This window comes from Microbacterium sp. SZ1, assembly GCF_002362255.1.
Lineage (GTDB): Bacteria > Actinomycetota > Actinomycetes > Actinomycetales > Microbacteriaceae > Microbacterium.
The window spans coordinates 167,742-280,657 of the sequence record NZ_LPVV01000038.1 but is presented as its reverse complement, the minus strand read 5'-3'; the positions used below and the strand labels follow the sequence as shown (position 1 = coordinate 280,657).

Annotated in this window: 106 protein-coding genes, 2 tRNA genes and 1 pseudogene (2 of these 109 cut by a window edge); 67 read left to right on the top strand and 42 right to left on the bottom strand. The window is 68.8% G+C overall.

Going from position 1 to position 112,916, the window contains the following annotated elements; translation table 11 throughout:
• Both AUC47_RS13095 and valS read right to left on the bottom strand, forming a co-directional pair.
• Nucleotides 1-114: the 5' portion of a hypothetical protein gene (locus AUC47_RS13095; protein ID WP_096715759.1), read on the bottom strand. It extends 102 nt beyond the left edge of the window; only the first 114 of its 216 coding nucleotides appear in the window; its start codon is at nucleotides 112-114; its stop codon lies off the left edge, out of view.
• Nucleotides 114-2,720: a valine--tRNA ligase gene (valS, locus tag AUC47_RS13090; RefSeq protein WP_096715602.1), complete on the bottom strand. Its 2,607-nt coding sequence runs from the start codon at nucleotides 2,718-2,720 to the stop codon at nucleotides 114-116. The genes AUC47_RS13095 and valS overlap by 1 nt, the downstream gene beginning before the upstream one ends.
• Nucleotides 2,721-2,889: 169 nt before the next feature.
• Between valS and AUC47_RS13085 the strand changes: the two genes are divergently transcribed.
• The 4 genes from AUC47_RS13085 to AUC47_RS13070 are packed head-to-tail and all read left to right on the top strand — an operon-like array spanning nucleotide 2,890 to nucleotide 7,813.
• Nucleotides 2,890-4,500 carry an ABC transporter substrate-binding protein gene (locus AUC47_RS13085; protein ID WP_096715601.1) on the top strand — a complete coding sequence of 537 codons (1,611 nt, stop codon included), beginning with the start codon at nucleotides 2,890-2,892 and terminating at the stop codon, nucleotides 4,498-4,500.
• A gap of 33 nt (nucleotides 4,501-4,533) precedes the next feature.
• Nucleotides 4,534-5,499, top strand: a complete 966-nt coding sequence (locus AUC47_RS13080) for an ABC transporter permease (protein WP_096715600.1) — start codon at nucleotides 4,534-4,536, stop codon at nucleotides 5,497-5,499.
• Complete coding sequence (locus tag AUC47_RS13075; RefSeq protein WP_096715599.1) at nucleotides 5,496-6,308, top strand: ABC transporter permease; 813 nt, start codon at nucleotides 5,496-5,498, stop codon at nucleotides 6,306-6,308. The genes AUC47_RS13080 and AUC47_RS13075 overlap by 4 nt, the downstream gene beginning before the upstream one ends.
• The gene (locus AUC47_RS13070; RefSeq protein ID WP_096715598.1) at nucleotides 6,305-7,813 is read left to right on the top strand and encodes a dipeptide ABC transporter ATP-binding protein; all 1,509 of its coding nucleotides are present in this window, start codon (nucleotides 6,305-6,307) and stop codon (nucleotides 7,811-7,813) included. Before AUC47_RS13075 ends, AUC47_RS13070 begins: the two co-directional genes overlap by 4 nt.
• Here AUC47_RS13070 and AUC47_RS13065 read toward each other — a convergent pair.
• Nucleotides 7,803-8,453, bottom strand: coding sequence for a pentapeptide repeat-containing protein (locus AUC47_RS13065; RefSeq protein ID WP_096715597.1), 651 nt, complete (start codon nucleotides 8,451-8,453; stop codon nucleotides 7,803-7,805). The two genes, AUC47_RS13070 and AUC47_RS13065, sit on opposite strands and share 11 nt — an antisense overlap.
• A gap of 231 nt (nucleotides 8,454-8,684) precedes the next feature.
• Between AUC47_RS13065 and AUC47_RS13060 the strand changes: the two genes are divergently transcribed.
• From AUC47_RS13060 to ndk, 5 genes are all read left to right on the top strand, one after another.
• Nucleotides 8,685-9,527 (top strand): DUF559 domain-containing protein, encoded by an 843-nt coding sequence (locus AUC47_RS13060; protein ID WP_096715758.1) that lies wholly within the window; start codon nucleotides 8,685-8,687, stop codon nucleotides 9,525-9,527.
• A gap of 339 nt (nucleotides 9,528-9,866) precedes the next feature.
• Entirely contained in the window at nucleotides 9,867-13,241 is a 3,375-nt protein-coding gene (gene ileS / locus AUC47_RS13055) for an isoleucine--tRNA ligase (RefSeq protein ID WP_096715596.1), read from the top strand.
• A complete protein-coding gene (locus tag AUC47_RS13050; protein WP_096715595.1) occupies nucleotides 13,238-14,590 on the top strand; it encodes a bifunctional folylpolyglutamate synthase/dihydrofolate synthase in 1,353 nt (450 codons plus the stop codon). Before ileS ends, AUC47_RS13050 begins: the two co-directional genes overlap by 4 nt.
• Nucleotides 14,587-15,009, top strand: a complete 423-nt coding sequence (locus AUC47_RS13045) for a DUF4233 domain-containing protein (RefSeq protein WP_256999575.1) — start codon at nucleotides 14,587-14,589, stop codon at nucleotides 15,007-15,009. Before AUC47_RS13050 ends, AUC47_RS13045 begins: the two co-directional genes overlap by 4 nt.
• A gap of 1 nt (nucleotide 15,010) precedes the next feature.
• Complete coding sequence (gene ndk / locus AUC47_RS13040) at nucleotides 15,011-15,427, top strand: nucleoside-diphosphate kinase (RefSeq protein ID WP_096715593.1); 417 nt, start codon at nucleotides 15,011-15,013, stop codon at nucleotides 15,425-15,427.
• 64 nt (nucleotides 15,428-15,491) lie between these two features.
• Here the strand turns inward: ndk and AUC47_RS13035 are convergent, their stop codons facing one another.
• Nucleotides 15,492-16,109 (bottom strand): vitamin K epoxide reductase family protein, encoded by a 618-nt coding sequence (locus tag AUC47_RS13035; protein ID WP_096715592.1) that lies wholly within the window; start codon nucleotides 16,107-16,109, stop codon nucleotides 15,492-15,494.
• Between the two features lie 290 nt (nucleotides 16,110-16,399).
• On the opposite strand from AUC47_RS13035, the gene AUC47_RS13030 reads away from it, so the two are divergent.
• Nucleotides 16,400-18,892, top strand: a complete 2,493-nt coding sequence (locus AUC47_RS13030) for an Rne/Rng family ribonuclease (RefSeq protein ID WP_096715591.1) — start codon at nucleotides 16,400-16,402, stop codon at nucleotides 18,890-18,892.
• Here AUC47_RS13030 and AUC47_RS13025 read toward each other — a convergent pair.
• Nucleotides 18,854-19,123: a DUF4031 domain-containing protein gene (locus AUC47_RS13025; protein ID WP_096715590.1), complete on the bottom strand. Its 270-nt coding sequence runs from the start codon at nucleotides 19,121-19,123 to the stop codon at nucleotides 18,854-18,856. The genes AUC47_RS13030 and AUC47_RS13025 overlap by 39 nt on opposite strands.
• Before the next feature lie 212 nt (nucleotides 19,124-19,335).
• On the opposite strand from AUC47_RS13025, the gene rplU reads away from it, so the two are divergent.
• The 11 genes from rplU to AUC47_RS12970 all read left to right on the top strand — a co-directional run bounded on the left by rplU (nucleotide 19,336) and on the right by AUC47_RS12970 (nucleotide 27,113).
• On the top strand, nucleotides 19,336-19,644 hold the full coding sequence (gene rplU / locus AUC47_RS13020) for a 50S ribosomal protein L21 (protein ID WP_179297631.1): 309 nt from the start codon (nucleotides 19,336-19,338) through the stop codon (nucleotides 19,642-19,644).
• A gap of 18 nt (nucleotides 19,645-19,662) precedes the next feature.
• Nucleotides 19,663-19,920 carry a 50S ribosomal protein L27 gene (gene rpmA, locus AUC47_RS13015; RefSeq protein WP_017202370.1) on the top strand — a complete coding sequence of 86 codons (258 nt, stop codon included), beginning with the start codon at nucleotides 19,663-19,665 and terminating at the stop codon, nucleotides 19,918-19,920.
• Between the two features lie 75 nt (nucleotides 19,921-19,995).
• Complete coding sequence (obgE, locus tag AUC47_RS13010; protein ID WP_096715588.1) at nucleotides 19,996-21,495, top strand: GTPase ObgE; 1,500 nt, start codon at nucleotides 19,996-19,998, stop codon at nucleotides 21,493-21,495.
• Nucleotides 21,492-22,277, top strand: coding sequence for a glutamate 5-kinase (gene proB / locus AUC47_RS13005; protein ID WP_096715587.1), 786 nt, complete (start codon nucleotides 21,492-21,494; stop codon nucleotides 22,275-22,277). The genes obgE and proB overlap by 4 nt, the downstream gene beginning before the upstream one ends.
• Nucleotides 22,278-22,286: 9 nt before the next feature.
• Nucleotides 22,287-23,540 carry a glutamate-5-semialdehyde dehydrogenase gene (locus AUC47_RS13000; RefSeq protein ID WP_096715586.1) on the top strand — a complete coding sequence of 418 codons (1,254 nt, stop codon included), beginning with the start codon at nucleotides 22,287-22,289 and terminating at the stop codon, nucleotides 23,538-23,540.
• A 65-nt stretch (nucleotides 23,541-23,605) separates the two neighbouring features.
• Entirely contained in the window at nucleotides 23,606-23,830 is a 225-nt protein-coding gene (locus tag AUC47_RS12995; RefSeq protein ID WP_096715585.1) for a hypothetical protein, read from the top strand.
• Between the two features lie 6 nt (nucleotides 23,831-23,836).
• A complete protein-coding gene (nadD, locus tag AUC47_RS12990; protein WP_096715584.1) occupies nucleotides 23,837-24,439 on the top strand; it encodes a nicotinate-nucleotide adenylyltransferase in 603 nt (200 codons plus the stop codon).
• Nucleotides 24,436-25,662, top strand: coding sequence for a hypothetical protein (locus AUC47_RS12985; RefSeq protein WP_096715583.1), 1,227 nt, complete (start codon nucleotides 24,436-24,438; stop codon nucleotides 25,660-25,662). The genes nadD and AUC47_RS12985 overlap by 4 nt, the downstream gene beginning before the upstream one ends.
• Entirely contained in the window at nucleotides 25,662-26,039 is a 378-nt protein-coding gene (gene rsfS, locus AUC47_RS12980; RefSeq protein ID WP_096715582.1) for a ribosome silencing factor, read from the top strand. Before AUC47_RS12985 ends, rsfS begins: the two co-directional genes overlap by 1 nt.
• Nucleotide 26,040: 1 nt before the next feature.
• On the top strand, nucleotides 26,041-26,730 hold the full coding sequence (locus tag AUC47_RS12975; protein WP_096715581.1) for an SDR family oxidoreductase: 690 nt from the start codon (nucleotides 26,041-26,043) through the stop codon (nucleotides 26,728-26,730).
• Nucleotides 26,731-26,828: 98 nt separating this feature from the next.
• Nucleotides 26,829-27,113, top strand: coding sequence for a hypothetical protein (locus AUC47_RS12970; protein ID WP_096715580.1), 285 nt, complete (start codon nucleotides 26,829-26,831; stop codon nucleotides 27,111-27,113).
• 12 nt (nucleotides 27,114-27,125) lie between these two features.
• Here the strand turns inward: AUC47_RS12970 and AUC47_RS12965 are convergent, their stop codons facing one another.
• Complete coding sequence (locus AUC47_RS12965) at nucleotides 27,126-28,781, bottom strand: dipeptide ABC transporter ATP-binding protein (RefSeq protein ID WP_096715579.1); 1,656 nt, start codon at nucleotides 28,779-28,781, stop codon at nucleotides 27,126-27,128.
• A 167-nt stretch (nucleotides 28,782-28,948) separates the two neighbouring features.
• Between AUC47_RS12965 and AUC47_RS12960 the strand changes: the two genes are divergently transcribed.
• From AUC47_RS12960 to AUC47_RS12930, 7 genes are read left to right on the top strand one after another with little or no spacing between them, the layout of a single operon-like run.
• A complete protein-coding gene (locus AUC47_RS12960) occupies nucleotides 28,949-30,157 on the top strand; it encodes a dipeptidase (protein ID WP_096715578.1) in 1,209 nt (402 codons plus the stop codon).
• Nucleotides 30,157-31,776, top strand: a complete 1,620-nt coding sequence (locus AUC47_RS12955; protein ID WP_096715577.1) for an ABC transporter substrate-binding protein — start codon at nucleotides 30,157-30,159, stop codon at nucleotides 31,774-31,776. Before AUC47_RS12960 ends, AUC47_RS12955 begins: the two co-directional genes overlap by 1 nt.
• Before the next feature lie 30 nt (nucleotides 31,777-31,806).
• On the top strand, nucleotides 31,807-32,769 hold the full coding sequence (locus tag AUC47_RS12950; protein WP_096715576.1) for an ABC transporter permease: 963 nt from the start codon (nucleotides 31,807-31,809) through the stop codon (nucleotides 32,767-32,769).
• Nucleotides 32,766-33,668, top strand: coding sequence for an ABC transporter permease (locus tag AUC47_RS12945; protein WP_096715575.1), 903 nt, complete (start codon nucleotides 32,766-32,768; stop codon nucleotides 33,666-33,668). Before AUC47_RS12950 ends, AUC47_RS12945 begins: the two co-directional genes overlap by 4 nt.
• Nucleotides 33,665-34,861, top strand: coding sequence for a M24 family metallopeptidase (locus AUC47_RS12940; protein ID WP_256999574.1), 1,197 nt, complete (start codon nucleotides 33,665-33,667; stop codon nucleotides 34,859-34,861). Before AUC47_RS12945 ends, AUC47_RS12940 begins: the two co-directional genes overlap by 4 nt.
• Nucleotides 34,767-35,807 (top strand): alpha/beta fold hydrolase, encoded by a 1,041-nt coding sequence (locus tag AUC47_RS12935; protein ID WP_256999585.1) that lies wholly within the window; start codon nucleotides 34,767-34,769, stop codon nucleotides 35,805-35,807. Before AUC47_RS12940 ends, AUC47_RS12935 begins: the two co-directional genes overlap by 95 nt.
• Complete coding sequence (locus AUC47_RS12930; RefSeq protein WP_096715756.1) at nucleotides 35,804-36,826, top strand: Lrp/AsnC family transcriptional regulator; 1,023 nt, start codon at nucleotides 35,804-35,806, stop codon at nucleotides 36,824-36,826. The genes AUC47_RS12935 and AUC47_RS12930 overlap by 4 nt, the downstream gene beginning before the upstream one ends.
• Nucleotides 36,827-36,864: 38 nt before the next feature.
• On the opposite strand, the gene AUC47_RS16810 is transcribed toward AUC47_RS12930, so the two are convergent.
• Nucleotides 36,865-37,038: a hypothetical protein gene (locus AUC47_RS16810; RefSeq protein WP_179297630.1), complete on the bottom strand. Its 174-nt coding sequence runs from the start codon at nucleotides 37,036-37,038 to the stop codon at nucleotides 36,865-36,867.
• A 97-nt stretch (nucleotides 37,039-37,135) separates the two neighbouring features.
• On the bottom strand, nucleotides 37,136-38,266 hold the full coding sequence (locus tag AUC47_RS12925) for an AI-2E family transporter (RefSeq protein WP_096715573.1): 1,131 nt from the start codon (nucleotides 38,264-38,266) through the stop codon (nucleotides 37,136-37,138).
• Between the two features lie 163 nt (nucleotides 38,267-38,429).
• On the opposite strand from AUC47_RS12925, the gene AUC47_RS12920 reads away from it, so the two are divergent.
• Nucleotides 38,430-38,918, top strand: coding sequence for a pyridoxamine 5'-phosphate oxidase family protein (locus AUC47_RS12920; RefSeq protein ID WP_096715572.1), 489 nt, complete (start codon nucleotides 38,430-38,432; stop codon nucleotides 38,916-38,918).
• Nucleotides 38,919-38,986: 68 nt separating this feature from the next.
• On the opposite strand, the gene AUC47_RS12915 is transcribed toward AUC47_RS12920, so the two are convergent.
• From AUC47_RS12915 to AUC47_RS12885, 7 genes are all read right to left on the bottom strand, one after another.
• Complete coding sequence (locus AUC47_RS12915; protein ID WP_096715571.1) at nucleotides 38,987-39,610, bottom strand: hypothetical protein; 624 nt, start codon at nucleotides 39,608-39,610, stop codon at nucleotides 38,987-38,989.
• Nucleotides 39,607-40,467, bottom strand: coding sequence for an endonuclease/exonuclease/phosphatase family protein (locus tag AUC47_RS12910; RefSeq protein WP_096715570.1), 861 nt, complete (start codon nucleotides 40,465-40,467; stop codon nucleotides 39,607-39,609). Before AUC47_RS12910 ends, AUC47_RS12915 begins: the two co-directional genes overlap by 4 nt.
• The gene (locus tag AUC47_RS12905) at nucleotides 40,464-41,300 is read right to left on the bottom strand and encodes a glycosyltransferase family 2 protein (protein ID WP_306453251.1); all 837 of its coding nucleotides are present in this window, start codon (nucleotides 41,298-41,300) and stop codon (nucleotides 40,464-40,466) included. The genes AUC47_RS12910 and AUC47_RS12905 overlap by 4 nt, the downstream gene beginning before the upstream one ends.
• Nucleotides 41,301-41,412: 112 nt before the next feature.
• On the bottom strand, nucleotides 41,413-42,348 hold the full coding sequence (gene bla / locus AUC47_RS12900) for a class A beta-lactamase (protein ID WP_179297629.1): 936 nt from the start codon (nucleotides 42,346-42,348) through the stop codon (nucleotides 41,413-41,415).
• Between the two features lie 11 nt (nucleotides 42,349-42,359).
• Entirely contained in the window at nucleotides 42,360-43,058 is a 699-nt protein-coding gene (locus AUC47_RS12895) for a CPBP family intramembrane glutamic endopeptidase (RefSeq protein ID WP_179297628.1), read from the bottom strand.
• 64 nt (nucleotides 43,059-43,122) lie between these two features.
• Nucleotides 43,123-43,860 (bottom strand): MerR family transcriptional regulator, encoded by a 738-nt coding sequence (locus AUC47_RS12890; RefSeq protein WP_179297627.1) that lies wholly within the window; start codon nucleotides 43,858-43,860, stop codon nucleotides 43,123-43,125.
• 183 nt (nucleotides 43,861-44,043) lie between these two features.
• Nucleotides 44,044-44,119 (bottom strand) — tRNA-Ala (locus AUC47_RS12885).
• Between the two features lie 135 nt (nucleotides 44,120-44,254).
• Between AUC47_RS12885 and AUC47_RS12880 the strand changes: the two genes are divergently transcribed.
• Genes AUC47_RS12880 through AUC47_RS12860 form a run of 5 tightly spaced genes read left to right on the top strand, consistent with a single transcriptional unit; the run spans nucleotide 44,255 to nucleotide 48,567 of the window.
• Nucleotides 44,255-45,319 carry a flavin-containing monooxygenase gene (locus AUC47_RS12880; RefSeq protein ID WP_179297626.1) on the top strand — a complete coding sequence of 355 codons (1,065 nt, stop codon included), beginning with the start codon at nucleotides 44,255-44,257 and terminating at the stop codon, nucleotides 45,317-45,319.
• A 45-nt stretch (nucleotides 45,320-45,364) separates the two neighbouring features.
• A complete protein-coding gene (locus AUC47_RS12875; protein ID WP_096715565.1) occupies nucleotides 45,365-46,156 on the top strand; it encodes a hypothetical protein in 792 nt (263 codons plus the stop codon).
• Nucleotides 46,153-46,677, top strand: a complete 525-nt coding sequence (locus AUC47_RS12870; RefSeq protein ID WP_096715564.1) for a DUF3592 domain-containing protein — start codon at nucleotides 46,153-46,155, stop codon at nucleotides 46,675-46,677. The genes AUC47_RS12875 and AUC47_RS12870 overlap by 4 nt, the downstream gene beginning before the upstream one ends.
• A 38-nt stretch (nucleotides 46,678-46,715) precedes the next feature.
• A complete protein-coding gene (locus AUC47_RS12865) occupies nucleotides 46,716-47,372 on the top strand; it encodes an SDR family oxidoreductase (RefSeq protein WP_096715563.1) in 657 nt (218 codons plus the stop codon).
• Between the two features lie 4 nt (nucleotides 47,373-47,376).
• The gene (locus AUC47_RS12860; RefSeq protein WP_179297625.1) at nucleotides 47,377-48,567 is read left to right on the top strand and encodes a glycoside hydrolase family 3 N-terminal domain-containing protein; all 1,191 of its coding nucleotides are present in this window, start codon (nucleotides 47,377-47,379) and stop codon (nucleotides 48,565-48,567) included.
• 17 nt (nucleotides 48,568-48,584) lie between these two features.
• On the opposite strand, the pseudogene AUC47_RS12855 reads toward AUC47_RS12860, so the two are convergent.
• The 3 genes and pseudogenes from AUC47_RS12855 to AUC47_RS12845 form a co-directional block, all read right to left on the bottom strand.
• Nucleotides 48,585-49,448: pseudogene (locus tag AUC47_RS12855) on the bottom strand (3-methyladenine DNA glycosylase).
• Between the two features lies 1 nt (nucleotide 49,449).
• Complete coding sequence (locus AUC47_RS12850; protein ID WP_096715562.1) at nucleotides 49,450-50,475, bottom strand: App1 family protein; 1,026 nt, start codon at nucleotides 50,473-50,475, stop codon at nucleotides 49,450-49,452.
• A 4-nt stretch (nucleotides 50,476-50,479) separates the two neighbouring features.
• Nucleotides 50,480-51,157, bottom strand: coding sequence for a DedA family protein (locus AUC47_RS12845; protein WP_096715561.1), 678 nt, complete (start codon nucleotides 51,155-51,157; stop codon nucleotides 50,480-50,482).
• A gap of 41 nt (nucleotides 51,158-51,198) precedes the next feature.
• On the opposite strand from AUC47_RS12845, the gene AUC47_RS12840 reads away from it, so the two are divergent.
• From AUC47_RS12840 to AUC47_RS12830, 3 genes are all read left to right on the top strand, one after another.
• On the top strand, nucleotides 51,199-52,509 hold the full coding sequence (locus AUC47_RS12840; RefSeq protein ID WP_096715560.1) for an anthranilate synthase component I family protein: 1,311 nt from the start codon (nucleotides 51,199-51,201) through the stop codon (nucleotides 52,507-52,509).
• A gap of 33 nt (nucleotides 52,510-52,542) precedes the next feature.
• Nucleotides 52,543-55,119 carry a leucine--tRNA ligase gene (leuS, locus tag AUC47_RS12835; RefSeq protein ID WP_096715753.1) on the top strand — a complete coding sequence of 859 codons (2,577 nt, stop codon included), beginning with the start codon at nucleotides 52,543-52,545 and terminating at the stop codon, nucleotides 55,117-55,119.
• 111 nt (nucleotides 55,120-55,230) lie between these two features.
• On the top strand, nucleotides 55,231-55,824 hold the full coding sequence (locus AUC47_RS12830) for a ComEA family DNA-binding protein (RefSeq protein ID WP_096715559.1): 594 nt from the start codon (nucleotides 55,231-55,233) through the stop codon (nucleotides 55,822-55,824).
• Here the strand turns inward: AUC47_RS12830 and AUC47_RS12825 are convergent.
• Nucleotides 55,814-56,233 carry a VOC family protein gene (locus AUC47_RS12825; protein WP_096715558.1) on the bottom strand — a complete coding sequence of 140 codons (420 nt, stop codon included), beginning with the start codon at nucleotides 56,231-56,233 and terminating at the stop codon, nucleotides 55,814-55,816. The genes AUC47_RS12830 and AUC47_RS12825 overlap by 11 nt on opposite strands.
• Before the next feature lie 164 nt (nucleotides 56,234-56,397).
• Between AUC47_RS12825 and AUC47_RS12820 the strand changes: the two genes are divergently transcribed.
• The 4 genes from AUC47_RS12820 to AUC47_RS12805 all read left to right on the top strand — a co-directional run bounded on the left by AUC47_RS12820 (nucleotide 56,398) and on the right by AUC47_RS12805 (nucleotide 62,046).
• Complete coding sequence (locus AUC47_RS12820; protein ID WP_096715557.1) at nucleotides 56,398-58,740, top strand: ComEC/Rec2 family competence protein; 2,343 nt, start codon at nucleotides 56,398-56,400, stop codon at nucleotides 58,738-58,740.
• A 62-nt stretch (nucleotides 58,741-58,802) separates the two neighbouring features.
• Entirely contained in the window at nucleotides 58,803-60,152 is a 1,350-nt protein-coding gene (locus tag AUC47_RS12815; RefSeq protein WP_096715556.1) for an HNH endonuclease, read from the top strand.
• 158 nt (nucleotides 60,153-60,310) lie between these two features.
• Complete coding sequence (gene holA / locus AUC47_RS12810; protein ID WP_096715555.1) at nucleotides 60,311-61,354, top strand: DNA polymerase III subunit delta; 1,044 nt, start codon at nucleotides 60,311-60,313, stop codon at nucleotides 61,352-61,354.
• The gene (locus AUC47_RS12805) at nucleotides 61,351-62,046 is read left to right on the top strand and encodes a histidine phosphatase family protein (protein WP_096715554.1); all 696 of its coding nucleotides are present in this window, start codon (nucleotides 61,351-61,353) and stop codon (nucleotides 62,044-62,046) included. The genes holA and AUC47_RS12805 overlap by 4 nt, the downstream gene beginning before the upstream one ends.
• A gap of 112 nt (nucleotides 62,047-62,158) precedes the next feature.
• On the opposite strand, the gene rpsT is transcribed toward AUC47_RS12805, so the two are convergent.
• Entirely contained in the window at nucleotides 62,159-62,419 is a 261-nt protein-coding gene (gene rpsT / locus AUC47_RS12800) for a 30S ribosomal protein S20 (protein WP_096715553.1), read from the bottom strand.
• Nucleotides 62,420-62,583: 164 nt separating this feature from the next.
• Here rpsT and AUC47_RS12795 point away from each other — a divergent pair, with 164 nt between their 5' ends.
• The gene (locus AUC47_RS12795) at nucleotides 62,584-63,852 is read left to right on the top strand and encodes an MFS transporter (RefSeq protein ID WP_096715552.1); all 1,269 of its coding nucleotides are present in this window, start codon (nucleotides 62,584-62,586) and stop codon (nucleotides 63,850-63,852) included.
• Here AUC47_RS12795 and AUC47_RS12790 read toward each other — a convergent pair.
• The 5 genes from AUC47_RS12790 to AUC47_RS12770 all read right to left on the bottom strand — a co-directional run bounded on the left by AUC47_RS12790 (nucleotide 63,770) and on the right by AUC47_RS12770 (nucleotide 70,265).
• A complete protein-coding gene (locus AUC47_RS12790; protein ID WP_096715551.1) occupies nucleotides 63,770-64,525 on the bottom strand; it encodes an alpha/beta fold hydrolase in 756 nt (251 codons plus the stop codon). The two genes, AUC47_RS12795 and AUC47_RS12790, sit on opposite strands and share 83 nt — an antisense overlap.
• A 69-nt stretch (nucleotides 64,526-64,594) precedes the next feature.
• Complete coding sequence (locus tag AUC47_RS12785) at nucleotides 64,595-66,310, bottom strand: ABC transporter family substrate-binding protein (protein WP_096715550.1); 1,716 nt, start codon at nucleotides 66,308-66,310, stop codon at nucleotides 64,595-64,597.
• Nucleotides 66,311-66,427: 117 nt separating this feature from the next.
• Nucleotides 66,428-68,359 carry an ABC transporter ATP-binding protein gene (locus tag AUC47_RS12780; RefSeq protein ID WP_096715549.1) on the bottom strand — a complete coding sequence of 644 codons (1,932 nt, stop codon included), beginning with the start codon at nucleotides 68,357-68,359 and terminating at the stop codon, nucleotides 66,428-66,430.
• Complete coding sequence (locus AUC47_RS12775; RefSeq protein WP_096715548.1) at nucleotides 68,356-69,282, bottom strand: ABC transporter permease; 927 nt, start codon at nucleotides 69,280-69,282, stop codon at nucleotides 68,356-68,358. Before AUC47_RS12775 ends, AUC47_RS12780 begins: the two co-directional genes overlap by 4 nt.
• Nucleotides 69,282-70,265: an ABC transporter permease gene (locus tag AUC47_RS12770; RefSeq protein WP_096715547.1), complete on the bottom strand. Its 984-nt coding sequence runs from the start codon at nucleotides 70,263-70,265 to the stop codon at nucleotides 69,282-69,284. Before AUC47_RS12770 ends, AUC47_RS12775 begins: the two co-directional genes overlap by 1 nt.
• Nucleotides 70,266-70,503: 238 nt before the next feature.
• Between AUC47_RS12770 and lepA the strand changes: the two genes are divergently transcribed.
• From lepA to leuA, 13 genes are all read left to right on the top strand, one after another.
• Nucleotides 70,504-72,357 carry a translation elongation factor 4 gene (lepA, locus tag AUC47_RS12765; RefSeq protein WP_096715546.1) on the top strand — a complete coding sequence of 618 codons (1,854 nt, stop codon included), beginning with the start codon at nucleotides 70,504-70,506 and terminating at the stop codon, nucleotides 72,355-72,357.
• Between the two features lie 48 nt (nucleotides 72,358-72,405).
• Complete coding sequence (locus tag AUC47_RS12760; RefSeq protein ID WP_096715545.1) at nucleotides 72,406-73,056, top strand: DUF1990 family protein; 651 nt, start codon at nucleotides 72,406-72,408, stop codon at nucleotides 73,054-73,056.
• Entirely contained in the window at nucleotides 73,056-74,273 is a 1,218-nt protein-coding gene (gene hemW, locus AUC47_RS12755) for a radical SAM family heme chaperone HemW (RefSeq protein WP_096715544.1), read from the top strand. Before AUC47_RS12760 ends, hemW begins: the two co-directional genes overlap by 1 nt.
• A gap of 111 nt (nucleotides 74,274-74,384) precedes the next feature.
• The gene (gene hrcA / locus AUC47_RS12750) at nucleotides 74,385-75,416 is read left to right on the top strand and encodes a heat-inducible transcriptional repressor HrcA (protein WP_096715543.1); all 1,032 of its coding nucleotides are present in this window, start codon (nucleotides 74,385-74,387) and stop codon (nucleotides 75,414-75,416) included.
• Nucleotides 75,417-75,451: 35 nt separating this feature from the next.
• Complete coding sequence (gene dnaJ, locus AUC47_RS12745) at nucleotides 75,452-76,567, top strand: molecular chaperone DnaJ (protein ID WP_096715542.1); 1,116 nt, start codon at nucleotides 75,452-75,454, stop codon at nucleotides 76,565-76,567.
• A 13-nt stretch (nucleotides 76,568-76,580) separates the two neighbouring features.
• Nucleotides 76,581-77,309: a 16S rRNA (uracil(1498)-N(3))-methyltransferase gene (locus AUC47_RS12740; RefSeq protein ID WP_096715541.1), complete on the top strand. Its 729-nt coding sequence runs from the start codon at nucleotides 76,581-76,583 to the stop codon at nucleotides 77,307-77,309.
• A gap of 44 nt (nucleotides 77,310-77,353) precedes the next feature.
• Entirely contained in the window at nucleotides 77,354-77,701 is a 348-nt protein-coding gene (locus AUC47_RS12735; protein WP_096715540.1) for an HIT domain-containing protein, read from the top strand.
• Nucleotides 77,702-77,759: 58 nt separating this feature from the next.
• Entirely contained in the window at nucleotides 77,760-78,785 is a 1,026-nt protein-coding gene (locus tag AUC47_RS12730) for a PhoH family protein (RefSeq protein ID WP_096715752.1), read from the top strand.
• Nucleotides 78,786-78,801: 16 nt separating this feature from the next.
• On the top strand, nucleotides 78,802-79,260 hold the full coding sequence (gene ybeY, locus AUC47_RS12725; RefSeq protein WP_096715539.1) for an rRNA maturation RNase YbeY: 459 nt from the start codon (nucleotides 78,802-78,804) through the stop codon (nucleotides 79,258-79,260).
• Nucleotides 79,257-80,552, top strand: a complete 1,296-nt coding sequence (locus AUC47_RS12720) for a hemolysin family protein (RefSeq protein WP_096715538.1) — start codon at nucleotides 79,257-79,259, stop codon at nucleotides 80,550-80,552. The genes ybeY and AUC47_RS12720 overlap by 4 nt, the downstream gene beginning before the upstream one ends.
• Nucleotides 80,545-81,441: a GTPase Era gene (gene era, locus AUC47_RS12715; RefSeq protein ID WP_096715537.1), complete on the top strand. Its 897-nt coding sequence runs from the start codon at nucleotides 80,545-80,547 to the stop codon at nucleotides 81,439-81,441. Before AUC47_RS12720 ends, era begins: the two co-directional genes overlap by 8 nt.
• A 63-nt stretch (nucleotides 81,442-81,504) precedes the next feature.
• Entirely contained in the window at nucleotides 81,505-82,425 is a 921-nt protein-coding gene (locus AUC47_RS12710; RefSeq protein WP_096715536.1) for a quinone oxidoreductase family protein, read from the top strand.
• Between the two features lie 189 nt (nucleotides 82,426-82,614).
• Nucleotides 82,615-84,369, top strand: coding sequence for a 2-isopropylmalate synthase (gene leuA / locus AUC47_RS12705; protein ID WP_096715535.1), 1,755 nt, complete (start codon nucleotides 82,615-82,617; stop codon nucleotides 84,367-84,369).
• Nucleotides 84,370-84,448: 79 nt separating this feature from the next.
• Here leuA and AUC47_RS12700 read toward each other — a convergent pair whose 3' ends face one another.
• Nucleotides 84,449-84,826 carry a VOC family protein gene (locus AUC47_RS12700; RefSeq protein WP_096715534.1) on the bottom strand — a complete coding sequence of 126 codons (378 nt, stop codon included), beginning with the start codon at nucleotides 84,824-84,826 and terminating at the stop codon, nucleotides 84,449-84,451.
• 173 nt (nucleotides 84,827-84,999) lie between these two features.
• Here AUC47_RS12700 and AUC47_RS12695 point away from each other — a divergent pair, with 173 nt between their 5' ends.
• Nucleotides 85,000-85,614 (top strand): TetR/AcrR family transcriptional regulator C-terminal domain-containing protein, encoded by a 615-nt coding sequence (locus tag AUC47_RS12695; RefSeq protein WP_256999573.1) that lies wholly within the window; start codon nucleotides 85,000-85,002, stop codon nucleotides 85,612-85,614.
• On the opposite strand, the gene AUC47_RS12690 is transcribed toward AUC47_RS12695, so the two are convergent.
• Nucleotides 85,598-86,290 carry a trimeric intracellular cation channel family protein gene (locus AUC47_RS12690; protein WP_096715532.1) on the bottom strand — a complete coding sequence of 231 codons (693 nt, stop codon included), beginning with the start codon at nucleotides 86,288-86,290 and terminating at the stop codon, nucleotides 85,598-85,600. The two genes, AUC47_RS12695 and AUC47_RS12690, sit on opposite strands and share 17 nt — an antisense overlap.
• Before the next feature lie 34 nt (nucleotides 86,291-86,324).
• On the opposite strand from AUC47_RS12690, the gene recO reads away from it, so the two are divergent.
• Together recO and AUC47_RS12680 are read left to right on the top strand one after the other, a co-directional pair.
• Nucleotides 86,325-87,068 carry a DNA repair protein RecO gene (gene recO, locus AUC47_RS12685; protein ID WP_096715531.1) on the top strand — a complete coding sequence of 248 codons (744 nt, stop codon included), beginning with the start codon at nucleotides 86,325-86,327 and terminating at the stop codon, nucleotides 87,066-87,068.
• Complete coding sequence (locus AUC47_RS12680; RefSeq protein ID WP_096715530.1) at nucleotides 87,065-87,868, top strand: isoprenyl transferase; 804 nt, start codon at nucleotides 87,065-87,067, stop codon at nucleotides 87,866-87,868. Before recO ends, AUC47_RS12680 begins: the two co-directional genes overlap by 4 nt.
• Here the strand turns inward: AUC47_RS12680 and AUC47_RS12675 are convergent.
• Complete coding sequence (locus AUC47_RS12675; RefSeq protein WP_096715529.1) at nucleotides 87,808-88,419, bottom strand: AAA family ATPase; 612 nt, start codon at nucleotides 88,417-88,419, stop codon at nucleotides 87,808-87,810. The two genes, AUC47_RS12680 and AUC47_RS12675, sit on opposite strands and share 61 nt — an antisense overlap.
• Before the next feature lie 54 nt (nucleotides 88,420-88,473).
• On the opposite strand from AUC47_RS12675, the gene AUC47_RS12670 reads away from it, so the two are divergent.
• The gene (locus AUC47_RS12670) at nucleotides 88,474-89,166 is read left to right on the top strand and encodes a DsbA family oxidoreductase (RefSeq protein WP_096715528.1); all 693 of its coding nucleotides are present in this window, start codon (nucleotides 88,474-88,476) and stop codon (nucleotides 89,164-89,166) included.
• 68 nt (nucleotides 89,167-89,234) lie between these two features.
• On the opposite strand, the gene AUC47_RS12665 is transcribed toward AUC47_RS12670, so the two are convergent.
• Both AUC47_RS12665 and AUC47_RS12660 read right to left on the bottom strand, forming a co-directional pair.
• Complete coding sequence (locus tag AUC47_RS12665; protein WP_179297622.1) at nucleotides 89,235-90,449, bottom strand: metallophosphoesterase family protein; 1,215 nt, start codon at nucleotides 90,447-90,449, stop codon at nucleotides 89,235-89,237.
• 158 nt (nucleotides 90,450-90,607) lie between these two features.
• A complete protein-coding gene (locus AUC47_RS12660; RefSeq protein WP_096715750.1) occupies nucleotides 90,608-91,099 on the bottom strand; it encodes a glutathione peroxidase in 492 nt (163 codons plus the stop codon).
• Nucleotides 91,100-91,158: 59 nt separating this feature from the next.
• Here AUC47_RS12660 and dusB point away from each other — a divergent pair, with 59 nt between their 5' ends.
• The 5 genes from dusB (at nucleotide 91,159) to AUC47_RS12635 (ending at nucleotide 96,539) form a co-directional block, all read left to right on the top strand.
• Entirely contained in the window at nucleotides 91,159-92,313 is a 1,155-nt protein-coding gene (gene dusB, locus AUC47_RS12655; protein WP_096715527.1) for a tRNA dihydrouridine synthase DusB, read from the top strand.
• Between the two features lie 4 nt (nucleotides 92,314-92,317).
• On the top strand, nucleotides 92,318-93,688 hold the full coding sequence (locus AUC47_RS12650) for a deoxyguanosinetriphosphate triphosphohydrolase (protein ID WP_256999572.1): 1,371 nt from the start codon (nucleotides 92,318-92,320) through the stop codon (nucleotides 93,686-93,688).
• Nucleotides 93,688-95,556, top strand: coding sequence for a DNA primase (gene dnaG / locus AUC47_RS12645; RefSeq protein WP_096715525.1), 1,869 nt, complete (start codon nucleotides 93,688-93,690; stop codon nucleotides 95,554-95,556). Before AUC47_RS12650 ends, dnaG begins: the two co-directional genes overlap by 1 nt.
• A gap of 36 nt (nucleotides 95,557-95,592) precedes the next feature.
• On the top strand, nucleotides 95,593-96,366 hold the full coding sequence (locus AUC47_RS12640) for an ATP-binding cassette domain-containing protein (protein ID WP_096715524.1): 774 nt from the start codon (nucleotides 95,593-95,595) through the stop codon (nucleotides 96,364-96,366).
• A 97-nt stretch (nucleotides 96,367-96,463) separates the two neighbouring features.
• Nucleotides 96,464-96,539 (top strand) — tRNA-Asn (locus AUC47_RS12635).
• Nucleotides 96,540-96,663: 124 nt separating this feature from the next.
• Here the strand turns inward: AUC47_RS12635 and AUC47_RS12630 are convergent.
• Nucleotides 96,664-97,179, bottom strand: coding sequence for a septum formation family protein (locus AUC47_RS12630; protein ID WP_096715523.1), 516 nt, complete (start codon nucleotides 97,177-97,179; stop codon nucleotides 96,664-96,666).
• A 121-nt stretch (nucleotides 97,180-97,300) separates the two neighbouring features.
• A complete protein-coding gene (gene def, locus AUC47_RS12625; RefSeq protein ID WP_096715522.1) occupies nucleotides 97,301-97,867 on the bottom strand; it encodes a peptide deformylase in 567 nt (188 codons plus the stop codon).
• Between the two features lie 61 nt (nucleotides 97,868-97,928).
• Between def and AUC47_RS12620 the strand changes: the two genes are divergently transcribed.
• Nucleotides 97,929-98,951, top strand: a complete 1,023-nt coding sequence (locus AUC47_RS12620; RefSeq protein WP_143740743.1) for a DMT family transporter — start codon at nucleotides 97,929-97,931, stop codon at nucleotides 98,949-98,951.
• A gap of 12 nt (nucleotides 98,952-98,963) precedes the next feature.
• Here AUC47_RS12620 and pgl read toward each other — a convergent pair whose 3' ends face one another.
• The 8 genes from pgl to AUC47_RS16575 form a co-directional block, all read right to left on the bottom strand.
• Complete coding sequence (pgl, locus tag AUC47_RS12615) at nucleotides 98,964-99,743, bottom strand: 6-phosphogluconolactonase (protein WP_373557866.1); 780 nt, start codon at nucleotides 99,741-99,743, stop codon at nucleotides 98,964-98,966.
• Nucleotides 99,744-99,748: 5 nt separating this feature from the next.
• On the bottom strand, nucleotides 99,749-100,684 hold the full coding sequence (locus AUC47_RS12610) for a glucose-6-phosphate dehydrogenase assembly protein OpcA (RefSeq protein WP_096715520.1): 936 nt from the start codon (nucleotides 100,682-100,684) through the stop codon (nucleotides 99,749-99,751).
• Nucleotides 100,681-102,231, bottom strand: a complete 1,551-nt coding sequence (gene zwf / locus AUC47_RS12605; protein WP_096715519.1) for a glucose-6-phosphate dehydrogenase — start codon at nucleotides 102,229-102,231, stop codon at nucleotides 100,681-100,683. The genes AUC47_RS12610 and zwf overlap by 4 nt, the downstream gene beginning before the upstream one ends.
• Nucleotides 102,232-102,253: 22 nt before the next feature.
• Nucleotides 102,254-103,861 (bottom strand): glucose-6-phosphate isomerase, encoded by a 1,608-nt coding sequence (locus tag AUC47_RS12600; RefSeq protein ID WP_096715518.1) that lies wholly within the window; start codon nucleotides 103,859-103,861, stop codon nucleotides 102,254-102,256.
• A complete protein-coding gene (gene tal / locus AUC47_RS12595; RefSeq protein WP_096715517.1) occupies nucleotides 103,858-104,970 on the bottom strand; it encodes a transaldolase in 1,113 nt (370 codons plus the stop codon). The genes AUC47_RS12600 and tal overlap by 4 nt, the downstream gene beginning before the upstream one ends.
• Before the next feature lie 15 nt (nucleotides 104,971-104,985).
• Nucleotides 104,986-107,085: a transketolase gene (gene tkt, locus AUC47_RS12590; protein ID WP_096715749.1), complete on the bottom strand. Its 2,100-nt coding sequence runs from the start codon at nucleotides 107,083-107,085 to the stop codon at nucleotides 104,986-104,988.
• A gap of 229 nt (nucleotides 107,086-107,314) precedes the next feature.
• Complete coding sequence (locus tag AUC47_RS12585) at nucleotides 107,315-107,791, bottom strand: hypothetical protein (protein WP_143740740.1); 477 nt, start codon at nucleotides 107,789-107,791, stop codon at nucleotides 107,315-107,317.
• A 359-nt stretch (nucleotides 107,792-108,150) separates the two neighbouring features.
• On the bottom strand, nucleotides 108,151-108,684 hold the full coding sequence (locus AUC47_RS16575) for a hypothetical protein (protein ID WP_143740739.1): 534 nt from the start codon (nucleotides 108,682-108,684) through the stop codon (nucleotides 108,151-108,153).
• A 140-nt stretch (nucleotides 108,685-108,824) separates the two neighbouring features.
• Here AUC47_RS16575 and AUC47_RS12580 point away from each other — a divergent pair, with 140 nt between their 5' ends.
• Nucleotides 108,825-109,739, top strand: a complete 915-nt coding sequence (locus AUC47_RS12580; protein WP_373557870.1) for a heme o synthase — start codon at nucleotides 108,825-108,827, stop codon at nucleotides 109,737-109,739.
• Here the strand turns inward: AUC47_RS12580 and AUC47_RS12575 are convergent.
• Together AUC47_RS12575 and AUC47_RS12570 are read right to left on the bottom strand one after the other, a co-directional pair.
• On the bottom strand, nucleotides 109,685-110,146 hold the full coding sequence (locus AUC47_RS12575) for a hypothetical protein (protein ID WP_179297621.1): 462 nt from the start codon (nucleotides 110,144-110,146) through the stop codon (nucleotides 109,685-109,687). The two genes, AUC47_RS12580 and AUC47_RS12575, sit on opposite strands and share 55 nt — an antisense overlap.
• A gap of 81 nt (nucleotides 110,147-110,227) precedes the next feature.
• Entirely contained in the window at nucleotides 110,228-111,361 is a 1,134-nt protein-coding gene (locus tag AUC47_RS12570; protein ID WP_096715515.1) for a COX15/CtaA family protein, read from the bottom strand.
• Between the two features lie 236 nt (nucleotides 111,362-111,597).
• On the opposite strand from AUC47_RS12570, the gene sufB reads away from it, so the two are divergent.
• On the top strand, nucleotides 111,598-112,916 hold the 5' portion of the coding sequence (gene sufB / locus AUC47_RS12565; protein WP_096715514.1) for a Fe-S cluster assembly protein SufB. 100 nt of this gene lie beyond the right edge of the window; 1,319 of the gene's 1,419 nt are visible here — the first part of the coding sequence; its start codon is at nucleotides 111,598-111,600; the stop codon falls past the right edge of the window.

The window sequence follows — 112,916 nt, the reverse complement described above, 5'->3', positions numbered from 1 at the left end:
CGTCCAGTGGCCGGCCAGGCCGCGGGCCTCCACCTCGGCGATCGCCGGGCGGAGCGCCGAGGGAACCGATGCCGGCGGCTCCGCACCGGTCGACCACCGGGTGCCCAGCTGCATCATGCCTCCTCGGTCGGCGCGAGCTCGATCGTCACGGCGAACTCCGCCGCCTCGGTGAACTCGAGTTCCGCGATGCGTCCGACCGCGCGCAGGTCGTCGGCTGCGGCGCGCAGTGCCTCGAGCTTTGCCGCGGGTGCCGCGATCTCGGCCCGCGAGACCGGTGTCTTCTGCGACGCCTTCGCCTCGGTCTTGGCACGACGGATGCCGATCAGGGCTTCGCTGGCCGCGGACAGCACCGCGGTGTCGCCTTCGATGCGCAGCGACTCCGGCCACGAGGCCGTATGCACGGAGCCCTCCTCGAACCAGGACCACACCTCCTCGGTCGCGAAGGAGATGACCGGTGCCAGCAGGCGCAGCAGCGTCGAGAGGGCGAGGCGTAGCGCGAGCGCGGCCGAAGCCTGACCGACGTCGGCCTGGTTGTAGGCCCGTTCCTTGACGAGTTCGAGGTAGTCGTCGCAGAAGGTCCAGAAGAACGCCTCGGTGACCTCGAGTGCCTTGGCCTGGTCGTAGTTCTCGAACGCCTTCGTCGCCTCGACCACGACGGCGTCGAGCGCCGTCAGCATCGACGCATCCAGGGCGTGTGTCACCTGCGCGCCCTCCGGCACGGGGAAGGAGAGCACGAACTTCGCGGCGTTGAGGACCTTGATCGCCAGCCGGCGTCCGATCTTCACCTGGGTGGGGTTCTGCGGGTCGAACGCCGCATCCATGCCGAGGCGGCTGGACGCGGCCCAGTAGCGCACGGCATCCGATCCGTGCGCGTCGAGGATGTTGGCCGGAGTCACCACGTTGCCCTTGGACTTCGACATCTTCTTGCGGTCGGGGTCGACGATGAAGCCCGAGATGGCGGCATTGCGCCACGGCGAGCGGCCGTCTTCGAGGGTCGAGCGCAGCATGGTCGAGAACAGCCACGTGCGGATGATGTCCTGTCCCTGCGGGCGCAGGTCGAACGGAGCGGTGAGCTGCCACAGCTCCTCGTCGCGCTGCCATCCTCCTGCGAGCTGCGGCGTCAGGGACGACGTGGCCCACGTGTCGAGGATGTCGGCCTCGGCATCGAATCCGCCCGGCACGCCGCGCTGGTCCTCCGAGTAGCCGGCGGGCACATCGGTGGTGGGGTCGATCGGCAGCGCGGCGTGATCGGGTGTGAGCACACGGTCGTAGTCGCGCTCGCCGTTCTCGTCGAGGCCGTACCAGAGCGGGATCGGCACACCGAAGAAGCGCTGGCGCGACACGAGCCAGTCGCCCGTGAGGCCGCCGACCCAGTTCTCGTAGCGCACGCGCATGAAGTCGGGGTGCCACGACAGCTCCGTGCCGTGCGCGAGCAGCTCGTCGCGGAGTTCGCCGTCGCGGGCTCCGTTGCGGATGTACCACTGGCGCGTGGAGACGATCTCGAGCGGGCGGTCGCCCTTCTCGAAGAACTTCACCGCGTGGGAGAAGGGCTTGCCGACGGCCGTCATGTCGCCGGTCTCCTGCAGCTTCTCGACGATCGCCTTGCGAGCGGAGAACACGGTCTTGCCGGCGAGTTCGGCGGCGTACCAGTCGGCTGCCTCCGCGTTCGCCACGATCGACGGGGCGTTCGGGAGGAAGCGTCCGTCGAGGCCGATCGTCGTCATGTTGGGCAGGTCGCGACCGTCGGCGGTGCGCAGCTCACGCCACCAGATGATGTCGGTCACGTCGCCGAAGGTGCAGACCATCGCGGCGCCGGTGCCCTTGTCGGGCTGCGCGAGGTGGTGGCCGTGGATCTCGATCTCGGCGCCGAAGAACGGCGTCCGCACCTTCGTTCCGATGAGCTGCTTGTGCGGGCCCTCCGGGTGCGTCACGATCGCGATGCACGCGGGGAGCAGCTCGGGACGGGTGGTCTCGATCGTGATCGAGCCCGAGCCGTCGGCGAAGGGGAAGTCGATCGTGTGATACGCGGCCTGCTGGTCGCGGTCCTCGAGCTCGGCCTGTGCGATCGCCGAGCGGAAGTCGATGTCCCACAGCGTCGGCGCCAGCGACTGGTACGCCTCACCGCGCTCCAGGTTGCGAAGGAACGCGAGCTGGCTCTGACGGATCGTGTCGTCGGAGATCGTGCGGTAGGTCTGGGTCCAGTCGACCGAGAGGCCGAGCTGACGGAACAGCGCTTCGAACTGCTTCTCGTCCTCGACGGTCAGCCGCTCGCACAGCTCGATGAAGTTGCGCCGGCTGATCGGCACCTGGTCGGCGGCGCGGCTCGACTTGTTGTCACCGCCCTCGAACGGCGGAGTGAAGTCCGCGTCGTACGGGAGCGACGGGTCGCAGCGCACGCCGTAGTAGTTCTGCACGCGGCGCTCGGTGGGAAGGCCGTTGTCGTCCCAGCCCATCGGATAGAACACCGTCTTGCCGCGCATGCGCTCGAAGCGGGCCTTCACGTCGGTGTGCGTGTAGGAGAACACGTGGCCGATGTGGAGGCTGCCGGATGCGGTCGGCGGCGGAGTGTCGATCGAGTAGACGCCCTCGCGGCCGGACTGGGCGGCGCGGATGCGGTCGAACAGGTACGTGCCCTGCTCGGACCACGCTTCGCCCCACTTCGCTTCGAGACCTTCGAGTACGGGCTTGTCAGGGATCTGAGAGGGTGCGGACTCGGACATGGAGGTCTCCTCGAGCGATGTATGCGGCACTGTGTGAGCGTGCCTGAGTGTGGGTTGTGGCTCCAGTGTACCGACCGTGGTCGTGCGGGAGAGCGGCGCACACATCGACCGGGTCCAAGAATCGGCAATACACTGGATTCATCCCGACCCGTTCTTCCGAGGAATTGCCATGCCCGCACACCCCGCACGTCGCGTTCTTCCCCTCGTCGCCCTCAGCACGGTCGCCGCGCTGGCGCTGAGCGCCTGCTCCGCAAGCTCGTCCGACTCCGAGGGGGCAGAGCTCGTGTGGTCGATCGAGGGCGCCAACCTCGCTGCGGGGCACATGGATCCCCAGGTGAGCCAGCTCGACGTCTCGGGGATGGTGCAGCGCGCGGTGCTGGACTCCCTCGTCTTCCAGGAGGCGGACGGATCGTTCACGCCCTGGCTCGCGACCGAGTGGGAGGTGTCGGACGACAGCACCGAGTACACCTTCACGCTCCGCGACGATGTGACCTTCACCGACGGCGAGCCGTTCGACGCCGAGGCGGTCAAGGCGAACTTCGACCGCATCGTCGACCCCGAGACCGAGTCCGCCCAGGCGGCGAGCATGCTCGGCGCGGACTTCTACGAGGGCACCGAGGTAATCGACGAGCACACCGTGAAGGTGTCGTTCACGCAGCCGTACGCCCCGTTCCTGCAGGCGGCCAGCACACCGCAGCTCGGGTTCTACTCGCCGGCCGCGCTCGAGGAGTCCGCCGGCCAGCTCAAGGCGGGTGGCCCCGGCATCACCGTGGGCACCGGTCCCTACGAGCTCACCGAGTACACGCCCGACCAGGAGATCGTGTACACCCGCAACGACGACTACGCGTGGGGGCCGCACGGCGAGAAGGCACCCGAGGTCGAGACGCTGCGCGTCGAGATCCAGCCCGAGGCGTCGGTGCGCACCGGAGTGGTGCAGAGCGGCGAGGCCGACATCGCGAGCAACATCCCGCCGAACCTCGCCGGAGACCTCGGCGACGGCATCACCGTCGACTCGGTCGAGTACCCCGGTCTGCCGTACTCGCTGTACCTCAACGAGAAGTACGGCGTCTTCGCCGATGAGAAGGTGCGTCAGGCCTTCGCGAAGGGCATCGACATCGACGCCGCGGTCGAGGAGATCTTCTTCGGTCAGTTTCCGCGGGCGTGGAGCATCCTCGGCCCGACCACGCCGGGCTACGACGCGGCGCTGGAGAACAGCTGGCCGTACGACGCCGATGCTGCGAACGCGCTGCTTGACGAGGCCGGGTGGACGGAGCGCGACGCCGACGGCATCCGCATGAAGAACGGACAGCCGCTCTCGGTGCGCTGGATCGCCTACACCCCCGTGCCCGATGATCGCGCCGCTCTCGCCAACGCGATCCAGTCCGACCTCAAGGCGATCGGCATCGATGTCGTGCGTGAGGTGCTGGAGCCCGGTGCCTACAACGAGCAGTACGGACCCAAGACGTTCGACCTGACCGACTGGGGCTTCTCGGGCGTCGACCCGGATCTGCTTCGCAACCACCTGCACACCGACGGGTTCCAGAACGCCTCGCAGGTGTCGGACCCGGAGGTGGACGGGCTGCTCGAGCAGGCCGTTGCCACCAGCGACCAGGGCCAGCGGGACACCCTGTACACGCAGCTGCAGGAGTGGAACGCGACCCACCAGGCGATCGTGCCGCTGTACGTCCCCTCCGCGATCACCGCGGTCGGCGAGCGAGTGAGTGGCCTGCAGTACGACCTGTACGGCCGCCCCCTGTTCTACGATGTGAGCGTCGACTGATCACCCCCGGTCGCCGAGCGAGCGGAGCGTGACGTGAAGGCTGCGCTCCTCCGCATCGCCGGGCTCGCGGCATCCGTCGTCGTGGTGCTCTGGGGTGCCGCCACGCTCGCATTCCTCGCGTTCCGGGTGATCCCCGGGGATCCGGTGTCTGTCATGCTCGGACCGCAGGCCCAGGTGAGCGAGGCCGTGAAGGACGGCATCCGCGCAGACCTGGGACTCGACCGCCCGCCGTTCGAGCAGTACCTCTCCTTCATCGGCCAGCTCGCCCGGGGCGACCTCGGGGAGTCGTACCAGTTGCGGATGCCGGTGACCGAGGTGATCGGCCGACAGCTCGGCGCCACGCTGCAGCTGTCGGCGCTGGCGCTGCTCATCGCGGTGGTGCTGGCGCTCGCCGTGGCGGTGCTCGTGCGCGGTCGGGTGGGGCGTTCGGTCGCCGCCGGCGTCGAGCTCGTCATCCTGTCGTCGCCGGTGTTCTGGATCGGCCTCGTGCTGCTGAGCGTGTTCGCCTTCGGTTTCGGTTGGTTCCCCGTCTCCGGTGCGCGGAACCCGGCGACCATCGTGCTCCCCGCGATCACGCTCGCGCTGCCCGTCGCGGCGCTGCTCAGCCAGGTGCTGCGCGACGGGTTGACCCAGGCGGAGCGGATGCCGTTCGCCGAGACCGTCCGTGCCCGTGGCGCGAGTGCGGGGTGGTTCACGCTGCGGCACGGACTGCGTCATGGCGCAGCCGGCGCGATCACCCTCGCCGCCTACCTCACGGGTTCCGTTCTCGGGGGTGCGGTGCTCGTCGAGACCGTGTTCGCGCGGTCGGGGCTGGGCCGCGTCACCCTCGCGGCGATCAGCAACCGCGACCTACCCGTGATCACCGGCATCATCCTTCTCAGTGCCGTCGTGTTCGTCGTCGTGAACCTGGTCGTCGAGCTGCTGCATCCGCTCCTCGACCCGCGGCTGCGCGCGCAGCAGTCGCGCCCCACGCGGCGCACGACGGCGGTGCTCCGATGAGGCTCGCGCAGACCGTGCTGCTGTGGTGCGCGATCGCGGTGCTCGCGCTGCTGGCCTTCGCCGCGCTGTTCCCAGGCCTGCTTTCGACGCACGACCCACTGCAGACAGACGTGCGAGCGGCGCTGCAGGCGCCGAGCGCCGAGCACCTGTTCGGAACGGACCAGAGCGGCCGCGACGTGTACTCCCGGGTGGTCTTCGGGGCGGGCCGCTCGATCGGCATCGGACTGCTCGCGACGGCGATCGCCCTCGTCGCCGGGCTCGTCGTCGGAGCGCTCGCCGGTGTCGCACCGCGGGCCGTCGACACCGGTCTCATGCGTGTGAACGACGTGCTCATGGCATTCCCGGAGTTCCTCGTCGCGCTCGTCGTGATCGCGGTGCTCGGACCCGGCGCGGTCAACATCGCCGTCGCGGTGACCCTCGCCGCCGTGCCGGTCTACATCCGTCTCGCCCGTGTGCAGACTCGGGTGCTGCGCGGGATGGAGCACGTCGAGGCCGCGCGCATCCTCGGGGTCGGGCCGGTTCGGGCGTTCGTGCGTCATGTCGCGCCGGGGGTGCTCGGATCGCTGAGCGTGCTGGCCACGATCGGTATCGGGTCCAGCATCCTCGCCGCGGCCGGGCTGAGCTTTCTGGGGCTCGGACCTTCAGAGCCCACGCCCGAGTGGGGTCTCATGCTCGCCGGTGGACGCAACGTGCTCGGGCAGGCGTGGTGGATCGCGGTGTTCCCCGGAATCGCCATCACGGTGACGGTGATCTCCGCGACCATCGTCGGGCGGGTGCTGCGCGCGCGGGCCGAGGGGCGGACGACGTGACCGCCGTACTGGACGTGCAGGGACTCCGCATCGATTTCGTCGCACAGCCCGTCGTCGACGGTGTCTCGCTGCGCGTGGAGGCGGGGGAGTGCGTCGCGATCGTCGGGGAATCGGGAGCGGGCAAGTCGCTCACGGCCCGCGCGCTGCTCGGGCTCACCCCTGCGGACGCCCGCGTGCGCGTCGAGACGCTGACGATCGACGGCACCGACGTCCGGGCGCTGAGCGAGCGACGCTGGCGCGGTGTACGCGGCCGACGCATCGCCCTCGTGTCACAGGACGCCCTCGTATCCCTCGACCCGCTGCAGCGGATCGAGGATGCCGTCGCCGAGCCGCTGCACCTGCACGGTCTCGCGGGCGGGCGGCATCGGGCGCAGACTCGTGTGCGCGACCTGCTGCGGCGGGTGTGGATGCCGGACGCCGAACGCCGCGCGCGGCAGTACCCGCACGAGCTGTCCGGCGGGCTGAGGCAGCGCGCGCTGATCGCCTCGGCGCTCGCCGCCGACCCGGCGGTGCTCATCGCCGACGAGCCAACGACGGCGCTGGACGCCACAGTGCAGGCGAGGATCCTCGGCCTGCTGCGCGATATCGCGGATGCCGGCACCGCCGTCGTCTTCATCAGCCACGACTTCGCCGCCGTGCGCCGGGTGGCCGACCGGGTGCTGGTCATGCGAGGAGGTCGGGTCGTGGAGTCCGGGCCCGTGGCCGAGGTCCTGAAGAACCCGCAGCACGACTACACGCGCCGGTTGATCGCCGCGACCATCCACGAACCGCGGAGAGGCGCTGCGGCTGCCGCGCCCTCCGTGCTCGTCGCGAGCGGGGTCTCGAAGGCTTTCGGCGGCGCGTCGGCGGTCGACGACGCCTCCTTCACCGTGGCGGAGGGCCGCACGCTCGGCGTGGTGGGCGAATCGGGATCGGGAAAGACGACCCTCGCCCGCCTGATCGTCGGGGTCGAGCGTCCGGATGAGGGGGCCCTGGAGTGGTCCACACCCCGACGTGTGCAGCTCGTGCACCAGAATCCGCTCGGAGCGTTCGACCCCCGGTGGACCATCGGACGCTCGCTGCAGGAAGCGCTGGCGGCCGGCGGGGTCCCTCGCTCCGCGCGCGCCCGCCGCGTGGACGAGCTGCTGCGCGAGGTCGATCTCGACGGCAGCCTCGCGCGTCGCCGACCGCACGCTCTCTCCGGCGGACAGCGTCAGCGCGCTGCCATCGCCCGCGCGCTCGCCGCAGACCCGCAGGTGCTCGTCCTCGACGAACCCGTCTCCGCGCTCGACCCGTCGGTGCGCGAACGGGTGCTGCGCCTGCTGCTCCGACTGCAGCGCGAGCGCGACCTGACCATGGTCTTCGTGTCACACGACCTCGATGTGATCGGCGCCGTGGCCGACGACGTGATCGTCATGCAGAACGGGGCGATCGTCGAGAAGGGGACGGTGGGGGCGGTGTTCGCCGCACCGCAGCATCCGTTCACGAGGGAGCTGCTGGAGGCGGGCGGTCCGGTCAGTCGATGACGCGGATGCCGATGCTCGCCGCGAGAACCGGGGCCAGCTGCTGCACCTGGAACGACGAGAGCGTCGTGCCGCGCAGGCTGTTCGCGTCGAGGAAGGCACCGGCGTCGAGTCCGCGCAGGTCGACGTGCGTGGCACGAAGGCCTCGAGGGTCGACCTCGTCGCTGCGCGTCTCGGCGAAGCGGACGCGGGTGAGTTCGGCCTGCGGCATGTCGAGCGTGCGGACGCCGCACTCGGCGATCTCGACGTCGGTGCCCTTCGCCCCGCCGAGGTTCAGGTAGTCGATCCGCACGCCACGCAGTTCGAGCTCGTCGATCCGTGCTCCGCTGAGGTCGAGCGTGCCGAGCCGCCCTCCGGTGATCCGGACGCGACGGATACTCGCGTCCCGCAACCGCAGCGAGGCGACGCGTGCATCGGTCATCGCGACGTCGATGAGGGTCGCTCCCGTGAAGTCGACGCTGTCGGCATCCGCGGAGATCGTGCACTGCTCGAGCGAGGAGTGCGCGAGGTCGACGGTGTCCTGGAGGTCGAGTGCTGTCGCGAGGAGGTCGGCACCGCGCGCCGGTCGCGCGTCGTCGAGCCGTGGAGGGAGGTCGGGAGGGGAGACCCGAGGGGCGACGAGGGTGTCGGATGCGCGAGCCATGCGTCGAGCGTATGCCGGGGCGCCGACACTCGTCGTGTCCCAGAGCAGGCCTCCGCTCGGTGATCTCAGCTTCCCTCCCCCGCATTCGGAGTGTCGGGCCGAGGGAAACGCATTCGGCCGCGCGAGCATCCACGCGGATTCCTCCTGCACAGGTCCGATACCGTTGCGGTCTCTCCCCGGATGCGGGAATCGCGCACGTCGGCAGTCGCTGCACGCCTCCAGACTGAGCTGATGCGAAGAAACATCGGCACCGTTGTCGAAGCGCTGAGTCGCGGCGACGGCGTCCTGCGTACGCGCACGCTGCAGCGGCGCGGGTTCACTCCGAGCGATATCCGCTCCGCCGTCGAGGCCGGTGCAGTCGTACGACCGCGGCGTGGGTGGCTGGCTCTACCGTCAACCGAGCCGTTGCTGCTCTTCGCCGCCACCTACTGCGCGGTGATCACGTGCCGTTCGCAGGCGATGCGCCTGGGTCTCTGGGTGCACGATGCGAGCGGACCTCCTCATGTCCCGGTCGGCGCGAACGCGGAGGGAGGGGGTCGTATACCAGCCAGGGTGCACTGGGGAAGCCCGGTGGTTCCCCGGCATCCGGATGCGCTCGTCGATCCGATCGAGAACGTGCTCGCGCATATCGCCGAATGCGAGCCGTTCGAACAGGCTCTCGCGACGTGGGAATCGGCGCTCAACAAGTCCCTCGTCACGCTCGACGCGCTGAAGAACTACGCGTGGAAACCGGCCGCCCGCGAACTCCTCGCTCAGGCCTCGCCCTTCGCGGATGCGGGGCTCGAGACGTACCTGCGCCTTCGTCTGCGCTGGCTCCGCGAGCCCATTCGCGTGCAGATATGGATCGCAGGCCACCGCGTCGACACGCTCATCGGGGATCGTCTCGTCGTCCAGATCGATGGCGCCCATCACGTCGGTGCGCAACGCAGCGAGGACATCCGGCACCATGCTGACCTCAGGCTGAGGGGATATCACGTGATCCGGGTGTCGTACACGCAGGTCATGTTCGACTGGCCCACGGTGCAGGATCTGATCATGCGCGCGGTGGCGCAGGGGCTGCATCGGTCTCGGTGAACCGTCGCTTCGCTCGGCCATGTGAGTCTGCCTCGGCCCACCCCGCAGTATGTGGCCGAGGCAAAAGCGAAAGGCCGAGCCGAGAGGGAGCGCGGATGCCGGAGGCACGGCGCCCCGCGTACAATGGACGCACGAGCATCGATCCGGCCATCACCGGGGAGCTCTCGGAAGAACGGTCGCGAGACCCAGTAGAACCGAGCGGGGCAGGCCCGTCACAGCCGCAGTGAGAGTGGTCCCGCCGTGAGGCGCGGCACGCGAGGTGGTACCGCGGTCCATCCGGGGAGTGAATCCGGAGGGTCGTCCTCGCAGCAGCATCCGCCACGACTCCTGCGAGACGACATGACCTACCCGCGTTCCTCCTTCGGCCCCGCCGCCGACCAGGCTGCCTCCGTCGCCCCGAGCCCGCGCTTCCCCGAGATCGAGCGCGAGGTGCTCGACTTCTGGAAGCAGGACGACACGTTCCGCGCCTCGATCGAGCAGCGCGAGGGCCAGGACGAATGGGTGTTCTACGACGGACCGCCGTTCGCCAACGGCCTGCCGCACTACGGGCACCTGCTGACGGGCTACGCCAAGGACCTGTTCCCGCGGTTCCAGACCATGCTCGGCAAGAAGGTCGACCGCGTCTTCGGCTGGGACACGCACGGGCTGCCCGCCGAGCTGGAGGCGATGAAGCAGCTCGGCATCACCGAGAAGAGCGAGATCGAGGCCATGGGCATCGACGTCTTCAACGAGAAAGCGCGCTCCTCGGTGCTGAAGTACACGCACGAATGGCAGGACTACGTCACGCGCCAGGCGCGCTGGGTCGATTTCGAGCGCGGATACAAGACGCTCGACCTCGGGTACATGGAGAGCGTCCTCTGGGCGTTCAAGACCCTCTACGACAAGGGTCTCGCCTACGAGGGCTACCGGGTGCTGCCGTACTGCTGGCGCGACGAGACGCCGCTGTCTGCGCACGAGCTGCGCATGGACGACGACGTCTACCAGAACCGCCAGGACCCGTCGGTGACGGTGACGTTCCCGCTCACAGGGGCGAAGGCCGAGGCTTTGGGCCTGACCGCCGTGCGAGCCCTCGCCTGGACGACCACACCGTGGACCCTCCCGACCAACCTCGCGCTCGCCGTGGGTCCTGACATCGAATACGTCGTGCTGCCGGCAGGCCCCGGCGGCGCCGCCGACGTGCACGCCGCGGCGGGAACCGAGGATGCCGCGGTCGAGGCCTCGGCCCACCGCTACCTCCTCGCCCGCGAGCTGCTCGCCGGGTACGCGAAGGACCTCGGCTACGAGAGCGCCGATGACGCGCTCGCCGCGGTCGACCAGACCGTGCGCGGCTCGGAGCTGCAGGACGTCACGTACGACCGCCTCTTCGACTACTACGCGGATGCCGAGACGTACGGCACCGAGAACGCCTGGCGCATCCTCGTCGACGACTACGTCACGACCAGCGACGGCACCGGCATCGTGCACCAGGCACCGGCCTACGGTGAGGACGACCAGCGCGTCGCCGGTGCCGCCGGCATCCCCACGATCCTGTCGCTCGACGACGGCGGGAAGTTCCTCCCGAGCGTCACCGACGTCGCGGGGATGCTGTGGATGGACGCGAACACGCCCCTGATCCGTCTGCTGCGCGGCCAAGGGCGCCTGCTGCGGGAGCAGAGCTACGTGCACTCCTACCCGCACTGCTGGCGCTGCCGGAACCCCCTGATCTACAAGGCCGTGTCGAGCTGGTTCGTCCGCGTGACCGACATCAAGGACGACCTCCTCGCGAACAACGAGCAGATCACCTGGGTGCCCGAGAACGTGAAGCACGGCCAGTTCGGCAAGTGGCTCGAGGGCGCGCGCGACTGGTCGATCAGCCGCAACCGCTACTGGGGATCACCGATCCCGGTGTGGAAGAGCGACGACCCCGAGTACCCGCGCGTCGACACCTACGGCTCGCTCGAAGAGCTGGAGCGCGACTTCGGCACGCTGCCACGCAACCCGCAGGGCGAGGTCGACCTGCACCGTCCGTACATCGACGACCTGACCCGGCCGAACCCCGACGACCCCACGGGCAAGAGCACGATGCGCCGTATCGAGGACGTCTTCGACGTCTGGTTCGACTCGGGGTCGATGCCCTACGCGCAGGTGCACTACCCGTTCGAGAATCAGGAGTGGTTCGACTCTCACTCGCCGGCCGACTTCATCGTCGAGTACATCGGGCAGACCCGCGGCTGGTTCTACGTCATGCACGTGCTGTCGACCGCGCTGTTCGACCGCCCGGCGTTCACCGGCGTGAGCTGCCATGGCATCGTGCTCGGCAGCGACGGCTACAAGATGTCGAAGTCGCTGCGCAACTACCCCGACGTGTCGGAGGTGCTCGACCGCGACGGCTCGGACGCCATGCGCTGGTTCCTCATGTCGAGCTCGGTGCTGCGCGGAGGCAACCTCGCGGTCACGGAGGAGGGCATCCGTGCCGGAGTGCGCGAGTTCCTGCTGCCGCTGTGGAGCTCCTGGTACTTCTTCGCGACCTACGCCAACGCGGCGAAGGACGGCGGCTACGAGGCGTCGTGGCGCACCGACTCGACCGATGTGCTCGACCGCTACATCCTCGCCCGGCTCGGCGAGCTCGTGCGCGACGTGCGCGCCGACCTCGAGGGGCTCGACTCGACCACGGCGTCCGCGCGCCTGCGCGACTTCGCAGAGGTGCTCACCAACTGGTACATCCGCCGCTCGCGCGACCGGTTCTGGGAGGGCACCTCCACGGAGGCGTTCGACACGCTCTACACGGTGCTCGAGACGCTGTGTCGCGTGGCCGCTCCGCTGGTGCCGCTCGTGAGCGAGCGCGTGTGGCAGGGACTGACCGGCGGGCGCAGCGTGCATCTTCAGGACTGGCCGGATGCCGACGCATTCCCCGCCGCCGACGACATCCGCGACGCGATGGATGCCGTGCGCGAGCTGTCGAGCGTCGGCAACGCGCTGCGCAAGAAGGAGAAGCTCCGCGTCCGTCTGCCGCTCGCGCGCCTCACGGTGGTGTCGCCTCTGGCCGACACGCTCGGTCAGTTCGAGGACATCCTCCGCGAGGAGCTCAACGTCAAGTCCGTCGAGCTCGTGCCGCAGTCCGACACCACGGCCGCGGACTACGGCATCAGCCACCGCCTCAGCGTCAACGCCCGTGCGGCAGGCCCGCGTCTCGGCAAGAACGTCCAGACCGTGATCAAGGCCGCGAAGGCGGGGGACTGGTCCGAGACCGACGGCGTCGTGACGGCGGGCGGCGTTCCGCTGGAGCCCTCGGAGTACGAGCTCGTGCTCGAGACCTCCGGGCGCCCGGAAGGTGAAGCGCTCGCACTCGTGCCGGGCGGCGGTTTCGTGTTGCTCGACACGCAGACGACGCCCGAGCTCGAGGCGGAGGGCCTCGCGCGCGACGCGATCCGCGTCGTGCAGGAGGCTCGCAAGAACGCTGGCCTCGATGTCAGCGACCGCATCGTGCTGGCGCTCAACGTGACGCCGGAGGACGCGGCGGCTCTCACCGCGCACGCCGAGCTCATCTCCCGCGAGACGCTGGCCATCGCCTTCGCGGCGCAGGCGACCGACGGCCTCGATGCCGTGATCGACGGGGTCGAGAGTCCGGGCGACGGCGTCTTCCGGTCGGGCGCGCGAGCGCTCGGCTCGGCGAAGGGCCCGATCATCGTCACGATCGACGCCACGTCCGCGGTGCGTGAGGGGGCGAGCGCATGAGTGCTCGTGACCGGGCGGATGCCGTCTACGAGACCCTGCTGAGCCGGGCCGGCGAACGCTGGGTGCAGCCGCGCAAGGAGCGCACCGCTCGTGTGCTCGAGCTGCTCGACGACCCGCAGCGCACCTACCGCGTCGTGCACATCACCGGGACCAACGGCAAGACGTCGACGGCGCGCATGATCGAGAGTCTGCTGCGCGCCCACGGGCTGCGCACCGGGCTCTTCACGAGTCCTCATCTGGAGCGGTTCACCGAGCGGATCATGATCGACGGCGAGCCCATCGCCGACGAGGCCGTGGCGGATGCCTGGGACGAGATCGAGCCGTTCGTCGGCATCGTCGACGCCGAGCTCGAGGCCGCGGGCGAGGAGCCGCTCACGTTCTTCGAGCTGCTCACCGTGCTCGCCTTCGTCGCCGTGGCCGACGCGCCGGTCGACGTGCTCGTGCTGGAGGTCGGCATGGGAGGCGAGTGGGACTCGACGAACACGGCCGACGGCGATGTGGCGGTCTTCACCCCGATCGACATCGACCACGCCGACAGGCTCGGGAACACGATCGCCGAGATCGCGACGGTCAAGGCGGGCATCATCAAGGACGGCGCGGCCGTCGTCTCGGCCGAGCAGTCCGAGGCCGCGGCCGAGGTGCTGCGCCGTGCGGCGGCGGACCGCGGCGCGTCGATCGCGTTCGAGGGTGCGGACTTCGGTCTCGTCGAGCAGAACCTCGCGGTCGGAGGACAGCTCATCACGATCCGCGGCCTCGCGGGGAACTACGTCGAGGAGTACCTGCCGCAGTACGGGGCGCATCAGGGGCACAACGCCGCCCTCGCCGTCGCGGCCGTGGAGTCGTTGATCGGCGGCGCGCAGCAGCGCATCGCCGACGACATCGTCTCCGAGGGGCTCCAGGGAGCGACTTCGCCCGGGCGGCTCCAGCTGCTCGGCATCTCTCCGACGGTGATCGTCGACGGCGCCCACAACCCGCACGGTGCCCGCGCGCTCGTGCAGGCGATGGGCGACAGCTTCGACTTCGACGAATGGGGCGTCGTGCTCGGCATCCTCGCCGACAAGGATGCCGCGGGCATCGTCGCCGAACTCGCCCCGGCGGCAGCCCACGTCTTCGCGACCGCGCCGGAGTCGGATCGCGCCAGCGATGCCGACGCCATCGCCGATCTCGTCGAGGCGACCGGACGCCGCGCGACCGTGCACGAGTCGCTGGCGGATGCCGCGGATGCGGCGCGCGAGTGGGCCGCCTCGTCCGACCGCCGAGCCGTCGTCATCGCCGGGTCCGTCGTGCTGGCCGGCGAAGCGATCACGCTCTCGGAGGAGGAGGACTGGAAGTCGGGGTGGCGCGCATGAGCGCCGATTCCTCGCCCGCGCGCCGGTCCCGACCGCCGCGCGCGCCGCGCACCCTCGTGCAGAAGCTCGCTCCGATCGTGCTCGGCTTCGAGTCGATCGTGGTGTTCCTCGCGGGGCTCACGATCTTCGGCCTCAAGACGCTGCCACCCGGCATCCCGCAGTGGTGGGGGATCGTCGGAGGAGGCGTCGTCGGGCTCGCCTGCCTCGCGGTGGCCGGCATGGTCACGAAGCCGTGGGCGATCACTGCCGGGTGGGTCATCCAGGCCGTCATCGCGCTGTCGGCGATCCTCGTCCCCGCCATCCTGCTCGTCGTGCTGATTTTCGGCGGCATGTGGGCGTATGCGACCATCGGAGGGGCCCGATTGGACGCACGACGCCCCGACGGATCCGCCACCGAGACTCACACAGAGAGCGAATGACATGGCCACCGAAGAAACCCTCGTCCTCGTCAAGCCCGACGGCGTCGCCCGCGGCCTCACCGGCGCGATCCTGGCGCGCATCGAAGCGAAGGGCTACGCGCTCGTCGACATCCGTCTCGTCGAGCCCGACCGCGACCTCCTCGCCGCCCACTACGCCGAGCACGAGGGCAAGCCGTTCTACGAGCCGCTGCTCGAGTTCATGCTCTCCGGCCCGTCGGTCGCGATCCGCCTCGCAGGCAACCGCGTGATCGAGGGCTTCCGTTCGCTCGCCGGCACGACCGACCCGACCACTGCAGCTCCCGGGACGATCCGCGGCGACTTCGGCCGCGATTGGGGCCTCAAGGTGCAGCAGAACCTCGTGCACGGCTCCGACAGCCCGGAGTCCGCGGCCCGCGAGCTCGACATCTGGTTCGACTGACGGTTTGCACGACGAAGCCCGCCGCACCTCAGGTGCGGCGGGCTTCGACGTGTCAGGCGATGAATCAGAGGATCATGCCGATGACCTCGCCGAGGAGGTCGAGACCGCGGAGCTGCGCGAGCAGGATGATGATCGCGAACGCGAGGATGGTCGCCAGCGGCACCCAGGCCATGAGGCTGTTCGCTCGATCCTTGACCCGCTCGTTGCTGGTGAAGGTCCCGTTGCGCGTGAGGTGCACCATCGTGGCGAAGAACGTCGGGATGGTGACCGACCACGTGAGCATGCACCACGGGCACAGCACGCCGAGGTTCGGAGCGTAGAGGCTCTGCCAGATCAGCCAGCAGACCAGGCCGAAGGCGAACGTGACGCCGACGCCGAACGCGGCCCAGAACCACCGGGGGAATCGGGCACCGGCGAGGATCGCGACCCCGACGACCAGGGGAGCGATCCAGAGGCTCAGACCGATCAGCGGGTTGGGGAATCCGAAGATCTCTCCCTGCCAGGATCCGAGGTTCTTTCCGCACTGGATCATCACGCTGACGTTGCAGCTGAGCTCGGCGTCGGGGTTCTCCAACTGGATGAACTTGTCGATCGTGAGCTGGAAGGCGGCGAACCAGCCGACGACGCTCGCGATGATCAGCCAGACGGCGTAGACGACGGGGCGGGTGCGCTGCTCGCTCATATGTGGATTATCACAGCGGTCGCTATGGATCGGGCGTGAGGCGACCGGAGAATATCGAACTCCGACGCGGGCGGGGCCGTCGATGCCGCGTTCGCGGCCACTTGGTGCGATAATGGCCTGTGATGCACCGCTCGACCCGGTCGCAGCACGCATCGACGCAGACTTCGGGGCCGTATGCCCCTCGCGATCAGAGCCCAGAGCCGGTCGCACACCGAATGAGTTCGCGACACCCCGGTGTCGCATGAGAATTCGCGGAGCACCCGGTGCACCGCGCGAGGAGTACGCCAGAGATGGCCGACGAGAACAATGAACACGACGCCCCCACCCTCGACTTCGCTGCGGATGCTGACGCGTCAGCCGCAGTGATCGCGGAGACTCCCCAGGAGTCGCCGGCGGAGGAGACGCCCGCCGAGGACACGGTGGTCGAGATGGACGGGGCGCCCGCTGCTGCTGAAGAGGCTCCTGCCTCTGAGGAGGCTCCTGCTGTCGAGGAGGCTTCTGCGACTGAGGAGGCACCCGCTGCAGAGGAGGCTCCCGCTACTGGGGAGACACCCGCTGTAGAGGAGGCTCCGGCCGCCGAGGAGGCTCCGGCCGCCGAGGAGGCACCCGCTGCAGACGAGGCTCCCGCCGCCGACGAGGCTCCCGTCGCCGAACAGGCCGTAGAGCCTGCCACCAAGGCGCCCAAGCCCGAGGAGCCGGCCAAGCCCGCCCCGGTCACGGCGGTCTCGCTGGGTCTTCTTCCCGAGGTGTTCGTGTCGCAGGTCTCGACGCGCCTGCACTTCTACGCTCCCGAGATCGTGCCGCTCCCGGCGCGGCCGGGGCGAGACCGCGATCTCGACCGCGACGGCGACGAGTCGTCCTCCGGTCGTCGTGGTCGTCGTCGGCGCGGCGGGTCCGATGAGGGCGACCAGCGCGACGAGCCCCGTCAGCCGCGTCAGCGCGTCGTCGAGTACATCACCGAGCCGAAGGCGATCAAGGGATCGACCCGACTCGAGGCCAAGAAGCAGCGCCGCCGTGACGGCCGCGATGCGGGCCGACGTCGTCCGGTGGTCACCGAGGCCGAGTTCCTCGCGCGTCGCGAGTCCGTCGACCGCAAGATGGTCGTGCGGGCCAAGAACGGCCGCACCCAGATCGGCGTCCTCGAAGACGGCGTTCTCGTCGAGCACTACGTCGCCCGCAACCAGGACGCATCGCTGATCGGCAACGTCTACCTCGGTCGCGTGCAGAACGTGCTGCCGAGCATGGAGGCCGCGTTCGTCGACATCGGCCGCGGGCGCAACGCCGTGCTCTACTCCGGCGAGGTCGACTGGGACGGCGTCGAGACCGGCAACCAGCCGCGTCGCATCGAACTCGCGCTCAAGGCCGGCGACCGCGTCCTCGTGCAGGTCACGAAGGACCCGGTCGGCCACAAGGGTGCGCGCCTCACGAGCCAGATCTCGCTCCCGGGCCGGTACCTCGTGTACGTGCCGGGCGGGTCGATGAACGGCATCAGCCGCAAGCTTCCCGACAACGAGCGCGCGCGCCTCAAGCGCATCCTCAAAGAGGTGCTGCCCGAGTCCTCCGGCGTCATCGTCCGGACGGCGGCCGAAGGCGCCACGGAGGAGCAGCTGACCCGCGACGTGCAGCGCCTCACCACGCAGTGGGAGCACATCCGCAAGCAGGTCGAGAGCCAGCAGGCGCCCGCGCTCCTGCACGCCGAGCCCGACCTCCTGGTCAAGATCGTCCGCGACGTCTTCAACGAGGACTTCACGAAGATGCTCATCCAGGGTGAGGACGCGCAGCGCACGATCCGCGCCTACCTCGAGAGCGTCGCGCCCGACCTGCTCGAGCGCGTCGAGACCTACGAGGACGAGGTCGACCCGTTCGACGCGTTCCGCATCACCGAGCAGATCGAGAAGGCGCTCGACCGCAAGGTCTGGCTGCCGTCCGGTGGCTCGCTGGTCATCGACCGCACCGAGGCCATGACCGTCGTCGACGTGAACACCGGCAAGTTCGTCGGCTCGGGCGGGAACCTCGAGGAGACGGTCACGAAGAACAACCTCGAGGCCGCCGAGGAGATCGTCCGCCAGCTGCGTCTGCGCGACATCGGCGGCATCATCGTCGTCGACTTCATCGACATGGTGCTCGAGTCGAACCGCGACCTCGTGCTGCGCCGTCTGATCGAGTGCCTGAGCCGTGACCGGACGAAGCATCAGGTCGCCGAGGTCACGTCGCTCGGGCTCGTGCAGATGACCCGCAAGAAGCTCGGGCTCGGCCTGCTCGAGACGTTCAGCGAGGCGTGCGAGGTGTGCGCCGGCCGCGGTGTCATCGTTCACCACGACCCCGTCGTCAAGCACCGCTCGAACGGCAACGGAAACGGCAACGGCGGCACGTCGTCGAACAACCGTCGCCAGCGGAACGGAAACGGGCAGGGTCAGAGCCCCGCACCGGCGACCACCCACAGCATCCCCGAGGGCGCCAAGTCGGCGCTCGCGCAGATCGCCGCGTCGACGCGAGCTCCCGCCGCCGATGTCGTCTCCGATGCTCCGGCCGAGGTCCCGACCGATGCCGCGCCGCAGGACCGCCCCAAGAAGCCCCGCAAGAAGCGCGGTTCGGAGCGGAAGGGACCCAAGTCGCCGGCCGAGCAGCTGCTCGACTCGGTGCTCGACGCCCTGCCTGAGCCGAAGGCGCCGGGGCAGGGCAGGGGACGCCGTCGTGTGACGACCGCCGCGCTCACCGGCACGCCGGTGTCGGTGAACTCCGACTCAGCGGGTGCGGTCGCGTCCTCGGACGCGGAGTCCTGACGCGATCAGCCGGGTGACCAGCTCCTTGCCGCCGACGTGCTGAGCGCCGGCGGCGATGAGTCGCGGCAGCGCGTCCTCCGGCACGTCGTAGTGGTCGAGGTCGAAGGCTCGACGGGGCAGTTCCTGGGCGCGCGCGAACGCGTGCAGCTCGTCGAGGCTCTCGTCGCTGACCAGGTGCGCCCAGAGTCGTCCGTGGGCGGGCCAGACGGGGTCGTCGACGAGGATGGTCATCCCGTCAGCCTACGACCGGACACGCTGCCCCTGGCGTTTTGCCTCAGTGTCCGGCATCCGGTAAAGTAGTCCCTTGGTGCGCATGCCGCGTCGTCCTCGACGGTCGGAGCGGAAAGTCTTGCAGCCGCACCCGTCGCCCCGCGACGCATGCAAGCAACAGTCTTCCCGTGAGATTCTCGGAGCCCCGAGCTCCCCAACGAAACAGGTATGAAGTGGTTTACGCAGTAGTGCGCGCCGGTGGGCGGCAGGAGAAGGTCGAGGTCGGCACGATCGTTCAGCTCGACCGTGTTCAGGCTGCTCAGGGCGAGAAGATCGAGCTGGCCGCTGTGCTGCTCGTCGACGGCGCCACGGTGACCACCGACGCTGACCAGCTCGCGAAGGTCAAGGTCACGGCTGAGGTGCTCGGCAACCTCCGCGGTCCGAAGATCGTCATCCAGAAGTACAAGAACAAGACCGGCTACAAGAAGCGTCAGGGCCACCGCCAGGAGCTCACGCGCGTCAAGATCACCGGCATCAAGTAAGACCGAGGAGACCAGGACATGGCACACAAAAAGGGCGCAAGCTCCACCCGCAACGGTCGTGACTCCAACGCACAGCGACTGGGCGTCAAGCGCTTCGGCGGTCAGCAGGTCCTCGCCGGCGAGATCATCGTCCGTCAGCGCGGCACCCACTTCCACCCGGGCGTGAACGTCGGCCGCGGTGGTGACGACACTCTGTTCGCTCTGGCCGCCGGTGCGGTCGAGTTCGGCGCGAAGGGCGGCCGCAAGGTCGTCAACATCGTCGCCGCTGCTGAGTGATCACAGCACGACAGTAGACATCCGAATCGGGGCGGGCTTCGGCCCGCCCCGATTCGCTTTTTCAGGGAGAGAGACATGGTCACCTTCGTCGACACCGTGACGCTGCATCTGCGCGCGGGCAAGGGCGGCAACGGCTGTGTCTCCGTGCACCGCGAGAAGTTCAAGCCGCTCGGCGGCCCCGACGGCGGCAACGGCGGGGACGGCGGGGACATCGTGCTCGTCGCCGACCCGCAGACGGGCACACTGCTCTCGTACCATCACTCTCCGCACCGCAGTTCCGGCAACGGCGGTCCCGGCATGGGCGACCACCGCGCGGGGTTCATGGGCGAGGACCTGGTGCTTCCCGTCCCCGTCGGCACCGTGGTGAAGAACTCCGCGGGCGACGTGCTGATCGACATGATCGAGCCGGGGGAGCGCTTCGTCGTGGCTCACGGCGGTCAGGGCGGTCTCGGCAACGCGGCTCTCGCGACTCCGAAGCGCAAGGCGCCCGGCTTCGCTCTGCTCGGCACGCCGGGGCAGGAGGGCGATGTCGTCCTCGAGCTCAAGACGGTCGCCGACGTCGCACTCGTCGGATACCCGTCTGCCGGGAAGTCGAGCCTGATCGGAGCCATCTCCGCCGCCCGGCCGAAGATCGCCGACTACCCGTTCACGACCCTGCACCCCAATCTCGGTGTCGTGCAGCAGGGCGACTTCCGCTACACCGTCGCCGACGTGCCGGGTCTGATCGAGGGAGCGAGCGAGGGCCGCGGTCTGGGTCTGGAGTTCCTTCGTCACGTCGAGCGCTGCTCCGCTCTCCTGCACGTCCTCGACTGCGCCACGCTCGAACCGGGTCGCGATCCGATCTCCGACCTCGACGTCATCCTCGCCGAGCTCGCGGCCTACGAGGTCCCCGAGGGGCAGACGCCGCTCCTCGAGCGTCCCCAGCTCGTCGCCCTGAACAAGGTCGACGTCCCCGAGGCGCGCGATCTCGCCGACCTCGTGCGTCCCGACCTCGAGGCCCGCGGGTTCCGCGTCTTCGAGATCTCCACGGTCTCGCACGAGGGGCTCCGCCCGCTGACCTTCGCGCTCGGCGAGATCGTCGAGCAGCACCGTGCCGAGCAGGCCGCTGCCGCTCCGGTCCGCGAGCGCGTCGTGATCAAGCCCAAGGGGTCGCAGAAGGACTTCACGATCCGGGTCGAGGGCGGCACCTACGGCAACGTGTACCGCATCATCGGCGAGAAGCCGGTGCGCTGGGTGCAGCAGACCGATTTCCAGAACGAGGAGGCCGTCGGCTACCTCGCCGACCGTCTCGAGAAGCTCGGCGTCGAGGACGAGCTCTTCCGCCTCGGCGCCGTGCAGGGCTCGACCGTGGTCATCGGCGAGGGCGACAGCATCGTCTTCGACTGGGAGCCGACAATGTCGTCGGCTGCTGAACTCATGACGGCTCCGCGCGGTACCGACCCGCGTCTCGCCCCCAACGGTCGTCGCACGACCTCGGAGCGGCGCGAGCAGTACTACGAGCGGATGGATGCCAGGGCCGTCGCCAGGGCGGAGGCGGAGGAACGTCGTCTCGCGACACGCGAGGACGACGCGTGACAGCTCGCACCAGGGCCGATCTGGCGACCGCCGCGCGCATCGTCGTGAAGGTCGGCTCGTCGTCGATCAGCGGTGAGGCGTCCTGGCGCATCCCGGTGCTGGTGGAGGCACTCGCAGCCGCGCACGCCCGCGGAGCAGAGGTGATCCTCGTCTCGTCCGGCGCGATCGCCACCGGCATCCCGTTCCTGCGTCTCGACGCCCGGCCGACCGACCTGGCGACGCAGCAGGCGGCCGCCGCCGTGGGGCAGAACATCCTCGTGTACCGGTACCAGGAGGCGCTTCGTCCGTTCGACATCGTCGCCGGCCAGGTGCTGCTCACCACAGGCGACCTCGAGAACCCGACCTCGCGCAGCAACGCCCGTCGGGCGATGGAGCGTCTGCTCGGCCTCCGCATCCTCCCCATCGTGAACGAGAACGACACGGTCGCGACGCAGGAGATCAGGTTCGGCGACAACGACAGGCTCGGAGCGCTGGTGGCCCAGCTCACGCAGGCGGATGCACTGGTGCTTTTGAGCGACATCGAGTCCCTGTACACGCGCCCACCGTTCGACCCCCGTGCCGAGCCGATCGACGTCGTCGCGCCGGACGCCGATCTCTCCGGACTCGAGTTCGGATCGACCGTCGTCAACAGCGTCGGCACCGGGGGAGCAGCGACCAAGGTCTCGGCCGCGCGGCTCGCCGCGGCATCCGGAATCGGCGTGCTCGTCACGAGCGCCGACCTCGTCGGCCAGGCCCTGACCGGCGAGGAAATAGGGACCTGGTTCGAGCCGGCGCTCTCCTAGACTGGGCGGATGACCGACCAGACCCCGCAGGTGCGTCTCGAGCGCGCCAAGGAGGCGTCCCGCGCCACCGCCGCGCTGACCAGTGATGACAAGGCCCGTGCGCTCGAAGCGATCGCCGCGGCCCTGGAGGCGAACGCCGAAACGATCATCGCCGCGAACGCCCGCGACATCGAGCGTGGTCAGGCCGATGGAATCGGCGACTCGCTGATCGACCGTCTGCGCCTCGACCAGAAGCGCGTCGCCGCCCTCGCCACCGCCGTGCGCGAGGTCGCGGCGCTCCCCGACCCGGTCGGCCGCGTCGTCGGCGGGCATCGGATGCCGAACGGCGTCGCCCTCGAGCAGGTCCGTGTGCCCTTCGGGGTCGTCGGCGCCATCTATGAAGCCCGCCCCAACGTGACCGTCGACATCGCGGCACTCGCTCTGCGGTCGGGCAACGCCGCCGTGCTCCGAGGCGGCAGCGCGGCGCGAGACTCCAACACCGTGCTGGTCGAGGTCATGCGCGACGCCCTGAGCGGAGCCGGCATCACGCCCGAGGCGATCCAGACCGTCGACGACTTCGGCCGCGAGGGCGCCAAGGCGCTCATGCACGGCCGCGGATTCATCGACGTCCTCGTGCCGCGGGGCAGCGCGGGGCTCATCGAGACGGTGGTCACCGAGTCGACCGTGCCGGTGATCGAGACCGGCGCGGGCAACGTGCACATCGTGCTCGACGAGAGCGCCCCGGACGACTGGGCGCGCGACATCGTGGTGAACGCGAAGGTGCAGCGTCCGAGCGTCTGCAACGCGGTGGAGACCGTGCTCGTGCACCGTCAGGCCGCCCCCCGTCTCGTGCCGCTGATCGCCAGCGCCCTGCAGAGCGAGGGCGTCGCGATCCACGGCGATGACATCGTCGCCGGCCTCGTCTCGAACGTCATCCCGGCGACCGAGGAGGACTGGGCCACCGAGTACCTGAGCCTCGACATCGCGATCAAGGTCGTCGATACCCTCGACGACGCGCTCGAGCACATCCGCCGATACAGCACAGGGCACACGGAGTCGATCGTCACGACCGACTCCCGCAACGCCGAGCGCTTCCTCGCCGAGGTGGACTCCGCCGTCGTCATGGCGAACACGTCGACGCGCTTCACCGACGGCGGCGAGTTCGGCTTCGGCGCCGAGGTCGGCATCTCGACGCAGAAGCTGCACACCCGCGGCCCCATGGGACTCGCCGAGCTGACCAGCACGAAGTGGCTGGCGCGTGGAGCGGGGCAGACTCGTGGCTGAGGGCTAGACTAGGTGGCGCTGCGGCGCTTCGAGCGCCCACCCGCCAGCCACGAAACGGAGCAAGGATGAACCTCGTCGCACAGATCGCGATGGCCGCCGCCGAGACCGAGCACCACGGAAACGTCGCTCTCGAGACCGTCATCTTCGGCGTGATCGCCGCGATCGTGTTCGCCTTCCTCGCGCTCGTCACGCTGTCTTACAAGAACGTCGCCAACCGCCACTCGGCCAAGGCCGAGGCCTGGGCCGCCAGGCACGGCAAGGACGGACACGAGGCGGGGCACGGCCACTAGTCCCGTATGACTGACACGACCTCGCGCCCCGCGCGCATCGGTGTGATGGGTGGAACGTTCGACCCCATCCACCATGGACACCTCGTCGCCGCGAGCGAGGTCGCGCACTCCTTCGGGCTCGACGAGGTCGTCTTCGTCCCCACCGGTCACCCCTGGCAGAAGTCCGACGTCACGCCCAGCGAGCATCGCTACCTGATGACCGTGATCGCGACCGCTTCCAATCCGCAGTTCACGGTCAGTCGCGTCGACATCGATCGCGAAGGGCCCACCTACACGATCGACACCCTGCGGGACCTCAAGAAGGCTCGGCCGGACGCCGAGCTCTTCTTCATCACCGGGGCCGACGCCGTGGCGCAAATTCTCAGTTGGAGGGACCATGATGAACTGTGGGAACTGGCCCACTTCGTCGCGGTCTCCCGCCCAGGCCACATCCTGAGCACCGACGGCCTCCCGAGCGACGACGTCAGCCAGCTGGAGGTGCCTGCGCTGTCGATCTCGTCGACCGCCTGCCGCGCGCGGGTGCGCGAGGGGGAGCCGGTCTGGTATCTCGTTCCCGACGGAGTCGTTCAGTACATCGCGAAGCATCATCTGTATCGGAGCAAGGCATGAGTACATCGGATCAGCCCGCGCAGGGCCCGCTGACACGAAAGCAGCTGCGGGAGCTCCGACTGACGGGCTCCACACCGGTCATCACGCCCGACGAGGCAGCGGCCGCTGCGGAGGCAGCCGCCGCCCCCGCTGATCCGACCCCGGAGGAGTCGGCTGCGGCACCACAGCAGGCGGCCTCCGAGCGCGAGGACACGGGCGAGACGCGGTTGACGCGCCGCCAGGTGCGGGAGCGCATCCGCACGGCATCCGTCCCGGTCGTCGACGGAGAGCAGATCCAGGGGGAGCAGAGCGAGTCCGCCGACGAGACGGCGGAGAAGGATGCCGCGGCGTCCGACGTCGTCCCTGATCACACGTCGCCTGTGGACGAGTCCGTCGTCACCGCTGTGCCCGTGTTCGCTCCTCCCGCGCCCTCCGGGGCACAGGACGCCTCGTCGGAGGACGAGGTCGAGGAGGAGCTCACGGTTCTCCCCGTCAGCGCCGCCGCGAGCGTCGACTCCGTCGGCGTCGTGCCGCTCGTGCCCGCATCGGTCGAGCCCGAGGAGGGGCCCTCCGACGAGGCCGAGACTGACGCACAGGACGAGGAAGACCCCGTCGCGGCCGTCGCCGCGCTCGGGATCGAGGTCGAGACCCGCCCCGAGACCGACGAGGACGATGCCGCGGAGGACGACGTGCTCGCCGACGTCGACGAGGCGGACGACGTCGTGGTTCCCGACGGCGAGCGCCCGACGGTGAACTCGGCGTTCGGCAGCGGTGTGCTCGGCAGCGACCCTGAGCCGCAGAAGCCCTTCGCCCCGTCGTTCGACGAGCTGCTCACGGTCGGAGATTCGACCGGGTCGCACCGCGCTCCGAACACCCTGATCTTCACACCCGGACCCGGCGAGGGCTCGCTGTCCGGACCCGTGGCCTCCACGGGCGAGATCCTCGTCACCGGCTCGTACGAGCTGCCGAAGGGCCTCGGATCGCAGGGCCACGCTCACGGCACGACGGACGGCAAAGACGTCGATGCCGTCCTCATCGACGGAGAGCTGCCCCCGGCATCCTCTCCCACTCCGATCGCGGCGAGCTCCGCGATCAGCACCATCAAGCCCGCCGGAGAGGTCATCCGTCCCCCGGCGCCCGAAAAGGGCAACCGGCTCATGATCATCCTCGCGATCGTGGCGGGTGGTCTCGCCCTCGCGGTCGGGGTCGCCGTCGTGATCGCCATCACCACGAATGTGTTCTGATGCAATCACCTGAAACCGCCGAAGAGATGCTGCAGATCGCAGCCGAGGCCGCCGTCTCGAAGGGCGGCGAGGATCTCGTCGCTCTGAACGTGTCTGAGCCTCTGCCGCTCGTCGACATCTTTCTGCTCGTCACCGGGAACAGCGAGCGCAACGTCGCTGCGATCGCCGACGAGGTCGAGGATCGTCTGATCGACGCAGGACACAAGCGCGTGCGCCGCGAGGGCCGCGCGGAGGCGCGCTGGGTCCTGCTCGACTTCGGGGACCTGATCGTGCACGTCTTCCACCAGGAGGAGCGGGTGTACTACGGGCTCGAGCGCCTCTGGAAGGACTGCCCCGTCATCCCGATCGAGCTGGCCGAGTCCGCCGACCGCAACTGACATGTCCACCCACCTGGTCACGGGTGCCGGTTCCGGGATCGGCGAGGTCGTCGCGCGGCGCCTGCTGGAGCGCGGGGACGACGTCGTCGTGCTCGCGCGAGACGCCGGTCGAGCCCGCGAGATGACCGCATCGCTTCCCGGGGCTACCGCGCTCGTCGGTGATCTCGCACAGCCCGGTCGGCTGTCGTGGGCGTTCTCGAAGCAGCCGCTGCCTGAGCGCATCGACTCGCTCATCCACGTCGCGGGAGTCGTCGACCTCGGACCGGTGGCCGAGCTGCCGCCCTCGCTGTGGGAGCAGCAGCTCGCCGTGAATCTCGTCGGCCCCGCCGAGTTGACCAGGCTGCTCCTGCCGGTGCTGAGGGTCTCGCGAGGACGGGTGATCTTCGTCAACTCGGGAGCGGGTCTGCACGCTCATGCCGGGTGGGCCGCGTACGCGGCGTCCAAGCACGGCCTGCGCGCGCTGGCCGACGCCCTCCGGGCGGAGGAGGCCGAGCACGGCGTGCTCGTGACCTCGATCTACCCGGGCCGCACGGCGACGCCGATGCAGGAGCGTGTGCACCAGCAGGAGGGGCGGGAGTACGACGCCGCCCGTTACATCACCCCGGAGAGCGTCGCGACGACCATTCTCACCGCCCTCGACCTCCCGCCTGACGCGGCTCTCACCGACCTCACCGTTCGACCCGCCGGCTGAGCCTTCTGCCGTCGATCGTCGCGATTGTCAAGGGGCTCGGCTCTTCTCATCGCGCCGGAGATGATCTCCGCGGGGAGAGAGTCTTGGAGGGCTGTCGCATGAACGGAGATCCGGAGCCGAGATACGTGCTCAACCGCATCACCCCGTCGGAATGGGTGATCAACGACCGGCGGTATGCCGAGAACGACCCCCGCTACGTCGTGGCGTGCGTGTACGAATACGCGGAGACGGAGGTGGAGGTCGTGTGGCTGCGGGATCTCCCTCTGGCCATCCGCTACTCCACCGCGTACGACGTGCTGGAAGACGTCTCGCGAGTGCAGGACTCGAGCCGGGCGACGCGGCCGATCGCCATCCCGCACCTGCCGCCGCTGCTGGCGACCTGAGAAGCCCGGCGCTCAGGCGCTGAGGCGAGTCCGCCGCGCCAGCATCCCGCGGTCGGCCCTGGTCTGCGGCGGGATCGCCGACAGCAGCGACTGCGTGTACGGGTGGGTCGGGGAGCGGTAGACCGTCTCGGTATCGCCGACCTCGACCATCTCACCGAGGTACATCACGGCTACGCGGTCGGCGATGTGGCGCACGAGCGACAGGTCGTGCGCGATGAACACGATCGACATGCCGAGGCGCTCGCGCAGATCGCACAGCAGGTCGATGATCTGCGCGCGGATCGAGACGTCCAGCGCCGAGACCGGCTCGTCGCAGACCAGCACGTCCGGATCGAGGGCCAGCGCCCGTGCGATGCCGATGCGCTGCCGCTGGCCGCCGGAGAACTGGTGGGGGAAGCGCGAGCCCATCTCCGGTGACAGTCCGACGAGCTCGAGCAGCTCCGCGACGCGCTCCCGACGGCTCCCGGCCGAGCCGGTGCCCGTGGCCGCGAGCGGCTCGGCGATGAGCTGCTGCACCGTCATCCGGGGATTCAGGGACAGATAGGGGTCCTGGAAGACCATCTGCACGCCCTTGCGCAGCGTCTTGCGGTCCCGCAGGCGACCACGGGTGACGTCGCTGTCGCGATATACCAGCGTCCCGGCATCGGGGGAGTCCAGGCCCACCAGCAGCCTGGCGAGGGTGGACTTGCCGCTGCCCGACTCGCCCACGATCGCGAGGATCTCGCCGCTGCGCAGCTCCAGGTCCACGCGGGCCACGGCGGCGACGCGGTGCGCACGACGGCCGCTGCCCGAACGGAACGTCCGCTCGACGGCGGTCGCCCGCAGGATCGGCGCGGACCCGTCGTCCTGGACGGCGGCGCTCACGTCCTTCGGCATCGAGTCGAGCAGCTGCGTGGTGTACGGATGCTGCGGTGCGGTGAGCACGTCGTCGGCGCTGCCCGACTCCACGATGCGGCCGTGGCGCATGACGGCGACGCTGTCGGCCACCTCCATCACCACGCCGAGGTCGTGCGTGATGAGCAGGATGCCCATGCCCAGCCGATCGCGCAGGGAGAGCAGCAGATCCAGGATCTGCGCTTGCACCGTGACGTCGAGCGCCGTGGTGGGCTCGTCGGCGATGACGAGATCGGGATCGAGGGCGATCGCCATGGCGATGAGGATGCGTTGCCGCTGCCCTCCGGAGAACTGGTGCGGGTAGTCGTGCACGCGCTTCTCGGGCGCGGGGATGCCGACGAGGGAGAGGAGCTCGACCGCCCGAGCGCGGACGTCGCGGCGCGACATGCGCCGGTGGGCGCGGAGGAGGTCGCCGATCTGATCTCCGACGCTCAGCACAGGGTTGAGGGCCGATAGGGCGTCCTGCATCACGAGGCTGACCTTGACGCCGCGCAGGCGTCGATGCTGCTCGGAGGAGAGAGTCAGCAGGTCGGTGCCGCCGAGCGCGAGCGTGTCGGCGTGCACCTCTCCCTCGTCGATGAGCCCCATGATCGCGCGCGCGGTCATCGACTTGCCCGAGCCCGATTCGCCGAGCAGCGCGAAGACCTCGCCGCGGCGTACCGAGAGGTCGATGCCGTCGACGACGCGGTTGCTCCTGCCGTCTCCGGTGAGCGTGACGGTGAGTCCGGCGACCTCGAGCACGGTGCCGTCTCCGGGTGCAGACGTGTTCTCCATGGACACATCATGCCACCACATCCGACCCGAAATGTTTCGAACAGGAAACATCTCAGCCGAATTTTCTCAAAGTAGTTGACATCAGTGCCGAAATCATCGAGATTCAAGGAAATCTCCCTTCGTCGGACGGGAGAGGCATCCCGCACCACCGAACCGAAGGAGCATTCGTGCTCGAACAAGCTGACCGCTATGACGGCTACACCGCCTACGAGTACCTCGAAGCGGGCAAGGACTACCGCGAGTTCCGCTACGCCAAGCAGATCGGCCGCGTCCCCGCCTATGAGGGCCTCGAGCTGACCGATGCGCAGAAGGAGCGCACCGAGCGCCTGCTGCGCGAGGAGACCGTGATCTCGCTGCACGAGCACGTGCAGGTCTTCCCCGAAGACATGGGCGAGCTGCGCGACCACATCCGCCAGGGCCGTGAACCCACCGGCTACCAGGGACTCGCGCGCTCCGGCCTCACCGCCGTCTTCGACAACGGCATGGACGGCACCTGCTGCATCTCGAGCGACGCCGGCTGGAAGTATCAGGACGTGCTGTTCGACCTGGGCGTGCGCATGGCCGACCTCGCCCACCAGGATTTCGTGATCAAGGCCGAATCGATCAAGGACATCCGCTACGCGGCCGAGACCGGACGGGTCGCGCACATCTTCGCTCTCGAGGCGTCGACCATGATCGAGAACGAGGTCGACCGACTCGACGTGCTCTACGGATTCGGCGTGCGTCAGATGGGTATCGCCTACTCCGAGGCGAACATGCTCGGCGGCGGGCTCAAGGAGCGCGGTGACGGGGGCCTGACGTACTTCGGCGAGCGCGCTGTGGAGCGCATGAACAAGCTCGGCATCGCGATCGACATCTCACATTCGGGCGACCAGACGTGTCTCGACGTGATCGCGCACTCCTCGAAGCCCGTCTTCATCACGCACGCCGGAGCCAGGGGCCTGTGGCCCACGAACCGCATGAAGACCGACGAGACGATCATCGAGTGCGCGAAGCGCGGTGGTGTCATCGGTATCGAGGCCGCGCCCCACACCACGATCTCGCCGCAGCATCCGAAGCACTCACTGGAGTCGGTCATGGACCACTTCCAGTACTGCGTCGACCTCGTCGGCCTGGAGCACGTGAGCTTCGGGCCCGACACGCTGTTCGGCGACCACGTCGGACTGCACGACGCGTTCTCGTCGAACCTCTCCCTCGGCCAGGCCCACGCCAACGTCGAGTACGAGAAGCAGCCGTACGTCGACGGGATCGAGAACCCGGCCGAGGCGTTCTACAACATCATCGGCTGGCTCGTGAAGCACGACTACTCCGACGACGAGATCCGCGCGGTCGTCGGCGGGAACACCATGCGCGTACTCGAGGAGGTCTGGGTCTGATGCAGTACAAGAGATACCTCGCCCTCGGTGCGGCCGCGGCACTCGCCGTGAGCCTCACCGCGTGCGCCCCATCCGCTCCGGAGCCGGGGGAGTCGTCATCCAGCACCGGGCCGAGCGACGAGACGCTCAGCATCGGGACGACGACGGACGTCGTCAACTTCAATCCGGTGCTCGGCAACAGCCGCACGGACTCGTGGATCACCAACCTGATGTACCCGCACCTGCTGAGCATCAGCGAGGACGGGACGAAGGAGGAGCACGTCGCCACCGACTGGGGCTACGTGGACGACACCACCGGGTTCTACGAGATCCGCGACGATCTGACGTGGAGCGACGGCGAGCCGCTGACCGCGGAGGACGTGGCGTGGACTCTGAACGCGGTCAAGCGCGACCAGGCGCCCGGCACGTTCTACGGCCAGCTCGGCAACCTCGACACGGCCACGGCGGTGTCGGACACGCGTGTCGAGCTCACGCTCACCCAGCCGGACTCCTCGATCATCGACGAGATCGGCTTCTGGGGCGTCGTCGTTCCGCAGCACGTCTTCGAGCCGCAGGGATCGATCGCCGAGTTCGCGAACGACGGCAGCGACGGCGGCTGGGTCGGCATGGGTCCGTTCATCCTCGAGGACTTCCAGGTCGGTCAGCACTACACGCTGAAGCGCGTCGAGGACTACCCGCTCGTCGACGGCGGCGTGCCGGGACCGGCCGAGGTCGTGTACCGCGTGTACCCCGACGTGAACACTGAGATCCTCGCCCTGCAGAGCGGGGAGATCGACGTGATCGCCAATGCACTGCCCCCGGCGCAGGTCGACCAGCTCAGCAACGCGAGCGGACTGCAGGTCATCGAAGCTCCGGGCCTCGGATACGCGCACCTCGTCTACAACATGGAGAAGCCGGACCTCGCGAAGACCGAGGTGCGGCAGGCGCTCGCCCACGCGGTGGACTACGAGGCGATCCGCACGGTGGTTCTGCAGGGGCAGGCGGTGTCGACGGGATCCAGCGCCCTCATGCCGGTGCTCGCCAGGTACTACGACGACTCGGTGGAGGAGTACGAGTTCGATCCGGAGAAGTCGCGCTCGCTCAGGGAGGAGGCCGGGTACACGGCCGACGCCGACGGGAACTTCCCGATCTCGTTCCGACTGATCTACTCGCTGCAGGACAGCGTGACGAGCCAGTGGGCGCAGCTGGTGAAGGACACGGCGGCGGAGGCCGGCATCACGATCGAGCTGCAGGGCACCGAGCGGAACACGTACCTCTCGATGACCAACGCGGGCGACTACGACATCTACGCCGGCAACTTCGCGATCATGGACGACCCCGTCACGAACTTCGCGCTGTCGTACCTCCCCGGAGGAGCCATCAACTACACCCACGTCGACGACCCCGAGCTCAATGCCCTGATCGAGGAGGGCATGGTCACGTTCGACGAGGACGAGAAGATCTCGATCATGCGCGAGGCGAACAAGATCGTGCACGAGCAGGTCTACGACAACATCATGTACACGCAGAACCTCTTCTTCGCCGCCAGCGACGAATGGGCCGGCTTCATCTCGAAGCCGAGCGAACTGCTCTCGATCGTGAACCCGCTCTCGCTCGCGAGCGCGCACCCGGTCGAGTAACAACCCCCACTCTCGAGGAAGGTCGCCCGGGTGTCCCGAGCATCGTTCATTCTCAGCCGCGCAGGGCGAGGCCTGCTCACGATCTGGTTCGCCGTGACCGTGACGTTCCTGCTGCTCCGCCTGCTCCCCGGCGACCCGGCGCTCGCGCTGGCGAGCCCGAACATGACGGACGAGATCCGGGCGACCATCCTCGAGCAGTACGGCCTGGATCAGCCGCTGCTCATCCAGTACGGCCTCTACATGTGGCAGCTCGTGCAGGGCAACCTGGGGATCTCGTTCACCCAGTCGATCCCCGTGCTCGACGTCCTGCTCCAGCGGCTCCCGTGGACGCTGCTGCTCACCGTGACGGCGCTCGTGCTCACGATCGTCATCGGCATCCCGCTCGGCGTGGCCGCGGCCTCCTTCAAGGGCCGCTTCATCGACCGGGCCGTGCAGGTGCTCGGTGTGACGGGCCAGTCGCTCTTCGTGCCGAGTGTGGCGATCCTCCTGCTGTTCGTCTTCGGGCTGAACCTCGGCTGGTTCCCGATCGGCGGGGCGTACACGAACAACACGTACGGGATGGACTGGTACCTCAGCGTCGCGCAGCACCTCGTGCTGCCGGCCGTATCGCTCATGCTGATCCAGGTGGGGTCGTACGTGCTGACGATGCGGTCGACCCTCATCGAGACCCTCAGCGAGGACTACATCCTCCTCGCCAAGGCCAACGGCCTGCGCGGTGGACGCATCCTCTGGAAGCACGCGCTGCGCAACGCCCTGCTCCCCACCACCACCCTGATCGGCCTGCAGCTCGGCTTCCTCGTCGGGGGAGCTGTGCTCACCGAGACCGTGTTCGCCTATCCGGGCATCGGCCGCGGGATCTACGAGGCCGTCACCCAGCTCGACTTCCCTGTGCTGCAGGGCGCGTTCCTCATGCTCGCCGTGACCGTCGTGGTCGCGAACACCATCACCGACATCGTCTACGGCTACCTCGACCCGAGAGTGAAGACGTCATGACCGCTCCTCTTCTCCCCACCGCCGAGGGCGCGCCCCTCACCGAACCCGCCGCCGTCGGCAGCGAACGGGCGAGCGCGCACACATGGCGCGCATTCCGCCGGGACCCGCTCGGGATGATCTCTCTCGGGCTGCTGCTCCTCCTGGTCGTCGTCGCGCTCGCCGCACCGCTGATCGCCCCCTACCCCGCGAGTTACGGCCCCGACGTCCTGCGTCCGCCGGGCGCCGGACACTTGTTCGGAACCGACGCACTCGGTCGCGACGTGTTCTCCGAGGTCGTCTGGGGAACGCAGCAGAGCGTGCTCGTCGCGGTCGCGGCATCCGTCATCGCGATCATCTTCGGCACGATCATCGCGGTCATCGGAGCCTACTTCCGACGCCTCGACGGCATCATCAGCGTGATCGTCGACATGACTCTGTCGCTGCCCGTGCTGCCGCTCATGATCCTCATCGCCGCACTGGTCGGTCCGAGCACGACGACCATCATCCTCGTGGTCGCGGCGTTCTCGTGGCCCGAGGTCACACGCCTCGTGCGGTCGCAGGCACTCACGGTCGTCGGACTGCCGTACGTGGATGCGGCGCGACTGATGACGACCTCGCCTTTCTGGATCATCACCCGCCATCTTCTCCCCGCCGTCACCCCGGTCGTCGTCGTGTCGGTCGTCGTCACCGCCTCGCGGGCCGTGCTGTCGGCCGCCGGCCTGGCCTTCCTCGGCCTGGGCGATCCGACCACGTGGTCGTGGGGACGAATCCTCTACGAGGCCCAGCAGGCGGGTGCGATGGTCAGCGCGTGGTGGCTCACGCTGTTCCCCTCGATCGCGATCCTCATCCTTGTGCTGTCGGCGACGCTGCTCTCGATCGCCTACAACGACGCCCGCAACCCCCGTCACCTCAAGCGATGAGCGGAACGGACGAGATGAACGAGTTCGACCAGAGGCTCGCCCCGGCGTTCTTCGACCGCACGCAGGAGCGGGTCCGCACGATGATGGCCGAGGAGGGCTTCGACGCGTTCCTCACCGATCACCCGGAGGACATCGCCTACCTCACCGGGTTCTTCCACCATCCGTCGGAGCGTCCGGTCGCGGTGTGGGTCGAGTCGACGGGGCGCACGGTGATGCTGCTCCCGGAACTCGAGCGGGAGTATGCGGAGTCGCAGTCCGCGCGTGCGGAGCTCGTCGCCTTCTTCGAGTACCCGGGCGTCGTCGCACCCTTCCGGGTGCTCGCCGATGCTGTCGCTCCCGCGCGGCGCGTGGGATTCGCGTCGACCATGCCCTACGCCCGTCTCGCCGCGGCCAGCGCAGCGTTCGGGGCGGCCGAGCTCGTGGGCTCCGACCTCACGATCCGTGCTCGGTACGTGAAGTTCCCCGAGGAGATCGCGCTGCATCGGGAGGCGGCCAGGATCACCGACCGGATGCTGGACGCCGGCGTGCAGCTGGTGGTCGACGCCGTGGCCGCCGGGGGAGACCTCCCGACCGAGACCGAGCTGGAGCGGCACGTCACCGTCGCGGGCACCCGCCTCATGTACGCCGAGCACCGAAACGTCGTCGTGGCCTCGCTGCTCGCCGGCGGGCTGGTGTACTCCGGGGCGAACTCCGCCTTCCCGCACGGGCTGCCCTCGGCGAACAGGCTGCGCGAGGGCGACACGTTCATGCTGTCGCTCGGGTGCGCGGTGGGTGGGCGCTTCATCGAGGGGGAGCGCACCTTCGTGCTCGGCGAGCCGACGGCCGAGCAGCGCCGGTACCACGACACGATCCACGCCGCGCAGCAGCTCGGACGCGAGACGATCCGCGCCGGCATCGAGGGCCGGGAGGCGAACCGGCTCTGCCTCGACGTGATCCGCGATGCAGGCCTCGGCGAGTACATCCGTCACCGCCAGGGGCACGGCATCGGGCTGGGCATGCACGAGGCGCCGTGGCTCGAAGACGGCGACGCGACGCTGCTGCAGGCCGGCATGGTCGTCTCCAACGAACCCGGCATCTACGTGCCGGGACACGCGGGGTATCGCATCAGCGACAGCATGCTCATCACCGACGACGGCGCGGAACCCCTCACCACGTTCCCGCGCGGGCTCGACGACTGCACCATCCCGCTCTGAGCTCCGCCACCCGTACCACACGACCTTTCGAAGGAAGAGGAACACCATGACCAGCACACCGGAGGTCTCCCCGGAGTTCGCCGCCGCCACCAGCGACCACCAGTGGGTCGAGATCAACGGCAACCACCTCGCCGTCGAGGTGCTCGGCCCGGAGGACGCCCCCGTGATCATCACGCATCACGGTGCCCCCGGCCTCGGGTCGCGAGCAGAGCCGCGCGCGAGCTTCGGACGCCTCGCCGACGAGTACCGGGTCGTCGTGTTCGACGCCAGGGGGAGCGGCCAGAGCGAGGGCAACGGCACGTTCAGCCACGAGCAGTGGGCCGCCGACATCGACGGTCTGCGCGAGTGGATCGGCGCCGAGCGCATCGTCATGGCGGGCGGCTCGTACGGCGGATTCATGGCGATGGAGTACGCCCTGCGCTACCCCGACCGCGTGGCGGCCGTCGTGCTGCGCGACACCTCGCCCGACAACTCCAACGCGCACCTCGCGCGCGAGAACGCGCTGGCGTCGGACCGCGTGAGCATCGACATGGAGAAGTTCGACCGTATCGACGTGGGCACGGTCCGCGACAACGAGGACCTCAAGGACTGCTGGCGCGAGATCCTCCCGCTGTACGACTTCCACTACGATCCGGATGCCGTTGAGCGGAAGGTCGAGGCGACTCCTTACCGTTATGAGGCGCACAACTACGCGTTCTCGGTGAACCTGCCGAGCTACGACCTGAAGCCGCGCCTGCCCGAGATCTCGGTTCCGACACTCATCACCGTGGGCCGGACCGATTGGATCACGCCAGTATCGTGTAGCCAGACGATCGCCGATCTCATCCCGGACTCCGAGATGGTGGTGTTCGAGAAGTCGGGGCACTCCCCGCAGATCGAGGAGGCAGAGGCGTGGACGGACACGGTGCGCACGTTCCTGCACCGGGTGTACCCGCCGACGGCATGAGCAGCGCGCCACTCGTGAGGGACGTCAGCGACCTCGACCGGCGCATCGTCGTCGCCCTGCAGCAGGACGGACGGGCGAGCTGGACCTCGATCGCCGAGTTCGCCGGGGCCTCGGTGTCGACGGTGACCAGGCGCGGGCAGCAGCTGCTCGCCGAGGGGATCGTGCGGGTCGGCATCGTGCCGACTCTGGGGAGCGAGGGGCACGTCGAGACGTTCTTCGTACGGATCAACTGCACGCCTGGTTCGCAGCTCACGGTCGCGGAGGCGCTCATCGGGTCGCCGTACGTGCGATTCGTCACCCTGGTGACCGGGAAGTTCGACGTGTTCGCCGAGGTCGTCATTCCCGGGGACTCGGCGAACTACGCCCACGTCCTCACGGATCTGCAGGCCATCCCCGGCGTCGAGCGCTGGCGCAGCGACCTGGTGGTGCACACCTACAAGGTGAGCTTCGACTGGGGGCGTCAGCTGTACGACTCGCACGCCGAGGCGGCGTCCGACCCCCAGTCGTACATGCCCGCACCCAACACGTGTGATCCCTCCCACTTCGACGACGCGGATCGAGCGATCGTGCGCGAGCTGAGCGACAACGGGCGTGCATCGTTCCTCTCCATCGCGGCCACGCTCGACATGAACGAGAGCAGCGTCCGTCGACGGTACGAGCGGATGCGGTCGGCGGGGTGTCTCACGACGGTCACGATGGTGCCGGCATCCGCCCTGGGCATGAGCGCCGAGACGCTGCTCATGCTGCGGGTCGAGCCGTCGCGCCTCGCCTCGGTCGCGCAGACGCTGTCGCAGCACGTCTCAGTGCGGTTCCTCGCGGCCGTGCTCGAGGAGAACTCGCTCTACTGCGAGATCATCCTCCCGAGCACCGAGACGCTGCACGACTTCCTCACCGGGACGATCGCTCAGCTCAAAGGCGTGAAGGGGTGGGACGCGGCCATGGAGCTCGTCTTCATGAAGCGCGGCTTCATCGAGACGCCGTGGTGGCGTGGCCAGGTCGCGTCCGCCGGAGCGAGCTGAGCCGGCGGGCGATCGCCCGCCGGCCCAGCTCGACCGGGTCAGTCGCCGTCGGCAGCGATGCGGTCGGCGTCGGCGCTGTCGATGAGGTCCGGATTCGCGTCCGGGTCGAGCTCACGCTCGCCGTCGACCTCGCGGACCGGCTCCTCCGACGACTCCTCACCGTCGCCGAGCGGCGGAACCGGAGGGATCGGGGGTGGGGGATTGCTGGTCATTGCCTGCTCCTCTCGTCCTGAGTGCTGCCACGCTACGACGCGTGCCGGCGCCACGGGAGTCGCTTGACGGCGCGGTCTGGCGGGGCTAAGGGCGAGGTCAGACCGTCTCCGGGCGCTTCTTGCGGAACGGTCGCGCCGGCGTGTCGGGGCCGTCCCACACGGTGATGATGCCCCAGGCGACGGCGGCGATCGGCACCGACAGGACGGCGCCCACGATGCCGCCGAGGATCGTGCCGGTGGTGAGGGCGAGGAGGATCACGAGAGCATGCAGCTTGAGCGAGCGGGCCATGACGACCGGCTGAAGGAAGTTGCCCTCGAGCTGGTTCACGAGCACGACGATGCCGACCACGATCAACGCGGCGACGGGGCCGTGGGTCACGAGCGCGACGAGCGCGGCGAGGATGCCGGCCGCTGTGGCGCCGACGAGCGGGATGAACGCGGTGAGGAAGACGATGACCGCCAGCGGGATGGCGAGCGGGATCTGCAGGATCGCCAGGCCGATGCCGATTCCCAGCGCGTCCGCGGCGGCGACGATCGACGTGCCCCGCACGTAGCCGCCGAAGACGTCGACGGTCTTGTCGCCGATGCGGCGAGCGCGCTCGTAGTTCTCCCCGGTGAAGGGCCGCAGCAGGAACTCCCAGATGCGCGGACCGTCCTTGAGGAAGAAGAACAGCACGACGATCATGAGCGCGAGTCCCGTGAAGAAGCTCGCGGTCGCGGAGACGCCGGCGAGGGCGCCGCGACCGAACGACGCGCTGGTGAGGAAGTCGCCGGCACTCGCCCAGACGTCGTCGAGGTCGATCGACGCGAAGTCGAAGGGGAGGGTGTCGAGCCACGCGGTGACCTGGGTGATGCCGTCGGTGGCCGAGTCGACGAGGTCGTCCCACTGGGAACGGACCGTCAGCACGATCACCCACACCACGCCGCCGAGCACGACGATGATGCCGATCAGGGCGATCCACGTCGCGAGGATCGACGGCACGCCGCGTCGTCTCATGAGGGCGACGAGCGGATGGATGGCGCTCGCGAGGATGAGCGCGATGGTCACGGGGATGAACACGAGCGACAGCTGCGTGATGACGAGTACGCCGACCGCGACGAGCGCGAGCACCGCGAGGGTCTGCAGACTTCGCGTCGCGGCGAGGCCCCATCCACGCGCCCACAGGCTGCCCGCATCCGGTGTCGTCGAGTCCGCTGTCGTCGGCTCCGGTCGTCGGAACAGTCCCATCTCGTGCGCCTCCCGCTGTTCGCGCCGACGCCGGAATGACGAACGATCGCCCCGTCTTTCTATCCAGGCCCGCTGCGGATAGCAAGCCCCTGGCGCGCGGGTCGCGGAAGCCCCACGATTCTTGCATGCCGCCACTGAGGCGGCGGGAGAGGACGACACACCCATGACCGACCAGACCCCCACCCAGCGCGTCGCGGAGCTCATCAAGGACTTCCGCTTCGCCATGCTCACGACGCGCAATGCGGAGGACCGGCTCGTCGCCCACCCGCTCACGGTCCAGGAGGCCGAGTTCGACGGAGACCTGTGGTTCCTCGTCGCGAAGGGCGCCACGTTCGTCACGGATCTGCGCGCGGACGACCGCGTGGGCGTCTCGATGAGCTCCAACGACTCGTGGGTCTCTCTGTCGGGGCGTGCGGAACTCGTCGACGACCGGGCGAAGATCCACGAGCTGTGGAGCCCCACGGTCGAGGCCTGGTTCACCGACGGACCCGACGATCCCGAGGTCGGCCTGCTGAAGTTCACGGCCGAGACCGCGGAGTACTGGGACAGCCCCGGTGGCAAGCTCGCCTCGCTGTTCAGCTTCGTGAAGTCGAAGGTCACCGGCGAGCAGTACGACGCCGAGAACGAGACGGTGCGTCTGCCCGAGCGTTGAGCGACCGGCGCCGCGTCCTCTGGGCGCGGCGCCTCTCGCGGTTCGCATTCACGCGCGCAGCCATCCGCTCAGCTGCTGCGAACCTTTCGGGCCTCGTGGTCGAGCGCGTGCCGCCCCACGGGGACGAGCGCGAGAAGGACGCCGGCCGCGACGCCGCCGAGTCCACCCAGCACCATATCGCCAATAGTGTCCGGATAGGTGACGAAGATGTCGTCACTGATGTATCTCCAGCCGAGCCACTCGATCATCTCCCACACCGCGCTGATCGCGAGCGCCAGCAGCGGCACGAGGACGATCGGCGTGCGGCGGCGGATCCTGATGCCGCGTCCGTCGGCCGCCGACACGAGGGCGACGACGCCGGTGCGGGTGAGGATGACAGCCGCGACGACCGACAGCACCCCTGTGCACAGGAAATGCAGCACGAGGTCCCAGCCGCTCACGGTGCGATAGAGGTCGAAGACGTTGCTCCACGCCGCCACGAGCACCGTCGCACAGGTCGTGACGTCGAACCAGGCCGCGAGCCCCAGCATCCGGGGGAGCATGAGCGCGGGCAGTGCGAGCGCGGCGATCCCGGCATCCGTGGGTTTCAGCCAGATCGCGGCGGCGATCACCCCGAGCACGCCGATCAGACGCAGCGCGTCGGCGAGCCATTCGCCGGGCGTCGCCGGCGGTCGAAGGAAGTCCTCTTTCACGCTGCTCCTCGGATGCGCAGGATGCCGTGCACGGCCAGGTGATCGGACGGGGAGACCCCGTCGAAGCGCCGTGCGTCGATGGCCGTCGATCGGACGTCGATGTCAGTCGTGGTCAGGATCCCGTCGATCCGTCTCGCTCCGATCCGCGGCGGCCGATAGTTCGCGTGGGTGCTCCACTCCGGCGTGCGTCGGGTCTGAGCGGCTGTCCAGGCGTCGACGAGCAGCCCACCGTGAAGCATGCGCCGCAGAGTCTTCGATCGCGGTCCGGCGTTGAAGTCCCCGAGCACAATTGTCGGCAGACCCCGCTCGCGGAGGAGGGAATGGATGCGGTCGATGGATCGGTCGCGGGAGCGGCCGGACAGCGGGTCGAGGTGCGCATTGATCGCGAGGAAGGTCGATCCCGTTCGCCGGTCCTCGAACTCGGCCCACACGAGGATCCTCGGGAACGGGGTTCCCCCGTATCGGGAGCCCTCGCGGTCCGGCTCGTCGGACACCGCCTCCTGTCGCCACGCCCGCACGGTCAGTCGGGTGCTGTCGTACAACAGGGGAGTGCCCTCGCCGCGTCCGCCGGGTCCGCGCCCGCGACCGAGACCGCGATAGGAATAGCCGAGTGCATCGCGGACGGTCGGCATGGCGTGCGGCAGCGCCTCCTGGAGGGCGAGGACGGCGGGACGGCTCGCACGCAGCAGTGCCGAGACCGCCGACGCCCTCGTGCCCCACCGGTCCGCGCGCCGCTGCAGGATGCCGTCTGCCGGTCGACGGAGATTGAAGGTCATGACGTGCAGCTCGTCGGGATCGACCGGTCCCACCGGCGCATCGCCCGGCCGGGCGGGCATCGCTGGGTCGGATGCCGTCATGCGGAGATCCCGGCCGACGCGCGTGTGGGCGAGGCGTGGCGACGTCGCGCGATGAGACGACGCCAGCGCCGGGGAGGGAAGTCGTCCGGCCAGTGCAGCATCACGCTCCGGAACCCGCGGTGCACGCGGCGGCCGAAAGCGCCCTGGGTCAGCGGCCGCATCGACATTCCCATCGACGAGCCGGGCAGGCGCGCGATCGTGAACGCGTCGCCGAGGTGGAAGGCGAGGTCGAGGTCGTCGTGGACCTCGGCGTCGTCGCGGTGCACATCGTCCTTGACCTTCTCCCAGGCCGAACGGCGGAAGGCGAGGTTCGAGCCGAAGAGGGGTAGATGCCCGAGCGCCATGCCGGTCATCGCCGCATAGGCGCCGAGATAGAGCAGCGCGAGTGGCGCGCGGAGAGCGCGCGGGCCGTCGGTGAAGTGCGCGCGTCCCGTGAACGCCGCGACCTGCTCGGCGTGCGAGAAGGCGTCGCGCACCTCTGCGACCCAGGTCGGCGCCGGCACGCAGTCGGCGTCCAGGCGCAGCACGAGGTCTCCCCGTGCGGCGTCGTAGCCGGTCGACGCGGCGGCGGGGATGCCGGGTACGGGGCACGGGATCACGCGGGCGCCCGCGGCGAGCGCGACGGCCGCCGAGTCGTCGGTCGAGCCGTTGTCGACGACGATCACCTCGTCGGGCGGCACGGTCTGCCCGGCGAGCGCGTCGAGGCAGCGGGCGAGCAGCGGGGCATCGTCCTTGACCGGGATGACCACCGAGGTCCGGAGGTGCCCCGCATCGACCGACAGCTCCGGCATCCGTACGCCTCCCATGACGTCACCGCACGGACGTCCGTCCATGCTCTCCTCCCACCCTACGGAGGGCAGGGAGGGGGCGTGGCCGGGTTGACGACGGTTCGGCGCGCCGCTAGCGCTCGTGAGCGACGCGGCTGCACGCCGCCGCGTCCGCCGGTCAGAACTCGGCGAGCATGACGCGTGCGACCTGCTCGACGACCTCGTCGTCGTACGCGGCATCCGGGTCCGTCTTCGCCGTCAGGATCGCGATGTAGATGCGCTCACCCGATCCCGTCGTCACCACGGCCACGTCGTTGCGCACCCCGCCGGCCCCTCCGGACTTGTCGGCGACGATCCATCCGGAGGGCGCTGCCGCACGGATCAAGGCATCGCCGCTCGCATTGCCGCTCATCCAGTCCAGGAGCGTGTCCCGGGAGCGGGGGTCGAGGGAGTCGCCGTCGAAGAGGCTCTTCAGGCTCGTCGCGAGAGCCGACGGCGTGCTGGTGTTGTCGTCGCTCCCGGGAACGACGACGTTGAGCTCGGGCTCGTAGGCGGTGACGACGGTCGTCGTGTCTCCTCGTGCGCGGAGGAAGTCCTGGACGGCAGCCGGGCCGTCCAGCGACTCCATCACGAGGTTGGCTGCCGTGTTGTCGCTGTCGCGGACGGCGGCCTCGGCGAGAGCATCCAAGCTGAGCCCGTCGTCGAGGTGCTCGGAGGTCACGGGAGAGTATCCGGCGGCATCGATCTGCGACGGGGTCCAGCGGACGTTCGTCCCGCGCTCCTCCGGCGATGCGGTGGCGAGCAGGGCGGCGGCCATGAAGACCTTCATGGTCGACGCGTAGGGCATGCGGGCGTCGCCGTCGTGGTCGACGATCCGGCCGTCGTCTCGGATGGCGACGGCCCCGACGGCGACCTCGAAGTCCGCTTCGATCGCTCGGATCTGCGGACCGATGTCCGCGGCTGCGGGGGGAGTGGGCGCAGCGGTCTGATCGGTCTTGACCGGAGACGGCTGAGCGGGCGCGGCGCTGCAGCCCGACGCTGCCAGCACCACAGTCACCGCCGACCCGGCCAAGGCACGCGTCCAGGTCTTCTTCGCGCTCTTCGCGTCTGTCACAGACATTCCTTTCAACTGAACGAGTAGAGGATGAGGAACGCCGAGTTGTAGACGATGTGCACGACGACTCCCGGCCACACCGACTTCGTGCGGAACATGAGCCACCCGTTCACGAGACCGACGAGGAGGGCGGAAGGAAAGACGAGGTTGATGCCGTGGAAGACGGCGAAGATCAGCGCGCTCAGCACGATCGCCACCCAACTGCCCCACCTCTCGAAGAAGCGAGTCAGGATCGCGCGGAACACGAGCTCCTCGCCCAGCGGCGTGAGGACCGCTCCGAAGAAGATCGTACCGATGAGCGCGAGTACTCCTCCCGACGCCGCGGCGCGCAGGGTGTCTTGAGAGTCGTCGACGCCGGGGAACAGATGCTGGACCACCGTGTCGAAGGTCAGGATGACGGCGAAGCACGCAGCCGCCAGAAGCACGGCGATGAGCAGCCATCGCGGCTCGACCCGCCGAACCCCGAAGGCGGAGAGGTTACGCACGCGGACGAGGACGACGATCGTGAACACGAGGATCGGCGCCGCGCCCGAGAAGAAGAGCCCGACGACTCCCTCCATGGCCGGGGTCGGGGCGGGGAAGATCCCCAGCAGGGTGATGCCCGCGCCGTAGATGAGCGCCGCGGCGACCAGCGCGACGATCAGCTCCAGCCATTGCGGTCGACGCTCCGCGTTCGTCGAGGTGTTCGATTTCGAGGTGTTCTTCGTCATGGATGTCAGTGGACACCGCGCCCTCGGGGCAGGGTCAACGTCACGATGGCAGGACGAAGATCGGTCACCCCGGTGGATCGACCTCCGCATCCGCGCGTCGGAGGATCTCGTCGGCACGCGCGAGAGCACGGAGCTGACCGTGGTTGAAGGTGTCGAGGAGTGCGGACGAGAGAGCCTCCTGCGCGAGACTTCCCTTCGTCCGTGTCGCGGATCGCAGGTCCGACGCCCAGGGGAATCGCTCGCGGTGCGCCGCCATCGAGACGGCGAGGAGCTGGGCGACGTGCTCGACGACCGCGCCGTCCGACTCGTCGGTGAGAGCCTCGAACGGTTCGCTCGCCTCGTCGGGTTCGGTGAGCAGGACGCTCGTGTCGTCGAGCACCGTCTCGTTCAGGACGCGGGAGTACACGGTGAGCAGGTCGCGGTACTTCTCCGGGAGGCCGTCTGCGGAATGCGCGAACGGTGCGGGCGTGTCGAGCGGTGCGCGGTATCGCAGGAGGAGAGCGAGTTCGGCGCGTGCGCGCTGCAGTCGCTCGATGGTCGCCTCGAGTTCCGCGTCGAGGATGGCGATGGAGGTGTCCGCGTCGGCCGAGTTCGTTGTCAGCGCGCGGATCTGCGCGAGAGAGACGCCGAGATCGCTCATCCGCTTGACCTGCAGCAGACGGACCAGATGAGCGGTCTGATACTGCTTGTACCCGTTGCCCGCGCGCTCCGGCTCGTCGAGCACTCCGACCCGATGGTAGTGCCGGACCGTCTTCACCGTCGTGCCGGCCAGGTCGGCCAGCTGCTTCGTGCTCCACGCCATGCGTTCCTCTTCCGTCGCCGATACCCATATCAGCAGGTGCCCCCGGGGCACGGTCAAGGAGATTCCCGGTTGACTCGGCCCACCGGGCACGGCGTCTCCTCGACATGACCGACCACGGGTGGACGCCCACCGCGAGGCCGCCGGAAAAAACCAAAGAACCCGCGATCTCTCGCGGGTTCTCGATGGTGGACCTGAGGGGACTCGAACCCCTGACCCCCTGCATGCCATGCAGGTGCGCTACCAGCTGCGCCACAGGCCCAGAACTGCTTCCTTCTGCTCGAAGCAACTTGAAAAGAGTACTACACGGATCACGCACAGCACCAATCGAGGCCCGCACTCCGGGCGCGTCGGCGGTGCGCGGAACAACGCCGCGCGGCCGGGTGTTGTCGAGAGCGTGGACATCCTCGACAGTGTCGTGATCGGCGCGGGGCAGGCCGGCCTCTCGGCGTCGTATCACCTGACCCGGCTCGGCATCCGCCATGTGGTGCTGGATGCCGACGAGAGGCCGGGCGGAGCGTGGCAGCACCGCTGGGATGCGCTCACGATGCGCGATGTGCACGGCGTGGCAGAGCTCCCCGACGACGCCGCGCCCACGCGCGACGACGAGAGGGCCAATGTCGCGGTGCCGGCCACCTTCGCCGCCTACGAACAGGCCCATGCGCTTCCCGTGATCCGCCCGGTGCGCGTCGACCGCGTCACGGACGACGACGGCATCCTCGTCGTCCACGCCGGCGACCGCGAGTGGCGCGCCCGCACGATCGTCAACGCCACAGGCACCTGGACGCATCCGTTCCTGCCGCACTACCCGGGGATGGAGACGTTCCTGGGCGACCAGTTTCACACGGTCGACTACCCGGGGTCGCAGTTCTTCCGCGGCAAGCGCGTGCTCGTCGTGGGCGGCGGGGCGTCGGCCGTGCAGTTCCTCGGTGCGATCGCGCCGATCGCCGAGACCGTCTGGGCGACCCGCCGCGAACCGGTCTGGCGGACCGACGACTTCACCCCGGAGGCAGGAGCGGCGGCCGTGGCTCTCGTCGAGCAGCGCGTGGCGCAGGGACTGCCTCCCGAGAGTGTCGTGAGCGTGACCGGGCTGATGCTGCGGGAGCAGGAGCGCGAGGCTGAGCGGCTGGGCGCCTACGCCGACAGGCGGCCGATGTTCGAGCGCATCGAGCCCGACGGCGTTCGCTGGGCTGATGGCAGCTTCGAGCGCGTCGACGTCATCCTCTGGGCGACGGGATTCCGCCCCGCCATCGCTCACCTGGCGCCTCTGCACCTGCGGAGCGCCGCGGGCGGCATCCAGCTCGACCGCAACGGTCGTGGCACCACGGCGGTCGCCGATCCGCGGGTCCAGCTCGTCGGGTACGGGCCGTCGGCGAGTACCATCGGCGCCAACCGAGCGGGGCGCGCGGCCGCCAAGGGCGTGCACCGGGCGCTGGCAGAGCGGGTCGTTCCCACGCCGTGAGCCGCCGATTCCGGCCGCGCGGTGGGGCGTCGATACGCTGAGGACATGATCCGCATCGCGCTCATGGTCGTCTGGCTGCTTCTCTCGGCATGGCTCGTGATCTGGACGGCCGAAGGACTGTTCGGTGTGAATCAGCGCGAGTCCATCGTGCCTTTCGCGGGGGAGGACACGCTCGGAGCTCCGATCATCATCGGCGTCGCCTGGGGACTCATGCTCACGTTCGGCGGCACCATGTCGGGCTTCGGTCGACGCCGGAAGCTCCGCGGCGAATCGCACATCGGAGTGGGCCGCATCGTCGAGGTCTCCCGCACGGGTCTCACGGTCAACGACGTGCCGCAGTACGACCTCTTCATCCGGGTCACGCCTGGCTCCGGCGACGACTTCATCGCCCAGCTGCGCACCCTCGTGCAGCCGACCGACCTGTCGTCGTTGCAGGTGGGAAACCCGCTCCCGGTGCGATACAGCCTCGCCGACCAGGACGCCGTTGAGCTCGCCGACATCAGCGACCCGTCCGTGCGCGAGGCCGTGCTGCAGTGGCGCATCGACCGCGGGCTCATCGATCCGCGTCAGGTGCGGGCACGGACGACGGGGACGCAGGTGCCGGCTTCCGTGATCGCGGTGCGACCGACCGGACGACGGTTGGAGGGGCAGAGCGAGCTCGCCCTGACGGTGCTCCTGGCGCCCGAGGGGCAGTCCACCTGGGAGGCCGAGACCACCGTCTTCGCGTACCCCGAGGCGATCTCGCGCTTTCAGGTCGGCGCGCCGATCTGGGCGTTCTACCGGCGGGAGGATCCGCAGACCGTGGCGGTCACGATCGAGAAGGAGCCCGGCCGATGAACATCCCCGACACCCTGATCTGGCTGCTGAACTTCCCGGCGGCGCACGGCTACGCCATGGTCTTCATCGCTGGCTTCTCGCTCTTCGGACTCTTCGCGCTCTCTGCGTCGGGGGCGACGCCGGGCAGTGCGCTGCGACGAGTGCGCGAGCGCGAGGGGCTGCTCCGTCCAGAGCACGCGAAGCGCGGTCGATGGGGCGGACGCCTCGTGCGGATCGTGTTCCGCGTGCTCACGGTCGTCATGCTCGCGAACCTCGTGATCGGCATCCTGAGCCTGACGGGCGTTCCGGTGACGCGCGCGTACATCTACGAGCACGGACAGCCGACGACGGGCACGCGTGACGGCGACTGGATCACGTTCTCGACGGCCTCCGGTGTCGAGTACACCGTCGAGAGCAACTTCTTCACCCCAGCGGTCTACCCCGACCGCGACGCGTACCTGTCGGGAGATCAGGTGGTCGTGCGCTACCTCCCGTCGCACCCTCAGGCATATGTGATCGACAGTTCGCAAGGCCCCCGCTGACCTGAGCCGATGTCGGATCCGGCGCGTAGGGTGAAGACATGTCGCGCATCATCGTCTTCGGCGGCCACGGCCGCATCGCTCTGCTGCTCGCTCCTCTGCTCGTCGCCCGCGGCGACGAGGTCACGGCGGTCATCCGCAATCCCGACCACGTCGCCGATGTCGAGAAGACGGGCGCGACCGCGCTGATCTCCGACATCGAGCAGCTCGACACGCGCGGCCTCGCCGAGATCATCACCGGTCACGACGCGATCGTCTGGTCGGCCGGTGCGGGTGGGGGATCGCCCGAGCGCACGTACGCCGTCGATCGCGATGCCGCGATCCGCACGATGGATGCCGCGGCCGACGCCGGTGTCGGTCGCTACGTCATGGTCTCGTGGATCGGGTCGAAGGAGGATCACGGCATCCCGGAGGACGATTCGTTCTTCCCGTACGCCGACGCGAAGTGGGCCGCCGACGAGCACCTGCGCGGCACCGATCTCGACGGCACCATCCTCGGCCCTGGCACGCTGACCTTCGACGACCCCACCGGGCGCATCGTGATCGACCCGGAGGGGCGCGGGGAGGTCTCCCGCGCCGACGTCGCGCAGGTCGTCGCCGAATCGATCGGCAACCCGTCGACGTTCGGCCGTACGATCCGCTTCGGCAACGGCGATTCCGACAGTGCGGTCCCGATCGACGAGGCGCTCAGCGCCTGAGCCGATGAGGTGGCGTCGGGCAGCGGCGATCAGCGCGGCGGTCGTCGTCGGGCTGGGGATGCTGTCGTCACCCGCGGTCGCGGTCGACGCGCCCGCTACCCGCGCATCAGTCCCGCGCGCACCCTCCGCCGCAGACGGCGGAGGGATCGATGCGCGTGCGGCGCAGCTCGTCGAGCGCATGAGCACCGCCGAGCAGGCGGCCAGCGTGGTCATGGGGCACATTCCGACGACCGATCCGACAGCGCTCGCGAGCTACATGCAGCAGGGTTTCGGCGGCTTCATCCTCATGGGCGCGAACGTGCCCGAGGATGGCGACGTCACGGCCGTGACCGAAGCGCTCGTCACCGCCGCCGAGCCGCTTCCGCTCGTCGCCATCGACCAGGAGGGCGGTATCGTCTCGCGTCTCGGCGCGGACACCTACCCGGCGTCGACCTCGCTCAAGACGCAGCCGGTCGCTGCGACGTCTGCCGCATTCGCGGCACGCGCCGCGCTCGTCGCGCGCTCGGGGATCGACGTCAACTTCGGCACGGTCGCCGACGTGCCGGCCGACTCCGCGTCGTTCATCTTCGGGCGCGCACTGGGCGCCGACCCGCAGAGCGCGGCAGAGCGCGTCGCCGCCGCCACGACCGCCCAGGAGCCGGTCGTCGCCTCGACGCTCAAGCACTTCCCCGGGCACGGGGCGGCGCCGGGCGACTCCCACCACGCGATCCCGTCGACGACCGAGACGCTCGACGAATGGCGAGCCACCGATGCCGTCCCGTTCGCGGCGGGTGTCGACGCCGGAGCGTCGCTCCTCATGTTCGGTCACCTCGCGTACACCGCGGTCGACGCGGCCCCGGCCTCGCTGTCGCCCGCCTGGCACGAGATCGCGAGAGACGAGCTCGGCTTCGACGGGGTGATCGTCACCGACGACCTCGGAATGCTGTCGTCGTCGGGCGTCCCCGCCTACGCCGACCCCGTGGCCAACGCGGTGACCGCTCTCGCGGCCGGCAGCGACCTGCTGCTGATGATCGCCGGGTCGACGCCCGACACGGCGGGTCAGATCGCCGCCGGGATCACGGCTGCGGTCGAGGCGGGCACGGTGCCGGAGGATCGGCTCGTCGATGCCGCCACGCGGGTCATGGCCCTCCGCCTACAGCACACAGCCGCGACGGCGGAGTGGACACTGTGCCCGGAATGCGAGCCGGTCGGCTGACGTCACGGCAGAGCAGCTCAGACAGCAGCCAGTGCGTCGGCTCCGTGCCACGACTCGAGCAGCCGCGCACGCAGCACCGCCCCGCGCTCCGCGAACCGCCGCTGCCGACGCACGTACTCGGCCTTCCCCTCGGGCGTCTCGATCGGCACCGGCACGACGCCCCAGGCGCTGAGGTCGTACGGAGCGGCTTCCATGTCGAGCAGGCGGATGTCGCGGGCCAGCTCGAACGCGTCGAGCAGCAGCTCACCGGGAACGAGGGGTCCGAGCTTGAGCGCCCACTTATAGAGGTCCATGCCGGCGTGCAGGCAGCCCGGCTGCTCGAACAGCGGTTGGTCATCGCGCGTCAGGGGCGTGCGATTGCGCGGCACCGCATCGGCCGTGAAGAACCGGAAGGCGTCGAAGTGCGTGCACCGCAGCTCGTGGCTCTCCACGACGCGGTCGGTGCCGGACTGTCCGAGACGCAAAGGCACCGCATGGCGGTGTTCGTCGGCGCGGTAGACCATCGCCCACTCATGCAGGCCGAAGCAGCCGAACTGGCCCGGTCGCGAGGCGGTGCGGCGCAGCATCCGCTCTATGAGTCCGGCGAGCTCGGGCTTCTCCGCGGCGAACACGGCTGCATCGGGGACGGCGCCGTCGAGGGTCGTGCCGGGGGAGTACCAGCGCCAGGTGCGCCGCTCGCCGGCATCCTCCAGCTCGACGCCCGCACCGGGATGCCACCGCCGCAGCTGCGCCGGCTTGTACTAGTAGTAGGTGAAGAGGAAGTCCCAGACCGGGTGGGTCTCGCGGCGCGACGCGCGGGCACGGTGCTCGGCCGTCAGAGCGTCCGCGCGTTCCCGGTGCGCCCGTTCGCGCTCCAGCCAGGTGGTCCGGGGGAGCAGCATGTCAGTCCAGGATGCCGGCTTCGCCGAGGAGGTCGCGCAGTCCGGCGCCGTCCTCCGCGCTCACCCAGGGGGCGACGTCCTCGGAGTGCGGTTCGCGCCCGGCGCGGCCACCGGCCAGCACCGCCTCGGCGGGCAGCAGCCGTCGGATGGCGACACCGCGCACGGAGTCGGGGTGCTCCTCCATGAACTCGGAGTAGATGGCCTCGTCGTGCTGACCGTCGTCGCCGATGAGGAGCCACTTGACGTGCGGGAACTCGGTGGCGAGGCGACGGAGGTTCGTGAGCTTGTGGTCGCGTCCGCTGCGGAACCAGCGGTCGTGCGTCGGTCCCCAGTCGGTGAGCAGCATCGAGCCCGCCGGGAACAGATGCCTGCCGAGGAACCGGCGGAGGGTCGGAGCGACGTTCCAGGCTCCGGTCGAGAGGTAGATCATGGGTGCGCCCGGATGCTGTCGCAGCAGCTGGTCGAGGAGCACGGCCATGCCGGGGACGGGGATGCGCGCGTGCTCGTCGACGACGAAGGAGTTCCAGGCCGCGATGAACGGACGCGGCAGCGCGGTGACCATGACGGTGTCGTCGACGTCCGACAGCACGCCGAACTGCGTCGACTCCGCCACGACGAAGGCGGTGGCCTCGATGGGGTCCTTGCCCTCGACCGAGAACGTGAAGGTCTGCCAGCCAGGCTCGAGCTCGGCGTGGATGACCGAGTCGATCACGCCGCCCCGATCCGCGACGACATGGTGCACGGAGTCCCCGATGGTCACGGTGACCTTCGCGAAGCTCACGGGGATCCCGACGAAGCTCCGCCACCCACGGATGCTCGCCGGCTCGCCGTCGTCGCCCTTGCGCAGCGGGGGGACGATCAGCACCCGGCCGAGGACACGCACCCACCCCGGACCGCCGTAGCCGGGGAACGGGAGGACGGTGGCGCTGCGACCGCGACGGCGCGCTCGCCCCTCACGCCACACGTGGAAGCGGTGTTCGAGGCGCGCGAACCAGTGGATCCGGGGCGCCAGGGGTGCGGAAGCCATTGCTTCAGTCTTTCACGTCGGCAGTATTCTGCGCGCCTGCGTCCGGCGTCTCGATGTGGCGGGACTCCAGACGGCCCAGCAGCCGCTTGCCCAGGAAGATCAGCAGCAGGAAGACCGCGATGATGCCGACGAAGATGTACCCGGCGAAGTGCACGCGATCGACGAGCTCGCGGAAGCCGCCTGCGGCGAGGGAGGTGATGCTCACGTAGGCCGTCGCCCAGAGGAGGCAGGCGGGAGCCGTCCACGCCAGGAAGCGGCGATACGAATAGTGGCTCATGCCGACCGTCAACGGGACGAGGGAGTGGAGTACGGGCAGGAAGCGCGACAGGAAGATCGCGATGCCCCCACGACGCGCGAGGTAGTTCTCGGCGCGCACCCAGTTCTTCTCACCCACGCGCTGCCCGATCCACGATCGGCGGATGCGGGGACCCAGCCAGCGCCCGAGCCAGAAGCCGATGCTCTCGCCGATGAGAGCGCCGATCACGACCGCGATCACCATCGCGATCGCCTCCCACACGCTCGTGACTCCCATCGAGGCGATGATGACGATCGTGTCGCCCGGAACGATGAGCCCGATGAGGATGCTCGTCTCGAGCATCACGGCGACCCCGGCGATGAGCGTGCGCGTGACCGGATCGATCGACTGGATCACATCGAACAGCCAGAGGAGGAGGTCGTCCACCCTCCGAGAATACGGGAGGCGACCCCGCCTAGGCTGGGAACGTGCGAGAGCGACTTACCGGCCGCCTCCTCGGTCGTGCGGTGGATCCCGAAGCGGTGTTCCTCGCCCTCGAGGAGCGTCACGCCGACGTCTTCTGGCTGGATGCCGGAGCGGCTGCCGCTGCCGGGTGGAGCTACGTCGGCACGGGCGAGCGGGCGCCGTTCCCCGGGGAGGTGCGGCTCGACGTCGCCAGGACGCGCCGCGCGGAGGAGCCGCCGTTCCATGGCGGCTGGGTCGGCTGGTACGACTACGAGAGCGGTGCGAAGGCAGCGGGCGCCCCCGTCGCCGAGAGTGGAGGCGGCGCCGGAGAGGCGTGGCTGCGGGTGACTCGCCTCCTCGCCGTCCGTCACGACGACGGAGCGGCCTGGGCGTTCGCGGATGAGGACCTCGACGAGTGGGTGGCGTTCCTCGACACGACGTCGACCTCGGAGGTCGGGCCGGTCTCGAGGCCGCACGAGCGCCTCGCTTCTGCCAGGCACACCCCCGAGGAGTACACGTCCCTCATCGAGCGGTGCCGCGAGCTCATCCGCGCCGGCATCGCCTACCAGCTCTGCCTCACCACGCGCTTCACCGTGACCGGAGTGGATGACGCGGTCGACGTGTACCGGCGCCTCCGCACGGCGACTCCAGCGCATCACGGGGGAATCCTGCGCATCGACGGACGCGCGCTGCTGAGCGCCAGCCCTGAGCAGTTCCTGCAGGCGGAGGGCGGGGTCATCCGCACCCGACCGATCAAGGGCACGCGTCCCCGCGGCGTTGATCCGGAAGCGGATGCCGCGCTCGCCGCAGACCTCGCCGTCGACGAGAAGGAGCGCGCGGAGAACGTCATGATCGTCGATCTCATGCGCAACGACCTGTCGCGCGTGTGCGTGCCCGGCACCATCCGCGTGGAGGCACTGTGGAAGGTCGAGACCTACCCCGCGGTGCACCAGCTCGTCAGCACCGTCAGCGGCACAGCGGCGCACGGTGTCGACGTCGCCGCGCTGTTCGCCGCAGCCGCGCCAGCGGGGAGCATGACCGGTGCTCCGAAGCTCTCGGCCATGACGAGGCTGCACGAGCTCGAGGGGGGTCCCCGCGGCGTCTACGCCGGATGCTTCGGCTTCGTCGGCCACGACGGCGCCCTCGATCTCGCGATGGTGATCCGCAGCATCCTGGTCGAGGGAGATCAGGCGATCGTCGGTGCGGGGGGAGGGATCACGTGGCGCTCGGTGGCGGCATCCGAGGTCGCAGAGGTCGCGACGAAGGCCCGCGCACCGCTCGCAGCACTGGGGGCGGATACGCCCGTGGCCTGGGCTTCCGATATCCTGAACTGATCCCTCTTTCCCTCCAGATTGGTCGTGCGTTCGTTGTCTGAGAACCTGTCCACCTCTCCCGTCGCCGAGGAGACCGTCTCGGCGCACGACATCCAGGCCAAGTGGCAGAAGTACTGGGCGGAGAACGGCACGTTCCTCACCGGCGGCGACGACGACACGCGGCCGCGCCGCTACGTGCTCGCGATGTTCCCGTACCCCTCGGGCGACCTGCACATGGGGCACGCGGAGAACTACCTGTACTCCGACATCGTCGCGCGCTTCTGGCGCCACCGTGGTCACAACGTCATGAACCCGATCGGGTGGGACTCCTTCGGCCTGCCCGCCGAGAACGCCGCCATCCGCCAGGGAGCAGACCCGCGGGAGTGGACGTACCAGAACATCGCGCAGCAGAAGGTCGGCTTCGAGCAGTACGGCGTCTCGTTCGACTGGAGTCGCGTCCTGCACACCTCCGACCCGGAGTACTACCGCTGGAACCAGTGGCTGTTCCTGAAGCTGTACGAGCGCGGTCTGGCCTATCGCAAGAAGAGCCCCGTCAACTGGTGCCCGAACGACCAGACCGTGCTCGCCAACGAGCAGGTCATCGATGGACGCTGCGACCGCTGCGGCGCAGAGGTCGTCAAGAAGAAGCTGACGCAGTGGTACTTCCGCATCACGGACTACGCGGACCGGCTGCTCGACGACCTGAACCAGCTCGAGGGCCGGTGGCCGCACAAGGTTCTGCAGATGCAGCGCAACTGGATCGGCCGATCGGTCGGCGCTGACGTCGACTTCCGCATCGAGGGCCGCGACGAGCCCGTCACGGTGTTCTCGACGCGACCCGACACGCTGCACGGTGCGACGTTCTTCGTCGTGGCTCCGGACGGCGACCTGGCGGCCGAGCTCGCTGCCGACGCTCCGGACGACGTGCGCGAGCGCTTCCAGAACTACCTCGCGGACGTGCAGAAGACGACCGACATCGACCGCCAGTCGACGGACCGCCCGAAGACCGGCGTCTTCCTGGAGCGGTACGCGATCAACCCGGTGAACGGCGAGAAGCTGCCGATCTGGGCCGCCGACTACGTGCTTGCCGACTACGGTCACGGCGCGGTCATGGCCGTCCCGGCGCACGACCAGCGCGACCTCGACTTCGCGCGCGCCTTCGACCTGCCCGTCAAGGTGGTCGTCGACACGACGGCGCCCATCACCGGCGCGATGCGCGTGATCGAGGTCGATGACGAGGGCGTGCCGATCGACGCGGATGCCGCGCTCGACGAGCAGAACCCGGCATTCACCGGCGTCGCGCTCACCGGCGAGGGTCGCATGATCAACTCCGGGTCTCTCAACGGCCTGTCGAAGCGCAACGCGATCGCGCGCGCCATCGAGCAGCTCGAGGCATCGGGCACCGGTCATGCGGCGAAGAACTACCGTCTGCGCGACTGGCTGATCTCGCGGCAGCGGTTCTGGGGCACTCCCATCCCGATGCTGCACGCCGAGGACGGCAGTATCGTGCCGGTGCAGGAGGACAAGCTGCCGGTCGCTCTGCCGAGCGTCGAGGGCCTCGACCTCAAGCCGAAGGGCACGTCGCCGCTGGGCGGAGCCGAGAGCTGGGTGCGCACGGTCGACCCCGTCTCGGGCGACCCGATGCTGCGCGACCCCGACACCATGGACACGTTCGTCGACAGCTCCTGGTACTTCCTGCGCTTCCTCTCGCCGAACAGCGAGACCGAGGCGTTCGACCCCGCTCTCGCATCGCGCTGGGCGCCGGTCGACTCGTACATCGGCGGTGTCGAGCACGCGATCCTGCACCTGCTGTACGCGCGGTTCATCACGAAGGTGCTGTTCGACATGGGGCTGATCGACTTCACCGAGCCGTTCTCGAACCTCATCAACCAGGGCATGGTCCTGCTCGACGGCCAGAAGATGTCGAAGAGCAAGGGCAACCTGGTGCTGTTCCAGGAGGAGCTCGACGCGCACGGAGCGGATGCTCTGCGCGTGGGCCTCGCGTTCGCCGGCCCCGTGGAGGACGACAAGGACTGGGCGGACGTGTCGACGACCGGCGCCCAGAAGTTCCTGTCTCGCGCCCTGCGCATCGCGCACGAGGTGTCGAGCGACGTGGACGTGGTCTTCAAGGGCGGCGACGCGGCGCTGCGGCGCGCGACGCACAAGCTGCTCGCAGAGGCCCCCGGGCTGGTGGAGCAGACGAAGTTCAACGTGCTCGTCGCGCGCCTGATGGAACTCGTCAACGTGACTCGAAAGACGATCGACACCAGCGCAGCCGGTGCCGCCGACCCGGCGGTGCGCGAGGCAGCGGAGACGGTCGCGGTCATGCTCGACCTCGTCGCCCCGCACACCGCGGAGGAGATGTGGGAGGCGCTCGGTCATGAGCCGTCGGTGGGTCTGGTGACCTGGCGGTCGGCCGACCCTGCGCTCCTCGTCGAGGACACGGTGACAGCCGTCGTGCAGGTCGGCGGCAAGGTGCGGGCGCAGCTCGAGGTTCCCGCCCGTATCGGAGAGGCCGAGCTCGAAGCGCTGGCCCGTGCCGACGAGCGCGTGATCCGATCGATCGGCGACCGCGAGATCGTGAAGGTCGTCGTGCGCGCCCCGAAGATCGTGAGCATCGTCGTCAAGTGACGTCGAGAGCGGTCGCCGACCGCTTCTGCACATCTCCGGAGTGAAGCGAGTTGTGCCCGGTGAGGCTTTGTCCGGCCCGGAGACGTCGGCGTGCGCGTCTAGGTTGGCGGGGTGACAGAGTCCCCGCCTCCACCCCGGCTGCGTCGTCTGCGTCTGAGCGTCGGCGCTGCCGTGGTGGTCGCCCTCGTCGTCCTGTCGGGCGCCGTCGGTCTTGGCCTGCTCCGCGGGCAGGCGGCGCCGACCGAGTCGATACCGATGTCGACCGATGAGCCGTCTGTGTCTGCAGCGGGTGAGCTCTACGTGCATGTGCTCGGCGCGGTCGAGCAGCCGGGTCTCTACCTGCTCGACGTGGACGCCCGGCTCGTGGACGCGGTCGCCGCGGCCGGAGGCACCACAGACCAGGCCGATCTCGCCGGCGTGAACCTCGCGCGGGCCGTGACCGACGGTGAGCAGATCGTCGTCCCGGTGCTCGGAGCGGCGAAGGGCGAGCCCGGGGTTGCCGCGCCGGGTGACGACCGGATCGATCTGAACGCGGCGGATCAGGCGGCTCTCGAGACGCTGCCCCGGATCGGACCGGCGCTGGCGGAGCGGATCATCGCGTGGCGCGAGGAGAACGGACGGTTCCAGTCGGTCGACGATCTCCTGGCGGTGCCAGGCATCGGCGAGAAGCTCCTCGCCGGCATCCGCGACGGCGTCAGGGTGTGATGGGGGCCAGCACGAAGTCTCCGGTCTCGCCGGGGTTGACCGCGACCTCCCAGCGGAATCCATCGGGGTCGGAGAAGTACCCCGAGTAGCCGCCCCACTCGCGCTCGCGAGCCGGACTCACGGGAGCGCCGAGGGCGCGTACCTCGTCGAGGACCGCGTCGACCTCGGCAGGGGTGGCCAGGTTATGCGCGAGGGTGACCGGGGCGATGCCGGATGCCGGTGCCTCGCCGATCTCCGCGGTGAAGCCTTCGACCGACCAGAGTGACAGGATCAGTCGGTCCGCGACGGGCAGCATGAGGACGTCGGCGCCGGCGAAGATCGGCCCCCACCCCAGGCCGTCGACGTAGAAGGCCCGGCTGCGGCTCAGATCGGCGACGGCGAGGGTGATGAAGCTGACGCGCTGTTCCATGGCGCGAGTCTCCCACACGCCGCGGACATGGTACTCGGAGAGTGACCGCGTCGGCGGGGGAGGCTGTCTGCAGCGATCCTGCACATCCACGGCATGGGGCAGATTCTCCACTGAACGTGGGTTCGCGGTCAGAGGCCGCGTCCTCTCGCTTCTAGGTTGTCCGGATGGCTGTGCAGACGGAGGCCGCGGGCGAGCACCTGGGACGCGGACCTGGTGCGACGCGTGACCTCCGGCTGCTTCCGCCGGCGGCCGGGGCGTGGGGTGTGGCGCTGGTCTGCGTCTTCGTGCCGGAGACGTCGGGGTGGTGGGTGGGTGCGTGCGCGGCGGCCGCACTCGTCACGGGTGCTGCGATGGTGCTGCGTCGTCAGTCGGCTGCTTCGGCGGGCGGGCTGATGATCGTGGTTCTGACGGTCGGGGCAGCAGTGGCGTTCACCGTCATGTCGGAGACGGTGCATCGTGCGGCGGTGCGGGAATGGGACGGCAGGGTCGTCGAGGCGGTGGGCGAGGTCGCATCGTCGGCCTCGGTGGGGCGGGACGGGCGCTTGTGGATGGACCTCCAGTTGAGCGGGATCGGATCGCCGGGTGGTGTGCGTCCCGCGTCCGCGCCGGTGCGCGTCGGCGTCGAGCCGGCCGAGGGATTCGACCTCGGGGCGATCGTGCGGGTGACCGGCGAGAGCGCGTCGACAGAACCGGGGGAGCGTGCGGCACTCGTGCTCTTCGCGAGCGCGTCTTCGGTGGAGCGGGAAGCGGCGGGCGTGTTCGCCGTGGCGGCCGGGCTGCGGCACGCATTCATCGAACGCTCGACGCGTCTTCCCGAGCCCGGCGCTGGACTCCTGCCGGGCCTGGCCGTCGGCGACACCCGCGCGGTCGGTGCGGAGCTGAACGACGCCATGCGCACGAGCGGACTCAGTCACCTCACCGCTGTGAGCGGTGCCAACTGCGCGATCGTCGTGGGAGCCGTGGTCTGGTTGGCATCGCTGTGCGGCGCGGGGCGTGGGCTCCGCATCCTGCTCGCAGCAGGGGGACTGTCGGGGTTCGTGATCCTGGTCACGCCGGAGCCGAGCGTGATCCGAGCCGGTGTCATGGCGGGGGTGGCCATGATCTCGCTCCTGATCGGTCGCCCCAGCGCCGGAGCGGGGATGCTGGCGCTCAGCGCGGCCGGCATCCTCATCGTCGATCCCTGGCTGGCGTCGACCCCGGGCTTCGCACTCTCAGTGGTCGCGTCCGGCGCGTTGATCCTGCTGGCACCCATTCTGTCGCGAGGGCTCGCCCGGTGGATGCCGTCGCCGCTCGCTCTTGCGATCGCCGTCCCTCTCGCGGCCCAGCTCGCCTGCGGTCCGATCATCGCGTTGTTCGCCGAGAAGCAGTCCCTCGTGGGGCTCGCGGCGAATCTGCTCGCCGCGCCCGCGGCGCCCGTCGCCACGGTGATCGGCCTGCTCGCCTGCCTTTTCGCTCCGGTGCCAATGCTCGCGGATGTCCTCGCTGCGACGGCCTGGCTCCCGGCGTCATGGATCGCTGCCACCGCGGACGTGACGGGGCGGCTGCCGTTCGCCGAGGTGGCGGTCCCTCCGGGTGTGCTCAGTGCCCTCGTCGTGGCGGCGCTGAGCGGCGCGGTCGGAGTCGTCGTCGGCGGGCACGGACGCCGTTTGCGTGTGCTTCGGACGGTCGCCGTTTCGGTGCTGTCAGGCGCACTGGCCCTTGGCGCCTCGCACGTGGTGCTCTCCGGTCCGCTCGCGCGCATGACCACTCCGACAGGCTGGACGATCGCGATGTGCGACGTCGGGCAGGGTGACGCTGTGGTGGTGCGGTCGGCGCAGGAGGTGGCGCTGATCGACACCGGCCCGGACCCGGCGCTGCTGGACGATTGTCTTCGCGCGCTGGGCGTCGCTCGGCTCGATCTGTTGGTGCTGACCCACTTCGACCTCGACCATGTCGGCGGAGTCGACGCTGTTCAGGGCCGGGTGGGGACGGTGGTGCACGGCCCTCCGGGTGAGACCGCCGACGAGAAGACGCTCGAGCGATTGGCTGAAGGGGGTGCGGTGGTCGAGGAGGTATACGCACGGGTGCGCGGTGATCTCGGTGATGCTCAGTGGAGCGTGCTGTGGCCTGCGCGAGACGAGAAGGCGTTCCCTCCGGGGAACGATCTCAGCGTGGTTCTGGAGATCGAAGGCGGGGGAGTGCCACGATCGCTGTACCTGGGTGATCTCTCCGCGGAGTCGCAGAGCGTGTTGCTGAGGTCTCAGCGGGTGCGTGGCGTTCATCAGGTCGTCAAGGTGTCTCACCACGGGAGCGGTGACCAGGAGCCGGCGCTGTACGAGGAGATCACGGCGACGATCGGGCTGATCGGCGTGGGCGCGGAGAACGACTACGGACACCCTCGAGACGAGGCGCTCGCGATGCTCGAGACGGCGGGTACGACCGTGCTGCGCACCGATCTGGACGGTCGGGTGCTCGTGGGCCCGGGAGTGGACGGATTCGAGATATGGAAGGAACGAGGGTCTCCGTGACCTGCATTCGCTCTGTATCGGCATATCGACCGTGATTCGAACATAGTTACTAAACTGGGAGCATGACTTCATCGCATTTGGCTCCGCTTCTCGAGGCGTTTCAGTGCCTCGATGAGGCGTGGGCGGATGCCGGGAACGGCGCGGAGTTGTCTCGGGCGCAGCTGCTGGCCGCTCACCGGGCGATCGGTGTGGTGCAGCGCCGGTTGGATGGTCTGCATGCCGAGGTGGCGGCGGGGATCGCACGGGAATCGCGTCCGGAACTCGGATCTGAGGGTTTGGCGAAGCAGCAGGGGTTTCGGTCGCCGGCGACGATGATCGCCGCGACGACGGGAGGGTCGACCGGCGATGCGTCGCGGTTGGTGAAGGTCGGCGAGGCGACCGCGCCCCGGGCGAGCCTGCTGGGGGAGGCGCTGCCGCCGCGGTACCCATTCGTGCAGAGGGCGTCGATGTCGGGGGAGCTGAGCGGGGCGGGTGCGGCGATCATCGTGACGCTGCTCGATCGTGCTCGCCTCACGGTCGACCTCACGCGCGTCGGTGAGGCGGAACGGCTGTTGGTGGAGCGGGCGCGAGGGCTGTCGCTCGACGATGTGCGCAAGCTGGTCGTCCGCGCCGAGGCGTGGCTCGATCCCGACGGCGTTGCCCCGCGGGAGGAGCAGGCGCGCGCGGGGCGGTCGCTGACGATGTTCGAGCGCGACGGGTCCCTGCACCTGACCCTGCAGACCGACATCGCCTCGGGCGCACCGATCAGAGCAGCGATCCAGGCGTTCGTCGGGGCGACGTTCCAGGCGCGTGCCCAGGCACCGGACCCGGAGGCGGAGGATGCTGATCGCCGCAGTGTGGCGATGATCCAGGCCGATGCGCTCACCGCGATCTGCGAGCACGCCACCGTCTGCGACAACGGCGGGATGCCGGCCACCGGCGCGACCGTCGTGGTGCGGGTGTCCCTCGACGACCTGACCGAGGGGACGGGCGTCGCGACGATCGACGGCACCGACCGGCCCGTGAGCATCAGCACCTGCCGGCGCATCGCCGCGAGCGGGGGAGTGATCCCCGTGGTTCTCGGATCCGACAGCGAGATCCTGGACTGGGGGCGCGAGAAGCGACTCTTCACCCGGGCTCAACGTCTGGCCCTCGTCGAACGCGACGGCGGGTGCGTGATGTGCGGACTTCCACCGCAGATGACCAAAGCCCACCACCTGCGATGGTGGCAGCGCGATACCGGTCCGACGGATCTGGTCAACGGGGTGCTGCTGTGCGAGTCGTGTCACCATCGCGTCCACGACAACGGGTGGGACATCCGCATCCACGGCACCGGCACCCAGGGGCGGGTCTGGCTCATCCCACCCGCCACCGTCGACCCCACCCGCACCCCACGCCTCGGCGGCCGCGCCCGCTACGACATCGCCGCCTGAGAGAGTCCAACGCGTGCGCGAGCGTCCGTCGCTCGCGGACTGTGCTCGGTCCGACCTCGGGCGCTGTCCCGCTTTGCCACCGTGTGCTGTGCCGCTCTGACGTTGCGCGGCGCGGCGTGACGGGTCTGATGTCGGTAGGCCCCCGGTAGGCTGAAACCATGGCTGCTGCGCGTACTCCTTCCCGAGGCGCGGCGTCGTCGGCCAAGATCCCTCAGGTCTCCTGGCGCGATCCGCGCCCCGCTCCGATCGTGCTCGTATCCGGCCCTGAAGAGGTCTGCGCGGAGCGCGCGATCGCGGGTGTCCGCGACTACCTGCGCGCTGAGGATCCCGCCCTCGAGGTCACCGACGTCCGCGCCGACGACTACGCGCCCGGAACCCTCCTTGCGCTCACCTCCCCGTCACTGTTCGGTGAACCCCGGCTGGTGCGCGTCGCCGGCGTGGAGAAGTGCACCGACGCCTTCATCCAGGAGGCGGTGTCGTACCTCGAGCACCCGCAGGAGGGCGCGACGGTCATCCTGCGCCACACGGGCGCGAGTGTGCGCGGCAAGAAGCTGCTCGACGCCGTCCGAGCGGGCACCGGTGAGGGCATCGAGATCGCGTGTCCCGCGATCAAGCGCGACGGCGACCGGGTGGACTTCGCGGCTGGCGAGTTCAAGGCGGCGAAGAAGCGCATCGCCCCACCGGCGCTGCGAGCACTCGTCTCGGCGTTCGCCGACGACCTCACCGAACTCGCCGCGGCCTGCCAGCAGCTGATCGGCGACGTCGAGGGCGACATCACCGAAGAGGTGGTCACGAAGTACTACGGCGGCCGCGTCGAGGTCTCGGCCTTCGTCGTCGCCGACACGGCCATCGCCGGACGGTACGGCGAGGCACTCGTCGCCCTGCGCCATGCTCTGGCGTCGGGCGCGGACCCGGTGCCCATGGTCGCCGCATTCGCCATGAAGCTGCGCACCATGGCGCGCGTCGCAGGCAACCGCGAGCCGAGCCGTCAGCTCGCGCAGCGATTGGGCATGAAGGACTGGCAAGTCGACCGCGCCCGCCGCGACCTCGCGGGGTGGAACGAGTACTCGCTCGGACTCGCGATCCAGGCGACGGCGCAAGCGGATGCCGAGGTCAAGGGTGCCGCACGCGACCCGATCTTCGCGCTGGAGCGCATGCTGACCGTCATCGCCACACGACGCCCCTTCGGAGAGGAATCATGAGACTGCTGCTCATCCGCCACGGACAGACGCCGAGCAACGTGATCGGCGCGCTCGACACCGGGCGGCCCGGACCCGGCCTCACTCCGCTCGGTCATGCGCAGGCGTCGGCGATTCCCGCGGCTCTCGCCGACGAACGCGTCGACGCGATCTACGCCTCGCCCCTCGTGCGCACTCAGCTCACCGCCACTCCGCTCGCCGACGATCGAGGGCTGGACATCGAGGTCGTCGAAGGGCTCGAGGAGATATCCGCCGGCCGCTGGGAGATGCACAGCGACCGCGAGGCGATCGAGGGCTACGTCAGTGCCGCGCGGCGCTGGCTCACCGGCGACCTCGGCTTCGCGATCGAGGGTGGTGAGAGCGGCACGGAGCTCCTCGCGCGCTACGACGCGGCGATCGCCCACGTCGCGTCCCGCAACGTCGACGGAGCAGCCGTCGTCGTCAGCCATGGCGCGGCGATCCGCGTCTGGGCCGCCGCGCGACTCGACGGCATCGATCTCGACGACGCCGTGCACTGGCGCCTGTACAACACGGGCATGTGCGTCATCGAAGGCACCCCCGACGAGGGATGGCGCCTCGTCTCGTGGCAGCAGGAACCGCTCGGCGGCCTCGACCTGGAAGACCCATCCGCCCTGGACGTCCCCGCCGAACCGGTGGGGGAGCCCGGCGAGCCGGTCGAGACACCGGCCGGCTGACCGCCGCCGCGCCGCGCGATCGCACTGGCGACTACGAGGCGCACAAGAGCACACGACGCGCACGAGAAAGGGCCCGTCTCGATGAGACGGGCCCTTTCTCGGTGGTCGATGCTCAGAGAGCGGAGACCTGCTTGGCGATCGCCGACTTGCGGTTCGCAGCCTGGTTCTGGTGGATGACACCCTTGCTGACGGCCTTGTCGAGCTTGCGGGACGCGTTCTTCACGGCAACCTCGGCAGCGGCCTTGTCGCCCGAGGCGATAGCGGTGCGGGCGGCGCGGATGTGCGTCTTGAGCTCGCTCTTGACGGCCTTGTTGCGCTCGCGCGCCTTCTCGTTGGTCTTGTTGCGCTTGATCTGCGACTTGATGTTTGCCACGTGTGGACGCTTTCTATACGGAGGTTGTTCGGAATGCCGGCAGAAGAAGAGGGCTTCCGCGCGGCGGTCGTGAGGGAAGAACCCACACGCAAGCCAAGAGATGAGTCTACCAGCAGTCGAGGCGTTCCCCCTAAACGGGCGGACACGGGTGCACAATCGACCCTATGACCGACAGCGCTCGCGTGGGAGCCCGCTGGATCACTCTGTTCACGGTCGCCTGGTTGGCGATCTGGATGGTGCAGCTGACCCCGGTGCAGCTGCTCCTCCCACTGCAGCTCGATACGCCCGAGGACGACTGGATCCGCGGTGTCGTCTCATCGGGCCTCGTCCTGGGTATCGGCGGCCTGGCGGGGATCGTCGCGGGTCCGGTCGCCGGCGCGCTCTCCGACCGCGCCGGCGCCGGACGTCGCCGACGTCGCCCCTGGGCGCTCGGGGGAGCGCTGCTGACGGCCGCAGCCCTCGTGGTCACCGGCTTCGCGGATGGCCCATGGGCTGTCGGTCTGGCATGGGTCGGCGTCTCCGTCGGCATCGCGGTCTCCTCGGCGGCGTTCACCGCCCTGATCGCCGACCAGCTCCCGGAGACGCGGCGGGGCTCGGCATCCGCCGCCGTCGGGTCGAGTCAGGCCGTCGGTATCGTGCTCGGCGTCGGGGTGGTCGTGCTCCTGGGTCTCGGCATCCGCGACGGCTACCTGCTGCTCGCCGTGATCATCGCCCTCGCGGGTACGGCCGCCGCGCTGCTCCTCCCTGATCCTCCCGCTGCCGCGCGAGTCGTGGCGGTGCAGCGACGCAGTCCATTGCTCGCCTCGCTCCGCGACCGCGACTTCGCCTGGATGCTGTCGGGACGGCTCGTCACGAACATCGGGAACGCGCTCGGCACCGCTCTCTTCCTCTTCTTCCTGCTTCACGGCCTGCACCAGGACACGGTGGCCGCGCAGGACAACCTGCTGCTGCTCATCGTCGTCTACACGGTGTTCGTCGTGCTGGCGGCGGTGCTCACCGGCATCCTCTCCGACCGCTCGGGGAACCGGCGCACGCTCACGGTCGCCGCGACGCTGGTGCAGGCGGCATCCGGCGTCGTGATCGCGATGATCCCCACATTCGAGGCGACGATGGTGGCGGCCGCGCTCATGGGCATCGGCTACGGAGCCTTCTCGACGGTCGGGCTCGCGTTCGCCGCCGACCTGCTGCCCGATGAGAGGGATCACGCCCGCGATCTCGGCATCGTCACGGTGACGGCCGCGCTCGGGCAGCTGATCGGACCGGTGCTGGGCGCGGCGCTCGTCGCGCTGGTCGGCGGGTTCTGGCTCGTGTTCGCGGCGGCGGCGGTGTTCTCCCTGGCGGGCGGCGTGCTCACTGCCCAGGCGCGGCGTCCGCACTCGAGTCGGCCTGCTCGGCATCGACCGTCGCGATCGCCAGACGCAGCACCGCGTTGAACACCCGCGGACGCATCGCGGTCACGAGGTGCGTCGTGCGCGGGACGACGATCAGCTCTGCGTGCGGGGCCAGTCGCAGGAAGAGCGCCTCGTTGATGCGCAGCTGGTCGTATTGGCCGTTGACGAACCACAGCGGCACGCGGATCCGCTGTACTGCGGTCGCTAGATCGAGCGCCGCGAGATTGCTCAGCGCGATGTCCTGCGTGTCGAGGGCGTAGCCGCCGGCGGCGAAGTCGGCGCGTGTGTCGACGGGGATCGTGGCATCGAGGATGCGCTTCGTGATCCACATACCGCGGTCGGGAAGCCGGTCGACCGCGCGCGCGATCATCCGATACGCACGAAGGCCGGCGCCCCGGGGGAGCGCGGTGCAGGATGCCGCGACCAGGGCGGCCACCGGAGGCTTTTCCGAACCGCCGACGTAGGCGAGGCAGAGCAGGCCGCCCATCGAATGACCGACGAGCAGCACCGGTCCGCGTGAGGCGGCGTCGCGCACCGCCGCGTCGATCGTGTGCAGCGCTTCGTGCAGGGTGAAGTCCTCCGCCATGCGGGTGCCATGGCCGGGCAGATCGACCGCGACGGCCGGGACCCCGGCCTCCTCGAGATACGCGAGCTGCGAGCGCCACATCGTCGCGGAGGTGCGGATGCCGTGCACGAGGACGATCTGGACGGTCACGCGTTCAGCATAGAGAAAGCGGGGCCGGTGGATACCCACCGGCCCCGCTCATGCGATCAGGAAGACCGCTTACTTCTCGTAGCCCACGTTCTCCACGGGCGTGATGCCGAAGAGGTCGAGACCCACGTAGGGCTCGGGCGTGAGGTTGGCGAGACCCTCCTTGACGGTCCAGATCTCCGGGCCGTTGAGGACCGGGATGATGCCCCAGGTCTTCGCGAAGATCTCGGACTCCATCTCCATGGCCCTCTTGGTCTGCTCCTCGGGGTCGGAGATCGTCTCCAGCTCCTCGTGGATCATCTTGTCGATCTCCTCGGTGCCGGTGCCCGACAGGTTCAGGCCGCTGTCCGAGCAGTACAGCTGGCAGAACCAGGCAGCACCGAACGGGTCGGACGACGTGAAGTTGAGGAAGAAGATGTCACCGTTCTGCGTGGTGTAGTCCTCGGCGAAGTCCGCCGACGGGCGGGTGTCGATCGTGACCTCCACGCCGACCTCCTTCAGCTGAGCCTGCACGGCCAGCGAACGAGCGCGCGCGGTCTCCGTGTCGGAGTGCACCGGGAAGACGAGCGACAGGCGCACGCCGTCCTTTTCGCGGATGCCGTCGGCACCCGGAACCCAGCCCGCCTCGTCGAGCAGCTTGTTCGCACCCTCGGTGTCACCGTCCTTGCGGCCGGCCTCCTCCAGAGCGTTCACGTAGTTCGGCTGGAACGAGAACAGCGTGAGGGAGCCGGCGGGCTCCTCGGTGTAGTTCAAGCCGTTGAAGACGATGTCCTTGACCTGCTCGATGCTGATCGCCTCGAAGACGGCCTTGCGGACCTCGAGCTCCGACAGAGCCGGGTTCGTCGAGTTCAGCGTGAAGATCGCGTTCGCCGTCGCCTGACCCTTGTAGGTCTTGACGCCGTCGAGGCCCTCGACCTGGGCGAGGAGCTCGGCGCTGCCGGTCTCGGCCATGTCGACCTCGCCGTTGCGCAGGGCGTTGACCGCGGCGGTCGGCTCCATCTGGATGAAGGTCACCTTGTCGAGCAGCGGAGCGTTGCCCCACCACTTCTCGTTCGGGACGAGGGTGACGACGCCGCCGGTCTTGTCGTAGTCCTCGACGGTGTAGGGGCCGGCTGCCCACTCCGGGTGCCAGTCGCCGAGGAACGCGGTGTTGAAGAGCTCCGGGGTGTTGACCGCCGGGTGCAGAAGCTGCGAGTAGACCATCTCGGGCCAGGCGAACTCACCCTTGAAGGTGACGATGACGTCGCGGTCGTTCTCGCCGGCCTCGACGGATTCGATCTCCTTCCAGCCGTCGGTCGCGTTCGGCTGGTACTCCTCGTTCTCGCCGCTCTGAGCCATCCAGGTGGCCTTGAACGCGGTGACGTCGATCGGAGTGCCGTCGTTCCAGACGGCCTTCTCGTTGACCTTGAAGTGGAGGACGGTCTTGCCGTCCTCGACACCGAAGGAGTAGTCGTCGAGGTACGCGTCGTTCTTCTTGACCGTGCCGTCCGGATCCATGAGGAGGATCTGCGGGCGGAACCACGTGCCGATCTGCGTGACGCGTGCGTCGCCGTCGCTGTGGAAGTAGTTCAGCTGCTCCGCGATGTTCGAGACCGGGATGCGCAGCTCGCCGCCCTCTGCGAGGTTCTCGCGAGGCTGCGGGTTGTAGTCCGCGCCTTCGACCGTCTGGGGGCTGTCGCCCTCGCCGCCGTTGCCGCCGCCGTTGCCTGCCGGCGCACAACCGCTCATGACGAGTGCGAAGGCGGCGCCGAGAGCAGCGATGCCCATCAGCTTCTGATGCCGTTTCATGGTACTCCTTAGTGCCTGTCGGCCTATCTTGGGGATGAGGGCAGAATAACTCTGCGTCTCACGGGCGAAACCGTCTGCGCGCCGTTCGTTATCGGACTGTGCATAACGGGATACTGCTCAGCTGACGGCGGCCGTTTCGGGGTCGAAGCCGTCCACAGGGAGGATGATCCGCTCGCGGGTGCGCTCGATGTCGGGGTCGGGGATCGGGATCGCCGACAGCAGTGCCTTGGTGTAGGGATGCTGTGGCGCGTCGAAGACCTGGTCGACGTCGCCGTGCTCGACGAACTCGCCCTTGTACATGACGGCCACCCGATCGGCGATGTGCCGCACCACCGCGAGGTCGTGGGCGACGAAGAGGTACGACAGCCCCATCTTCGCCTTGAGCTCGTCGAGCAGGTTGATGACGCCGGCCTGGATCGACACGTCAAGCGCCGACACGGGCTCGTCGAGCACGACGACCTTCGGGTTCGTGGACAGTGCCCGCGCGATGCCGATGCGCTGACGCTGACCGCCCGAGAACGCCTGCGGGAACCGATCGCTATGCGCGGTGTCGAGACCGACGAGACCCATCAGCTCCTCGACGCGGTCGAACACCTCATCGCGGCTCATCCCGATCGCGAACATCGGCTCGGCGATGATGTCCCACACCGTCATGCGCGGGTCGAGCGCGCCCATCGGATCCTGGAACACGATCTGGAGGTCGCGGCGGAGCCGGCGCTCCTCGGCGCGGTTCTTGATGTCAGCGACGCTCGTGCCGCCGATGCGGATGTCGCCGTCCTCCTGCTTCACGAGATCCATGATCTGCAGCAGCGTCGTGGTCTTGCCCGAGCCGGACTCGCCCACGATCGCGAGGGTCTCGCCCTGTCGCACATCGAAGCTGATGCCCTTGACGGCGTGCACCTCGCCCACCTTGCGCTTGAACAGCGCGCCCTTCATGAGCGGGAAGGTCTTGGTGAGGTTGATCGCCTGCAGGGTGATCGGCCGCTCTTCGCGGGGAACCCTCGAGAGGCTGCCCTCGGGGATCTCCGGCGCGGGGAACACGGGGAGTCCGCCGATGGTGGCGTCGTCGTCGATGTCGTCGGCACGGATGCAGGCGACCGTGTGACTCGCGTGTCCATCGGTGGAGACGGGCAGTAGGTCGGGCTCGCGCTCCCGGCAGGCGTCGATCGCGATCGGGCACCGAGCCGCGAAGGGGCAAGCGTCGGGCAGGTCGATGAGGAGCGGCGGGTTGCCCTTGATCGGAATCAGCGGCACCTTCTCGGTCTTGTCGACGCGCGGGATGGCGCCGAGCAGGCCGATCGAGTACGGCATCCGCGTGCGGTAGAAGAGTTCGCGCACGGGGGCGTGCTCCACGGGCTTGCCCGCGTACATCACGAGCACGTCGTCGGCCGTCTTCGCCACGACCCCCATGTCGTGGGTGATCATGATCATCGCGGCGCCGGTCTCCTGCTGGGCGGTCGCCATGAGCTCCAGGATCTGTGCCTGGATGGTGACGTCGAGCGCCGTGGTCGGCTCGTCGGCGATGATCAGCTTCGGATCGTTGGCCATCGCGATGGCGATCACGACGCGCTGACGCATACCGCCCGAGAACTCGTGCGGGAACGACTTCATCCGACGTTCGGGCTCGGGGATGCCGACGAGCGTCAGCAGCTCGACCGATCGCTCCCAGGCCGCCTTCTTCGAGAGGCTGCGGTGCACCGTGAGAGCTTCGATCAGCTGGTCGCCGACCGTGAACACCGGGGTGAGCGAGGTCAGCGGGTCCTGGAACACCATCGCCATGCCGTTGCCCCGGATCACCGAGAGCTGCTTGTCGGTCTTCCCCAGCAGCTCCTGACCTTCGTACACGATGGAGCCGGTGATCTTGGCGTTCTCGTCGAGGAGGCCCATGATCGCGAGCGACGTGACGGACTTGCCGGAACCGGATTCGCCGACGATGCCGAGCGTCTTGCCCGCCTCCAGGTCGAACGAGACGCCACGGACGGCATCCACGCGCCCGGCCTCGGAGGGGAAGCTGACCCTGAGGTCGCGGACGGAGAGAACGGTACTCATGCGCGACCTCCAGCCGCCGAGGTCGGATCGAGGGCGTCGCGGAGACCGTCGGCGATGAGCGCCATCGAGACGGTGAGCAGGGTCAGTGCCGCGGCGGGGAAGTAGAACAGCCAGGGAGCGCTCACGAGCGTGCTCGAGCCGTAGCCGATCAGGGCGCCGAGAGAGACGTCCGGCAGCTTCACGCCGAAGCCGAGGAACGACAGCGCCGTCTCGGTCAGCACGGCGGAGACGACGCCGAGCGTGAAGTTGATGACCAGCAGCGAGCCGATGTTCGGCAGCATGTGCCGGAGCACGACGCGCATGCCGGACAACCCCGCGTAGCGGGCCGCGTGCACGTACTCGCGCTCGCGGATCGAGAGCGACAGCGTCCAGATGATGCGGGCGGGGAAGAACCAGCCGACGATGAAGACCATCACGAGCGAGATGACCAGCCAGTTGCCGCCCGCGTCGTTGGAGATCATCGCGAGGATGAGGAAGTTCGGCACGACCATCATGAAGTGGATGATCGCGAGCATGATGCGCTCGTACGCCCCGCCGAAGTAGGCGGCGGTCGTGCCGACGATCGCCGAGACGACGGTCGTGCCGACGGCGACGAGCGCGGCGATCATCATCGAGCGCTGGAGCCCGACGGCGACCTGCGCGAAGTTGTCGTTGCCCGACCCGTTCGTGCCGAACCAGTGATCGGCCGACGGCCCCTTGCGCAGCGCCAGGAAGTCGAGGTCGGTGTGGCTGTAGGGAGCGATGAGCGGTCCCACGATCGCGAACAGGATGAGCGCCGCGAGGATGACCACGCCGATCACGGCGCCGCGGTTGCGCAGGAAGCGTCGCGTGTAGAGCGACAACATCGTGGTGCGCTTACGGCTCCTCGGCTTCTGCGGCTGCTCGGTGATCTCAGGGGAGACCCCGATGGCTTCCAGGGACATCAGCTCACCCGCACTCTCGGATCGAGGACGACGACGGTCACGTCGGCGAGGATGGCGCCGATCGCCGTCATCAGGGCGCCGAATGCCGCGACCGCGACGACGCCGTGAATGTCGTTGTTGTTGAGGGTCGTGATGAAGTACCGACCCATTCCGTTCCAGTTGAAGATCGTCTCCGTCAGCACTGCGCCCGTGAACACGGCGGGGATCGTGAAGGCGACCTGCGTCGTGACCGGAATGAGCGACGTGCGCAGGGCGTGCTTCCGGATCGCCTGCTGCTTCGTGAGGCCCTTCGCCCGAGCGGTGCGCACGTAGTCGGCCTTGATGTTATCAAGCAGGAGCGAGCGCTGCAGGAAGTGGATCTGCGCGTAGCCCGTGATGACGAGCCCCAATGTGGGCAGCGTGAGATGTTGCAGCACGTCTATGAGGACGGGGAAGAATCCTTGGACCCCCGGACTGGAAGACCCTGTGACGTAGAAGACGGTCGTGCCCACGGCGTTGTTGAAGGCGATCGCCAGCAGCACCAGCGCGAAGCCGGCGACGACGGTCGGGATGTTCATCGTGATGATGCTGGTGCCCTGGCCGATGCGGTCGGCGAGCTTGTACTGGCGCGATGCGGTGTAGACGCCGAGCGCGATGCCGAGCACGGTCGTGATGATCGTGGCGCCGAGCACGAGTTCCGCGCTGACCCAGACGCGATAGGCGACCTGCTCGTTGACCGACTCCCCGGTCGGGCCGAGACCCCAGTCCCACCGGAGGATGATTCCGGAGAACCAGGTCCACCACCGCTCGACGAGCGGCACCGACTCGCTGAGGTTGCGTGGGCGGAGCAGGTTGTCGATCTGCTCCGGGGAGAGCGGCGGGCGCCGACCGACGTAGTTGTTCTCCGGATCGAGGTACAGCCACGCGAGGAAGTAGGTGATGTTCGTCGCGATGACGATCATCAGCAACCAGCCCAGCAGGCGGCGCACGAGATACTTGATCAAGGTGTTGATTCTTTCTCTTTTACAGACGCGCGCGGGATCTGCCGACGCAACGCTGAGCCGGAGGACAGTCAATCACCATCTGCCGATCTGCGCGACACGACACCTGCACTCGAATGTGACGGAGTCTCGTCGCTCGCGGAATCCGGTTTCGGGGTCGGCTCCCGGGCAACCTGGGCAGAATATCACCGGATTCGGCGAATCGAGCATCGACGGCGCGTCACCGTAGAATCGTCAGGACATGTCACCACGCGCCCTCACTCCGCTTCAGCCTGCCGCGACGCCTGCGACGCAGATCCGCAACTTCTGCATCATCGCGCACATCGACCACGGCAAGTCGACCCTCGCCGACCGGATGCTCCAGATCACCGGAGTGGTCTCCGACCGCGACATGCGGGCGCAGTATCTCGACCGCATGGACATCGAGCGCGAGCGCGGCATCACGATCAAGAGCCAGGCGGTGCGGATGCCGTGGGAGCTCGACGGTCAGACGTTCGCGCTGAACATGATCGACACCCCGGGACACGTCGACTTCACCTACGAGGTCTCCCGCTCGCTGGCCGCGTGCGAGGGGGCCATCCTGCTCGTCGACGCCGCACAGGGCATCGAGGCTCAGACGCTGGCGAACCTCTACCTCGCCCTCGAGAACGATCTGCACATCATCCCCGTGCTGAACAAGATCGACCTGCCGGCCGCGGACCCCGAGAAGTACGCCAAGGAGCTCGCAGCGCTCATCGGCGGCAAGCCCGAGGACGTGCTGCGCGTCTCCGGCAAGACCGGCGTAGGCGTCGAAGAGCTTCTCGACCGTCTGGTCCAGGAGATCCCCGCACCCGTCGGCGACGCCGAGGCCCCCGCCCGCGCCATGATCTTCGACTCGGTCTACGACGCCTACCGCGGTGTCGTCACCTACGTGCGCATGGTCGACGGCAGCCTCTCGCCGCGCGAGCGCATCCAGATGATGTCGACCGGCGCGAACCACGAGGCGCTCGAGGTCGGCGTGTCGAGCCCTGAGCCCACGCCCACCAAGGGTCTGGGCGTCGGCGAGGTGGGCTACCTCATCACCGGCGTGAAGGATGTGCGTCAGTCGAAGGTCGGCGACACGATCACGAACGCCAGGAAGCCCGCATCCGAACCGCTCTCCGGGTACACCGACCCGAAGCCGATGGTGTTCTCGGGCATCTACCCGATCGACGGCAGCGACTACGCGGAGCTCCGCGAGGCGCTCGACAAGCTGAAGCTGTCTGACGCGTCGCTGCAGTACGAGCCGGAGACGTCTGTCGCGCTCGGCTTCGGATTCCGCTGCGGATTCCTCGGCCTCCTCCACCTCGAGATCATCACCGAGCGTCTCGCCCGCGAGTTCGGGCTCGACCTCATCACGACCGCGCCGAGCGTGATCTACGAGGTCGTGACGTCGGACACAGGGGAGACCGTCACGGTCACGAATCCCAGCGAGTACCCCGACGGACGCATCGGCTCCGTGTCCGAGCCCATGGTCAATACCGCGATCCTCCTGCCGAAGGACTACGTGGGAACCGTCATGGAGCTGTGCCAGTCACGTCGAGGCACGCTGCTCGGGATGGAGTACTTCTCGGAGGAGCGCGTCGAGCTGCGGTACACGATGCCCCTCGGCGAGATCGTCTTCGACTTCTTCGACCAGCTGAAGTCCAAGACGCAGGGCTACGCGTCCCTCGACTACGAGCCGGCGGGGCAGCAGGAGGCCGACCTCGTGAAGGTCGACATCCTCCTCCAGGGCGACAAGGTCGACGCGTTCAGCTCGATCGTGCACCGCGACAAGGCCTACGCCTACGGCACCCTCATGACCGAGCGACTGCGCAAGCTCATCCCTCGCCAGAACTTCGAGGTGCCGATCCAGGCCGCGATCGGTGCGCGGATCATCGCCCGCGAGACCATCCGCGCGCTCCGCAAGGACGTGCTCGCGAAGTGCTACGGCGGTGACATCAGCCGGAAGCGCAAGCTCCTCGAGAAGCAGAAGGAGGGCAAGAAGCGCATGAAGATGGTGGGCCGCGTCGAGGTTCCGCAGGAGGCGTTCATCGCTGCGCTCTCCGGCGACGTCGAAGGCAAGGACAAGAAGTAGATCGGGTCTCCGGGTGCTCGTCCAGGACACCCGGGTAGGCTGGACGGCATGCGGCGCGGGACTTTCCGAGACGACACGGTCGACTATGCGGCGGTGGGTGCGACCCATGCGCCCGATCTGATGCAGTATCCGCCGGAGCGCAGCATCCCCGCCGAGAACTCCTGGCGCATAGGCAGCGGCGAGGAGCGTTTCCAGACCGCCGGTGAAGCGCTTCTGTCCTGGACTGCCCAGCGCGCGTCCGGACTCCGGGTGGAAGACGTACGCCCCGCCCCTGGGCCTGCGTATGCGGGCGTCAGCTTCGACGCCGAGGGCACCCCGATCGCCCCGAGCAAGAACGAGATCGAGCAGCGCTTCGACGCGGAGGGCACTCCGTTCGTCGGTCCTGGGATGACGCTTCGCCTGCGCGGACGCGTCGCGAACATGCACGCCGACGCCGAACTCCGCGTCATCTCTGTGACGGAGGAGAAGCGCCGCATCGGCTTCGTCCTTGGCACGGTCGGCGGGTCGGTCGTACGCGGCGAGGAGTCGTTCGACATCGAATGGCGCGACGACGACGAGGTGTGGTTCACCGTCCGCGCGTTCGACGCCCCGAACTCGCTGCTCTACCGGCTGGTCCCCGCGCTCGTGAAGCGGCGCCGTCGCGAGCTGTTCGCCCGCTACCTGCGGGCCATCTCGCCGCTGTACGCGACTCCCGTCTGATGGCCGGTCCCCTTCCACTCGGAGATCCCGCCCCCGCCGATGGTCGCCTTCCTGCCGACCTGCCGATCGACACGGCCGTGCCCTTCTCGGCCTACCTCCACATCCCGTTCTGCACCGTGCGATGCGGGTACTGCGACTTCAACACGTACACGTCGACCGAGTTGCGCGGTGCCAAGCAGGAGGACTACGCCTCGACGCTGATCGGCGAGATCGCGCTCGCCCAGCGCGTGCTCTCCGAAGCCGGCGCGCTGCGCCCGATGGACACGGTCTTCTTCGGAGGAGGGACGCCGACTCTTCTCCCCGCCGGAGACCTGGCGCGGATGCTGGGAGCGGCCACGTCGGCCTTCGGCCTCGTCGGCGATGCCGAGGTGACCGTCGAGGCGAACCCCGACACCGTCACCCCGGAGGTGGCGCGCACGCTCGCGGAGGCGGGCGTGACGAGACTCTCGATCGGGATGCAGTCGGCGGTGCCGCGGGTGCTCGCCGCCCTCGATCGGACTCACCGTCCCGAGAACGTCCGCACGGCTGTCGCGGCGGCGAAGGACGCCGGACTCGCGGTCAGCGTGGACCTGATCTACGGCGCCCCGGGGGAGTCTCTCGGAGACTGGGAGGCCTCTCTCGACGCGGCCCTGGAGCTCGAGTCCGATCACGTCTCGGCATACGCGCTCATCATCGAGGACGGCACGAAGCTCGCGCGCCAGATCCGCCGCGGCGAGGTTCCGATGCCCGATGACGACCTGCAGGCCGACATGTACGAGCTTGCCGACCGGCGCCTCGCTGAGGCCGGCTTCGACTGGTATGAGGTCAGCAACTGGGCGCGCACCCCCGATCAGCGCTCGCGTCACAACCTCGCATACTGGCGCGGAAGCGACTGGTGGGGATTCGGGCCGGGAGCCCACAGCCACGTCGCCGGGCTGCGCTGGTGGAACGTGAAGCACCCGGCGGCGTACGCGCAGCGGCTCTCGGCCTCCGAGTCTCCGGCGGCGGGCACGGAGCGACCAGACGAGAAGTCGCGGATGCTGGAGCGTGTCCTGCTGCTCAGTCGGATCCGCGAGGGCATCGCGATCGACGAGTTGCAGCCGGACAAGCGCGCGCGTGTCGCCGGACTCATCGCCGATGAGCTCGTGGATCCGGCCGCCGCCGTGCGAGGCCGCGTGCAGCTCACCCTCCGTGGACGTCTGCTCGCCGACGCGGTGGTGCGAGAACTCACGGACTGAGCCGTCCCGCTGCAGCCACCCCATCGCTCGCACGTGTGTTCAGCGCATATGCGTGCGCGGCGAGTAGAATTGGCACTCGTAACCGGTGAGTGCCAGACGAGGGGAGTCGTGATGGTCAGTGAAAGAGGCCTCCAGGTGCTCCGTGCCATCGTGCAGGACTACGTCGAGACGCACGAGCCAGTGGGCAGCCGATCGATCGTCGACCGCTACTCGTTCGGTGTGTCCGCGGCCACGATCCGCAACGACATGGCCCTGCTCGAAGACGAGGAGCTGATCGCGGCGCCGCACACCTCCTCCGGTCGCGTCCCGACCGACAAGGGGTATCGCGTCTTCGTCGACCACCTCGCCCAGCTTCGTCCTCTCTCGGGCGCGCAGCGCACCGCGATCGAATCCTTCCTGACCGACCCGGCCGACCTCGACGACCTCATGGCTCGGACGGTGCGGGTGCTCACTCAGCTCACCGGACAGGTCGCCCTCGCGCAGTACCCGTCCTTCGCGCGGGCGCAGCTCACCCACATCGAGCTGGTCGCCCTCGCACCCAACCGTCTCCTCGTGGTGCTCGTGACGGATGCGGGCGGCGTCTCCCAGCGCATCGCGCCGCTTCCCGCCGACGTCGACGAGTCCGACATGGCGCTCCTGCGGGCTCGTCTGTCGGCGCTCCTCACCGGGCGCGCGGTCAGCGATGCCGCCGAACGCCTGCAGGGTCTGCTCGACGCCGAGGAGCACGCGAAGGATGCCGTGCTCCGTGCGCTCGCGACGGTGATCGTCGAGGAGCTGGGCACGTTCCGGCAGGAGCGGCTCGTGATGGCAGGCGCCGCGACGCTCGCGCGCCGGGAACACGACTTCCGCGGCAGCATCCACCCTCTTCTCGAGGCGATCGAGGAGCAGGTGACTCTCATCCGGCTGATGAGCGAGATGGAGGCCGATGCGCAGGGGCTCGCCGCGAGCATCGGCACGGAGAACGCGTCGTTCGGCCTCGACGAGGCGTCGATCGTCGCGAGCAACTACGCGGCGCGCTCCGGCACCGCACGCGTCGGCGTGATGGGGCCGACACGGATGGACTATCCGAGCAATCTCGCGGCAGCGCGGGCGGTCGCCCGCTACCTGTCGCGACTGCTCGACGAAGACGAGGCCGCCCGCTGACGCGGACGGCCAGGACAACACGCAGAAGGGCCATTGTGGCGGACCACTACGAGGTACTCGGCGTCTCGCGCGACGCATCGACGGACGAGATCAAGAAGGCGTACCGGCGTCTCGCGCGCCAGCTGCACCCGGACGTGAATCCGGGCGAGGAGGCGGCCGAGAAGTTCAAGCTCGTCACGCACGCGTACGACGTGCTGAGCGACGACGAGTCCCGTCGTCGCTACGACATGGGCGGGGGCGACGGAGCCGCAGGCAACTACGGAGGCTTCGGCGGTTTCGGCGACATCTTCGAGACGTTCTTCGGAGCGGCTCAGGGTGGCGGACGCGGAGCTCGCCCGCGGTCTCGCCGCGAGCGGGGCCAGGACGCTCTCGTGCGCGTCTCGCTCGACCTCGGAGACGTCGTGTTCGGCGCTCACCGGGACATCGAGGTCGACACCGCCGTGCTCTGCGAGACCTGCAAGGGTTCGTGCTGCCAGGAGGGCACCTCGCCCGTCACATGCGACATCTGCGGCGGCACCGGTCACGTGCAGCGCCAGGTGCGCAGCCTGCTCGGAAACGTCGTGACCTCGCAGCCGTGCGGCACGTGCGAGGGATACGGCACGACCATCCCGTACCCGTGCGGCACCTGCGGCGGCCAGGGGCGCGTGCGCTCGCGTCGGACGGTGTCGCTCGACATCCCCGCCGGCGTCGAGACGGGCCTGCGCCTGCAGCTGCCCGGCTCGGGTGAGGTCGGCAAGGCGGGCGGCCCGAACGGCGACCTGTATGTCGAGGTGACGGTGAACCCGCACCCCGCGTTCAGCCGGGACGGCGACGACCTGCTCGCCACTCTCGAGGTCGCGATGACCGATGCCATCCTCGGCACCGAGACGACGATCCAGGGGCTGGACGGCGAGGTCGACCTCGAGATCCGACCTGGCGTGCAGTCGGGCGATGTCCTGACGATCAAGGGCAGGGGCATCACGCCGCTGCGCGGCAGCCAGCGGGGAGACCTCCGGGTCGGAGTCCAGGTGCTGACGCCGACGAAGATCGACTCGGCGCAGCGCGCGCTCATCGAGGACTTCGCGAAGAAGACGAAGGCGCCTGCCCCACAGCTCGCCCAGTTCCAGCAGGGGCTGTTCTCGAAGCTGCGCGACCGCTTCCGCTCGCACTGATCCGGGGAACGCGATGGCACTCCATTTCCTCGTCGAATCGTCGTCGGATGCCGAGGTCGGCGACCTCGTGGCGCTGACCGGCGCGGAGGCCAAGCACGCCGCGGTGGTCCGGCGGCTGCGGGTCGGCGAGCACGTGACGGTCGGCGACGGTCGCGGGGCGTGGCTCTCGGGTGAGGCCGAGCAGGTGTCTCCCTCGCTGGTCGAGGTGCGCGTGAGCGCGCGTCGGGTGAGCGAAGCCCCGAGCCCGCGACTGATCCTCGTGCAGGCCCTCGCCAAGGGCGACCGTGACGAACTCGCCGTGCAGGCGGCGTGCGAGCTCGGGGTCGACGAGATCGTGCCGTGGCAGGCGAGTCGCAGCGTGTCGCGCTGGGAGGGGCCGAAGGCCGCGAAGGGGCGGGAGCGCTGGGCGACGATCGTGCGTGAGGCAGCCAAGCAGGCGCACCGCGCCTGGGTGCCTGAGGTCACGCCGCCCGTGACGACCAGGGATCTGGTCGGCCGCGGCGCCACGCAGCGGGTGGTGCTGCTCGATCCGAGCGCCTCGACGCGGCTGTCCGCGCTGGAGCCCGATGGGCGGGATCTCGTGCTCGTCGTCGGACCAGAGGGTGGCATCTCCGGCGACGAGATCACGGCACTCGAGGCCGCGGGCGCCGAACGGGCGCTGCTCGGCGACACGGTGCTGCGCACCTCCACCGCCGGACCCGCGGCGATCGCGGTCCTGTCGGTGGCCCTCGGCCGCTGGTGATCCCCGTCGGGCCGCACGTCGGCCCCGGTCAGTAGACTGGCACCATGTCCGAACCGTCGATCTTCACGCGCATCCTCAACGGCGATATCCCGGGTGAGATCCTGCTGGACACCGAGCGGATCTTCGCGATCCGCGACATCGACCCGCAGGCGCCGCTGCACGTCCTCGTCATCCCCAAGACCGAGGAGTACCGCGACGTCACCGAACTGGCCGCAGGCGATCCGACGCTCCTCGCCGAGGTGGTCGCCGCCGCGAAGCAGCTCGCCGACGAGCACGCCAACGGGGAGTACCGCCTGATCTTCAACAACGGCGCGAGCGCCGCCCAGTCCGTCTTCCACGTGCACGCTCATGTGCTCGGCAACATCGAGGAGAACAAGCTCGTTGGCTTCTGACGACGACAACACCACCGACCGCAGCGTCACCGAGCGGATCTACGCCGACGGCGTCGCCATGGTGCAGCTGCTCGGTCCCCAGGACCGCCTGCTCCGCATGCTCGAGAAGGAACACCGTGAGGTGCAGGTGCTCGTACGCGGCAACGAGATCACCCTAACGGGCACTCCGGATGCCGTGGCGAGCGCCAAGAGCCTCGTCGACGAGCTGCTGACCATGACGAGGGCCGGGCACGACCTCGCGCCCAGCGACGTCTCCAGCTCGGCGCGCATGCTGCGCTCCGACGGCGGGCCCCGCCCGAGCGAGGTGCTCGGCGAGGCGATCCTCTCGACCCGCGGCAAGGTCATCCGTCCCAAGACGCTCGGCCAGAAGGAGTACGTCGACGCGATCGACGAGAACACGATCGTCTTCGGCATCGGGCCAGCCGGAACGGGCAAGACCTACCTCGCGATGGCGAAGGCCGTGCAGGCGCTGCAGCGCAAGGAGGTCACGCGCATCATCCTGACGCGCCCCGCAGTCGAGGCAGGGGAGCGGCTCGGGTTCCTTCCCGGCACGCTCACCGACAAGATCGATCCGTACCTGCGCCCGCTCTACGACGCGCTCAACGAGATGATGGATCCGGAGATCGTCCCCCGTCTCATGGCGACGGGCACGATCGAGGTCGCGCCGCTCGCCTACATGCGCGGACGCACGCTCAACGACTCGTTCGTGGTGCTCGATGAGGCGCAGAACACCACGCCCGAGCAGATGAAGATGTTCCTCACCCGGCTGGGGTTCGGTACGCGGATGGTCGTGACCGGCGACATCACGCAGGTCGACCTGCCGCAGGGCGCCTCGGGCCTCCGGCTGGTCACCCGGGTGCTCGACGGCATCGACGACATCCACTTCGCCCGCCTCACGAGCGACGACGTCGTGCGTCACTCGCTCGTCGGACGCATCGTCGACGCGTACAGCGAGTACGACGAGCGCCGCACGGCGCAGCGGCACGAGCGCGAGCAGGCGGCAGAGTTCGCCAACCGCGCGGAGCGCCGCGGCGCGCAGCGCCCCGGACCCCGGGACCGGATGCCGAAACGGGGCCTCTCCTGATGAAACGAGCACAGGCATGATCGAGATCAACAACGAGTCGGCGATCGACGTCGATGAGACGGTGCTGCAGCGCCTCACCGACCACAACCTCGCGCAGCTGCACGTCAGCCCCGACGCCGAGGTCGCCATCGTCCTCGTCGACGAGGGCGCCATGGAGGCCCTGCACGTGCAGTGGATGGACGAGCCCGGCCCGACCGACGTGCTCAGCTTCCCGATGGACGAGCTGCGCCCCGGCACCGAGGACCGACCGACGGCTCCGGGCCTGCTCGGCGACATCGTGCTGTGCCCGCAGGTCGCCGAGACCCAGGCGCAGGCCGCCGGCCACTCGCTGATGGATGAACTCATCCTGCTCACCACGCACGGTCTGCTGCACCTGCTCGGCTTCGATCACGCCGAGCCCGACGAGGAGCGTGAGATGTTCGGTCTGCAGAAGGAGCTCATCCAGAGCTTCGCCGCCGCCGAACGCCGACGATGACCGCAGCTCTCCTGCTCGCCGGCGCGGTCCTGCTCGTCGCCTTCGGCGGCCTCATGGCCGCGATCGACGCCGCCTTCGGCGTCACCTCTCGCACCGACCTCGAGGAGATGTCGGCGGAGGGACGGAACACGAAGCAGCTCGCGCGCATCGCCGCGGACCCCGACGCGCACGTCAACTCCGTCGCGTTCATCCGTGTGCTCGCCGAGGTGACGGCGGCGGTGCTCGTCACGGTCGCGTTCACGATCCTCATCGAGAACAACTGGCTCGCGATGCTCGCGGCCGCCGTGCTGATGACCGGCATCACCTTCGTGCTCGTCGGCGCCAGCCCTCGCTCGTTCGGGCGCCAGCACGCGGAGGGGATGCTGCGCGCCAACGCGCCGATCGTGCGCGGCCTGCGCATCATCCTCGGCCCGCTCGCGCACGGTCTCGTGGTGCTCGGCAATCGTGTGACGCCGGGCCGCGGGCGCAGCTCCTTCACCTCGGAGGAGCAGCTGCTCAGCATGGTCGACGAGGCTGCCTCGAACGACCTCATCGAGGCAGACGACCGCGACCTCATCCACTCCGTCTTCGACTTCACGGACCAGTTCGTGCGGGCCGTCATGGTGCCGCGCACCGAGATGGTCACGGTCGACGCCACGGCCACGACCGACGAAGCCATGAACCTGTTCCTGCAGCGCGGGGTCTCGCGGATGCCGGTGGTCGACGACGAGGCAGACGACGTGGTCGGCGTGCTCTACCTCAAGGACCTCGTGCAGTTCGCCTACCGCGACGAGAACGCCTGGCGCGCGGCATCCATCCGCCCCATCTCGCGGCCGGCGACCTTCGTTCCGGAGTCGATGCGAGCGGAGACGCTGCTGCAGCAGATGAAACGGGATGCCGTGCACGTCTGCCTCGTGATCGACGAGCACGGCGGGATCTCGGGTCTCATCACCCTCGAAGACCTGATCGAGGAGCTCGTCGGCGAGATCTCCGACGAGTACGATCAGGTGTCGACGGAGGTCGTCGAGCTCGGTGAGGGACGGTATCGAGTCAGCTCCCGGCTCTCGCTGGAGGACGTCGGCGATCTGTTCGGTCTCGAGCTCGAGGACGAGGACGTGGATTCCATCGGCGGCCTGCTCGGCAAGACGCTCGGACAGGTGCCCCAGCCAGGAGCGACGGCCACGGTCGACGGACTCGTGCTGACCGGCGGCGCCTCCCGAGGGCGCGGGCGCGGCATCGCGACGGTGTTCGTCGAGAGGGCCGCTCCGGCGACGGAGACATCAGAACCTGAGGGAGAGCGAAACGATGAGTGACAAGACGCGGAGCGGGTTCGTGACCTTCGTCGGACGCCCGAACGTCGGCAAGTCGACGCTCACCAACGCCCTCGTCGGCGAGAAGATCGCCATCACGAGCGAGAAGCCGCAGACCACTCGTCGAGCGATCCGCGGCATCGTCAACCGGCCGGACGGGCAGCTGGTGATCGTCGACACCCCCGGCATCCACAAGCCGCGCACGCTGCTGGGCGAGCGGCTGAACGATCTCGTGGAGCAGGTGCTGGGCGACGTCGATGTGATCGGATTCTGCGTGCCCGCCACGGAGAAGGTCGGCCCCGGCGATCGCCGTATCGCCGCGTCGCTCGACGGGTACCCGCGGGCGAAGAAGATCGCCATCGTCACCAAGACCGATGCGGCGTCCCGCGACGAGATCACCGAACGGCTCATGGAGGCGGATGCCCTGCGCGAGGACTGGCACGCGGTGATCCCACTCTCGGCGCTCACGCGAGACCAGCTCGGCGTGCTCTCCGACGAGATCCTGTCGCTCATGCCGAAGGGGCCGGCCCTCTATCCGGACGACATCACCACTGACGAGTCTGACGAGGATCGCATCGCGGAGATCATCCGAGAGGCGGCGTTGGAGGGCGTGCGCGACGAGCTGCCGCACTCCATCGCGGTCGTGATCGACGACGTCGCCCCCCGCGAGGACAGCGATCTCACCGACGTGCACGCCTCGATCGTCGTCGAGCGCGACAGCCAGAAGGCGATCATCATCGGTCGCAAGGGCGCGCGTCTGCGCGACGTCGGAGCCCGCGCCCGCGCCGGCATCGAGGAGCTCCTCGGTACGAAGGTCTTCCTCGGCCTCCACGTCAAGGTCGCCAAGGAATGGCAGCGAGACCCGAAGCAGCTCGGGCGCCTCGGCTTCTGAGACACGTCGATCGTCGGAGGGGACCATGTCGGAGGCAGCATCGTGACACGCGCACAGCACTGGATGGCGACCGCACCGGGTGAGCCGCATGAGTGGCAGTTCGTCGAGTACGAGCTGCCCGACCCCCGCGAAGGCGAGATCACGGTGCGCGTGCGCGCGGCCGGTGTCAATCCCGCCGACGCCAAGCACGTCGCCTCGCCGCGGTCGGGCGTGGAGTTTCCGGTGGCGATCGGCTATGAGATCTCCGGCGAGATCGTCGCGATGGGTCCGGACGCGCGTATCGGTTCCGGTGAGGCCCGGGTCGGCGACGAGATCGTGGCGTTCCGCGTGAGCGGTGGATACGCGGAGGCGGTCACGATCCCGGCCGAGAAGGCCTTCCGCAAGCCCACGACGCTGAGCCATGCCGAAGCCGCGAATCTGCTGCTCGCCGGCACGACCGCTGCGGAGATGCTCTGGGTGACGGGCGTCGCGCCCGGCGAGACCATCCTGTTGCACGGCGCATCCGGCGCGGTCGGTGTGAGCGTGCTGCAGCAGGCCGCGCTGCGCGGCGTGCGGGTGATCGGCACGGCGAGTGCCGCGCGGGCCGACGTCGTGCGGCAGTTCGGGGGAGTGCCCGTGGAGTACGGCCCTGGGCTCGCCGACCGCGTCCGTGAGCTCGCCGGCGGTGCCGTCGCCGCGGCTCTCGACGCCGTCGGCACGGACGAGGCCATCGACGTCTCGCTCGAGCTCGTCCACGATCGCCGACGCATCGTGACCATCGCCGCGTTCGGACGAGCGGAGAGCGAGGGCATCATCGCGATCGCCGGCTCGATGCCCGAGAGCGCGCGGTTCCGCGACGAGGTGCGTCCGGATCTCATCGCCCTCGCTCAGAGCGGCGACCTCGTCGTGCCCGTGGCGAAGACGTTCCCGCTCGCGGAGGCTCCGGCCGCGCTGGAGCTCCTCGCGGGTGGACACGCGGGTGGCAAGGTCGCGCTCATCCCCTGAGCGGGTCTCGGACTGCATCCGTCGGCATCCGCCGGTCGAACCGGCGGCGCCGCCCTGCTAGCATGGCCGCATGCCTTTCGGCGGTCTGCTTCTTCTTAGCTGCCGCGACGAGTCCTGAGAGCTAGGGCCTTCCTCGTCGCGGCGCTCGTGTTGGCCCGAACACATTCCTGACGAGAGAAGAAGCCCCTCATGAAGAACACTCAGCGCCCGTCGTCGATGCCGATCCACAAGTACCGGCCCTTCCACGAGCAGATCTCGGTGCACCTGCCCGACCGCACGTGGCCGGACGCTCGCATCACCGAAGCGCCCCGTTGGTGCGCGGTCGACCTGCGCGACGGCAACCAGGCCCTCATCGACCCCATGTCGCCCGAGCGCAAGCGGGTGATGTTCGAGCTGCTCGTGAGCATGGGCTACAAGGAGATCGAGGTCGGGTTCCCCTCGGCGAGTCAGACCGATTTCGACTTCGTCCGCCAGCTGATCGAAGAGAACCTCATCCCCGACGACGTCACCATCCAGGTCCTGACCCAGGCGCGCGAGCACCTGATCGAGCGCACATACGAGGCCATCGCCGGTGCCAAGCAGGCGATCGTGCACCTGTACAACTCGACCAGCGTGCTGCAGCGCGAGGTCGTGTTCCGCACCGACAAGCAGGGCATCATCGACATCGCGCTCGAGGGCGCGCGACTGTGCCGGAAGTTCGAGAAGTCGATCCCCGACACGAAGGTCTACTACGAGTACTCGCCCGAGAGCTACACCGGCACCGAGCTCGAATTCGCGGTCGACGTCTGCAACCAGGTCATCGAGATCTTCGAGCCGACGCCCGACCGCAAGGTCATCATCAACCTGCCAGCGACCGTCGAGATGGCGACGCCGAACGTCTACGCCGACTCGATCGAGTGGATGAGCCGTCACCTGAGCCACCGCGGGAACGTGATCCTGTCGCTGCACCCGCACAACGACCGCGGCACCGCGATCGCCGCCGCCGAGCTCGGGTACATGGCCGGTGCCGACCGCATCGAGGGATGCCTGTTCGGCAACGGCGAGCGCACCGGCAATGTCGACCTCGTCGCGCTGGGCATCAACATGTTCACGCAGGGCATCGATCCGCAGATCGACTTCAGTGACATCGACCAGGTCAAGCGCACGGTGGAGTACTGCAACCAGCTGCCCGTCCCGGAGCGCAGCCCGTGGGCGGGCGACCTCGTGTTCACCGCCTTCAGCGGATCGCACCAGGATGCGATCAAGAAGGGCTTCGAGGCCATGGCCGCTGCGGCACAGGCGAAGGGCGTCTCGGTCGATGAGATCGAGTGGGCGGTGCCGTATCTGCCCGTCGACCCGAAGGACCTGGGCCGCTCGTACGAAGCGGTGATCCGCGTGAATTCCCAGTCGGGCAAGGGTGGCGTCGCGTACCTGCTCAAGGCGGACCACGCCATCGACCTGCCCCGCAAGCTGCAGATCGAGTTCTCGGGCGTCGTGCAGGCGAAGACGGATGCCGAGGGCGGCGAGGTCACGAGCGAGCAGATCTGGTCGGTCTTCACCGACGAGTACCTGCCGGCCGACGACGAGTCCGCGAAGTGGGGTCGTTTCGAGCTGCTGGCGACGCAGACCCGCAGCGACATGTCCGGCGAGGTCGTCCTCGAGGTGGAGCTGCGCGACGACGACGACCGGATCTCGGTCACCGGATCGGGCAACGGTCCGGTCGCCGCGTTCGTCGAGGTGCTGCGCGCACAGGGCTTCGACATCACGGTGTACGACTATGTGGAGCACGCTCTCAGCGCCGGCGGCGACGCCCAGGCGGCCGCCTACGTCGAGCTGCAGGTCGGCGACCAGCGCCTGTGGGGCGTCGGCATCGACGGCGACATCTCGACGGCATCCCTCAAGGCGATCGTGTCCGGCGTGAACCGCTCGATCCGCAGCCGCCAGCACGAGCTCGCCGCGGTCTGACGCGATTCAGTTGGCACCTGCTGTGGGGATCCACGCGAGATTCCCACAGCAGGTGCCACATCAGCGTGCCATCACCGGGTCACGTCCACTGCACGAGCTGCCAGATGATGCCGTTCGCGTCGGCGAACTGACAGTAGCGCTCTCCCCACTCCTCGGTCTCGGGGGGCGTGACCACCCGTGCGCCGGAATCGGCGATCTTCGCGTACTCGGTGTCGAGGTCATCGACCACGAAGGCGAGGAGCAGGCCTTCGCCCGCGGATCCGGCGATCTCCGACGGGCGGAACGTTGGCAGTCCGGTCTGCAGGAAGATGAGATTCGTGGATGAATCGGGATGTTGCAGCGACGCGAAGCCGTCTGCAGCCATCGCCTCCTCGTATCCGAAGTGCGTCTTCGCGAAGGCGACGGACGCCGCGACGTCGGGGACGTTCAGAGACACGGCGGTGCGGCTGATCTTCATGAGCTCTCCTGTCTAAAATATGTACAACGTACGGTGTTAACGAGGAAAGGGCAACGGTATTCCCGATGTCGCGAGATCTTCTCGAACTGCTCTGGAGAAACAGCGATGCCGCCGAGCCGCCGCGGCGAGGGCCGCGGTCTCGCCACTCCACCGATGACGTAGTGGCGTCAGCGATGGCCCTCGCCGATGCGAGCGGTCTGGAGGCCGTGACGATGCGAGCGATCGCGCGGTCCATCGACATGCCCACGATGTCGACCTACACCTACGCGAACAACCGCGACGATCTCCTCGTGCTCATGGCCGACGAGGCCAACGCCGAGCTCGTCGCAGCCCCGGAGCTCGCGGGAGAGTGGCGCTCACGCGTGCGGACGCTCGCAGAGGACAACCTGCGCATGCTGCGCAGGCACAGCTGGATGCTGGACATCGATGACCCGCGCACGGTGCTCGGCCCCGGGACGATCGCCAAATACGACCGCGAACTCCACGCGTTCGACGGGATGGACCTCGATCCCGTGCGTCGCGACGCCGCGCTCACGTTCGTGCTCGGTTTCGTGCGATCGGTCGCGTCGCGTGCGGCCGAGCATCGTCGGAGTGCCGAGTTCGGAGAGGGGTGGACGCACATCGCCGACCGTCTCGCGTCGCGCCTCGGTAGAGCGTACCCGCTCGCTCAGGAAGTGGGCGGCGCCGCGGGCGCTGCCGCGAACTCGTCGTACGACGGAGATGCGGCCTGGCGGTTCGGTCTCGATCGGGTGATCGACGGGCTCGCGGCCGTCAGTCGCCCGGCTTGACGATTGGGATGACCCCGGTCTCCGCGGCGACCTTGCGACGGTACAGGCGACGCTGCTCCGGCAGCGACACGTCGAAGCTCACCGCGAGCACCCGGATCACCGCCGTGACGGCGATCCCTATCACGGCGGCGAGGGGGATCGACATGCCGAGGGCGTGGGCGATCACGATGAACGCCGACCCTCCGCCGGCGGCGACCGCGTAGAGCGAGCCGACGTGCATGATCGCGGTCGGCAGCCCCATGAGCATGTCGCGCAGCACGCTGCCGCCGACCGCAGCGCAGACGCCGATGAACACGGCGGGCACCTCGGGGATGCCGAGGGCGAGGGCCTTGCTCGTGCCGAAGGCTCCGAACATCCCGATCACGACGGCATCCAGGCCGACGATGACCTTGTTGAGGCGCGTGAAGAGGCCGGCGAGCAGCATCCCGAACAGCGCGGCACCAGTCGCCGTGACGAGGTACCACTGGTTCTGCAGGGTTGCGGGCGTCTGTCCCAGCAGGATGTCGCGGATGAGACCGCCACCCATGCCGATCATGATCCCGATGATCGCCACCCCGAGCCAGTCGAGGCGCCGCTGTCCCTGGAAGCCGGAGGCGAAGAGCGCGCCCTGCACCCCGCCGAGCCCGACGCCGAGCAGATCCGCCCAGAACGGAATGATGAAGAGCGGTTCGGTCACCCGTCCATTGTCGCGCACGGAGGATAATCGAGGGGTGCCCACGTACCGAGACGAAGCAGTGATCCTGCGCACCCACAAGCTGGGTGAGGCGGATCGCATCGTCACCATGCTGTCGCGCCGCCACGGCAAGGTGCGCGCCGTGGCCAAGGGCGTGCGGCGGACCTCGTCGAAGTTCGGGTCCCGACTGGAGCCCTTCATGGTCGCCGACGTGCAGCTGTACGAAGGCCGTTCGCTCGACATCGTGCAGCAGGCCGAGTCGCTGGGCTCGTACGGTGCCGATATCGCCGCGCACTACGACCGGTTCACCTCGGCGAACGCCATGGTGGAGACCGCCGACCGCCTGAGCGAGTCGGAGGCGACTCCCGAGCAGTATCTGCTGCTCGTCGGCGGGTTGCGGGCCCTCTCACGCGGAGAGCACTCGCCCCGCAGCATCCTGGACTCGTACCTGCTGCGGGTCATGGCGCTGTCGGGCTGGGCCCCGTCGCTGACCGACTGCGCCCGCTGTGGCATGCCTGGTCCGCACACGACGTTCGTGGCTCAGCTCGGTGGAGTGGTGTGCCGCAACGACGCGCCCGCGGGCAGCCCTCGCGTCGCCGAGAGCACACTGAGCCTGCTCCGGTCGCTCATGGCGGGGGAGTGGGACGTGATCGACGCGGCGTCCGGGCAGGAGACGTCGGCCGCGTCCGGGCTCATCGCCGCCTACGCCCAGTGGCATCTCGAGCGCGGCATCCGCTCGCTCGCGCACGTGACCGACGATTCTCGAGAAGGAGCCCGGTGAGCCCCAAGCCGTATACGCACAAGGATGCCGTGGCCTACCGCCCGCTCGATTGGACGGGGCTCTACCCGCCGCAGTTCCCCGCGGTGCCGGAGCACGTCGCGATCGTCATGGACGGCAACGGCCGCTGGGCGAACCGCCGAGGGCTCAACCGCATCGAAGGCCATAAGGCGGGCGAGGAGGTGCTGCTCGACGTCGTCGCCGGCGCCATCCAGGCGGGGGTGAAGCATCTGTCGGTGTACGCCTTCTCGACCGAGAACTGGGCGCGCTCGCCCGAGGAAGTGCGCTTCCTCATGGGGTACAACCGCGACGTGCTGCACCGCCGGCGCGACCAGCTCAACGAGTGGAACGTGCGCATCCGCTGGGCCGGACGTAAGCCGCGCCTGTGGGGCAGTGTGATCACGGAGCTGCAGCGCGCAGAGGAGCTCACGAAGACGAACACGGGGCTGACGCTCACGATGTGCGTGAACTACGGCGGGCGCGTCGAGCTGGTCGACGCGATGCGCTCGATCGCCGCCGATGTCGCGGCCGGGCGGGTGAAACCGAACGCGATCAGCGAGAAGACGATTCGCCGGCACCTCTATGTGCCCGACATGCCCGACGTCGACCTGTTCCTGCGCAGCTCCGGGGAGCAGCGCACGTCGAACTTCCTCCTCTGGGAGTCGGCCTATGCCGAGATGGTGTTCCTCGACACGCTCTGGCCGGACTTCTCCCGTGAGGAGCTGTGGCGCGCGATCGGGATCTATCTCTCCCGCGACCGGCGCTTCGGCGGCGCGGTGGACACCCCTGACGCCCCCGCCTGAGCGCGCAGCCACCGCTCCGTCTCGCGCGGATGGCGCAAGCGCACGACGGTCAGGTGCGGGAACGCGACCTCGGCCTCTGGCATCCGCTCGGTCCACTTGTGCAACGTCAAGGTCTGCCAGGCGATGATGTTCTCCTCGGGGTCTCCGCTGAACATGCGCCAGATCGGCTTCTCGACGTTGCCGTTCCACATCTTGGTACGAAGGATGCTGCGGCTCAGCGTGCGTCGCAGCAGTCGCGCCCGGACGACGCGGAACGGATAGTCCAGCCAGAGCACGAGGTCGGCGCGCGGCGCGAGGATCGCATCCGTGCCTTTGCTCGTGTACTGCCACTCCGTGACCCACCGCTCTTCGGCGGCGAAGGCGCGGACGTCGTCGAGGAAGGTCGGCCGCGGCGTCCAGTTCTCGCCGTGGAAGAGGCCGTCGATCTCGGTGTGGCGGAGGTTCCAGAGCGCGGCGATGCGGCGCGAGAGAGTCGTCTTCCCCGACCCGGTGACGCCCGCGACCAGCACGCGGCGCGGCGACCGGGGGAGCGGATCGTCGGCGGAGAGCATCCGAGAATCCTACCGATCGGAATAGCACCGCAGAGGATGCGGTTGGATGACAGTGTGACTGACGCCATCTCCATCGACATCTGGTCCGACATCGCCTGCCCGTGGTGCTACATCGGCAAGCGCAATCTCGAGAAGGGCCTCGAAGCCGTCGCAGGCGATGACGACGTGCCTCAGGTGAACATCACCTTCCACTCGTTCGAGCTCTCGCCCGACACCCCTGTCGACTTCGACGGCGATGAGATCGACTTCCTCTCCGGGCACAAGGGCATGCCTCGTGAGCAGGTCGAGCAGATGCTCTCGCACGTCACGGGTGTCGCCGAGAACGCCGGTCTGGAGTACCGCTTCGATCTGCTCCAGCACACCAACACAGTCAAGGCGCACGAGCTTCTGCACTTCGCGAAGGCGAACGACCTGCAGCACGAGATGGAGGAGCGGCTCATGTCCGCGTACTTCACCGAGGGCAAGCACGTCGGCCGTGTCGACGACCTCGTCGAGCTCGCGGCTGAGGTCGGTCTCGACGCCGACCAGGCGCGCGAGGCGCTGGAGAGCTCCCGCCACCTGCAGGACGTGCGCCAGGACCAGGCGCAGGCGCAGGCCTACGGCATCCAGGGTGTCCCGTTCTTCGTCATCGACGGCCAGTACGGCATCAGCGGCGCGCAGCCGCCCGCGGCCTTCGAGAACGTACTCCGCGACCTCTGGGCCAAGCGCGGCGAGGCCGAGGAAGACGCGGCGGCCGTCCAGGCCTGAAGCATCGACCTTCTGACAGTCAGAGGCGGCGGGTGCCCGGCCCCGCCGCCTCTTACTGTCTCCGACCGTCAGAGGCGTTCCTGCTTCGGCGCGAGCGGGAGCGGCTCCATCGGCTGGTCGTCGGCCGTGAGGTCGATGCCGAGGTCGCGGGCGTAGACGACACGCGTCGCGATCGACACGTCCTCACCCGATTCCGTGAGTTCGAACACGCGACCGCCGCGCATGCGGTTGCGGTCGGCACCGTCGAGGCCGTAGGCGCCGAAGCCTGTACCCGGCGCGTAGCCGAGTTTCACGCCGTAGTAGTCACCGACGTAGTCGTTGATGTGATCGTGTCCGACGAAGACGCCTCTGACGTCTCCCCGCTCCAGGATCGCGTTGAACATCCCCGAGTTGAAGGGCCCAGGGCACTCGTCCTCGTTCCGTTCGCCCACGATGTTGTGACGCACCCGGCCCCGCGCCGCATCCGCCTCCGTCCGCGTGTCCACGCCGCCCCACCACATGAAGCGGTGCTCCCACAGCGCGATGTGCAGGAACATGAGGCCGGGAACCTTCGCGCCGCGGCGCTTCTCCAGCTCCTGCGACTGCTGGCGATACCAGGCGACCTGGTCCATGCGCACCCAGTCCCAAGTGGGGTACCCGGCGAAGTCCTGGCCGTTCAGCGCTTCAGGCGCGTAGCGGCCGGAGTCCATGAGCCACAGCGCGAAGGCTTCGCGGTTCTTCTTCCGCGACGACGCGACGGTCGCGATCGTGTTGCTGGTGCCCGTCACTCCGCGGGTGTTGTCGGCATTGAGGTTGTAGTCGTATGAGCGGTAGATCGCCAGCATCCCCGCTTCGTCGACGCCCGATTGGGGCAGGGAGTCCTCATCATGATTGCCGAACGTGACCGCCCACGGGATCTGGCGGGATTCCATCGGCCAGACGACGTTGTTGATCGCCTGCTTGACGGCGAGCCGGGTCTCGCATCCGCCCGTGATGACGTCGCCGTTGATGACCACGAAGTCCGGCATCTCCTGATCCAGGACCTTCTCGATCAGCTCCACCGTGCGGCGGTCGGTGAGCTCGTCGTCCTGTGTGTCGTTGAACTGCACGACCTTGAAGGTGCCGTCGGCTCGGAACTGCAGTCGCCCGACCTTGCCGGGTTTCGTCGGTCGCGACGCTGACGTGGCTTCCGCGGATGAGTCGGCGTGCGCCGCGGCGGCGCCGAGCGGGAGGGCGGTGGTGAGCGCGCCGAGCGCCCCCGCGGTGAGGACGGTTCGCCGGCTGATCGGCACGTGGTCGGGCATGGTCGGTCTCCTTCGTCTCGAGCGAACTTCGCCGCGGTGAGACTAGGGACGATGAATGGCGTCGAGCCGACCAGCAGGTGAACGAGCCGCGTCCGACGGACCTGTGCAGGGCGGATGCGCGGGTGACGCGCGGGTGAACTCGGCGGTCGAGGAGCGGATCAGCGCGTCAGCGCGGCTTCGATCGCGCCGACGATCGCGGGGTCGTCCGGCTTCTGCTTCGGACGGAAGCGGATGACCTCGCCGTCGGGCAGCACGAGGAACTTCTCGAAGTTCCACTCGACGCGGCCGGCCTTGCCGGCGGCATCCTCGGTCTGCTTCAGCGTCTTGTAGAGGTCGGCGGCGTTCTTGCCGTTCACCTTGACCTTGTCGTTGATCGGGAAGGTCACCCCGTAGGTGGTCGAGCAGAAGTCGAGGATCTGCTCCATCGATCCGGGTTCCTGACCGAAGAACTGGTTGCACGGGAAGCCCACGACGCTGAATCCGCGGTCGCCGTAGAGGCGTTGCAACTCCTCCAGCTGCTCGTACTGCGGGGTGAGTCCGCACTTCGACGCGACGTTGACCACGAGCACCACCTCGCCCAGATCGTCGAGGGTCTTCTCGTTGCCGTCGGCGTCGCGGAAGGGGATGGAACGGACTGCGGGATCGCTCATCTTCACAGCTTAGGTCGATGCGCCGCGACCGGCCCCGTGTCTGGGAGAATGGAGAGGTCATGACTGTCGCAACCGCCCCCGTTCCCACCCTCCGCATCGGCCCGATCGCTCTCGACGTTCCCGTCGTGCTCGCGCCCATGGCGGGGATCACGAACACGGCTTTCCGTCGGCTGTGCCGCGAATACGGCGCCGGGCTCTACGTCAGCGAGATGATCACGTCCCGCGCCCTCGTCGAGCGCAACGAGACGACCATGCGCCTCATCCGCCATCACGAGTCGGAGACGCCGCGCTCGATCCAGCTGTACGGCGTCGACCCGAAGACCATCGCGGACGCCGTGCGCATCATCGTCGCCGAGGACCACGCCGACCACATCGACCTGAACTTCGGCTGCCCGGTGCCCAAGGTCACCCGCAAGGGCGGGGGCGCCGCGCTGCCGTGGAAGTCGTCGCTCTTCGCCGACATCGTGACGCAGGCGGTCAAGGCCGCCGGCGACATCCCGCTCACGGTCAAGATGCGCAAGGGCATCGACCCCGATCACCTCACGTTCCTCGACGCGGGACGCGCAGCGGAGGATGCCGGGGCGGCCGCCGTCGCGCTGCACGCCCGCACCGCGAGCGAGTTCTACTCGGGCTTCGCCGACTGGAACGCCATCGGCGAGCTCAAGCAGGCGGTGACCAGCATCCCGGTGCTCGGCAACGGCGACATCTGGTCGGCCGGCGACGCCGTGCGCATGATGGAGCAGACCGACTGCGACGGCGTCGTCGTCGGGCGCGGCTGCCTCGGACGCCCGTGGCTGTTCGGCGAGCTGGCCAACGCGTTCGGCGGCGAGGGCAAGACCGTCGACGCGAACCTCGGCTTCGTCGCGGACGCCTTCAAGCGTCACGCGGAGCTGCTCGTCGAGTTCTTCGAAGACGAGGACCGCGGATGCCGCGACGTCCGCAAGCACGTCGCCTGGTACTTCAAGGGCTATCCGGTCGGGGGCGGCATCCGCACCGGACTCGCCACGGCATCCAGTCTCCAGGAGATCGACGATCTGCTCGGCCAGCTCGACCACTCGGCGCCGTACCCCGGCGCGGATGCCGAGGGGCAGCGCGGCCGTTCCGGTCGTCCGAAGCGTCCGGCGCTGCCCGACAAGTGGCTGGAGTCGCGCGAGCTCGCGGCGACGGCCTCCGAGATGATGCGAGGTGCGGAGATCGAGAACAGTGGCGGATGAGGTCGTGGCGTCGGCTCGAGCGGATGGCTATGACCCCCGTGACGCCGAGCGGTTCTTCGCCGAGACCCATCGCTCGGAGCGCGACGACTTCGCGCGCGACCGCGCCCGTGTGCTCCACTCCGCGGCGCTGCGGCGCCTCGCGGCCAAGACCCAGGTGCTGAGCCCGGCCAGCACCGCGGACTTCGCCCGCAACCGACTCACCCACTCGCTCGAGGTCGCACAGGTCGGCCGCGAACTGGCCTCGGCGCTCGGCGTCTCGGCCGATGTCGTGGACACCGCCTGCCTCAGCCACGACCTCGGTCACCCGCCTTTCGGGCACAACGGCGAACGCGCGCTCAACGAGTGGGCGGAGCCGATCGGCGGCTTCGAGGGCAACGCGCAGTCGCTGCGCATCCTCACCCGTCTCGAGGCGAAGGTCATCGACGACGACGGCCACTCGGTCGGGCTGAACCTCACCCGCGCGAGTCTCGACGCGACCTGCAAGTACCCGTGGACGGTTGACAGCCCCGTGCCCGATCCCGGTGGCCGTCTCAAGTTCGGCGTCTACCCGGAGGACGAGGCGGTGTTCCGCTGGATGCGCGAGGGTGCCACCGGCCGGCTGCGCTGCATCGAGGCCGAGATCATGGACCTCTCCGACGACATCGGGTACTCGGTCCACGACTTCGAGGACGCGATCGTCAACGGCTACGTCGACGTCGCCCAGCTCTCCGACCCCCTTGCGCACGACGCGCTGATCGATCGCATCCAGCAGTGGGTCGGCTACGACTTCACCCGCGACGAGCTGGCCGACGCGCTCTACCGGCTCTCGTCGCAGTCGATGTGGCTGTCGTCGTTCGACCGCTCGCGGCGGGATCTCGCACGGCTCAAGAACCTCACCAGCGATCTGATCGGACGGTTCGCGAGGGCGGCGGTCTCGGCGACGCGCGAGGCGTACGCGGGTTCGGCGCTCGTGCGCTACAACGCGCACGTCGTCGTACCGCGAGTGGTCGAGGCCGAGATCGCGGTGCTCAAAGGGATCATGGGTCAGGCCATCGTCACGATCGAGGCGCGCAAGGGCGTCTACAAGGAGCAGCGTCGAGTGCTCAAGCGCCTCGCCGACGCTCTCTGGTCGACCGACGCGCTGTGGTCGGCCGGCGCCGACGTGCTGGAGCCGGCGTTCTCGGCCGACTTCCTCGCGGCCGCCGATGACGCCGAGCGCGCCAGGGTCGTGGTCGACCAGATCGCGAGTCTCACCGACCAGAGCGCGATCGACTGGCACAACCGGCTCGTCGGCGAGATCGACCCGGCCGAGGTCGGCATCTGGACTCCGCGGCACGCGCGGCCGGGCGGACGGATGCACACTCCGCCCGCGGCGGTGATCGAAGGGGTGCGCTGATGCCCCGCATCCGCCAGGCCGACGTCGACGAGGTCAAGGCCCGCACCAACATCGCCGACATCGTCGGCGAGCGCGTCGCCCTCAAGTCCGCCGGAGTGGGCTCACTCAAGGGCCTCTGCCCGTTCCACGACGAGAAGAGCCCGAGCTTCCACGTGCGTCCGCAGGTGGGGTACTACCACTGCTTCGGCTGCGGCGAGTCCGGCGACGTGTACTCGTTCCTCCGCGAGATGGACCACGTGAGCTTCACGGAGGCGGTCGAGCGCCTCGCCGGCCGCATCGGCTACACCCTGCACTACGAAGACGGGGGAGCAGCACCCGAGACCAGCGGTCGCAGCCGTCTCTATGCGGCGAACACGGCGGCGGCGGAGTTCTTTCGCTCGCAGCTGCTGACGGCGGATGCCGAGACAGGACGCCGCTTCCTCGGGGAACGGGGCTTCGATGCCGGCGCCGCGGCGCACTTCGGTGTCGGCTTCGCTCCTCGCGGCTGGGACGGGATGCTCAAGGCGTTGAGCGCTCAGGGGTTCACCCGCGAGGAGCTCCTCACGGCAGGGCTCGTGTCGCAGGGACAGCGCGGCGTCTACGACCGCTTCCGAGGACGGCTGGTGTGGCCGATCCGCGACGTGTCGGGGCAGACGATCGGCTTCGGCGCGCGCAAGCTCTTCGACGACGATCCCGGCCCGAAGTACCTCAACACCCCCGAGACGCCGATCTACAAGAAGGCGCAGGTGCTGTACGGCCTCGACCTCGCCAAACGCGACATCTCGCGGGGCGACCCTCGTCGGGTCGTCGTGGTGGAGGGGTACACCGACGTCATGGCCTGCCACCTCGCAGGACTCACCACGGCCATCGCCACCTGTGGCACAGCGTTCGGCACCGAGCACATCAAGGTGCTGCGTCGCGTGATGGGCGATGACAACGCGTCGGGTGAGGTCGTGTTTACGTTCGACGGCGATGAGGCCGGCCAGAAGGCGGCCCTCCGCGCCTTCACCGAGGACGACCGCTTCAACGCGCAGACGTTCGTCGCGGTGGCCCCGGACGGCCTCGACCCCTGCGACCTTCGCCTGCAGCGCGGCGATGCGGCCGTGCGCTCGCTCATGGACTCCAAGCAGCCGATGTTCGAGTTCGCCATCGATCGCAAGCTCGGAGGTTTCGACCTCTCTACCGTCGAGGGGCGCGTGGGCGCGCTGCGCGCGGCGGCGCCGATCGTCGCGGAGATCAGGGACCAGCTCCTGCGGCCGGGCTACGAGCGCGTCTTGGCGAGGCGGCTCGGCATGGACCCGACCGAGGTGCACAGCGAGGTCGAACGGGTGTCCCGCCGCGGCGGTTCATCCGCCCGACCCGAGCCCCAGCGCCGAGATGAGGCGCCGTCCGGGGATGCCGCGCCCGGTCAGCACTTCACGCCGGTGACGCTCGGGAGTCTGCCCCGCACCGCCGACGTCGCGGTCGAGCGCGACGCGCTGATGGGCGCGCTGCAGTACGGTCACCAGCTCGACCAGCCGCTGCTCTCACGAGCGCTCCAGGGCCCGTTCCGGACGCCCGGTCTCGAGGCCGTCCGTGAGGCCGTGGCAGCGGCACCCGACCGCACCAGGGCCGGATGGGTCACCGAGGCCGTCAATGCGGTGCGCGAGCCCTACCGCTCCTTGGCGGGGGAGCTGCTGATGACGCCGTTCCCGGCGCGCGACGAAGAGGGTGCGGTGGCGTCGGCGACCGACCTCGCCCGCCGTCTCATCATGCGCGGCCTCGAGCATGAGAAGCAGGAGCTGCTGGGCGCGGTGCAGCGGGTGCCGGCCGACTCCGACGGCGGCCGCGCGCTACGCATGCGTCTTCGCGACATCGACGCGGAACGCCAGCGCTTCGCCGAGTCGTAAAGGGGCTCGCACCCGTCGGCACGGCAGGATGGACCCATGTTCTCTCGGCCCGAATCGACCAACGCGATCGACTGCTCTGATCTGGTGATCGATCGCATCGGGCACAGCGCTCCGACCCGCGCCGTCGATGGCGTCAGCTTCACGCTGCGCCCAGGAGAGCTCATCTGCGTCGCGGGGCCCACCGGGTCGGGCAAGTCGACCCTCGTGGCCGCTCTCGCCGGCTCGACCGATCCCTCGGTACGCGTCGTCGGCGGGAGCGCCCAGGTGTGCGGAGTCGACGTGCGTCGACCAGGGCGCAAGCACCGGCTGCTGACCTACCGGACCGGGTTCGTGCCCCAGGGCGCGGGCGCCGACCTGCCGCCCCGGCTTACGGTCAACGAGGTGATCGCCGAGCCGATCCTCATCCGCGAGAAGCGCGTCAACGCCAAGGCTCTGTCGATCCGGGTCGCCACGCTGCTCGACGAGCTGCACCTGCCGCTCGGCACCGCCGCGAAATTTCCCTACGAGCTCAGCGCCGGCATGCGCCAGCGCGTGGCGATCGCCCGGTCGTTCGTCCTCGAGCCCCGCGTGCTGATCGCCGACGAGATCCTCGCTAACCTCGATCTCGAGGTGCGCCCGGTCGTGTTCGACGCGATCACCCGACGCCGGAAGGAGGAGGGGATGGGCGCACTGCTGGTCACCAATGACGCGGCCTTCATCCGCGAGCTGAATGCCGAGACCCTCATGCTCCGGAGCGGGCACGTCGTCGCCAGGGGAGTGGGCAAGGACCTGCTCTGGGTGCCCAACGCGGAGGCGGATTCGCAGCGGTGAGACCGCCCCGCGTCGACACGCCCGATGTGCGGCTCGTGTCACGAGCACGCGTCGGAGTTTGCTAGGATTGACGAGTTGCCCGCGCAGCGGAGCACATTCCTCGGTAGCTCAATTGGCAGAGCAGCCGGCTGTTAACCGGCAGGTTCTTGGTTCGAGTCCAAGCCGGGGAGCCAAGACCCCTGGCCTTCGTCTGAAGGCCAGGGGTTCTCCTTTTCCCGGACCGCGTCTCCACGCACGCCCGACACGCAGAGAGGGCCCCGCCGATCGGCGAGGCCCTCTCTGCGGGTGCGCGTCGAATCAGCGAGCGGCGCCCTTCAGGGAACCGGTCGTCTGCCCGGCCGGGTCGGAGATGACGCACTGCACGACGCGGTCGTTCAGCTCATCCCAGGTCTGCTGGGTCGGCGTGATGGGGTAGACCTCGAGGGTCGACTCCTGGAACGCGATACCGACGAAGTTGGTGTACGCGTCGCCGATGCATTCCTGCGACGCCGTGTCGATGGCGTCCTCCGAGAACTCGCCGTCGTCCATCGTGATCTCGTAGTAGACCTCTTCATCGTGCGGCTGGTCGCACGGCACGACGTCTGCGTCCTCGATGAGGCCCGTGGCGCTTGCCATCTTGCAGTCGCCCAGCTTGAGCGAGAAGATGTCGATGTTCGCGCTTTCGGTGACCTGGCCGGTCTCCTCGTCGCGGTCGGCGTCGCCGGAACCCCCGCCGAGGATCCCGTTCAGCGCGCTACAACCCGTCAGTGCGACCGACAGCGCCACCGCCGAACCGGCGAGCGCGAGTGCGCGACGTGTGCGCAGTTTCATCATGACTACCCCTCCCAGAGCCTCTTGGTGGCACGGAATATCGGTATCCCGCCCCGAAGAACGCTATAGGGGTCGGAGTCTGTGATGCAACTCCATAGAGCCTGTGAGCGGGCTGAAAGGTGTGTCAGCCTTCCAGGTCGTCGACTCCCGGCATCCAGGCGGCGCCCGGGCGGCCCCAGCCACGCTTCTTGGCGATCTTCTGCACCGTCTTCCAGTCGCGGTCGGAGAGGCGGTCGATGTAGAGGATGCCGTCGAGGTGGTCGAACTCGTGCTGCATGATGCGGGCGCGCCATCCGTCCACCGAGATCTCCACCGGAGCTCCCTCGAGGTCGATCCCGGTGACCCGGACGCGCTCCGACCGACGCAGCGCGAACCGCTCCCCGGGGAAGGAGAGGCAACCCTCCGACTCGAGCTCCTCGTCAGGTTCGCCCGGCTCCAGCGGCACCATCCACAGCTCGGGATTGATGATGACGCCGCGCCAGGGCTGATCGTCGTCGTCGACGTAGGTGTAGGTGTAGATGCGTAGCGGCACTCCGACCTGAGGCGCAGCGAGGCCGACGCCCGGTGCGGCATCCATCGTCTCGAACATGTCGGCGACGAGGGTCCGCACCTCCTCGGTGATCTCCTCGACGGGCGAGGCGGGGGAGTGCAGGACGGGGTCGCCCATGATGCGAATCGGAAGTACAGCCACGCCATAACCCTATCCGGCGAGGATCGGCGGGTAGGGTCGTAGTGTGAGCATCTCCGTATGGATGGCTGGGGCGGACGACGTCACCGAGCAGCTGGTGGGCGCCTTCCAGAACCCCGGACTGCTCCTCGGCATCCCTCTCGCCCTCGCCGGAGCCGTCTTCATGTCGCTCGGCGCTCAGTATCAGCACCGCGGGGTGGAGAAGGTCGAGCGGCTCAGCGGATCGACCGGCACGAGCGGACTCAGTCTCGCCCAGGTGCGAGGTCTGCTCACCCGACCGTCGTGGATAGCCGGAACGTTGATGCTGGGTCTCGCGATCGTGTGCCAACTCGCGGCCCTGGTGCAGGCGCCGCTGATCGTCGTCCAGCCGCTCGGCGCGATCGCGCTCGTGATGACGACACTGCTGAACGCCCGCATCTCGGGTCACTCGCCCACGAGACAGTCGATCACGGCGATCATCGCCTGCGTGGGCGGGATCTTCCTCTTCGTCTTCTTCGCGGCGATCTTCGCCACCGAGAAGGACGTCACTGACACCGAGCTGTTCACGATCCTCGCAATCCTGCTCGTCGTCATCATCGTGCTCGGCGCCTGCTGGCTCATCCTCCGCCACCGCATGCGCGCTCTCTTCTACGTGATCGGCGCCGGGATCCTCTACGGATTCGTCGCGACTCTGGCGAAGGTCGTCATCAAGCGCGTGCAGGCGGGCGACTTCGAATGGATCACGATCGTGTGCGTGATCGCGCTGATCGCGGCAGCTGCCGTCGGTGCCTACTTCGTGCAGACCGCGTACAGCTCCGGTCCTCCGGACCTCGTGATCGCTGGACTCACGGTGGTCGACCCGCTGATCGCCGTGCTGATCGGAATGATCGTGCTCGGCGAAGCCGCTGCCGCTCCGCCGTGGGTGCTCGTGATCTTCGGCGTCGCCGGTGCGATCGCGGTCTGGGGTGTCGTGGGTCTCGCGCGCTACCACCCGCAGGTGATCAGCGACAGCCAGGAGCTGGGAATCACGCGCGGCAGCGATGGCTCGGGTGCACCCCAGCAGCCCGGGACTCAGGCCTCCGGGTCGGCGAGCGACGCGGAAGCCTGAGGCGCGCGAGCGTCAGTACGCCGGATCGATGAGATCCGGGGAGACCTCGGATGCTGCTGCGTCGTCAACGAAGAAGACCGTCCGCTTGCGCCCCTTGGCGCCGGCGGCGGGAACGCTCGTGTAGCTGGCGCCGGCGAGGGCCAGACCGAGCGCTGACGCCTTGTCGGCACCGGTCAGCACCAGCCACACGCGCTTCGAGGCGTTGAGTACAGGGCGCGTGAGGGTGATCCGCTCGGGTGGCGGTTTGGGCGAGTTGCGCACCGGCAGGACGGCCGCGTCCGTCACGGTCACCTCCGGACGATCCGGGAACAGCGACGCGATGTGACCGTCGGGACCGACTCCGAGGAAGCATACGGCGAACGACGGCCACGGGTTCTCATCCGTTCCGAACTGTGCGAGCTCGGCGGCATAGGCCTCGGCGGCCTCGTCGAGGGTCAGCCCCTCGCCGGCGGCAGCCGTCTCGTGGATGTTCTCCGGAGGGACCGGGATGTGGTCGAGGAGCGCGGCTCTAGACTGCACGGCGTTCCGGTCGGCGTCGTCTCGGGCGACCCACCGCTCGTCGCCCCACCAGAAGTGCACCAGCGACCAGTCGATGTTCGCCGCGCGCGGGTGCTCGAGCGTCGCCCGCAACACCGCACCACCCATGGATCCACCCGTGAGGGCGACGTGAGCGATGCGGCCGTTGCGGGTCCGAGCCCGAAGCCGCGTGAGGAACCGGTCGGCGACGCGCTCGGCGACAGCTCCCGGTGTGGTCTCGACCACGACCCGCTTCTCCGCGGGCGTTGTCTGCATCGACATCATGCTCCTGTCTCGGGCGGACCCAGCTTCTCCCAGCCCTCGGTGATGACTCGACCGTACAGGAGGTCGGGGTCGAGGCGACGCAGCTCCTCGGCGAGGCACTCACGCAGGGTGCGGCGCGGGAGGTGCAGGTCGTGATCCGGCTGACCGGGCTGTGTGAGCACGGCGTCGCCGGGATTCGGACGCTCTAGCAGGATGTCGCCCGATGCGCGGGTGAGACGCACCGACTTGATGCCCTCCTGCCACGCGTCGGGGTTCTCGTACGACCATTTCACCGGCACGTCGAGAGCCATCTGCAGCCAGGCGGCCAGCAGAGCCGTCGAGGGGGAGGCGGAGGCGCCGCGCACCTCGACGCCGGTGACCTCTTCGAACGGCGGCTGGTCGAGCACGGCGGCGAGCTGCTCGCGCCAGTGCGTGAGGCGCGTCCAGGCGAGGTCGGTGTCGCCGGGCTCGTGCGTCTTGCTCAGCAGCGCCAGGCGGTCGCGCACGTCGGGCGAGGTCGCGGCATCGGTGATCCGTCGCGCCGCGATCTTGCCGAGGGGCGAGGTCGCGGGCGATGTCGGGGCCTCCTCGGGCCACCAGGCCACCACGGGGGCGTCGGGCAGCAGCAGGCCGGTGACGAGGCTCTCCTGGTTGCTGGCGGCCGCGCCGTAGGCGCGCAGCACGACGACCTCGCTGGCTCCTGCATCACCGCCGACCCGGATCTGCGCGTCGAGGTGCGCCTCGCCCTCGCCGGTGGTGAGCACGATCACCCGCATCGGGTGCTCGCGGGAGGCGTCGTTCGCCGCGTCGATCGCGGCCTCGGCGATCCCGTTACGGGCGGAGATCACCAGCGTCAGCACGCGACCGAGGGCGACGGCGCCGCCCTCCTCACGCACCTTGACGAGCTGCTTGGCGACCTGGCTGACGGTCGTGTCGGGAAGGTCGATGATCACGGTCGTCTCCAGACTCGTCCGTCGCGGGCAAGAAGATCGTCGGCCGACTTCGGGCCCCACGATCCGGGTGCGTACTGGTCCACGGGCCCGCCGGTGGAGGCCCAGTACTTCTCCACGGGGTCGAGGATCTTCCAGGAGAGCTCGACCTCTTCGTGGCGGGGGAACAGGGGCGGGTCGCCGAGCAGGACGTCGAGGATGAGGCGCTCGTAGGCCTCGGGACTCGCCTCGGTGAACGCGTGGCCGTAGCCGAAGTCCATCGTGACGTCGCGCACGTTGGTGCCGTTGCCCGGGACCTTCGACCCGAAGCGGATCGTCACGCCCTCGTCGGGCTGCACGCGGATCACGAGCGCGTTCTGACCGAGCTCCGAGGCGTTGGAGCGGCCGAACAGGTGCTCGGGCGCGCGCTTGAACACGACGGCGACCTCGGTCACACGGCGTCCGAGACGCTTGCCGGTGCGGAGGTAGAACGGCACTCCCGCCCAACGGCGCGTGTCGATCTCGAGCTTGATCGCGGCGTACGTCTCGGTGGCCGACTTCGGGTCCATGCCGTCCTCGTCGAGGAAGCCGGTGACCTGCTCGCCGCCCTGCCAGCCGCCGGCGTACTGACCGCGCGCCGTGGCGAGGGAGAGATCGTCGGGTACGTGGACCGCCGCGAGCACCTTCTCCTTCTCGGCACGCAGGTGCTCGGCGGAGAGGCTGATCGGCTCCTCCATCGCGGTGAGCGCGAGAAGCTGCAGGAGGTGGTTCTGGATGACGTCGCGCGCCGCGCCGACACCGTCGTAGTAGCCGGCCCGGCCGCCCACTCCGATGTCCTCGGCCATCGTGATCTGCACGTGGTCGACGTAGTTGCGGTTCCAGATCGGCTCGTACAGCTCGTTGGCGAAGCGCAGCGCCAGGATGTTCTGCACCGTCTCCTTGCCCAGGTAGTGGTCGATCCGGAAGATCGAGTCGGGCGCGAACGCGACCTCGAGAGCCTCGTTCAGCTCGCGAGCAGACTCCAGGTCGTGCCCGAACGGCTTCTCGATCACCACTCGGCGCCAGTGCTCGGCATCGTCGGCGTCGGCTCCGACCAGACCGGAGTCCTTCAGCTGCTTCGCGACGAGCGGGAAGTCCTTCGGCGGGATCGACAGATAGTAGGCGTGGTTGCCCATCGTGCCGCGCTCGACGTCGAGCTTCTCGACCGTCTCGCGCAGCTTGCTGAACGACTCGGGGTTGTCGAACTCGCCCGACACGAAGCGGATGCCCTGCAGCAGCTGCGTCCACGTCTCCTCACGGAACGGCGTGCGTGCGTGCTGCTTGACCGCGTCGTAGACGACCTGGGCGAAGTCCTGGTCCTCCCAGTCGCGTCGCGCGAACCCGACGAGAGCGAAGCCGGGAGGAAGCAGACCGCGATTGGCCAGGTCGTACACGGCCGGCATGAGCTTCTTGCGGGACAGGTCGCCCGTGACGCCGAAGATCACGAGGGCGCTGGGCCCGGCGATCCGGTTGAGGCGGCGGTCGTCGGGGTCGCGCAGCGGGTTGTGTGCGCGCGAGATGGGAACGGACATCGGTGGGGGATTCTCCAGGCTGTTACTTCTGAGCTGCTTCGAAGAGGGTGAGCACGTCGGCCGACGAATCGGTGATCGTCAGGGTGACGACCGGACGACCGTGCTCGGCGAGGACACCGGCGTCGCCGGCGGCCTGCGCCTCGATGAGCTGACCGAACGTGAACGGTCGACCGGGGATCTCGAGGTCGACGTCGGTACGCTCCAGGATCTGCAGGTACACGCCCTGAGCCGGACCGCCCTTGTGGTACTGGCCCGTGGAGTGCAGGAAGCGCGGGCCCCAGCCGAACGTGGTCGGGCGACTGGAGTCGGCAGCCACGAGTTCACGGAGACCCTGCAGCTGCGGCAGGTCGAGGCGGTTCACGTAGGCCTGGATCGAGACGTATCCGTCTTCGGGGAGTCGCGCCCAGAGCGCGTCGAGCACTCCTTCGACGTTGCCGGAGGTCGCGAGCGCCGGGTCCGACACGCGCACCTCGACGCCGTCCTGGACGAAGACCGGGGCGGTCGCCTCGGGGCGGGCGTCGAGCAGACCGCGCGCGGCCACCTTCGCGGACTCGACGTCGGGCTGATCGAACGGGTTGATCCCGAGCAGGTGCCCGGCGATAGCCGTCGCGTACTCCCACACGATGAACTGCGCGCCCAGCGTGCCGCTCACCAGGATCTCGCCCTGGTGGCGCTCACGCAGGTGGAACTCGGCGGCGTCGTCGACGAGCCGCACGATCTGCAGATCGGCGGGCTCCGTCTCGAGCTCGGGCGAGACCGGCAGCAGCACGACGGGAAGGATGCCGGTGGCGTCCTTCCCGGTCGATTCGGCGATCAGCTGCTCGATCCAGTCCGGCAGACCGTTGATGTGGGTGCCGTCGGTCACGAGGCCGAGCTTGTCGCGGCGGGGCGACGTGGCGGCGATCGCGGCACCGAGGCGCAGCGCGGGGTTCTCGGCCGAGTCGACGGCGACCTCGAGCAGCGACGCCTCGGCCTCGTTCAGCAGCTCGTCGATGTCGACACCGGCGAGGCCGGAGGGCACGAGTCCGAACGCGGTGAGCGCCGAGTAGCGTCCACCGACGTTCGCGTCGGCGTTGAACACGCGGTAGCCCGCCTCGCGCGCCGAGGAGTCGAGCGGAGAGCCCGGGTCGGTGACGACGATGATGCGGTCGGTCGGGTCGATGCCGAGGTCGCGGAAGGCAGCTTCGAAAGTGCGACGCTGCGAGTCCGTCTCGACGGTCGACCCCGACTTGGAAGAGACCACGAGCGCCGTCTGCTCCAGGCCGTCGTCGAGGGCGGCGAGCACCTGGCCGGGCGCCGTCGAGTCGAGGATCGTGAGCGGAACGCCGGCGGTCTGTGCGATGACCTCGGGGGCCAGCGACGATCCGCCCATCCCCGCGAGGACCACACGGGTCACGCCCTTCGCCTGCAGCTCGTCGCGCAGAGCGATGATCTCGGCGACCAGAGGCCGCGAGATCGACACGGCCTCCACCCAGCCGAGGCGCACCGAGGCCTCGGCCTCGGCAGCAGGACCCCAGAGGGTGGCGTCGCCGCTCGTGATGCGCGAGGCGACGAGATCGCGGACGAGAGCCGGGACGGTCTCATCGATCGCGACACGCGCCGCTCCCGACGCGTGGATCGCGAATGTCATCGCTGGGCCTCCAGCGCCTCGGTCACCTGACCGAGGAGGTCGTGCCACGAGTCGATGAACTTGGCGACGCCCTCGTCCTCGAGCACCTGGGTCACGTCGACGAGATCGATGCCGACGGCGGCGAGCCGGTCGAAGACCTCGTGCGCCTCGGCGTATCCGCTCGTGATGGTGTCGCCCGTGATGACGCCGTGGTCGAACGTGGCGTCGAGGGTCTTCTCGGGCATCGTGTTCACGACGCCGTTCGCGACCAGCTCGGTCACGTAGAGGGTGTCGGGCAGGCTCGGGTCCTTGACACCGGTCGACGCCCACAGCGGACGCTGCAGGTTGGCGCCGGCCGCGAGGAGGTCCTGCGCGCGCTTCTCGGCGAAGGTCTTCTCGAACAGCTCGTACGCGAGACGGGCGTTAGCCAGTCCGGCCTTGCCCTTGAGCGCCGCGGCCTCGTCGGAGCCGATGGCCTCGAGTCGCTTGTCGGTCTCGGTGTCGACGCGCGACACGAAGAACGACGCGACCGAGTGGATGGTCGACAGATCGGTGCCCGCGGCCTTCGCCTTCTCGAGGCCGGTGAGGTACGCGTCGATGACCTCGGCGTAGCGCTCCAGGCTGAAGATCAGCGTCACGTTGACGCTGATCCCGGCCGCGATCGCCTCGGTGATGGCGGGGAGGCCGGCCTTCGTGGCCGGGATCTTGACGAGCAGATTCGGACGGTCGATCTTCGACCACAGCTGCTTCGCCGAGGCGACCGTGCCCTCGGTGTCATGCGCGAGATCGGGGGAGACCTCGATCGAGACGCGGCCGTCGACATGGTCGGACTTCTCCCACACGGGGCGGAACACATCGAGCGCGTCGGCGACGTCCTGCGTGGTGGCCGCGAAGACGGCATCCTCGGCGGTGGTGCCGGATGCGGCGAGCTCGGTGAGCTGCGCGTCGTACGAGGTGTCGTTCTTGTTGGTGATCGCGTTGGCGAAGATGGTCGGGTTCGTGGTGACGCCCACGACGTTCTTCGTGTCGATCAGCTCCTGCAGGTTTCCCGACGAGATGCGCGTGCGGGAGAGGTCGTCGAGCCAGATGCTGACGCCGGCTGCTGCGAGGTCTGCGGTGGGGGTGCTCATGGGAATGCTCCTAGATCAGTTGGCGCTGTCGGCCAGGGTCTCGCGGGCGGCGGCGACGACCGCCTCGGTGGTGATCCCGAACTTCTCGAACAGGGTCTTGTAGTCGGCGGAGGCGCCGAAGTGGTCGATGCCGACCGAACGGCCGCGGTCGCCGACGATGCCGCGCCAGCTCAGCACGGAGCCGGCCTCGACCGACACGCGCGCGGTCACGGTCTTCGGGAGGACCGACTCGCGGTACGCCTCGTCCTGCTCGTCGAACCACTCGAGCGACGGAGCCGAGACGACGCGGACGTTCACGCCCTCCTTCGCCAGTTCGGCGCGAGCGTTGATCGCGAGCTGCACCTCGGAGCCGGTCGCGACGATGATGACGTCGGGGGTGCCGTTCGGAGCCTCGGCCAGCACGTACGCGCCCTTCGAAACGTTGTCGGCGGAGGCGAGCACGTCGCCGGATGCCGCACCCTCGCCGCGCTCGAACACGGGGATGTTCTGACGGGTCAGTGCGATACCGGCCGGACCCTCGTGGCGGCGGAGGATCTCGAGCCACGCCGCCGCGGTCTCGTTCGCATCGGCGGGGCGCACGAGGGTGAAGTTCGGGATGGCGCGCAGCGTGGCCAGCTGCTCGATCGGCTGGTGCGTGGGGCCGTCCTCGCCGAGGGCGACGGAGTCGTGGGTCCAGACGAAGATGCTGGGCACGTTCATCAGGGCGGCGAGACGCACCGGCGGGCGCATGTAGTCGCTGAAGATGAGGAAGGTGCCGCCGAACGCGCGCGTCGGGCCGTGCAGCACGATGCCGTTGACGATGGCGCCCATGGCGTGCTCGCGGATGCCGAAGTGCAGCACGCGGCCGTAGGGGCTGCCCGACCATTCGTGGGTGGACCACTCGGCCGGGATGAAGGACTTCGCGTCCTTGATCGTGGTGAGGTTCGACTCGGCGAGGTCAGCGGACCCGCCCCAGAGCTCGGGGAGCTCGGCGGCGAGGGCATTGATGACCTGACCGGACGCCGCGCGGGTGGAGACGTCCTTGCCGCTCTCGAACACGGGCAGTGCGGACGTGATGTCGGAGGGGAGCTCCTTGGCCTCGAGGCGGTCGAGCAGAGCCTTGCGCTCGGGGTTCGCGTCGGCCCAGGCGTCGAACGCCCTCTGCCACTCGGCGCGCTCCTCGGCGGCGCGAGCGGCGAGACCGCGGGTGTGCTCGATGACATCGTCGGCGACGACGAAGTTCTGCTCGGGGTCGAACCCGAGGACCTTCTTCGTGGCGGCGAGCTCATCGGCACCGAGCGCCGAACCATGGATCTTGCCCGAGTTCTGCTTGCCGGGCGACGGCCAGCCGATGATCGTCTTGAGGACGATCAGCGACGGCTTGTCGGTCTCGCCCTTGGCCGCCTCGATCGCGGCGTACAGCTCGGCGACGTCTTCGACGTACTCGCCGGTCTTCTTCCAGTCCACCGTCTGCACGTGCCAGCCGTACGCCTCGTAGCGCTTCGCGACGTCTTCGGTGAAGGCGACGTTGGTGTCGTCCTCGATCGAGATCTGGTTGGAGTCGTAGATGGCGATGAGGTTGCCGAGCTGCTGATGTCCGGCGAGAGAGCCGGCCTCGCTGGTGACGCCCTCCTGCAGGTCGCCGTCGCCGGCGATCACATAGACGAAGTGGTCGAAGGGGCTGGCGCCCGGAGCCGCCTCGGGGTCGAAGAGGCCACGCTCGTAGCGGCAGGCGTAGGCGAAGCCGACGGCGGAGGCGAGGCCCTGACCGAGCGGACCGGTGGTGATCTCGACGCCCTTGGTGTGACCGTACTCGGGGTGGCCCGGCGTGAGAGAGCCCCACGTGCGCAGCGCCTCGAGGTCGCTGAGCTCCAGGCCGAAGCCGCCGAGGTAGAGCTGCACGTACTGCGTCAGTGACGAGTGACCAGCGGAGAGGATGAAGCGGTCGCGGCCGAGCCAGTGGGTGTCGGTCGGGTCGTGGCGGAGTACCCGCTGGTACAGGAGGTAGGCGGCGGGAGCCAGGCTCATCGCGGTGCCGGGGTGGCCGTTGCCGACCTTCTCCACAGCATCCGCAGCCAGCACACGGGCGGTGTCCACCGCGCGCCGATCGATTTCATCCCACTGCAATTCCGACACGGTGAAGCCCTTCTGCAACAGTTCGATAGCGCCTGGATCGCAGCATCGCGGTCCGCTTCGTCACGGAGATGGTGGATGTGCGCCGGGCGCGCGAGTCCCCCCAGCATAGCGCCGCGGTTCCACTCGCTTACCCCCTTTACAACGCTGCGTGACGCGGGTAATTCCCGCGCGGGCGGACGCACCGCGCCCCCGCCGGGACCGGGGTTCAGTGCCTTCGGAACGGGGTCTCTCAGCAGCCGGGCGCGTCGCGTCTCTCGTCGCAGGTGTGGGCGACGAGGGCGGTGCGCGCTTCGAGGACGCGGATGCGCTGGGGAGGGCCGTCGGTGCGGACCTCCCCGGCCACGGGCATCCACCCGCCGCCGAGGTCGACCTCTGCCGTGTAGCGGACGTCGACGTCGGCGAAGTACACGCCGCGTCGGGGGTAGACGTGGCTGGTCGGAGTGGGAGTGAACTGCGCCTGGCCCAGGTCGGCCCAGGTGCGCCCCGGTGTCGTGAGGGATGCGGAGCTGCCGTCGCCGTAGGAGTACTCATAGGCGATGGGAGTGAAACGCGCGAGCACCGGAGCACCGAACAGCACACCGGTCACCGTGTGAGTCGTTGCTGAGGCGGAGAAGTTGGCGGGAAGGCCAGCGACTCCGATGCCGTTCGGCTCGACGGTGGCAGGCGTCGCCGGGGGAGCGAACTGCTGCAGATCCGCGATCGTCACCGTCGGAGTCGCGGGGGCAGGAGCGGGACCCGGGATGTTCGCCGTCGGGCGGAGGAGGTCTGCGCAGCGGGTCGTGCCACCCTCATCGAGGCATTCCGCCAGGGCGATCGAGCGAGGGCTCGGCACCTGGGGAGCTGCGGGACCACGATCTTCCTCCGGCTTGGAGCCGGCGGGTGAAGTGCCCTGCTTCTGTTGCGTACCGGTGATCGTGAGCTTCGAGCCATCGGTACGAGTGCAGACCGCGCTGACGGCGAGCCTTGAATTGCACTCGGATCCCATGCTGCGCGTGTTCGCGGAGGAAGCTGCAGAGGGACCTGCGGCTAAGGCGCTCGTCAGCACCAGGGCTGCCAGCCGTCGTATCAACACGTCTCGTCCTCCGCTGCCTCTGTCTTCGCGATCAGTAAGCGGTCGGACTCAGTGATGAACTCGATATCTAACAAGACGCGAGTGAGACGGTCTGCGGGTGTGACATCGGCGCCTGATTTATCCAGCACCCTTGTTCCAGCTACGTCGAGGCAGACTCGAGCAGCGACCTTGGCGGGACTCGCTGTCAAGTGCGCTTTTGTCCCCGAAAACGTGTCTACTTCGCCATCGCCGACGAGGGTCCAGCCTGCTTGCTCGACCAATCGACGCGAGCTTAGAGCGGTCTCGAGTGCCGGTCCAGTGAGGTAGCTATTGGGATCAGCGGTGTGATCGCCTCCGCGTTCAGCATTCTCGGCGTCGTTGTACGCCCGGTACACCTTCTCCGCCGCGGCGAACGCATCCTCCTCGCTCGCGAAAGCGGGAGTGGGTGACGGCGTCGGTGCGGGCGGGGGCGCGCAGGCGGACAGCATTCCGATGAGCACGGCGACGGCGCCGAGGGTGAGACACGAGGAGCGCGAGCGGAGGAGCATCCGGTCACGGTAGACGGATCGCCGCCCGGCCCGTCGAGGTTATCCACAGGCACGTACGGGCCCGCAGGGTGCTCGGGACCGGCATCCGCGTGCCTTAGAATGGAAAAGCTGTCGTGACGCGTGCGGAGGAGGCGATCGAGATCTCGACGATGTCTGATCAGACCGTTGTGAAGAAGTCCATCGGTCGCACGGTGAAGGCGTACGTCGCCCTCACCAAGCCGCGCGTCCTCGAACTCCTGCTGGTGTCGACCGTCCCGGTGATGTTCCTCGCCCAGGGTGGACTCCCGAACATGTGGCTGGTCGTCGCGACCGTGATCGGCGGCTCGATGAGCGCCGGATCGGCTGCCGCGTTCAACATGTATCTCGACCGCGACATCGACGCGCACATGCACCGCACCGAGAACCGTCCGCTCGTGACGGGGGAGATCACCCCGCGCGGCGCGCTGATCTTCTCGTGGACCCTCGCTGTCCTCTCGACGGTGTGGCTCTGGTTCACGACCAACTGGCTCGCGGCGACGTTGTCGGCATCCGCCATCTTCTTCTACGTCGTGATCTACACGATGATCCTCAAGCGACGCACCGAGCAGAACATCATCTGGGGCGGTATCGCCGGATGCTTCCCCGTTCTCATCGGCTGGGCCGCGGTCTCGGGTTCGCTCGACTGGCCGGCGTTCATCCTCTTCGCCCTCATCTTCCTCTGGACGCCGCCGCACTACTGGCCGCTGTCGATGAAGTACAAGGACGACTACGACGACGTCGACGTGCCCATGCTCGGCGTGACGCGCAACGCCTCACAGGTCGGACTCCAGGTCATCCTGTACGCCTGGGCGACCGTCGCCTGCTCGCTGCTGCTCACCCCGATCGCGAGCATGGGCCTCGTCTACACCGTCTCCGCCCTCGTCTTCGGCGGATGGTTCATCTACGAGTCGCACCGCCTGTACAACCAGGCCGTGCGCGGGAACGAGGCGCGGCCCATGCGGGTGTTCCACGCCTCGATCACTTACTTGACGCTGATCTTCGTCGCCGTCGCGGTCGACCCGCTGCTGCCGTTCTGACGCTCGGCGTCATCCGTCGTCTCGACCGCGGCGTCGGCCGACGCCGCTGAGGCCTCCGCGACCGTCTCGTCGACGGCTGCGCTCTCCGGTACGTCCGTCGCTGGCTCCTGTGCCGTCCAGTCGATCGCCTCGACGGCGACCGGAGCGGCCGATGGAAGCAGCGCCTGCACCGCGGTGAGTGCGACGGCGATGAGGATGCCGATGACGCCCGCGCCGAGAAGCACGGCTCCCACGACGACCAGCGACTGCCCCACGTAGACGTCGACACCCGTCGCGGTGTTGGCGAGCAGCGTCGTGGTCATCGAGCCGATCTGACCGGCGACGAGCCATCCGCCCACCCCCGCTGCGGCGAGCGAGAGGATGAGGAGGAGCCAGAAGCCGATGCTGCGTGTGAGTGACTTGTTCATGTCAGCCACGGTGCCGGACGACGTGATGAGACCCTGATGCGCGCGCTATGCATCACCTGTGCCGGGATGCCCCGGCGGTGCTCAGGCCTCGGTCGTAACCGGCTTCTTCAGGTGCAGCACGACGACCGTGTAGGTCGCGGCGGAGAGGGAGGCCAGCACCATGTGGATGCCGACGAGCAGCGGCGGCAGTCCCTCGCGCGCCTGCCACACGCCGACGCCGACCTGCACCGCGATCGCGATCACGAGCACGAGCAGCCACTTCCGCGGTTCGAGCTTCAGCACCCAGGCCGACACCGTCAGGGCGAGCACGAGAACCGCGAGGATGTATCCCGGCCAGGAGTGCACGTGCGCGAGGACCGTGGCGTCGAAACCGTGACGCAGCACGTCGGCATCACCCGAGTGCGGGCCGGAGCCCGTGGTCAGCACACCGAACACGATGGTCACGGCGAGGGCGAGGCCGGTCACGTGGCTCAGGACGGCGAACCAGGTCGGCACCGCCCGCTCGCGCGGACCGGGAACGGCGTACAGGCGTACGAGGAAGGCGGCGGTGACGCAGACGAGCAGCAACGACGACGTGTAGTGGAAGCCGACGATGAACGGGTTGAGCCCGGTCAGGACGGTGATGCCGCCGACCAGCGCCTGCGCCACCACGCCGATGAGCACGATCCAGGCCAGGGCGAGGAGGTCGCGGCGCTCCGGGGAGCTGCGCGTGAAGCGCACCGCCGCGACGATCACCGCCAGCAGCAGCACCGCCGTGGCGACGGAGAAAACCGGGGTGTCCTGGCCGGGGGCGACGATGTTCGCGACCAGGGTCGCGACGCCGAACGCGACGGCCGCGGCCACGACTCCACCCGCGGCGAACCACAGCGCTGACGCGACGCGGCGACGACCGCCCAAGCGGTGCAGCACCAGCAGCACGACGACGAGCGCGATGATGCCGACGACCCCTGTCATCAGCCGGTTGCCGAACTCGATCAGGCCGTGGATTCCCTGATCGGCATAGATCGGCACCAGGGATTCCGGCGTGCAGAGCGGCCACTCTGAGCAACCGAGTCCCGACCCCGTGAGCCGCACGGCACCGCCCGTTCCGATGATGATGGTCTGCGCCAGGAACGACAGCCAGGCGAAGATCCGCAGCATCCGTCCCCACACGTCGGTGCGCGCGGCCACCGGAACGGTGGAGCGGGGGGAGGGGGCGGTGGTGGTGTCGGGCATGGGGTCTCTCCGAACCGCGGGGCGGACACGGCGAGCGGCCCTGTCGTCAGGCGGAACCTGTAGAATCGGATTGTTGCGATGAGCGCTGACCGCGCTGAAGCATCGACAACAGTTTAGGCGCGATGGAAGCGCCGGTGATGAGGGCCCACCAACGGCACCCGCTCCCGCAGACTCGACGGGGATCAGGTGTGTCGGGGCGGATTACACCGTTTTGGGACCTGTGAGGAGAGTGTGTGATGTCGGATGTGCTGATCGACCGCCCGGAGCTCGAAGGCCTGGGGGTGTACGAATTCGGATGGCACGATGAGGACGCCGCAGGTGCCGTCGCGCAACGTGGCATCTCCGAAGAGGTGGTCCGCGGGATCTCCAGCCTCAAGAGCGAACCCGAATGGATGCTGAAGACCCGTCTCAAGGGATACCAGCTCTTCGGCCGCAAGCCGATGCCGACGTGGGGCGCCGACCTCAGCGACATCGACTTCGACAACATCAAGTACTTCGTCCGCTCCACCGAGAAGCAGGCGCAGTCGTGGGAAGACCTGCCCGAGGAGATCCGCGAGACCTACGAGCGTCTCGGCATCCCCGAGGCCGAGCGCCAGCGTCTCGTGGCCGGTGTCGCCGCGCAGTACGAGTCCGAGGTCGTGTACCACCAGATCCGCGAGGACCTGGAGCAGCAGGGTGTGATCTTCATGGACACCGACACGGCCCTTCGTGAGCACCCCGAGTTCTTCGAGGAGTACTTCGGCACCGTGATCCCGGCCGGCGACAACAAGTTCGCCGCGCTGAACACGGCCGTCTGGTCGGGCGGCTCCTTCGTCTACGTCCCGAAGGGCGTGCACGTCGAGATCCCGCTTCAGGCGTACTTCCGCATCAACACCGAGAACATGGGCCAGTTCGAGCGGACCCTGATCATCGCCGACGAGGGCAGCTACGTCCACTACATCGAGGGCTGCACCGCCCCGATCTACAAGTCGGACTCGCTGCACTCCGCCGTCGTCGAGATCATCGTGAAGAAGAACGCCCGCGTGCGGTACACGACGATCCAGAACTGGTCGAACAACGTCTACAACCTCGTGACCAAGCGCGCGGTCGCCCACGAGGGCGCCACCATGGAGTGGGTCGACGGCAACATCGGCTCCAAGGTGACCATGAAGTACCCGTCGATCTACCTGATGGGCGAGCACGCCAAGGGTGAGACGCTCTCCGTCGCGTTCGCCGGCCCCGGCCAGCACCAGGACGCCGGCGCGAAGATGATCCACATGGCGCCTTACACGCAGTCGTCGATCGTCTCGAAGTCGATCGCCCGCGGCGGCGGCCGTGCCGGCTACCGCGGTGAGGTCCGCGTCGACGCGAACGCCCACCACTCGGCCAACACGGTGCGCTGCGACGCGCTGCTGGTCGACACGAAGTCGCGATCCGACACCTACCCGGCCATCGACATCCGCGTCGACGACGTGCAGCTCGGTCACGAGGCCACGGTCTCGAAGGTCAGCGAGGAGCAGCTCTTCTACCTGCAGTCCCGCGGCATGCCCGAGGACGAGGCGATGGCGATGATCGT

What these genes read in the sequence shown, in the direction of transcription:
- AUC47_RS12820 (WP_096715557.1), top strand. Translation starts at nt 56,398, where the DNA reads ATGGCTGTGCAGACGGAGGCCGCGGGCGAGCACCTGGGACGCGGACCT.
- AUC47_RS13060 (WP_096715758.1), top strand. Translation starts at nt 8,685, where the DNA reads ATGCGAAGAAACATCGGCACCGTTGTCGAAGCGCTGAGTCGCGGCGAC.
- AUC47_RS12815 (WP_096715556.1), top strand. Translation starts at nt 58,803, where the DNA reads ATGACTTCATCGCATTTGGCTCCGCTTCTCGAGGCGTTTCAGTGCCTC.
- AUC47_RS12720 (WP_096715538.1), top strand. Translation starts at nt 79,257, where the DNA reads ATGACCGCAGCTCTCCTGCTCGCCGGCGCGGTCCTGCTCGTCGCCTTC.
- AUC47_RS12785 (WP_096715550.1), bottom strand. Translation starts at nt 66,310, where the DNA reads ATGAAACGGCATCAGAAGCTGATGGGCATCGCTGCTCTCGGCGCCGCC.
- AUC47_RS16810 (WP_179297630.1), bottom strand. Translation starts at nt 37,038, where the DNA reads ATGACCAGCAATCCCCCACCCCCGATCCCTCCGGTTCCGCCGCTCGGC.
- nadD (WP_096715584.1), top strand. Translation starts at nt 23,837, where the DNA reads ATGACTGACACGACCTCGCGCCCCGCGCGCATCGGTGTGATGGGTGGA.
- AUC47_RS12630 (WP_096715523.1), bottom strand. Translation starts at nt 97,179, where the DNA reads ATGATGAAACTGCGCACACGTCGCGCACTCGCGCTCGCCGGTTCGGCG.
- AUC47_RS13035 (WP_096715592.1), bottom strand. Translation starts at nt 16,109, where the DNA reads ATGAGCGAGCAGCGCACCCGCCCCGTCGTCTACGCCGTCTGGCTGATC.
- AUC47_RS12890 (WP_179297627.1), bottom strand. Translation starts at nt 43,860, where the DNA reads ATGGCGTGGAGCACGAAGCAGCTGGCCGACCTGGCCGGCACGACGGTG.
- hrcA (WP_096715543.1), top strand. Translation starts at nt 74,385, where the DNA reads ATGGTCAGTGAAAGAGGCCTCCAGGTGCTCCGTGCCATCGTGCAGGAC.
- AUC47_RS12675 (WP_096715529.1), bottom strand. Translation starts at nt 88,419, where the DNA reads ATGCTCTCCGCCGACGATCCGCTCCCCCGGTCGCCGCGCCGCGTGCTG.
- AUC47_RS12780 (WP_096715549.1), bottom strand. Translation starts at nt 68,359, where the DNA reads ATGAGTACCGTTCTCTCCGTCCGCGACCTCAGGGTCAGCTTCCCCTCC.
- era (WP_096715537.1), top strand. Translation starts at nt 80,545, where the DNA reads ATGAGTGACAAGACGCGGAGCGGGTTCGTGACCTTCGTCGGACGCCCG.
- AUC47_RS12925 (WP_096715573.1), bottom strand. Translation starts at nt 38,266, where the DNA reads ATGGGACTGTTCCGACGACCGGAGCCGACGACAGCGGACTCGACGACA.
- dusB (WP_096715527.1), top strand. Translation starts at nt 91,159, where the DNA reads ATGACTGTCGCAACCGCCCCCGTTCCCACCCTCCGCATCGGCCCGATC.
- AUC47_RS12955 (WP_096715577.1), top strand. Translation starts at nt 30,157, where the DNA reads ATGCAGTACAAGAGATACCTCGCCCTCGGTGCGGCCGCGGCACTCGCC.
- zwf (WP_096715519.1), bottom strand. Translation starts at nt 102,231, where the DNA reads ATGTCCGTTCCCATCTCGCGCGCACACAACCCGCTGCGCGACCCCGAC.
- AUC47_RS12965 (WP_096715579.1), bottom strand. Translation starts at nt 28,781, where the DNA reads ATGGAGAACACGTCTGCACCCGGAGACGGCACCGTGCTCGAGGTCGCC.
- AUC47_RS12730 (WP_096715752.1), top strand. Translation starts at nt 77,760, where the DNA reads ATGGTGCAGCTGCTCGGTCCCCAGGACCGCCTGCTCCGCATGCTCGAG.
- valS (WP_096715602.1), bottom strand. Translation starts at nt 2,720, where the DNA reads ATGTCCGAGTCCGCACCCTCTCAGATCCCTGACAAGCCCGTACTCGAA.
- AUC47_RS12700 (WP_096715534.1), bottom strand. Translation starts at nt 84,826, where the DNA reads ATGAAGATCAGCCGCACCGCCGTGTCTCTGAACGTCCCCGACGTCGCG.
- AUC47_RS12860 (WP_179297625.1), top strand. Translation starts at nt 47,377, where the DNA reads ATGAGGTGGCGTCGGGCAGCGGCGATCAGCGCGGCGGTCGTCGTCGGG.
- tal (WP_096715517.1), bottom strand. Translation starts at nt 104,970, where the DNA reads ATGAGCACCCCCACCGCAGACCTCGCAGCAGCCGGCGTCAGCATCTGG.
- AUC47_RS12795 (WP_096715552.1), top strand. Translation starts at nt 62,584, where the DNA reads ATGACCGACAGCGCTCGCGTGGGAGCCCGCTGGATCACTCTGTTCACG.
- AUC47_RS12600 (WP_096715518.1), bottom strand. Translation starts at nt 103,861, where the DNA reads ATGACATTCGCGATCCACGCGTCGGGAGCGGCGCGTGTCGCGATCGAT.
- AUC47_RS13045 (WP_256999575.1), top strand. Translation starts at nt 14,587, where the DNA reads ATGAGCGCCGATTCCTCGCCCGCGCGCCGGTCCCGACCGCCGCGCGCG.
- AUC47_RS12620 (WP_143740743.1), top strand. Translation starts at nt 97,929, where the DNA reads ATGGCTGGGGCGGACGACGTCACCGAGCAGCTGGTGGGCGCCTTCCAG.
- AUC47_RS13050 (WP_096715595.1), top strand. Translation starts at nt 13,238, where the DNA reads ATGAGTGCTCGTGACCGGGCGGATGCCGTCTACGAGACCCTGCTGAGC.
- rsfS (WP_096715582.1), top strand. Translation starts at nt 25,662, where the DNA reads ATGCAATCACCTGAAACCGCCGAAGAGATGCTGCAGATCGCAGCCGAG.
- leuA (WP_096715535.1), top strand. Translation starts at nt 82,615, where the DNA reads ATGAAGAACACTCAGCGCCCGTCGTCGATGCCGATCCACAAGTACCGG.
- AUC47_RS12905 (WP_306453251.1), bottom strand. Translation starts at nt 41,300, where the DNA reads ATGGACGGACGTCCGTGCGGTGACGTCATGGGAGGCGTACGGATGCCG.
- AUC47_RS12660 (WP_096715750.1), bottom strand. Translation starts at nt 91,099, where the DNA reads ATGAGCGATCCCGCAGTCCGTTCCATCCCCTTCCGCGACGCCGACGGC.
- AUC47_RS12665 (WP_179297622.1), bottom strand. Translation starts at nt 90,449, where the DNA reads ATGCCCGACCACGTGCCGATCAGCCGGCGAACCGTCCTCACCGCGGGG.
- AUC47_RS12940 (WP_256999574.1), top strand. Translation starts at nt 33,665, where the DNA reads ATGAGCGGAACGGACGAGATGAACGAGTTCGACCAGAGGCTCGCCCCG.
- AUC47_RS13065 (WP_096715597.1), bottom strand. Translation starts at nt 8,453, where the DNA reads ATGGCTCGCGCATCCGACACCCTCGTCGCCCCTCGGGTCTCCCCTCCC.
- AUC47_RS12640 (WP_096715524.1), top strand. Translation starts at nt 95,593, where the DNA reads ATGTTCTCTCGGCCCGAATCGACCAACGCGATCGACTGCTCTGATCTG.
- AUC47_RS12735 (WP_096715540.1), top strand. Translation starts at nt 77,354, where the DNA reads ATGTCCGAACCGTCGATCTTCACGCGCATCCTCAACGGCGATATCCCG.
- AUC47_RS12975 (WP_096715581.1), top strand. Translation starts at nt 26,041, where the DNA reads ATGTCCACCCACCTGGTCACGGGTGCCGGTTCCGGGATCGGCGAGGTC.
- AUC47_RS12710 (WP_096715536.1), top strand. Translation starts at nt 81,505, where the DNA reads ATGGCGACCGCACCGGGTGAGCCGCATGAGTGGCAGTTCGTCGAGTAC.
- AUC47_RS13085 (WP_096715601.1), top strand. Translation starts at nt 2,890, where the DNA reads ATGCCCGCACACCCCGCACGTCGCGTTCTTCCCCTCGTCGCCCTCAGC.
- AUC47_RS12870 (WP_096715564.1), top strand. Translation starts at nt 46,153, where the DNA reads ATGAACATCCCCGACACCCTGATCTGGCTGCTGAACTTCCCGGCGGCG.
- ybeY (WP_096715539.1), top strand. Translation starts at nt 78,802, where the DNA reads ATGATCGAGATCAACAACGAGTCGGCGATCGACGTCGATGAGACGGTG.
- AUC47_RS12945 (WP_096715575.1), top strand. Translation starts at nt 32,766, where the DNA reads ATGACCGCTCCTCTTCTCCCCACCGCCGAGGGCGCGCCCCTCACCGAA.
- dnaG (WP_096715525.1), top strand. Translation starts at nt 93,688, where the DNA reads ATGCCCCGCATCCGCCAGGCCGACGTCGACGAGGTCAAGGCCCGCACC.
- holA (WP_096715555.1), top strand. Translation starts at nt 60,311, where the DNA reads ATGGCTGCTGCGCGTACTCCTTCCCGAGGCGCGGCGTCGTCGGCCAAG.
- AUC47_RS12805 (WP_096715554.1), top strand. Translation starts at nt 61,351, where the DNA reads ATGAGACTGCTGCTCATCCGCCACGGACAGACGCCGAGCAACGTGATC.
- AUC47_RS16575 (WP_143740739.1), bottom strand. Translation starts at nt 108,684, where the DNA reads ATGCTCCTCCGCTCGCGCTCCTCGTGTCTCACCCTCGGCGCCGTCGCC.
- AUC47_RS12930 (WP_096715756.1), top strand. Translation starts at nt 35,804, where the DNA reads ATGAGCAGCGCGCCACTCGTGAGGGACGTCAGCGACCTCGACCGGCGC.
- AUC47_RS12850 (WP_096715562.1), bottom strand. Translation starts at nt 50,475, where the DNA reads ATGGCTTCCGCACCCCTGGCGCCCCGGATCCACTGGTTCGCGCGCCTC.
- AUC47_RS12825 (WP_096715558.1), bottom strand. Translation starts at nt 56,233, where the DNA reads ATGGAACAGCGCGTCAGCTTCATCACCCTCGCCGTCGCCGATCTGAGC.
- AUC47_RS13025 (WP_096715590.1), bottom strand. Translation starts at nt 19,123, where the DNA reads ATGACCATCCTCGTCGACGACCCCGTCTGGCCCGCCCACGGACGACTC.
- pgl (WP_373557866.1), bottom strand. Translation starts at nt 99,743, where the DNA reads ATGCAGACAACGCCCGCGGAGAAGCGGGTCGTGGTCGAGACCACACCG.
- AUC47_RS12910 (WP_096715570.1), bottom strand. Translation starts at nt 40,467, where the DNA reads ATGACGGCATCCGACCCAGCGATGCCCGCCCGGCCGGGCGATGCGCCG.
- AUC47_RS12740 (WP_096715541.1), top strand. Translation starts at nt 76,581, where the DNA reads ATGGCACTCCATTTCCTCGTCGAATCGTCGTCGGATGCCGAGGTCGGC.
- AUC47_RS12570 (WP_096715515.1), bottom strand. Translation starts at nt 111,361, where the DNA reads ATGCCCGACACCACCACCGCCCCCTCCCCCCGCTCCACCGTTCCGGTG.
- AUC47_RS13030 (WP_096715591.1), top strand. Translation starts at nt 16,400, where the DNA reads ATGGCCGACGAGAACAATGAACACGACGCCCCCACCCTCGACTTCGCT.
- AUC47_RS12760 (WP_096715545.1), top strand. Translation starts at nt 72,406, where the DNA reads ATGCGGCGCGGGACTTTCCGAGACGACACGGTCGACTATGCGGCGGTG.
- obgE (WP_096715588.1), top strand. Translation starts at nt 19,996, where the DNA reads ATGGTCACCTTCGTCGACACCGTGACGCTGCATCTGCGCGCGGGCAAG.
- AUC47_RS12995 (WP_096715585.1), top strand. Translation starts at nt 23,606, where the DNA reads ATGAACCTCGTCGCACAGATCGCGATGGCCGCCGCCGAGACCGAGCAC.
- AUC47_RS12970 (WP_096715580.1), top strand. Translation starts at nt 26,829, where the DNA reads ATGAACGGAGATCCGGAGCCGAGATACGTGCTCAACCGCATCACCCCG.
- ndk (WP_096715593.1), top strand. Translation starts at nt 15,011, where the DNA reads ATGGCCACCGAAGAAACCCTCGTCCTCGTCAAGCCCGACGGCGTCGCC.
- AUC47_RS12920 (WP_096715572.1), top strand. Translation starts at nt 38,430, where the DNA reads ATGACCGACCAGACCCCCACCCAGCGCGTCGCGGAGCTCATCAAGGAC.
- lepA (WP_096715546.1), top strand. Translation starts at nt 70,504, where the DNA reads ATGTCACCACGCGCCCTCACTCCGCTTCAGCCTGCCGCGACGCCTGCG.
- AUC47_RS12865 (WP_096715563.1), top strand. Translation starts at nt 46,716, where the DNA reads ATGTCGCGCATCATCGTCTTCGGCGGCCACGGCCGCATCGCTCTGCTG.
- rpmA (WP_017202370.1), top strand. Translation starts at nt 19,663, where the DNA reads ATGGCACACAAAAAGGGCGCAAGCTCCACCCGCAACGGTCGTGACTCC.
- hemW (WP_096715544.1), top strand. Translation starts at nt 73,056, where the DNA reads ATGGCCGGTCCCCTTCCACTCGGAGATCCCGCCCCCGCCGATGGTCGC.
- AUC47_RS12575 (WP_179297621.1), bottom strand. Translation starts at nt 110,146, where the DNA reads ATGAACAAGTCACTCACACGCAGCATCGGCTTCTGGCTCCTCCTCATC.
- AUC47_RS12985 (WP_096715583.1), top strand. Translation starts at nt 24,436, where the DNA reads ATGAGTACATCGGATCAGCCCGCGCAGGGCCCGCTGACACGAAAGCAG.
- AUC47_RS12895 (WP_179297628.1), bottom strand. Translation starts at nt 43,058, where the DNA reads ATGACGAAGAACACCTCGAAATCGAACACCTCGACGAACGCGGAGCGT.
- AUC47_RS12775 (WP_096715548.1), bottom strand. Translation starts at nt 69,282, where the DNA reads ATGTCCCTGGAAGCCATCGGGGTCTCCCCTGAGATCACCGAGCAGCCG.
- AUC47_RS12695 (WP_256999573.1), top strand. Translation starts at nt 85,000, where the DNA reads ATGGCCCTCGCCGATGCGAGCGGTCTGGAGGCCGTGACGATGCGAGCG.
- AUC47_RS13075 (WP_096715599.1), top strand. Translation starts at nt 5,496, where the DNA reads ATGAGGCTCGCGCAGACCGTGCTGCTGTGGTGCGCGATCGCGGTGCTC.
- ileS (WP_096715596.1), top strand. Translation starts at nt 9,867, where the DNA reads ATGACCTACCCGCGTTCCTCCTTCGGCCCCGCCGCCGACCAGGCTGCC.
- AUC47_RS13000 (WP_096715586.1), top strand. Translation starts at nt 22,287, where the DNA reads ATGACCGACCAGACCCCGCAGGTGCGTCTCGAGCGCGCCAAGGAGGCG.
- AUC47_RS12875 (WP_096715565.1), top strand. Translation starts at nt 45,365, where the DNA reads ATGATCCGCATCGCGCTCATGGTCGTCTGGCTGCTTCTCTCGGCATGG.